The organism is Chitinophaga sp. 01L420, from assembly GCF_056399985.1.
Window position 1 is genome coordinate 1 of sequence record NZ_JBFTSK010000026.1, and the last position, 99762, is coordinate 99762.

Annotated in this window: 70 protein-coding genes; 39 read left to right on the forward strand and 31 right to left on the reverse strand. The window is 45.8% G+C overall.

Annotated features, from left to right (window positions below):
- The 4 genes from AC1DP6_RS22640 to aspD all read left to right on the forward strand — a co-directional run.
- On the forward strand, nt 1-237 hold a 237-nt coding region (locus tag AC1DP6_RS22640), incomplete at its 5' end, for a helix-turn-helix domain-containing protein (protein ID WP_477056858.1).
- Nucleotides 238-297: 60 nt separating this feature from the next.
- On the forward strand, nt 298-726 hold the full coding sequence (locus tag AC1DP6_RS22645; protein ID WP_477056859.1) for an SRPBCC family protein: 429 nt from the start codon (nt 298-300) through the stop codon (nt 724-726).
- A 207-nt stretch (nt 727-933) separates the two neighbouring features.
- Nucleotides 934-1980 carry a type II asparaginase gene (locus tag AC1DP6_RS22650; RefSeq protein WP_477056860.1) on the forward strand — a complete coding sequence of 349 codons (1047 nt, stop codon included), beginning with the start codon at nt 934-936 and terminating at the stop codon, nt 1978-1980.
- Between the two features lie 17 nt (nt 1981-1997).
- Entirely contained in the window at nt 1998-3641 is a 1644-nt protein-coding gene (gene aspD / locus AC1DP6_RS22655) for an aspartate 4-decarboxylase (RefSeq protein ID WP_477056861.1), read from the forward strand.
- A gap of 345 nt (nt 3642-3986) precedes the next feature.
- Here aspD and AC1DP6_RS22660 read toward each other — a convergent pair whose 3' ends face one another.
- Nucleotides 3987-4730, reverse strand: a complete 744-nt coding sequence (locus tag AC1DP6_RS22660; RefSeq protein WP_477056862.1) for a hypothetical protein — start codon at nt 4728-4730, stop codon at nt 3987-3989.
- 239 nt (nt 4731-4969) lie between these two features.
- Between AC1DP6_RS22660 and AC1DP6_RS22665 the strand changes: the two genes are divergently transcribed.
- Nucleotides 4970-5536: a YceI family protein gene (locus AC1DP6_RS22665; RefSeq protein WP_477056863.1), complete on the forward strand. Its 567-nt coding sequence runs from the start codon at nt 4970-4972 to the stop codon at nt 5534-5536.
- Between the two features lie 59 nt (nt 5537-5595).
- Here the strand turns inward: AC1DP6_RS22665 and AC1DP6_RS22670 are convergent, their stop codons facing one another.
- Both AC1DP6_RS22670 and AC1DP6_RS22675 read right to left on the reverse strand, forming a co-directional pair.
- Nucleotides 5596-6027, reverse strand: coding sequence for a GNAT family N-acetyltransferase (locus AC1DP6_RS22670; RefSeq protein WP_477056864.1), 432 nt, complete (start codon nt 6025-6027; stop codon nt 5596-5598).
- A 41-nt stretch (nt 6028-6068) separates the two neighbouring features.
- On the reverse strand, nt 6069-6509 hold the full coding sequence (locus AC1DP6_RS22675; RefSeq protein WP_477056865.1) for a carboxymuconolactone decarboxylase family protein: 441 nt from the start codon (nt 6507-6509) through the stop codon (nt 6069-6071).
- A 91-nt stretch (nt 6510-6600) separates the two neighbouring features.
- Between AC1DP6_RS22675 and pdxR the strand changes: the two genes are divergently transcribed.
- The gene (gene pdxR, locus AC1DP6_RS22680) at nt 6601-8067 is read left to right on the forward strand and encodes a MocR-like pyridoxine biosynthesis transcription factor PdxR (RefSeq protein ID WP_477056866.1); all 1467 of its coding nucleotides are present in this window, start codon (nt 6601-6603) and stop codon (nt 8065-8067) included.
- 54 nt (nt 8068-8121) lie between these two features.
- Here pdxR and AC1DP6_RS22685 read toward each other — a convergent pair whose 3' ends face one another.
- The 6 genes from AC1DP6_RS22685 to AC1DP6_RS22710 all read right to left on the reverse strand — a co-directional run bounded on the left by AC1DP6_RS22685 (nt 8122) and on the right by AC1DP6_RS22710 (nt 17220).
- The gene (locus AC1DP6_RS22685) at nt 8122-8868 is read right to left on the reverse strand and encodes a LytR/AlgR family response regulator transcription factor (RefSeq protein ID WP_477056867.1); all 747 of its coding nucleotides are present in this window, start codon (nt 8866-8868) and stop codon (nt 8122-8124) included.
- A complete protein-coding gene (locus AC1DP6_RS22690; RefSeq protein ID WP_477056868.1) occupies nt 8868-11906 on the reverse strand; it encodes a ligand-binding sensor domain-containing protein in 3039 nt (1012 codons plus the stop codon). Before AC1DP6_RS22690 ends, AC1DP6_RS22685 begins: the two co-directional genes overlap by 1 nt.
- A gap of 41 nt (nt 11907-11947) precedes the next feature.
- Complete coding sequence (locus tag AC1DP6_RS22695; RefSeq protein WP_477056869.1) at nt 11948-12469, reverse strand: hypothetical protein; 522 nt, start codon at nt 12467-12469, stop codon at nt 11948-11950.
- Between the two features lie 59 nt (nt 12470-12528).
- Nucleotides 12529-13818: a hypothetical protein gene (locus tag AC1DP6_RS22700; RefSeq protein ID WP_477056870.1), complete on the reverse strand. Its 1290-nt coding sequence runs from the start codon at nt 13816-13818 to the stop codon at nt 12529-12531.
- Nucleotides 13819-13834: 16 nt separating this feature from the next.
- Nucleotides 13835-14953, reverse strand: a complete 1119-nt coding sequence (locus AC1DP6_RS22705; protein ID WP_477056871.1) for a hypothetical protein — start codon at nt 14951-14953, stop codon at nt 13835-13837.
- 77 nt (nt 14954-15030) lie between these two features.
- Nucleotides 15031-17220, reverse strand: a complete 2190-nt coding sequence (locus tag AC1DP6_RS22710) for a putative LPS assembly protein LptD (protein WP_477056872.1) — start codon at nt 17218-17220, stop codon at nt 15031-15033.
- Nucleotides 17221-17347: 127 nt separating this feature from the next.
- Here AC1DP6_RS22710 and AC1DP6_RS22715 point away from each other — a divergent pair, with 127 nt between their 5' ends.
- Nucleotides 17348-17662: a winged helix-turn-helix transcriptional regulator gene (locus AC1DP6_RS22715; protein ID WP_477056873.1), complete on the forward strand. Its 315-nt coding sequence runs from the start codon at nt 17348-17350 to the stop codon at nt 17660-17662.
- A gap of 84 nt (nt 17663-17746) precedes the next feature.
- Here the strand turns inward: AC1DP6_RS22715 and AC1DP6_RS22720 are convergent, their stop codons facing one another.
- From AC1DP6_RS22720 to AC1DP6_RS22750, 7 genes are all read right to left on the reverse strand, one after another.
- The gene (locus tag AC1DP6_RS22720) at nt 17747-18148 is read right to left on the reverse strand and encodes a hypothetical protein (RefSeq protein ID WP_477056874.1); all 402 of its coding nucleotides are present in this window, start codon (nt 18146-18148) and stop codon (nt 17747-17749) included.
- 23 nt (nt 18149-18171) lie between these two features.
- Entirely contained in the window at nt 18172-19566 is a 1395-nt protein-coding gene (locus AC1DP6_RS22725) for a DUF4302 domain-containing protein (protein WP_477056875.1), read from the reverse strand.
- A gap of 23 nt (nt 19567-19589) precedes the next feature.
- On the reverse strand, nt 19590-20486 hold the full coding sequence (locus tag AC1DP6_RS22730) for a substrate import-associated zinc metallohydrolase lipoprotein (protein WP_477056876.1): 897 nt from the start codon (nt 20484-20486) through the stop codon (nt 19590-19592).
- Nucleotides 20487-20521: 35 nt separating this feature from the next.
- Entirely contained in the window at nt 20522-21949 is a 1428-nt protein-coding gene (locus AC1DP6_RS22735) for a RagB/SusD family nutrient uptake outer membrane protein (RefSeq protein ID WP_477056877.1), read from the reverse strand.
- Nucleotides 21950-21966: 17 nt separating this feature from the next.
- Nucleotides 21967-25545 (reverse strand): SusC/RagA family TonB-linked outer membrane protein, encoded by a 3579-nt coding sequence (locus AC1DP6_RS22740; protein ID WP_477056878.1) that lies wholly within the window; start codon nt 25543-25545, stop codon nt 21967-21969.
- Between the two features lie 161 nt (nt 25546-25706).
- A complete protein-coding gene (locus AC1DP6_RS22745; RefSeq protein WP_477056879.1) occupies nt 25707-26927 on the reverse strand; it encodes a FecR family protein in 1221 nt (406 codons plus the stop codon).
- Nucleotides 26928-26977: 50 nt separating this feature from the next.
- Nucleotides 26978-27574: an RNA polymerase sigma factor gene (locus tag AC1DP6_RS22750; protein WP_477056880.1), complete on the reverse strand. Its 597-nt coding sequence runs from the start codon at nt 27572-27574 to the stop codon at nt 26978-26980.
- A gap of 128 nt (nt 27575-27702) precedes the next feature.
- On the opposite strand from AC1DP6_RS22750, the gene AC1DP6_RS22755 reads away from it, so the two are divergent.
- The 5 genes from AC1DP6_RS22755 (at nt 27703) to AC1DP6_RS22775 (ending at nt 35543) form a co-directional block, all read left to right on the forward strand.
- Nucleotides 27703-28284, forward strand: coding sequence for an RNA polymerase sigma factor (locus tag AC1DP6_RS22755; RefSeq protein ID WP_441572027.1), 582 nt, complete (start codon nt 27703-27705; stop codon nt 28282-28284).
- 83 nt (nt 28285-28367) lie between these two features.
- Nucleotides 28368-29366 carry a FecR family protein gene (locus AC1DP6_RS22760; protein WP_477056881.1) on the forward strand — a complete coding sequence of 333 codons (999 nt, stop codon included), beginning with the start codon at nt 28368-28370 and terminating at the stop codon, nt 29364-29366.
- 100 nt (nt 29367-29466) lie between these two features.
- Nucleotides 29467-32949 carry a SusC/RagA family TonB-linked outer membrane protein gene (locus AC1DP6_RS22765; RefSeq protein ID WP_477056882.1) on the forward strand — a complete coding sequence of 1161 codons (3483 nt, stop codon included), beginning with the start codon at nt 29467-29469 and terminating at the stop codon, nt 32947-32949.
- A gap of 15 nt (nt 32950-32964) precedes the next feature.
- Nucleotides 32965-34344 (forward strand): RagB/SusD family nutrient uptake outer membrane protein, encoded by a 1380-nt coding sequence (locus AC1DP6_RS22770; RefSeq protein ID WP_477056883.1) that lies wholly within the window; start codon nt 32965-32967, stop codon nt 34342-34344.
- Between the two features lie 26 nt (nt 34345-34370).
- On the forward strand, nt 34371-35543 hold the full coding sequence (locus AC1DP6_RS22775; protein ID WP_477056884.1) for a thioredoxin family protein: 1173 nt from the start codon (nt 34371-34373) through the stop codon (nt 35541-35543).
- Nucleotides 35544-35661: 118 nt separating this feature from the next.
- On the opposite strand, the gene AC1DP6_RS22780 is transcribed toward AC1DP6_RS22775, so the two are convergent.
- Complete coding sequence (locus AC1DP6_RS22780; protein ID WP_477056885.1) at nt 35662-37497, reverse strand: transthyretin-like family protein; 1836 nt, start codon at nt 37495-37497, stop codon at nt 35662-35664.
- A 270-nt stretch (nt 37498-37767) separates the two neighbouring features.
- Here AC1DP6_RS22780 and AC1DP6_RS22785 point away from each other — a divergent pair, with 270 nt between their 5' ends.
- The 11 genes from AC1DP6_RS22785 (at nt 37768) to AC1DP6_RS22835 (ending at nt 58274) form a co-directional block, all read left to right on the forward strand.
- The gene (locus tag AC1DP6_RS22785) at nt 37768-38340 is read left to right on the forward strand and encodes an RNA polymerase sigma factor (RefSeq protein ID WP_477056886.1); all 573 of its coding nucleotides are present in this window, start codon (nt 37768-37770) and stop codon (nt 38338-38340) included.
- Nucleotides 38341-38407: 67 nt separating this feature from the next.
- A complete protein-coding gene (locus AC1DP6_RS22790) occupies nt 38408-39439 on the forward strand; it encodes a FecR family protein (RefSeq protein ID WP_477056887.1) in 1032 nt (343 codons plus the stop codon).
- Nucleotides 39440-39647: 208 nt separating this feature from the next.
- Nucleotides 39648-42821 (forward strand): SusC/RagA family TonB-linked outer membrane protein, encoded by a 3174-nt coding sequence (locus tag AC1DP6_RS22795; RefSeq protein ID WP_477056888.1) that lies wholly within the window; start codon nt 39648-39650, stop codon nt 42819-42821.
- Between the two features lie 24 nt (nt 42822-42845).
- On the forward strand, nt 42846-44258 hold the full coding sequence (locus AC1DP6_RS22800; protein WP_477056889.1) for a RagB/SusD family nutrient uptake outer membrane protein: 1413 nt from the start codon (nt 42846-42848) through the stop codon (nt 44256-44258).
- Between the two features lie 71 nt (nt 44259-44329).
- Entirely contained in the window at nt 44330-45793 is a 1464-nt protein-coding gene (locus tag AC1DP6_RS22805) for a glycoside hydrolase family 30 protein (RefSeq protein WP_477056890.1), read from the forward strand.
- 315 nt (nt 45794-46108) lie between these two features.
- Nucleotides 46109-48874: a TonB-dependent receptor gene (locus AC1DP6_RS22810; RefSeq protein ID WP_477056891.1), complete on the forward strand. Its 2766-nt coding sequence runs from the start codon at nt 46109-46111 to the stop codon at nt 48872-48874.
- 42 nt (nt 48875-48916) lie between these two features.
- Nucleotides 48917-50452: a hypothetical protein gene (locus tag AC1DP6_RS22815; protein WP_477056892.1), complete on the forward strand. Its 1536-nt coding sequence runs from the start codon at nt 48917-48919 to the stop codon at nt 50450-50452.
- Between the two features lie 65 nt (nt 50453-50517).
- Nucleotides 50518-51504 (forward strand): hypothetical protein, encoded by a 987-nt coding sequence (locus AC1DP6_RS22820; protein ID WP_477056893.1) that lies wholly within the window; start codon nt 50518-50520, stop codon nt 51502-51504.
- 14 nt (nt 51505-51518) lie between these two features.
- A complete protein-coding gene (locus AC1DP6_RS22825; protein ID WP_477056894.1) occupies nt 51519-52682 on the forward strand; it encodes a metallophosphoesterase family protein in 1164 nt (387 codons plus the stop codon).
- Between the two features lie 220 nt (nt 52683-52902).
- Nucleotides 52903-55284, forward strand: coding sequence for an ABC transporter permease (locus tag AC1DP6_RS22830; protein ID WP_477056895.1), 2382 nt, complete (start codon nt 52903-52905; stop codon nt 55282-55284).
- Between the two features lie 515 nt (nt 55285-55799).
- Nucleotides 55800-58274: a glycoside hydrolase family 95 protein gene (locus AC1DP6_RS22835; RefSeq protein WP_477056896.1), complete on the forward strand. Its 2475-nt coding sequence runs from the start codon at nt 55800-55802 to the stop codon at nt 58272-58274.
- 81 nt (nt 58275-58355) lie between these two features.
- On the opposite strand, the gene AC1DP6_RS22840 is transcribed toward AC1DP6_RS22835, so the two are convergent.
- From AC1DP6_RS22840 to AC1DP6_RS22860, 5 genes are all read right to left on the reverse strand, one after another.
- Complete coding sequence (locus AC1DP6_RS22840; protein WP_477056897.1) at nt 58356-58742, reverse strand: DUF3037 domain-containing protein; 387 nt, start codon at nt 58740-58742, stop codon at nt 58356-58358.
- A complete protein-coding gene (locus AC1DP6_RS22845; protein WP_477056898.1) occupies nt 58720-59520 on the reverse strand; it encodes a HipA family kinase in 801 nt (266 codons plus the stop codon). The genes AC1DP6_RS22840 and AC1DP6_RS22845 overlap by 23 nt, the downstream gene beginning before the upstream one ends.
- Before the next feature lie 62 nt (nt 59521-59582).
- Entirely contained in the window at nt 59583-59981 is a 399-nt protein-coding gene (locus AC1DP6_RS22850) for a cytidine deaminase family protein (RefSeq protein WP_477056899.1), read from the reverse strand.
- Between the two features lie 60 nt (nt 59982-60041).
- The gene (locus AC1DP6_RS22855) at nt 60042-61100 is read right to left on the reverse strand and encodes a winged helix DNA-binding domain-containing protein (protein WP_477056900.1); all 1059 of its coding nucleotides are present in this window, start codon (nt 61098-61100) and stop codon (nt 60042-60044) included.
- 53 nt (nt 61101-61153) lie between these two features.
- Nucleotides 61154-62095 carry a helix-turn-helix transcriptional regulator gene (locus AC1DP6_RS22860; protein ID WP_477056901.1) on the reverse strand — a complete coding sequence of 314 codons (942 nt, stop codon included), beginning with the start codon at nt 62093-62095 and terminating at the stop codon, nt 61154-61156.
- Nucleotides 62096-62208: 113 nt separating this feature from the next.
- Here AC1DP6_RS22860 and AC1DP6_RS22865 point away from each other — a divergent pair, with 113 nt between their 5' ends.
- Nucleotides 62209-63174 (forward strand): hypothetical protein, encoded by a 966-nt coding sequence (locus AC1DP6_RS22865; RefSeq protein ID WP_477056902.1) that lies wholly within the window; start codon nt 62209-62211, stop codon nt 63172-63174.
- A 7-nt stretch (nt 63175-63181) separates the two neighbouring features.
- Here the strand turns inward: AC1DP6_RS22865 and AC1DP6_RS22870 are convergent, their stop codons facing one another.
- Entirely contained in the window at nt 63182-63565 is a 384-nt protein-coding gene (locus tag AC1DP6_RS22870; protein WP_477056903.1) for a winged helix-turn-helix transcriptional regulator, read from the reverse strand.
- A 107-nt stretch (nt 63566-63672) separates the two neighbouring features.
- Between AC1DP6_RS22870 and AC1DP6_RS22875 the strand changes: the two genes are divergently transcribed.
- Entirely contained in the window at nt 63673-64548 is an 876-nt protein-coding gene (locus AC1DP6_RS22875; protein WP_477056904.1) for an SDR family oxidoreductase, read from the forward strand.
- Nucleotides 64549-64633: 85 nt separating this feature from the next.
- Here AC1DP6_RS22875 and AC1DP6_RS22880 read toward each other — a convergent pair whose 3' ends face one another.
- From AC1DP6_RS22880 to AC1DP6_RS22910, 7 genes are all read right to left on the reverse strand, one after another.
- The gene (locus tag AC1DP6_RS22880; RefSeq protein ID WP_477056905.1) at nt 64634-65485 is read right to left on the reverse strand and encodes an aldo/keto reductase; all 852 of its coding nucleotides are present in this window, start codon (nt 65483-65485) and stop codon (nt 64634-64636) included.
- 121 nt (nt 65486-65606) lie between these two features.
- Nucleotides 65607-67466 carry a cytochrome-c peroxidase gene (locus tag AC1DP6_RS22885; RefSeq protein WP_477056906.1) on the reverse strand — a complete coding sequence of 620 codons (1860 nt, stop codon included), beginning with the start codon at nt 67464-67466 and terminating at the stop codon, nt 65607-65609.
- Nucleotides 67453-69021, reverse strand: coding sequence for a purple acid phosphatase family protein (locus AC1DP6_RS22890; RefSeq protein ID WP_477056907.1), 1569 nt, complete (start codon nt 69019-69021; stop codon nt 67453-67455). Before AC1DP6_RS22890 ends, AC1DP6_RS22885 begins: the two co-directional genes overlap by 14 nt.
- 10 nt (nt 69022-69031) lie before the next feature.
- The gene (locus tag AC1DP6_RS22895) at nt 69032-70150 is read right to left on the reverse strand and encodes a phytase (protein ID WP_477056908.1); all 1119 of its coding nucleotides are present in this window, start codon (nt 70148-70150) and stop codon (nt 69032-69034) included.
- A gap of 17 nt (nt 70151-70167) precedes the next feature.
- Nucleotides 70168-71433 (reverse strand): hypothetical protein, encoded by a 1266-nt coding sequence (locus AC1DP6_RS22900; RefSeq protein WP_477056909.1) that lies wholly within the window; start codon nt 71431-71433, stop codon nt 70168-70170.
- A gap of 23 nt (nt 71434-71456) precedes the next feature.
- Nucleotides 71457-74216 carry a TonB-dependent receptor gene (locus tag AC1DP6_RS22905; RefSeq protein ID WP_477056910.1) on the reverse strand — a complete coding sequence of 920 codons (2760 nt, stop codon included), beginning with the start codon at nt 74214-74216 and terminating at the stop codon, nt 71457-71459.
- 237 nt (nt 74217-74453) lie between these two features.
- Nucleotides 74454-76031 carry a tetratricopeptide repeat protein gene (locus tag AC1DP6_RS22910; RefSeq protein ID WP_477056911.1) on the reverse strand — a complete coding sequence of 526 codons (1578 nt, stop codon included), beginning with the start codon at nt 76029-76031 and terminating at the stop codon, nt 74454-74456.
- Nucleotides 76032-76217: 186 nt separating this feature from the next.
- Here AC1DP6_RS22910 and AC1DP6_RS22915 point away from each other — a divergent pair, with 186 nt between their 5' ends.
- The 10 genes from AC1DP6_RS22915 to AC1DP6_RS22960 all read left to right on the forward strand — a co-directional run bounded on the left by AC1DP6_RS22915 (nt 76218) and on the right by AC1DP6_RS22960 (nt 91422).
- Complete coding sequence (locus tag AC1DP6_RS22915; protein WP_441571991.1) at nt 76218-76991, forward strand: 3-keto-disaccharide hydrolase; 774 nt, start codon at nt 76218-76220, stop codon at nt 76989-76991.
- 258 nt (nt 76992-77249) lie between these two features.
- The gene (locus AC1DP6_RS22920) at nt 77250-77687 is read left to right on the forward strand and encodes a hypothetical protein (protein WP_477056912.1); all 438 of its coding nucleotides are present in this window, start codon (nt 77250-77252) and stop codon (nt 77685-77687) included.
- 134 nt (nt 77688-77821) lie between these two features.
- The gene (locus tag AC1DP6_RS22925) at nt 77822-78424 is read left to right on the forward strand and encodes an RNA polymerase sigma factor (RefSeq protein WP_477056913.1); all 603 of its coding nucleotides are present in this window, start codon (nt 77822-77824) and stop codon (nt 78422-78424) included.
- 95 nt (nt 78425-78519) lie between these two features.
- Nucleotides 78520-79686 (forward strand): FecR family protein, encoded by a 1167-nt coding sequence (locus tag AC1DP6_RS22930; RefSeq protein WP_477056914.1) that lies wholly within the window; start codon nt 78520-78522, stop codon nt 79684-79686.
- A 311-nt stretch (nt 79687-79997) separates the two neighbouring features.
- Entirely contained in the window at nt 79998-83327 is a 3330-nt protein-coding gene (locus tag AC1DP6_RS22935) for a TonB-dependent receptor (RefSeq protein WP_477056915.1), read from the forward strand.
- A 12-nt stretch (nt 83328-83339) separates the two neighbouring features.
- Nucleotides 83340-85025, forward strand: a complete 1686-nt coding sequence (locus AC1DP6_RS22940) for a RagB/SusD family nutrient uptake outer membrane protein (RefSeq protein ID WP_477056916.1) — start codon at nt 83340-83342, stop codon at nt 85023-85025.
- A gap of 6 nt (nt 85026-85031) precedes the next feature.
- Entirely contained in the window at nt 85032-87521 is a 2490-nt protein-coding gene (locus AC1DP6_RS22945; protein ID WP_477056917.1) for a hypothetical protein, read from the forward strand.
- Between the two features lie 4 nt (nt 87522-87525).
- A complete protein-coding gene (locus AC1DP6_RS22950) occupies nt 87526-88689 on the forward strand; it encodes a hypothetical protein (RefSeq protein WP_477056918.1) in 1164 nt (387 codons plus the stop codon).
- Nucleotides 88667-90469, forward strand: coding sequence for an FAD-dependent oxidoreductase (locus tag AC1DP6_RS22955; protein ID WP_477056919.1), 1803 nt, complete (start codon nt 88667-88669; stop codon nt 90467-90469). Before AC1DP6_RS22950 ends, AC1DP6_RS22955 begins: the two co-directional genes overlap by 23 nt.
- Nucleotides 90466-91422 carry an FAD:protein FMN transferase gene (locus AC1DP6_RS22960; protein ID WP_477056920.1) on the forward strand — a complete coding sequence of 319 codons (957 nt, stop codon included), beginning with the start codon at nt 90466-90468 and terminating at the stop codon, nt 91420-91422. The genes AC1DP6_RS22955 and AC1DP6_RS22960 overlap by 4 nt, the downstream gene beginning before the upstream one ends.
- Here the strand turns inward: AC1DP6_RS22960 and AC1DP6_RS22965 are convergent.
- Nucleotides 91419-92720 (reverse strand): DUF885 domain-containing protein, encoded by a 1302-nt coding sequence (locus tag AC1DP6_RS22965; protein WP_477056921.1) that lies wholly within the window; start codon nt 92718-92720, stop codon nt 91419-91421. The two genes, AC1DP6_RS22960 and AC1DP6_RS22965, sit on opposite strands and share 4 nt — an antisense overlap.
- A gap of 747 nt (nt 92721-93467) precedes the next feature.
- On the opposite strand from AC1DP6_RS22965, the gene AC1DP6_RS22970 reads away from it, so the two are divergent.
- The 4 genes from AC1DP6_RS22970 to AC1DP6_RS22985 form a co-directional block, all read left to right on the forward strand.
- A complete protein-coding gene (locus tag AC1DP6_RS22970; protein WP_477056922.1) occupies nt 93468-96353 on the forward strand; it encodes a sensor histidine kinase in 2886 nt (961 codons plus the stop codon).
- A 10-nt stretch (nt 96354-96363) separates the two neighbouring features.
- Nucleotides 96364-97104, forward strand: a complete 741-nt coding sequence (locus tag AC1DP6_RS22975) for a LytR/AlgR family response regulator transcription factor (protein WP_477056923.1) — start codon at nt 96364-96366, stop codon at nt 97102-97104.
- 770 nt (nt 97105-97874) lie between these two features.
- Nucleotides 97875-99008, forward strand: a complete 1134-nt coding sequence (locus tag AC1DP6_RS22980; protein ID WP_477056924.1) for a thiol-activated cytolysin family protein — start codon at nt 97875-97877, stop codon at nt 99006-99008.
- 89 nt (nt 99009-99097) lie between these two features.
- The coding region (locus tag AC1DP6_RS22985) for a hypothetical protein (protein WP_477056925.1) at nt 99098-99762 on the forward strand (665 nt) is incomplete at its 3' end.

Below are 99762 nucleotides of genomic sequence, written 5' to 3' on the forward strand. Positions count from 1 at the left end.
CTGGTAGGGCTGAACGAATACAAGTTAAAACGCGGGTTTAAAGAAACCTTTAATGCCACTGTGTTTGAATATTTAACCGGGCAGCGGTTGCAATTGGCTAATCAATACTTACTGGATACAGAGAAAACATCAGCAGAAATAGCATATGAATTAGGTTATTCCACACCTCAGCATTTTAATAATGCTTTTAAAAAGAAATTTGGGGTCACCCCCAATTCGGTTAGAATTAATCCGTAAAATGCAATCCGCTCCCTTAGCAACTGCCTAATATTGTAGTACAATTTAAAACACTTTATTATGGACAAGCAATTGACAGTAACGGAATCTATCAGTATTCATGCTCCCGCTTCCAAAGTGTGGACCGCTATCACGGATAAAGCAAAGATTAAAAGTTATTTTTTTGGAACAGAGGTAGACAGCGATTGGAAAAAAGGTAGCCCGGTGATCTGGTCTTGTGAATGGGAAGGAAAACATTATGAGGAAAAAGGAGAAGTGTTGGATGTGGAGAAAGGAAAGTTATTATCGTACAGTTATCTGAGCTCTGGCAGGGAAGATGTACCGGAGAATTATTCGACGATTGTTTATCGCCTGGAAGACAAGGGAAGTGATCATACCCAGTTTTCTATCACCCAGTCGAACTTTGCCAACCAGGAAGCCTGTGATCATTCAAAGGAAAACTGGAAAACAGTGTTGACCGGCCTGAAGAAGGTAGCGGAGGGCGTTTAATATTAAAGAATAAAAAAAGATTTGGGGAGATGTAAGCGGATATTTTCGTTTGCATCTCCCCAAATCTTTTTTTATTCTTTCTATGTCAAAGAAAACTTTTGTCCCGCTCCCGACAAAAAATCGCACGCGAACAATAACAGGACTTCTGGTGTTCTAATATCCTGACAATTCCTACCAAACAATCTAAAGGTATTAAAAGCACTACATATGAGAACCTTATGTACTTTAATCGTAGTATTATTTGTCTGTGTTACCTCCTTTGCCCAGAAACCACGCATCATCATTCTGGCTACAGGTGGTACCATCGCGGGAGAAGGAGCATCTGCTGACAGGGCGGCTTATACGGCAGGTAAGGTACCTATTGAATCGTTACTGAAGGCTGTTCCGGGTATTGAAAACATTGCGACTATTACCGGGGAACAGATTGCCAATGTGGGCAGTCAGGATATGACGATCGAGATCTGGCAGAAACTGAACAGGCGTATCAACGAAATATTTGTCCATAATGAAGCAGAAGGAATTGTGATTACACATGGTACCGATACCCAGGAAGAAACTGCCTATTTTCTGAACCTGACCGTACGCAGTGATAAGCCGGTAGTACTCACCGGGTCTATGCGCCCCTCTACAGCCATCAGTGCAGATGGTCCCAAAAATTTATATGATGCCGTTACGGTAGCTGCCAATACCAAATCAAATGGACGCGGCGTAATGGTGGTTTTTAATGAAAGCATTTTTGATGGCCGCGATGTATCCAAAGGCAGTACTACCAAAGTAGATGCTTTCCGGTCTCCCAACCTGGGGCCTATAGGACAGGTATATGACGGTAAAGTGATTTACTACATGAGTCCTATGCGCAAGTCCGACAAAGAAACACCCTTTAATATTACCGGAGATAAAACGCTGCCTAAAGTGGGGATCGCATATATGTATGCAGATGCCGAACCGGTGGCCATCGACAACTTCGTAAAAGAAGGGTATAAAGGCATCGTGATTGCGGGTGTAGGCAATGGTAATTTCAACAAAGCTTTTTATGATGCTATTGCAGCAGCGGTGAAAAAAGGAATTGTAGTGGTAAGGTCCAGCCATGTAGGATCCGGCAGGGTAACACAATATGATGAAGTAGATGATAAAACACTGGGTACTATTGTCAGCGATGACCTGAACCCCCAGAAAGCAAGGATACTGTTAATGCTGGGACTTACACAAACCACCAACAAAGACATTTTGCAGAGTTATTTCTTTAAATATTGATCCTCCAAACATAAGCTATGGCCCTGTCTTATATCAAAACCACGGTAGCAGAGCAACGTGCGTTGCAGAAACTAAGTCCGTTTGAACTGAAGGACACCCTCATTTCACTGGCGAAAAGTAAAGCAGAAAAAAGTACGGAGATAATGCTGAATGCAGGTCGTGGTAACCCTAACTGGGTAGCTACCATACCAAGGGAAGCTTATTTCCTGCTGGGACAATTTGGTATCGCAGAATGCCGGCGTAATATGGCAGACAACCACGGCTTTGCCGGCGTTCCGGAAAAGAGTGGTATCGGCGACCGCTTCAAATCTTTCCTGGCCCTGCATAAAAGTGTACCCGGCGCCAACCTGCTACAACAGGCATACCTATACGGTATTCAGCAACATAATTTCGGAGAAGATGAATTTGTTTTTGAACTGGCAGAAAGTATTATCGGTAACGAATACCCGGTGCCAGGCCGTATGTTAGCCCACATGGAGCCAATTGTACATGATTATATTGTACAGGAAATGTGCGGAGGACAGGCGATCAAAGGAAAATTTGACCTGTTTGCGGTAGAAGGTGGCACTGCTGCCATGTGTTACATCTTCGATTCGCTGATGCAGAACAAATTGTTGAAACAGGGTTCCCGCATCGCTTTGATGGTACCCACGTTTACGCCTTACCTGGAAATTCCCGAACTGGAACGTTATCAGTTTGAAGTAGTATATATTAACGCTATCGGCCAAACGAAAGAAGGCAGACATACCTGGCAGTATCCGGATGAAGAATTGAAAAAGCTGAAAGACCCGGAAATTAAAGTATTGTTTACCGTGAACCCCAGTAATCCTCCTTCCAGGGCCATAGACCCTGCTATCATGGATAAGCTGGCGGCTATTGTGAAGAAAGATAATCCCAATCTGATGATTGTTACGGATGATGTATACGGTACTTTCGTTAACGGATTTCATTCTCTTTTATCAAAAATTCCATTTAACACGATCTGCGTATATTCGTTCTCGAAATACTTTGGTTGTACCGGTTGGCGTTTAGGCGTGATCGCTATACATGAGCATAACGTATACGATAAGCTGATCAGTGAATTGCCCGCCACGGCGAAGAAAGGGCTGGCCAAGCGCTATAACACTACCACCCTGCATCCGGAGCAGATGAAGTTCATTGACCGTATGGTAGCGGACAGCCGGCAGGTAGCACTGAATCATACCGCCGGATTATCTTTACCGCAGCAAACACAAATGACGTTATTCAGTTTGTTTGCGTTGCTGGATAAAGAGAATAATTATAAAAAGATTGCGCAGGAACTGGTACACAAACGCCTGAAACTATTATGGGATAAAATAGAACTGGAACAAATAGATGATCCATTGAATACGGGCTATTATTCCGAAATAGATATTGCTTCCTGGGCGAGTAAAATTTATGGAGATGATTTCTCCCAATGGCTGCAAAAGAAAATGCAGCCTACGGATATCCTTTTCAGGCTCGCGGAAAAAACGGCTATTGTATTACTCAATGGCGGCGGGTTTGGTGGCCCTGAATGGTCGGTACGGGTATCGCTGGCCAATCTCCCTACAGATGCTTATACGCTGATAGGTGAGAACCTGACAGAAATTATACACGAATATGTGAGCGCCTATAAAGAAGAAACAGGCAAAAAGTAGCTTTTTTTTATAATGATAGATGTACAGCGGGTAACCATGCAAGGGTGGCCCGCTGTTTTTGTAAGTACACGGAAAGATGTATTGTCATTATGTAGCATCCGTTGATGCTATACCTGACACCCGCTATGTACCTACAGTAGCACTGCAGGAGAGGTGGACTTGATGCTGGGATGACTTCCGGATATATAACCCCGATGAAATTGCATTAGCAAATGGATGGAGATCAGCACTGGCCATAGCAGCGCTGCTTCAGCACCAGGAGGTAGCTGCGGAAAGAGATATATTATTCAAAGGAAGCAGGCATAAAGGGTTTATTTATCAAAATATCTCTGGGGCAGGATAGCTTTATTCCAGTTGAATGACAGCAGGATATGCGTGTGGCCAGGTAAGTTTTGGAGGCCATATCGTCTGCTTTGGGTAAGTACGTTTATTAGCATATTTGAGTACTTGTGGCGCTGCCACCGCAATAATATCAGCGGCCATATATTGTCTGCTGCTGGATGGGCCATCTTTGTATATGGCTCTTACCTGGAAAACTACTACCAGTGATCCCTGTCCGGGTACATCCAGCGAAACATTTGTTTCCTGGAAAGCGGTATCCGGATCTATCATTAGCGTAACCGTTTCACTACCCGCCACCTGGCGTGATATAAAATCAATACGCATTGCGATCACTTTTACCTCCAGCGCAGTAATACCTTTATGCCCGGCGATGGTTTGTGCGGGAATATTTAATATTCCGTTACTGCACAGCCGTGGAGCCACCGTAAAGAAACGAACTACGCCAGTATGCCGATTGAAGCGGAAACCTGTTATGGCGGCGTGATGATCGCCGGCAGCAATGAGTAGCCTGTTGAGCCGATTGATGTGGCCGTCGTCACACGGGATATCCAGGTTACTGTAGAAAGCATGACGGATAAAAGCGCCTTTCCTGCTGGCGATGCCAAAGCGACGGGATGCGCGGCGGGTAGCAGTCGTTTGCCGTACGCTTTTAGGCATGCTACGCAGGAAGTAGTTGCCGTTGCGCTTATACCCTATGAGGTTACCAAGTTTTCCCGTAAAAGGAATGATAGACATTTGTTTTGCCATCTGAGATTATTTTGATAAGATAAAAGTAGTCTAAATATTGAATATTATCTAACGCATTTGTATTAATGTTTAATAATATTCAAATATAGTGTGGTATAATTTGATGGCAACGAATCCGGGTGTATTGGCATTTGGAGAATATTGAAAAAAGGTATTCCCCCGTTTTTCAACCTGATTCAAGACTTTCCAAACGTGGTACGCGATTTGGCCAAATCATTGTAAACAGACAACTTTGTATCATGAAAGCTCCTGTATCCAAACTCCGTCTTTTGCTATTTTCGTTGTTGATATTATGTGGTACCACATTACAGGCGCAGCAATATACCGTTGCTGATGATGGTTCCACCATTAAGTTTACGATCATCAATCACCTTGTTTTCACCAGTACGGTGAATGGCTATTTCAAAGGATTGAAAGGTAATATCCGTTTTGATCCGCATGACCTGAAGTCGGCCGTGATAGATGCCACCGTAGCTGTTAATACCATCAGTACCGGTATTGGTAAACGTGACAGGGATTTGCTGGAAGAGAAATATTTTAATGCAGGTAAATACCCGGTGATGCGGCTGCTTTCCACTTCTGTGGCGGCTACCGACAAGCCCAATACTTACCAGCTCACTGGTGCACTAACAATTAAAGGGGTGACCAAAACGATCTCCTTTCCCTTTACAGCCGTGGTAGCTGCCAACAGCTGCCAGCTGAACGGGCAGTTTGTCATTAACCGTAAAGATTTTGGCGTAGGACCTGATAATGCCATTGATGATAAGCTAACAGTAGTGCTGAAGGTACTCGCTAAAAAACAGTAACGACTATACGATATCGGCCCGTTGATATCGTATAGCCCGTATGCCGCTACTGACCTTGTTTACAAGGGTTGTGAAAAATGATGCGCGGAAATATGAAATCCCTGCCGGTGATACACCCGGTGTGCCGGGTGCAGCGAATGACCGGAATCCAGTTGCACAGAGCGCAAACCTTCTGCTTTTGCCAATGCTTTAATATAATTCAGCAGCAATCCTGCATAGCCTCTTCCCTGATACGCGGGCAAACAGGCCAGATCATCTATATAAATCACCTTACCACTATGTAATTTGTTCATATGCCGGAAGCCTGCGAAAGCCACTACTTTGGAAGGATCTTCGTCTGCCGTGATATATATCAGCTGGTAGTCTTCCTGCTGCATTTCCTTTATCTGCGCCAGCAGATTTTCCTTTTGTAAATGTGGACGCAGAAAAAGAATCACTTCTGTGCATGCCTGGAAATCGGCGTCGGTATTGGATTTTTTAATAGATGGCATAAAGTGATTTTCAAATTACGAACTATGAATTGTCCCAAAGTTTATTTACCTGGTACGCGGCGTGAGGATATCCCAATACGATCCCAGGCGTTAATAACATTGACAGCCATGATCAGTTCGGCCGTACCTTTTATGCCGAAATGCTGTACCGCCTTTTGATAGGTGGCTTCTGTAAGTCCCTGCTGGGTGATGAAGGTGACTTCTTCAGTGATGGCCAGGATGATTTTTTCTTCTTCACTGAATTGTGGAGCTTCGCGCCAGGCGTTGAGCAGGTATAAACGCTGCTCTGTTTCTCCCATTTTACGGGCATCTTCTGTATGTTTATTGATGCAATAGGCACAACCATTGAGTTGTGATGCTCTTACCCTGATTAATTCGTGATGGAGAGGTGAAATGCTGGTGGAGGACAGGTAGCTTTCCAGTCCCAGCATCGCTTTGAATGCAGCCGGATCTACTTCTTTCATTATAAAACGTTCCGTCATGATGCTTCTTTGTAACTTAAAAATTATGCTACAAAATTACTTTGTACTGGAGTATCTTAGTAGTCCACTTAACAATTGATGAGTAGTCCAGATGCTTCCATTTAAAACGCTTATAGAAACAGATAAATCGCTGAAGCTGCCGGTGTATCAGCAAATCGCCAACCGTTTGATAGGGTTGATCCAGGAAGGCATCCTGAAGCCGGGCCTCTTCCTGCCCGGCAGCCGGATATTGGCGGAGCAGCTGGCATTGCATCGTAAAACCGTGATCGCCGCATACGAAGAGTTGATCAGCCAGGACTGGCTGGTAGCAGTGCCCCGAAAAGGGGTGATGGTTGCCGCCAATTTACCGGTGATCCGGCCCCGTAGTTTCCGGAAAACGGTATCACCTTATGGTAGTGAAGCAGCATTTGCCTTTCATACAGTGCCTACGGTGCCGGTGCCTTTACCGCCTGCCACTACCGGCAACCTATTGGTGGTCAATGATGGATTTCCGGATGCCCGCCTGGCCCCACTCGGCGCCTGGGTGCGGGAATGCCGCTCCGTTATAGAAAGCCCCCGCTATTACAAACTCCTGATGTATGGCAATGCTACCGGCAGCGAAGCATTGCGCCGGGAAATGCAAACCTATCTTACCAATACACGGGGACTCAGCATCACCATCGACAATGTGATGATTACCCGGGGCGCACAAATGGCCATTTACCTGGCTGCTGCCATGATCATCAAAAAAGATGACTATGTAATTGTTGGCAGTCCGAATTATTTTTTCGCGGACCTGTGTTTTGAACAACTGGGCGCCCGGTTAATATATGTACCGGTAGATGAAGATGGTATTGATGTAGATGCTATTGAACAGTTATGCAGCAGTAAAAAAATAAAGATGTTGTATCTGATTACACATCATCATCACCCTACTACCGTTACGTTGAGTGCTGCCCGCCGAATGAAGCTGCTGGAGGTGATACGGAAATATAAGTTACCTGTTATTGAAGATGATTATGACTATGATTTTCATTATAGCTCTGCGCCCATTTTGCCTTTGGCCAGTGCAGATCATGGGGGTAATGTGATTTATATTGGCTCTTTTACCAAATCATTGGGCTTATCTATCCGCATCGGTTTCATGATTGCACCAGCTGATTTTATTGAGGGATCAGCATCCCTGCGCCGCCTCATGGACCTGCGCGGAGATAATCTTACTGAACAGGCACTGGCCAATCTGCTGGCAGATGGTACCATAGAAAGACACCTGAAAAAGTCCAATAAAGTATACCGGGAGCGGCGCGACCTGCTTTGTGAGCTATTACAATCGCGCCTGGGAGATGCCGTGCAATTTACAGTGCCTACCGGCGGTATGGCCATTTGGTTACGCTTCTCCAAAAAAATATCCCTGAAAAAATTATCAGAAAAAGCAGGCAAAATGGGAATGCGGATTACTTCCGGCGAGCAATATCATTACGGTACTACTTCGCAGAATGGAATACGGTTTGGTTTCGCGTCGCTTAATAATAAAGAGTTAGCTGAAGCGGTTGCGATACTGGAAAAGCTTGTTAAGTAAAGTTTTTGTCTTACTCAGGGTTACACTGACTTCTTAAATTTTAATACTTTTCTGTCATGTTCCATGTCCGAAGGTTTTTAAGAACTCATCTTTCTTACGCCGGGAAACCGTTACACAACTGCCATTTTGCAGTTCAATCTGTCCGCCATCTCCTTTTATGTAGCGCTTGATATAGTTGAGGTTAATGATATGAGAGTGGTGCGTACGAAAGAAAATATCGGTAGGCAATAACTCCTCAAATTCTTTAAGTGTACGGCTGGTGAGTAATTTGGACTGATTAGTGAAATAGAGGCAGGTGTAATTACTTTGGGCCTCCAGGTGTATGATATCACTTGTGTTGAAGAATAGAAGCCCGTTGAGGGTTGGGATGGCGATTTTACTGAGAGGATATGCAGCGCCCAGGTTTAGCTGCAACACTTCCAGCTTTTTTTCTGTCGGCCCCTGTGATTGTCCATTTACTCTTTTAATAGCTGATCTTAGTTCTTCAATATCAATGGGCTTAAGCAGATAGTCAAAAGCTGCATATTTGATAGCTTTGATGGCATATTGATCATAAGCCGTAGTAAAGATGAGATTAAAATTTTTATGTGGCAGTTGATTAAGCATTTCAAAACCGTCCATGCGGGGCATTTCAATATCCAGGAAAACAATATCCGGTTTTTGTTCTTTGATCAGATGGAGTCCATTCAATCCATCAACGGCCTCCCCAATAAGCGCTACGTCCGGGCAATAATTAAGCAGCTTTTCCCTGAGGGCAATGCGACCTTTTTGTTCATCATCTATGATAATTGCTGTAAGCATTATTGTATTTTTAAAAGGACCTGTACTCTTGTACCTGCTGCTGCTCCCTTATGCCTGAGATCAGTTACTACTACTGAAGCATTGTCTTCGCTATTAAAAAACCTGACCCTATCCTGGCTCATTTCCATGCCGTAAGATTTAGCTCCCCTGGGAGATCCGCTTTTGAGGAAATTCCGGCCAACACCATTGTCTTCAATCACGTACTCAATGTACTCTTGCTGCTTGGTAATCGTGATCGTCAGGTTACCATCATTATCTTGCCGGTTCTTCAGGCCATGTAAAATAGCATTTTCCACATAGGGTTGCACAATCAGGGGGGGCACCTTATAATCATCCTGTAATAGCGCTTCGTCTGTCATTATAGAAACCGTAAATTTATTTTCATACCTGAGTTGTTCCAGGTCGATATACAGTTGCAGTGTTTCCAGATCCCGGGTGAGTGTGACGGTATTCTGTTTCGAACTATCAAGAATGTTACGGAGGAGCTTAGCAAATTTATTCAGGTAAACAGTCGCGTAATATTTATCATTACTTTGTATCAGTGCGTCAATACTATTAATGCAATTGAAAATAAAATGTGGATTCATCTGTGCTCTCAGCGCCATCATTTCTGTTTCCGTAATCTTTTGTTTCAGGGCTGCTTCATAACGGATGTTACTAATTCTCCTGCGAACCACCCATAAAACAATGCCGGCTATAGCCAGCAGGCAGCCGGTGCGAAACCACCATGACTGCCACCAGGGTGGCAGAATGGTGAAGGCCAGTGTAGTAATTCCCTGGCTCCATTTTCCATCACTATTGGCCGATCGCAGTTGAAAGCGGTATGTACCTGACGGGAGACTGGTATAACTGGCTTCATTATTATTACCACTATTAGTCCAGTTATCACTGAGCCCGAGCATCCGGTAGGCAAACTGATTGTTTGCACTGTTTGAAAAACTATTCACTGCAAATTGTAAGGTGATAAAATTCTGTTGGTGATGTAATACAATTTCATTCATCGTGTGTGTTGAATTATTCAATGGCCATGCAACGCCATTTACCTGCATCGCAGTGATGAGTGGGTCCGGACTGAATGTATTTTCCCTGAGCGCCAAAGGGTCAAATTTTATGATGCCTCCCACTCCACCAAATAAAAGGGTACCATCATCTTCAGTAAGCGCGCTGGCGGTATTGTATTCAAGAAAACCAAGGCCGTTATCCAGGTCGTAATGCTGTACCTGGTAATTTCCAGGATCCATTTTATACAGGCCGGTGTTGGTGCTTACCCATAAAAAACCTTTACGGTCTTTCTGAATAGCATAACATACGCCGGAGGTATTTGCGGTATTAATGGTAACATGCCTGATCACTTTTTTCCTTTTGAAATCATATTGGACAATACCATTGTCGGTGGCTATCCAGAATAAATCTCCATCACGCAGGAGGTGCCTTGTATTAGGCGAGTATTGTCTTACAGCTTCCTGGATTTCAAACCGGCCCGTTGGGTAGTCGTATTTTATGAGGCCTCCACCTGTGGTACAGATCCATACTACGTTATCCTGATCTTCATAAATATACCTGCCGATATAAGCATTTTGCTGTAGTAATTTGTCTGAACAACTTGTCCAGTGATGGTCTTTCAACGAAAAAAATGCGGGGCCGTTTTCACCGGTAATAAAAAGACTGTCTGCATTTTTTAACTTATGCACACAATACAGTTTTTTTGCGGTGAGCAAACTATCATCGTCCAAGAGATAGAATTGTTGCCTTTTCTTATCAGACCGGATTAGCCCTCCCCAACTGGCTATCCAGAGTTGATGGTCATCTTCTGTAATATCGTAAATGGTATTGTCTGCTGTACCAAATGCTGCAAATGCAGGGTAACGGTAAAAATGGTTTGTAGCCGTATCCCATGTCACCAATCCTTTATTCTGAGTACCTGCATAGTGTTTGCCATCTTTATCTTTATAGATATCAAAAATCATATTATCGGGCAGCGTAGCGGCATTCAGCGGTTCGTTAGTCAGGTTGCCAAATTGATATTTCAACGGATCATATTTAGCGATACCGCCACCGCTAAGGCCGCACCACATCATATTTTGCCGGTCACGGAACAGGGATAATACAAAATCTTTTCCCGGGGTACGATCATCATATCTGTTGTGTACGGCGGTTTGTATTAATTGTGAACGAGCATTAAGCCGCATAATGCCATTCCCTCTTGTACCTATCCATAAGTTGCCGGTGCTGTCTGTCGCAAAGCAACCAATACCTCCGGCAGTGGACAGAAACGGATGAATATTCTGTGCTGCTTCAAGTGGGGTGTTTATATAGAAACATCCTTCCGTTGACGTACCAACCCACAAAGTATTCCTATAGGAAAATAATTCTCTTATTTCTGAAAAGGAATGTTGTATAGGTACCGGCTGCGCTTCATAATGACCGTTCTGCAGTACTATGCAAAACAAATGTTGCGATACTGCTACTATAATTTTTCCCTGATGCAAAACAATGCTGCTTACGAGAGACCGGTTCTCCTCATCGCCAAAAAAAGTATGGATACTTTGCGCTTCCGTATTCATTTGCAATAGCCCGTTGTTATAGGTAATGATCCAGTATTCATTTTCCCGGAAGCTGACAATTTGCTTTATGGGTATCTTTTCCAAAAGGGTCGCAAAAGGGAAAAGTTCACTGACCCTCAGCAGGGAATCCCTTTCAGTGTAATAGATACAGGCACCGCGGACAGTACCCACCCACAATAGTTTTTTATAAGGATCAAAAAAGAGCGATGAAATATAGTTAGAAGGTAATTTTTTACCGGCATCATTTTGCGGTAGAAAAATTTTAAACTGTTTACCATCATATCGGTTAAGGCCATCCTGCGTACCAAACCACATAAATCCTTCTGCATCCTGTGCAATGGCAAAGCAACTGTTCTGAGACAGACCGTTCTGAGAAGTATAATTTTCAAAAAACAATCCACTGGTCTGAGCTGCCAGCAAGTGATAACTCAATACCATAAACGAGAGCAGGCAATATCGGGGTGTACAGCTCAAGCAGGTGATTTTCTCAAAATTACTACTAATTCCGGACCTCTCTATTCGGAAAGGTGATAATACCTCAGCACCGCATAATAATCGGCATAATTGACCGGCGGACTACTGCTTTGCCTGGCCCCGGGGATGATATTAGCGGCAGGTGCAATAATAACCCTGATCTTTCTAAAAGTCACCGGATTAGGATAAACGAATCCCTTTAGATCCGACGTAAATAATCTCAATTCGTAAATACTTGGAGAGGCACTTGACTGATAAAGATAAAAACGCGTTTGATAAATAGGGCCAGGACCGGCACCAGAACCGATACCAGGCGAGGGATACCATGCCGTGGTAGCTTCCGGATAAGGATTATAATAAACAAGAATAAGGCTGGAGTCTATTCTACCTGGTGAAATATCCTTCAGATAAAGCCTAAGTAGTCCTACAAAGCTTTGCGATTCAAATGTATACATCGTAACACTGGCGTTCCCTTGCGGGCCCTGAGGTCCTTGGGGGCCATCATCTCCTTTTTTGCAGGCTATAAAGCTGAGCAGGAGGAAGGCAAAAAGATAGTGTTTCATTTTATCAGAGTTTAGTGATTGGGAAAATTTATCCCCTGACTGTTGGGAAAAGTTGCTCGCTATGGATGCTGAATAACGTCTCTTATATATTTAAACCTGGGATCGTTTGCACCATTGATAAGATCAATATTAAGTTTATCGAACTCCCCTCCGTTGAAAAAGCCGTTGTACCAATCGCTGACAATAGCAGCTTGTTGCTCCAGATTGTAGGTGTCATATGGTTTTTCCGGTGGCCATTCATAAGGGTATGGGTTAACGCCAAACTGCTCACATACGGCATTTGCAAAAGCCCCCGCTATAAATGTCTGGGAAAGAGTTGTGTGATAAATTTGCCAGGCATGTACCAGCTCATGTATAAGCACTTCGCCATATTTCAGCATAGTACCGTTGGTGGGATTTGTTTGATTTACCAGATATTTCCGGGGATCAGCAAAACCGTCTGCTCCCATATTGAGCGTGATCAGCGAACCGTACATCGGAAAAGTAAATCCCCGGTGGTTAGCGCCAGTGGTATCCGTTAGTAATATCGAATTTCTCGGCGGAAGCGTATTATTAAAAATTAATTGGTTGGCCCAATTGTATTCTTCCTCGCCTAATTCTTTCTGGTTAGATCCAATCGCAATCACAGCGCCTCCGGCGATAGCATAGAAGGTACCATAAGGCCCCATCATCCATAATGTGCCGTTGATAATACGTGCACCTGTTTCGAATGAGCCGGTAACTGCCAGTGAGCCTAATTCAGTACCCAGGAAAATAATAAATCCGATGAACTGCGTGGGGATAAGTGCGAGCCCCAGTATCCAGGAGAACACTAACTGGATGCCGTCTTCAATGGTACTTACAATACTGCTGGAATAATCTGTAACAGTATCTATCCAGCTATTAATAAATTCTTCAAAAAACTCTGCCACCACAGGGCTGGACATTGTTTCATGGAGAATATCTTCTCCTCTGTGATCAATCAAACCGGATTTCCGGAGCAATATTACCTTACCGCTTAAAGTAGTGATCAGCACTGCAATCCTGTAATCGTAATGGTCCCTGCCTCCAATGCTGCTATTCTTTACCTCGCATCGAAAATTCACCTCACCACTTCTGTGCAAAACTACTGTTACAGTTGCACCAAAGGCATACCATCCGTCGGAAGTGATCACTCGGGTTAGTATCACGGTATCTTTGTCCGGCATTTCCCAACCTCCGGCGCGACCGTACATCTTACGCAACAAGCTGATAAGACAATGATCACCGGGCTGAAACCGTTGATTTAACGCGGTAAGACAATAAGGCGGAAAATATGTTTCACCTAAAAGTTTCTCCTGCCGTATAATGGCTTGTTTAACTGATAACATGATCTGGTTTTTTAAGTTACCGTAGCGACACCAGCACTGGAATGTATCCCTGTCCGTTGGCCAGAGGTTTCAGTGCTTTACCTATCACAGCACCAAATGCCCTCACCGGATCTGATGCTTTCATAGCATGTCCCGGCGTAAATGAAGTGGTGAGCAGGTCCCCAGTTTCAATAGCACCGTACTGCGCATCTACTTTACAAAAAACCTTTCCCATCAGCGCAAGTGGTTTCCTGGCGTTAACTGATTGCTGCTTATCCAATATAATTCCGGGTCTGTAAGTGCCTGCCCCGGATATGATCCCCGCAACGCGTTTATCATATTCGTTTGCACTTACCCGGAGAAAGTCTTCTTCTCCCAATATCATTACAGTGCCGGGTTCCGCATCCACTTCATTTACCACATTAAAATCTTCCGCGAAGTCGGCCCCCTGGCAGCAGATATCTCCATCTGCGGTTATGTTACCTGTTACGTGAACATTGCCTTCGAAAAATCCGGCATGCCCTCCCTGGCCTTCCTTCTTCGCAAACAGTGCAGCGCCGGTTCCTACGGGGTTCAGGTGAAGGGCAGTGATGGCGTGTAAACGTGGCGATCTTGTTTCTGCGTGGAGCGCTTCAAAGGTTTCACTTTCCGCCCATATGCCGATTCCTGATTTACTTTTACCAACTACTCCTGTATTAGTTTTACTTTCTCCCCATACGCCAAATCCGGCGTTACTCTGGCCCTCTACAGCGGTGTTGGTTTGGCTTTCGCCCAGTACTCCTCTTCCGGAGGTACTTTTACCCAGAACACCAATACCGATCCCCTTCTCTATTTTGGGCCCCTGGTGATGTACTTTTCCTTCGGCTTCCCCATGCGGGATGTCCTGATTAAGAACCGAAAGGGGTGGCTGATCTTTCGACTCTCCATATACCCCGATCCACGCCTCACTGAAACCGATAACACCGGAGCCTTTTGCCGATTCCCCATGTAACCCGGTTCCTGCATAGCTCTTGCCGTACACACCGGTTGACCGCTCTGATTCGCCATGTACTCCCAGCCATACTTTACTCTTGCCAAATACACCCGTCAGTTGATCAGATTCGCCCTGTATCCCGATCCATTCTTTACTATGACCGTATACCCCGACTGATTTCACAGATTCACCGGTTACCCCCGGTCCCTCCGGACTAACACCCGCAACACCTGCCTGCTGCGGTGCATCCGAAACACCTTTTACCCCAATATATTTTTCGCTTTCGCCATAAACACCAGCTGTATTAGGCTGGGTGGCTTTGCCATACTGGCGTTGGTTAAACGACCCAGGCTGATTCTACCTTGTTGCCATACGTATTTATCAATGCGGCGACCACGGGCATCTGTCTGGTAAGGATCAATATTACCGCTGGCAGAGATATTCAGCTTGTCGAACAAGTTGGTACGTGCATATAAACTGAAGGTGGAAAGTTTGAAGGAATCGGCTACCAGGTTATAGCTGCCGTTGATCCCAAAACCATCCAGCAGTTTTATTTTTCGTTCATGGTTGCCCGTAGTATCTTTTTTGGAATATACTTTCATCTCCAGGTTATTGTCCAACCCGAAGTTCAGGCCACCAAAAGAACCAGGAGAAGGCACGCCGATAATGGCGCCGTCATATACGGATACCATAGTTTTGTCACCGGCCTTGTTATATTGCAGTTCCTTATAAAGAGTGGGATTCAGATCCGGCCGGTAGCTGGCGCTCAGAGTAGGGCGCATCACATGCCGGATGGCTTTTATTTTGGAATTTTTATTGAACGTGTACATGCCATACATGGCGGTAGACAACGACATGCTGGCGCTGACATCACGGGCAGTGAAAAATCCGGCTTCATAACTGGTGTCAATAGCGCCATTCATCTTCAGCCCGGGATTGTATTTATCATCTTTCCATTTACGGATAAACTTTTTCGTATACCAGTACTCGGTATAGTTAATGCCCGGAGATAAGGTAAATGTTTTAAATACCGGTATAGAAAAGGAAATCGGGATATTATGTTGCATACCCGTTTGCATGGCATCAAACATGGCCTGTTTGCCAAACAGGGAATCTTTGAAGTTAGCCTGGTTACGCAAAACAGTATTATAGGAAACGCCTATTTTTTCGTACCATTTTGGGCTGCCCACCATTTCTTTCCGCTGGAATGGATAGATAGTATTGACAGTGAAGGTACCATCCGGGAAGGAAACGGATACATCGCGGGTACTGAGGTTTTGCGAATGGTTCAACCCCAGCGTCAGGTTGTAAGGTTTCCCTATCCAGGTTTTGGAGAAAGTAATAGATGATCCGATATTATTATTTACACGGGTATTATAATCATACACGTTGTATTTGTTATAGGAGGAGGTCCCGAAGTTGACCGCTGCTCCGAAGTTAACGCCGGGACGGGCTTTGCTGTCCATGCTGTGATTCCAGGTTACCCGGAAATCTTTAGAGGTACTGAATTCTGATGTCACTTTAGGATCGCCGAAGCGGGTATTGGCAAAGCTGAAGTTCAGTCCTCCGTTGTATTTGTATCTTTTGCGGTAAGTGGGGCTGGCAGTGAGGCTCCAGCTGCCGTAGGAATAGATATCCCCGCGCATGGTGAGATCGAAGTTTTCGCCCAGGCCCAGGTAGTAGCCGCCGTTTTCGAGCCCTATTCCTTTTTGTTGATTGACTACGTACTGCGGTGGCAGTATCCCCGACCGTTGTCCCTGTGTGAGTGGGAAAATGGCGAAAGGAATAAACAGGGGAGTAGGGATGCCTTCAATTTCCAGGTTAGCCGGACCGGAAATCACCAGTTTGTCGGGGATGACTTTTATTTTGCGGGCGCGGAACTGAAAATGTGGTGTGTCCAGGTCGCAGGTAGTAAAAGTGTTTTTAAAGCCGAAGATGGTATTGTCGGGCATTCGTTTCGACTGCTGGCTGCCTATATATGCTTCTCCGTATACGGAGCGGGTATGATAAATTTTTGCTTTGCGGGTGTTGATATTAAACAGCATGGTATCTGAGTCAAAGCTTTGACCGTTGTCTGTCATCACTGGCCTGCCATAGGGTTTACCGGCGGTATCCACCATTTTAGTTGCTTCTACCATGCCTGTTTCCTGGTCTACGGCTATCCGTTCCGCCGTGATGCCGGTTTCTTTATATTTGGTGTCGGCATTGCCGTACAGTAGTATACGTTTTTTGGGTATCTGCATCACGATAGAGTCCTTGGCTTTGTAGTGGATAGGAGCATCCATTGTGTCTTTGGACAGGCGTATAGGTACGGTATCAATGTGCATAGAATCAGCAGGAATGCTGTCGGTAGCATTCCCAATGTTAGCATAAGCATGATGTGGATTCCCGGAGGCCATAAGAATAAAGGCAATCAGTAATCCTGAAAGAAGCTGGCAAATGAATTTCATGTACGTTGCGGATAGCATCCGATTAGCGAAAATAATACCGGAATATGTATGTTTGTCTTGTGGAATCAGTTACAAAAAGGATACTGTTATGGAGCATTTAGATGAAAAAGCTTGCAAATCCGCTGGCATGGCGGTTCGGGATACGCTGGAAGCTATCAATGGTAAATGGAAGCTGCTCATACTTTTAACATTACATAAAGGAGGTAAGCGCCGTTTCCGGGAGTTGGTGAAAGAAATTAACATTTCTCCGCGGGTGCTTTCGAAAGAATTGCAGGAGTTGGAAATGAATAAACTGATCAGTCGTACCGTATGTGATACCCGGCCGGTTACAGTAGAATATGAGTTGACGCCGTATTGCAAAACCTTGTCCGGTGTGATTACCGCCATGAAAGAATGGGGGGAGCAGCATCGGGTGGAGATATTCGGGAAGAAAGCGGAGTAGTAACCCTCTGTTACATCATGTTATAAAAAGAAGAAAGCTATGGTCGCAACATGTTGCGACCATAGCTTTCTTCTTTTAGCGCTCTTAATAAAATAGGATGTTCAGGAAATTTCTTTTATCACCCGGCGCTGGTTTACTGGCCAGGAACGTACTCATTTGTGAGGAACTGAGTACCACACTGAGGTTTGTTTTAAAGGTGTTGAATAATGCCGGTTGTTGTTGCTGATAACTCGTTGGATCTTTCCTGGTAGCTAATGCCAGGGTTCTTTTCGCATTCAGGTAGTCTGCTATGATTTTGTTTACCTGCGGCTTTTGCGTATCCGACACCGTTATCTTTTGTAGAAAGATATGGGTGAAGTCAATTTTCGAAACGGCTTTTACCCGATCTGCTTTTATGATATCCACCGCGCGGGGGTTACTTTGTTGTGCATATATATGATGAGCACAGAACAGGGTAATAACGGCTATTAATAATATCTTTTTCATTTGCTGTTATTTTGAATTAAAAATTATTGATGACTCCACGTGATCCATCCCAGTGCATCACCAGCCGAAACCATGTCATAAGAGGTGCCATCTTCCTTACGTACAACATAAAATCCGGGAGAATCCGCGGCATACGGAGGCGCGGTTTTTCCGGTGGCCAGGAGAATAATAGTGGACAACAGATCCGGTGGATTTACCACAGGAGAACCAAAATCCAGCATGTCAAATACGATACGATCGCCATCAAAAAAAGTATTGGAAATACCACCTGAGCCTAAGTAAGGATAGTTGTCATCGATACCCAGGAAGTAAGGAGATACAATATCCATGAAGTTGCCGCCGCCTACACCTACGCCACCAGGATAGAAAACAAACCGGAAGTAGTTGCCTCCCGGGTAAGTAAGCTTCAACAGGTTATAGGCATCATCCACGCCCTTTACATGAAAGCCCGCTGTGGCCAGCCATGGATTGTCACTGCCCTCGATATAGAAATTTACCGCGATATCAGCTTCCGGCGCCAATGGGGCGAGGGCCGGGGAAATAGTAGCGGCAGTAGTGCCGTTGATACTGGTGCTGATGGTTTTCGAGGCGGCATTCCATACCAGGTTGTTGAAGCTCTTGATGGTTTGTCCGCCTAAGGTTACCGGTGTTTCCAGTACAATGTTATGTGCGGTAGACTGGAAAGCTACATTAATCAGCTCCGGATGACTGGCTGATTTAATATTAAAGGAACGTCCGCCTATGCCGGGCGTTAATTCAAATGGTTCTGTACCGCCGGTTACCTGTTTGAAGTAGGTCAGGATTTTATTGAAAGTATTATAAGCGCCAAATCCGGCAGTGGTGAATATCTGTTGTTCCTCCTGCGTGGCTTTCACGAGGATGGCATCGCTTTTATTCAGATTTCCGCGGAGATGGATGGTATCTCCTAAATCAGCTGCCGCGATATTGTCGGCAAATGAAAATTCAAAGTCAGTACCCCAGCCAAAGCCATAACCAAAAGGACTGTTGGATATAGATGCATCCGGATCACAGGGCGTATGCACATAGCTGTAGGTATCAAAGATCAGCGTAGGACGCTGGGTGGCTTTGATAAAGTAGGAGGAGGTATTGAAGGTGGTAGACATCGGCAGACTAAAGTCTGAGATCATCGATACCTTATCGCTCTTATCAAACTTCATGTAGTAAGAGAAGATGACTTTGGGACCGGTTTGTGTGACGCCTCCATTAAGAGCGGTACCATTAGTATACTCTGTGAGCACCCATCCGTAAGGTGCATCAACGAGCTTTTGCTGATAGGCTGCCAGGGCTTCTGTGAGCCGCTGGTCGGTAGATTTACCATCTATATTCAGATCCGATTTTCTGTCACAGCCAGAGAACAGGGCAGTGATGCAAAGCAGATATATCGTTAGTTTTTTCATAAATAATAATTCAGATGATACAATTATTGGAAATAGGCAGTCAGTGCACGACGGCATCTGCGTTGCAGTGCGTAAAAGTCTATGGACCATGCTCTCGCATAATAATCCACTACCGCTGCTTCTTTGGCCCTTAGTAAGGCATAAGAGGCGGAGTTGGGACCACCGGTTTGTTCTGCCATTATTTTTTCGTAATCATCATAGCCGGATTGACCATTCCTGCCACCTATCAACATGGTTGCCACCATTTCAACAAAGTCTTCTCTCGGATCCGACTCTGCATAGGCGGAGATAAATCCCTCCTGCCGGGCAGTCTGATCAGCAATATTGTACCAGTTGCCGGTGTAGTGAGGCGTAATTTGTTTGAAAGAAACCGGGAACGCAATGTTCTGGTTCAGGATATGCCCGAATTCATGGTGCATGGTATGTCCCATTTCTTTCAGTATAGCGGAATCTTTTGCCAGTCTGCTGAAGCTATTGATCTCATACAGCAGCATAGCAGTGCCACCTTCTGCCTGACCTAAAATGATGGAGCCGTTACTTTGGTATTGTCCGCTGCCTGCCATTTTAAGTACTTTAGGGAGATATTTTCTTAAGAAGACCGTACTGCCGGTTTGGTCGTTGTAAGGTGCGAATGCCACTGCCAGCAATGCTTTCAGGGAAGGGATTACCTGTGCTTCCTTTGGAGGAACAATTTCATAAGGAAAATCCAGTTGCCCCGGTTGCCATTTATAGTATACCGCAATGTTATAAGGGATGGTGAGACTATCATAAATAAATACATCACTGGGTGTGGTGGCGGTAGAGTCGCCACCCAGTCCTACGGGGATCACATCCAGGTGCGCGTTTTCCTTTTTACAGGCGCTCCATCCTGTTGCGAGCAACAGTAACAGCATTAGTTTGGGAAATATATTCAGTTTCATGGTGTTCATTTTAGAAAGGTTAAACCGGATGTTGTTTATCTTGGATTGAGTGCCATACCATCATTGACAGCTTCGGGTGGTAATTGCAACAATCGTCTTTTATCGCCGGGTACCAGTGTGGTACTGTAGTTATTGGCGCCGGTATGTATTACCGGTATATCCAACCGCAAAATATCCAGCCATCTCAGTCCTTCCTGCAGATAGGTTATCCGTTTCATGTCCAGCACCGTTTGTATCATGGAGGCGTCCTGTGACAATCCATAAAATGCGATGATTTTATTGACGGTGACATTATGCGCTGCCGGTGTATAGCGGCTAACATTTTTGCTGATCCATATATTGATGTCTGCGATGGCTGCCGGGTAATTTTTTAACCGGATATTGGCTTCAGCCCTGTTCATCAGCACTTCTTCCATACTAAATAAGGGTTGTATTTTTAACTTATTGGTGAATTTAGGAAAGTTGAAATACTGGGGACTGGCACCATATATACTGATGGCATAGAAGCCACCGGTTACGTTGTCGGAGTTTAACAATTCCTGATTCAGCGCCGTCCCGATACCATAACGATAGGAATAATAGTTGTCCATGTATTTTGATCCGGGTGCTTCCTGCAGTAAAATGTTGGCAGGGCTGTTGGAGCTGGTGTAGTTGGTGACCATGTCATCGTACGACATGCCATAAACGGCTACCTGATCACGTATCAGCGATGCAATATTTGCGCTGCCAAAAACAGCGGTGGCATGTGTTACTACTTTATCGTATTCCCTTTTGAATAAATAGAACCTCGCAGCGAATGCGTGTGCTGCCTGCGCGGTGAAGTGGAATTTGGGAGCATCACCATACATTTTATCCTGGAGTAGTGGTAGGCCAGCCGTCAGATCACTTTCTATCTGCTTATAGTCGTTGGCTACTGTGCCTCTGTCATATTTAGCGAAAACGGATTTGCTTACTTCCGTAATATAAGGTACACCCGGATCGCTGGCAGCGGTAGCCGGATTGTATGCTTTGGCAAACAGGGTTACCAGCATGAAATGAGCATAGGCTCTGCATACCAGTGCTTCTCCCTTTTGTGCGGAAAAATTGGCGGCATCCGGTCCGTTGCAATAAGTGAGTGCCTGGTTGGCAACGGCAATAGCGGCGTAGCAGGAATCCCAGTAAGCTACCGGGGAATCTTCTGTCACGGATTCAGGATCCTGGTATTTGAATGTTTGCGAATTGATCAGGAATGTTTGCTGATCTATTCCCACACCATTGTTTCCTTTATCTTCCACGTTATCGCTCAGCGCTTCGCAGAATAACATGTAGGTACCATGCGGATAAGCGGTGGTGAGCAACTGGGATACCTGTTCCGGTGAAGTAATCACGGTCCTGTTATCCGGGAGGGTTTCCAGGTATTTTTTACAGCCTGGCAATGACAGGATACCAGTGATCAGACCTATATATATCAGTAGTTTTTTCATAATTGATACTTTTTGAATTAAAGGCTTACTCTCAGCGAAAAGGTGACTTGTTTATTTACCGGAAGGGCTACACCACCAGTATTATAAAACTCCGGATCCTGGCCATGTAAGCGGGGATCAGCATAAATAAGCCATAAATTGTTTCCGGTTGCCGTTACTGAGCCGCCTTTTAATCCTATCCGGCTTAACAATGGTAATGGGAGCTGATAACTCAGCGTCACTGTTTTCAGTCTTACAAAACCACCATCTGCCACACGGTCGTGCGAGAAATTATAGTTGTTGTAAGGATACTCCGTGTTGTTCAGCAGATCTACCTGTGTATAGATATCTGCTACAGACGGGATATTGGTTTTTTTGTCGTCTCCGGGTAGCGTAAATCTTCCTTTAAACTCGTTGGGCAGGGCATTAAAATCGGAATAGTTGGTGGTGTATACCGGTGTTAATCTTATTTTATTACCTGCCTGATAAGTAACCAATGCACTCAGGGAGAAATTTTTGTAACGGAAAGTATTGTTCCAGCCGCCGGTGATGGTAGGATCTGAAGGGCCTTCATATTTCAGGTTCTTTACATTATGACTCTGCAGGTAAACACCGGGAGACACGCTACCAGTATCATTGATAAATCTGGCCTTTCCATCATAGGGATCCAGTCCTGCATTTTGCAGGGAGAACAAGCCTCTTACCGGGTATCCTTCCAGCGCACCTCCGCCTTCACCAATCAGGTCCATGATCACCGGGTTATTTTTTGCATTGGTGATCAGGGTATTGTTATAGCTGAAAATAAGGGTGCTGCTTAAACTGATATTTTTATGTGCAATGAGCTTACCTGTCAATGACACATCCACTCCATGAGAGTTCATGTTGGCATAGTTGGCAAATTGATTTACCTGTCCGCCTACGCCCGAGGTTCTGATCAATCCGATTAGGTCAAAGCTTTTTCTGCGGTAGTAATCAAAAGTGAATCCCAGTCTTTCTTTAAAGAAGCCGACATCCGTGCCGAGGTCCAGTTCATATTTTTTCTCCCAGGTTAAATCCGCATTTTCCAGTGCCGCCAGCAGGATAGCTGTTTGCTGATCCACGATGTAAGGGCGGTTGGTGACGAAGGAACGGAGGATAGCGGTAGAGTTGGTGGCGCTACCAGTGCTGGCATTTAAACCATAACTGGCTTTCACAATCATATGACTTACGGCAGATGATTCTTTCAGGAAATTTTCCTGGTCTACGTTCCAGGCACCAGCTACTGTCCAGGTAGGCAGCCAGCGGGCGTTAGCAGAGCTACCCAGCCTGTTGGAGCCTTCTTCCCTTACGGTGGCAGTCAGGGTGTATTTATTAAGATAGGTATAACTGGCGTTGGCATAAAAAGCGATGAAGCGATCGTATTCATTGCTCATACCATAGTAAGTCTCATTATTCTCTGTCATCTTTTTAATGAACAGGTAATTGACAAAAGGTGTTCCGCCGGTATTATACTGGTAGCCCACGCCGGTGCTACCAGAGGTTACGCGGTCCGCATATTTCACTTCCTGTCCCACCAGCGCGTTGAGCTGGTGCCTGTCGTTGTTAAATGACTGGTTAAAGGTCAACTGATTCCGGAAGGTATAGTTCTTCAGTTCTATATCTTTTCTTTTATAGAAACCTCCGTAAGGCAATACCACTACTGCCGGGTCGTTGGGGAAGTCCGGGTTTTTATAGAGGAACTTATTATTTTCAGTTATAATGGTGGTGCCGGCTGCCCTGTAGGCATTGGCTTCATTGGAGTTTTCATTCACTTTATGTTCTACGGTTGTTTTGGCGTATCTGATTGCGCCGGTAAATTCGTAGTTCAAATGTGTATTGATTTTATAACCCAGGTTACCCTGCAATCTGAAGTCCATCAGGTTCAGATCTGTGTAGTTGTTTTTTGTTTCGTCCAGGATATTGAATGGGGCAAAATTGCGGGTGAAATACTCCAGGTTTCCTTTATCGTCATATGCGGTTAATGCTCTGCTGGTGCTGAGTGCATAAGAAAAAGGGTTGATGTCGAAGTCCCTGGTATAGGTACCCTGTACCGCATCTGTCACCCTGTCTTCTGTACCCGGTGCTTTCTGCTGACGTACGTTACCATTTACCAGGAAGCCGTAAGTTAACCTGCTGTTAGGGGTATAGTTGGCCCGTAGGTTCACCGTATATCTTTTTACGTTATCTGCAACGGTCCATCCCTGGTCATTGAAGAAGCTGGTAGAGAGATAGAGCTGTGATTTATCAGTACCGGTGGAGATACTGAGGGAGTGTTCCTGGGTCAGTGAATTCCGGAACAGTAAGTCAAACCAGTCGGTGTTGGCATTGGCATATTTCAGCAGCCACTGTTGTCTGCCTTCCCGGGTATTTAATACACCAAACTTATTGTCGCCATCAGGATATTGCAGCAGGCGGCCCAGTTTACCATATACGCCGGAAGTCGGTTCGTTGATCAGTTCTTCCGGTTTCAACAGTTTTTTACGTTCCAGTTCTGCATATACCGACATCTGATCGGCGGAGTTCATGATGTCGTAATTGTTGTAGGAAGGTTTCAGTTGCACACCAAAATTGCCGGTATAAGATACTACGGGGCTGCCGATCTTTCCTTTTTTAGTGGTGATCACAATTACGCCGTTCATGGCGCGGGCGCCGTAGAGCGCTGTAGCGGCGGCATCTTTCAGGATATCGAATGTTTCAATATCATTGGCATTAATACCTGCAACGGAAGACCCCAATAGCGTACTGGCGTTACCGTTAGTTAGCTGTTCGTTGGATACGTTGACGATATCTTCCAGTACCACACCATCGATTACCCACAGTGGTTTGTTTTCACCGGAGATAGAGGTAGCGCCGCGGATACGTACTTTGGGTGCGGATCCGAAAGTACCGGAAACATTCTGTATACTCACACCTGCAGCACGGCCTTCCAGCATACGGCTTACGTCTGTAACGCCGTCTATTTTTACATTATCTGCTTTCAGGGTAACGGCTGCTCCGGCAAATTTCTTACGGTCTATTGTCTGGAAACCGGTAACGACCACACCACCCAGCTCTGTCACATCTTCATTCAGTGAAATGACCAGGTTATCCTTCGCTTTTATTTCCATGGTTTTATAGCCGATGGCCGATATCACGATGGTAGCACCATCCGGTACTTCCAGCTCAAAGGCGCCGGCAGCATTGGTGATGGCACCTTTGGTATTGCCTTTCACTTTTACAGACGCGCCTGGAATCGGCTCTCCTTTGGTATTACGGACGATACCATGAATAGGTGGTGTCGCCGTAATATTTACCGGTGTTGGTTTCGCCCGGGTAATGGTCACCATTCTGCCGTCTATGGCAAAATCCAGTGGTTGATTTTTCAGGCATTCCTGCAGGAAGCTGTTCAGTGACTCTTCTTTCGCATTAATGGTCACTGGTGTGGTTTCGTTTTGCAGCAGCTGATAGTCATAAAGGAATACATATTCCGTTTTTTTGGAAACGTCTGATAGCACTTTGATCAGGGACGTTTGCTTCGCGGCATACGTAATCTTTTGTGAGTAGCTTCTGGCGCTTACCTGCAAGCAAAAGGCAAGTAAAAAAATGGACAGTAGTTTCATAGCTCTCAGCGATTTAATTGAGTGTAAGGACAGGAATGTATCTGCGACAGTTAATACACGCCGGTGCTCACCTTTTTTGGTTGAATGCATAAGCCTGCACTTTGGGTTTAATTCTAATAATAAAGGACTATATAATATTTCCAGTTGATAAAATAAGCATGCTATTTGGTTGACTGGGAGGCCAGCACATTAATTTTCCGACCATTGGTTTCGAACCGGATTCCATATTTCTCCAGAGCGCTCAGAATACCCGACAGTGGGAGGTTTTTGTCAATACCTCCACCAAAAATCACATCAGGGACTTTTCCTTCATAGGCGATATCTACATCATACCAGCGGGATATCTGCCGCATAATTGCCGGCAGCTGCCGTTGATCAAACCGAAAGAACCCTTTTTTCCAGGCAATTGCTATTTCCGTATCCGTATTTTCCACCAAAATGGAACCGATTGTTTCCCGTGGGAATATAGCTTGCTGGCCAGGGATTAACTTTTTGCTGTTGCCGGATCTGGATACCAGTACGGATCCTTCCAGCAGAGTAGTGTTTACAGCCGCTTCATCGTCATACGCCATAATATTAAAGCGGGTACCCAGTACAGTTACTTCTCCATCATTGTTATGCTGCGTGTGTACCGCTACTTTAAAAGGGGCCTGCTCATTGCTGTTAACTTCAAAATAGGCTTCCCCGGATAAAATAACTTTCCGGTCCGCTCCCTTAGGGAATGCCACGGGATATTTGAGGGTGGTGGCAGCGTTTAGCCATACCTGTGTACCATCGGGTAATACAATTTCATATTGTGCGCCGCGGGGAGTAGTAATGGTATTCCAGGCTACTTCCGTGGAAGGGGCGGGATCTGTTACATCATAGGTTAATGCGCCGGTAGCGGTTTTCACGATGCGGGTGCCGCTTTGTTTGGCCAGCGCGCCTTGTTTGGCGCTATCCAATACAATGGTAGATCCATCTGCCAGCGTCAGGATGGCGCCGGTTTTTCCCGGCATAATTTCTTTTGTCACATGACTGGCAACAACCTGTGGCAGTGTAGCTGCCTGTTTTTGCAGGAAGAAGAAACCGGAGCCTGTCAGTAACAGGAGGAGGACTGCGGCTGCAGCCAGTTTTCTGAACCGCTTGTTGCCCGGGGTGGTTGTTTTTTGTAACAACTCGATGGTGGTATGTTCAGAAAACAGGATCTTATTCAATACCATCCTTTGTCTGTCTTCCGGTAAAGACTGCTCTCCTTCGCCTGTTTGCCAGTACTCGGTGATTTGTTGCTTGAATATTTCGTCAAACTCTTCACTCTTTACATACTGCATCAACTCCTGCTCTTCGGCAGGGGTTAAATGATTATGTAAATGTTTTTGAAGTAGTTCGGAAATACGGCGCATATATATAAGACGACCGGGAAAAGAGGAGGGAGTAGTGGCGCGGAAAAAAATTAACGGGAAAGCAACCAAATGATTAAAGCGCCGCCATAGCTGCTGATATGGCTGCCCAGGTGCTGGCGGATGCTGTGCAGGGCCACCGCCATATGTTTTTTTACGGTAAGCCGGGAAATGCCCATCTCTGTGGCAATTTCTTCATGCGACAGTCCGGCTGTTTTTGCCAGCTGGTATACCTGTTTTTGCTGGGGAGGCAATCCGTCTACGGCCTCCTGTAATAATATTTCACATTGCCGGTTGCGTAACAGGTAATCGGTGGTGTCGATAAAGTCAGGAACAGATGCGGTAAAGGCTTTCAGGTGATTATTTTCGTAGGCAGTTTTCTTGAGCCGGTCGAGTATCAGGTGGCGGGTCATAGACAGCAGGTAGGCTTCCAGGTTTTTAACGCGGCCAAATTCGGCGCGCTTCAGCCATACTTTCATAAATACATCCTGCACAATTTCTTCCGCCGGTGCGGCCGATTTAAGAAATCCCAGTGCAGTGCCGTAAACTTTGGGCTGATACCTGCCGAATATGCTGGCGAAGGAGGCTTCATCTCCCTGCACAAGCAATTCCAGCATTTTGGATTCATCAAAGGTCTCAGGCAACGCCATAGTAATTATTTCATAGTGCTTAGGCTAATTTAGCTAAAAAAAATTACAAGCCTGCTGCATTTTGCCATAAACGATTTTTGCTGTATTTTGCTTGTTATCACTGGGCCTAATCCCAATATTCCAAAGTCATGCATGATAATGAATTATGGTACTCCTATAAGGAAGGGGATGTAAAAGCATTGGAAGGTTTGTACGAACAATATTATACCCCACTCACTAACTATGGATTTAAGTTTACTCCGGATCATGTTTGCATAGAAGAAAGCATGCAGGATCTTTTCCTGAAACTCTGGCAGAACAGGGAGCGGATTGCACGCCCTGCTGTGGTGAAGCAATACCTGTATCTTTCTTTTCGCCGTATCCTGCTCCGTAAGCTGGAATACAGTCCTTCCCGGCATGAAGAAGAACTGGCAGGAGAGCATATTCCCTTTAACCTGGACCTCACCTACGAACATCCGCTGGTACGTAAGGAACGCATGGAAGAACTGACCGCAAAGGTAGATGCGTTGTTGAGTACCCTCACTAACCGGCAACGGGAAGCTGTCTTCCTGAAATACTATGAAGATCTTTCCTATGAACAGATCGCAGAGATCATGCACATGAATATCGGCGGTGCCTATAAACTGGTTTACCGTGCACTGGAGCGCCTGCGTGAACAATTCGGCGACTTCACTTTACTGCTTCTCCTGTACATCTTAAAACGCGCCTGAAATTTTTTTTTCTGTCAAATGGAAAAAATGGGATAATTCCACATTATCCTTGTGTCTTTATAGGAAAGTCATGTGTGTAACATATGGAGGAGTTGGAAAAAGATTATTCCGTTTACCAGGTCATCAATTTTCTGGCAGATGAGCAATTCATCCGGCATGTCAAATATCCGGATGCCGGGTCGTGGGCTCACTGGAACAAGGTGGTGACAGCCTTTCCATCGAAGGAGCCACTGATGCAGGAAGCCAGGGAAATGATCTGGTTGCTGGAGCGTCCGGTGATACGATATAATGAAGGCGCCCGCAAAAAGATCTGGGCACAGGTGGAACAGGGCATACAGCAAAAGGCCCGTTTCCACTATCTCCGCGCCTACCGGTTCAGGCTGGCCGCAGCCAGTATATTGGCGTTGCTGATAGCAGGGGCGTACTGGTATTTTACCGGCAACGTAGTCTATGAAACCGGCTATGGCAGCTCCCGGCAAATCACTTTACCGGATCAATCCCGCGTTACCCTCAATGCACATTCCCGGTTATCGTATCCACGCAGCTGGTCGTGGAGTGGCCACCGTACTGTGTGGCTGCAGGGAGAAGCTTTTTTTGATGTGAAACACCTGGGAGACACCTTCCGCCTGTATGTAAAAGATGTTAGCATTACCGTGCTTGGAACGGCATTTAACGTAAAAGACCGCCGTGATAAAACAGATGTGGTATTGCAACGCGGCCGCATACGCATTGATGTAAAAGGGCGGCAACAATGGAGTAGTATACTAACACCTGGTGAAGGCTGGGAATACAACCGGAACGGGGCCGCTGCCGTCAAACAAACGGCAGATACTGCCGCCGCAGTTGCCTGGACGCAACAACAACTGGTACTGGAAGGCACCACCGTAAAAGAAGTAATACAGCTACTCGAAGATAATTACGGCTATCATGTTGTGCTGGAAGATAGCTCCCTGGCAGGAAAGAAGCTAAGGGGAACCGTACCAATGCAAAGGAGGGAGGATTTGTTTTTCGTCTTATCAAAAATATTTAATATCGAGATCATACAACAACAGGATACGCTTCTATTCCGGGCGAGACCTTGACGCTTTAGATTATTATTATCAACCAGTTTAATCAACCATTATGAAGGGGATGCTACAGTTACTGCGAACTGCAGGACTTGCGTGCGCGCTACTATGGTGTATGTCACCAACTTTTGCACAAACAACCACTATGCCGGTAACAGCTGCGCTTAAAAAAATCAGCAGTGAACTGGGAACAAAATTCGTGTACGAAAATGAGCTGCTGGACAAAGTAAATACCAACGCAGACCTGCGCCATCTGCGCAACCGGAAAGTAGAAGAAGTACTGAAAGAAGTATTGTATCCGAAGGGATTTATTTTCCTGTATGTAAATGACAATACCTACACCATTATCCGCGATGTACGCAAGCCCGGAACAACGCCGGTAAAGCAACCGGATCCTGGTGTTGCGGGTGAAAGCATCCTGTCCGACAATGAAAGGTGGGTGGAAGGAATGGTCACTGATGAAAGAGGCTTCCGGGTAGTGGGCGCTACGGTTACCGCAGTGAAAAACAGTCATGGTACCATCACAGATGACATGGGACATTTCCGGCTGCGCGTGGATAAGAGCGAAACCGCATTGTCCGTATCTTATATCGGTAATCGTCCGGTGCTGGTGCGACTGGAAGGACAAAGCATTTTACACGTTGTTATGGGCGCCGATAATATCCAGTTAAAAGAAGTGGAAGTATCTACCGGCTACCAATATATTCCCAAAGAAAGAGCCACCGGTTCTTTTGGATTGGTGACGGCGAAAGACCTGGAACGCAGATCAGCAGTAGGTTTGATGGAGCGGCTGGAAGGAAGCGTGAGTGGGCTGCAGGTAACCGTAGGGCAGGCAGACCGTAACCTGATCAAGAACCATGATAATTTCAATATCCGGGGAGTATCCACTATCCTTTCTGAAAAAAAGCCCCTCATTGTACTGGATGGTTTTCCTACAGAACTGGACCTGGTGAATATTAACCCGAACGACATTGCACGTATTACGGTGCTGAAAGATGCAGCGGCTGCCTCTATCTGGGGTGTTAGGGCTGCTAACGGTGTGTTGGTGATTGATACAAAGAAGGCAGCGTATAACCAGTCGCCGGTGGTACGGTTTTCCAGTAGTCTCACGATTACCGGCCGGCCACGCCTCGACTACCTGCCACTAGCCAACGCGGATGCTTACCTCGGACTGGAAAAAGAACTGGTAGACAAAGGGATGTTGCCACTGCCCACTTCTCCGTTTACTCTTTCGGGGCCACCGCTTACGCAGGGCGCAGATCTTTACCTGCAATTTAAAAATGGCCAGCTATCGCAGCAGCAACTGGATGCTGCCATTAACCAGTTAAAGGGCCGGGATGTGAGAGGGCAGTATCAGCAGTACATTTTGCGTTCTCCTTTCACGCAACAATATGATGTGTCTGTAGCAGGTGGGAATACGCATATGCGCAACTATCTCTCTGCTTCCTATACCGATGAATATGCCAATGCCAAAGGGGATTACAGTCGCCGTATGGTGGTGAACTTCAATAATGAAACCCGGTTGTCGCCCAAGCTGACGCTGAATGCGGACATGTTTGTGACCTCCCTGCAAATGAAAAATAATGGACTTGGGCTTTCAGGGTTGCAGCCAGGCAGGAATGGATTAGCACCGTATGATCAGCTGGTAGATGAAAAAGGGCAGTCCGTCAATTTCGCCCTGAAGTATCCGGGTAAAATACTGGACTCTCTGCAGCAGAAAGGATTTCTGCCATGGCGCTATAATTACCTCGATGAACTGGCCAATGCGGATAATACTTATCAATCGCTCGCTTACCGCTTCCACACCGGGTTACAATATAAGGTGACACCTAACCTCAGTGCGGAAGTCAGCTATATGCTGGAAAAATCAACCGATGGCAACCGGCAATATAACAACCCGCTGAGCTATGCTGCACGTGATATGGTAAACAGCTACACCGTGGTCACCACGCATGAAAATGCGGTACCTCCGGGCGGTATGCTTACCCGCAATGATGGCCGGCAACAGAATTATACGCTGAGGGGACTGGTGCGTTTTGATCCTAACCTGCATGGGTGGCAGCAGCTGAACATTGTACTGGGATCGGAGTTTCGGGAAACCTTATCTTCCGGCTATACCAATCGCGCCTATGGATATGATGACCGCCTGTTATCGGCCGGCGTAGTGAATTATAACCTGGTATATAAAACAACCAGCGGCAATCAGAAAGTGCCCGCAGTGCAAGGCTTTCTCAATCAACGCGATCGTTACACTTCGGGCTTTGCCAACTTCACGTATACCCTGTGGGAAAAATATTCGCTGTCGGGTAGTGTGCGTAAAGATGATAGTAACCTTTTTGGTGTTTCCAAAGAATATCGTGCCGTACCACTCTGGTCGCTGGGGGCCATGTGGCATATCAATGATGAATCATTTATGCAGCTGAAAAAAGTAACACACCTGAATCTGCGCGCGACCTATGGGTTCAATGGCAACGTAAATAAAACCACCAGCCCTTTCCTGGTAACACAGGCCAGCAGCAGCCCTAATCCATTCAGCAATGAGCAATACGCATCGGTATACAACCCGGCTAATCCGCTGTTGAGATGGGAGAAAGTAGCCACTTTCAACCTGGGCCTGGACGCCGGATTTTTTGACGGCCGCCTCACGGCCACCCTGGATATGTACTGGAAAAACAGTACCGACCTGCTGGGCAATGTAGAAATCAATCCCACCTATGGTTTCAACAGCTTGCTGACCAATAAACTGGAAATGAGTAATCATGGCATTGACCTGGAGCTTGGGGGGAGTATTATTGCCACCAAACAATTTACCTGGAAAGCCACCGCTAATTTCTCCTATAACACCAGCAAGGTAACCAAAGCTTATTTCCAGCAAAATACTGCTACCTACTACACCACGCCTGGTAATCCAATCACGGGAAAATCGCTGAACAGTATTTACACTTACCGTTTTGCCGGTTTGAATGATCATGGTACCGCCATGTTATACAATGGTAAAAATGAAAAAGTAGCGAATGATGACTATACCAACTTCGATGAAAAGGATCTGCAGGGAGTGGCCTGGCAGGGTGTAAGCGTAGCGCCTTATTTTGGAGGGGTTACACAGTCGTTCCGCTATAAACGACTGGAATTGTATGCTTTGTTTACCTATAAGTTTGGCCACAAATTCATTCTGCCCACCATCGATGAATATGACAATGTGCCTTACTTCAGGAATGCACATAAAGACATCGCCAAACGCTGGGAAAAACCGGGTGATGAACTGCTGACCAACACACCTGCGGTAGATCCGCTGCATCGTTCTATTTACCGGTATACGAAGAGTGATTTGTTTGTGGAAGATGCAGGCTATGTGCGCTGGCGGGAAGTAACGATCGCTTACCAGTTGCCTGACCAATGGTTCCGTGGTCACTTTGCCAAAGGAGTGAACGTAAGTGTTTCCGGTCGCAATCTCGCTTTATGGACAGCTAATAAAAAAGGCATAGATCCGGACTATGTGCCGGGGGCCGCGCAGGGAGCTGCCTCTCTCGACTATACGCCGGGATTGGTATTGCCACCCGCAAGGTCGCTGGTAGTAAGTGTGAAAGCTGATTTTTAATTTCTTCAATTGCCAATGATGAACAAGTTTAAATATACATATGCCGGGTGGTTGCTGTTGGTCGTGTTGTTTACGGCCTGCCGCAAGTATGTAGACATCACCCCGCAGGGAAAAATAGTACCAACCACTGTAGCTGACTTCCGGCTTTTATTGAATAACAGTGATGTGTTCAATCTGGCCGGAGGCACTACTGATCTGATGACAGATGATATTGCCTTTACAGATGCGGCGATGTTTACGGGCATACGACCACTGTCGCTACTCAATATTTACTCCTGGGCAGCAGATAACTATCAGCCACAGGAAGCCGATGAGGAATGGAACCTGTATTACAAACAGATCTATTACGCCAATGTGGTTATAGCAGGTATCAACAGTGTGAAAGAGGGTACCGACAGTGAAAAGCAATTACTGATCAGCGAAGCAAAAGTGCATCGTGCATTCGCTTACCTGATGCTGGTGACGCAATATGCGGTGCAATACGATGCCGCCACTGCCGGCAAGGATCCCGGTGTACCCTTATTACTGGATCCCGGTTATACACAAAGCCTGGAACGTGCTACCGTGCAGAAAATATATGATCAGGTACTGGATGATTTGCATAGTGCAGCAACAGTATTACCTGGTTTGCCGGCATCTAAAATCCATCCTTCCAAAGCTGCTGCGCTGGCGATATTATCGAGGGCTTATCTCACCATGCGTAACTATCCACAGGCAGGATTGTATGCTGATAGTACGCTGCAATTGCAACACAGCTTATACGATCTGCGTGCGTTTGCCAACAGCAGCAGTCCGTTTGATTTTATGAGTATCCCTGAGAGCTATCAGCATCCGGAAGTGATCCTGATGAAAGCAGCGTATAACCAGGATGGGCCGTTGCTGTTAAGCCAGGAGTTGCTGGATCTGCTCGGACCAGATGACCTGCGCCGGAAAGTGTTTGGCATTGGCGACCAGCTGTTGTATAACTACAATGGTTATTTCTTCAGTTATATTTCTCCGTTTGAAGCCCGGCATGTAGGCCCGCGCGTAGGTGAAATGTATGTGACCAAAGCAGAGTGCCAGGCCCGTGCCGGCAATACAACAGGCGCCATGGCTACCCTGAACGAATTACGTAAACAACGTTTTGCCACCGATAAATATGTGCCACTCACGGCTGCCAATTCGCAGGAAGCATTGACCAAAGCACTGGCGGAAAGACGCCGGGAGCTGATGGGCCGTGGTTACCGCCTGGCAGACCTCAAGCGCCTGAATAAGGAGCCTGCTTTTGCCAAAGTAATCACACATCCGTGGAGTAGCGGCGATCTTACATTGGCGCCCAACAGCAACCGCTATATATACCCGATTGCAATAAAAATACTGGCTGCCAATCCGGAAATCGGACAGTCACCGAGGTAATTAAACCACCATTAAAAATAATCTTCATGAGAAAGAAAATTGCAGGCCTTGCCGCTATGTGCAGCCTGATTGCCTCCCTGGTGAGCGCACAGGGTATAGATTTTAATCACGGCACTTGGGCACAGGTGAAAGCCGCTGCAGAAAAGGAACATAAGCTCATCTTCGTTGACTTCTACACTACCTGGTGTAGTCCCTGTAAGTTTATGGCGAATGAAGTATTTCCATTAAAACAGATTGGTGATTTCTACAATCAGCATTTTATCAGCGTAAAAATAGATGCAGAAAAAGGAGAAGGACCTGCACTGGCAAAAAAATATATGGTAGGTGGTTATCCTACGCTGATATTCACCAACCCTAAAGAAGAAGTGGTATATCGTGTAATGGGCTCCACTGATCCGGAAGTATTGATTACACAGGGAAAGATTGCTATTACTCCCGGCGCCAACCTGGAAGTATTGAAAGCAAAATTTGAGAAGCAGGAGCTAAGTAAGGAAGAATTATTTCAGTATGTAAATCTCGTCAAAGCCAGGGGGGACGATAAAGAAGCTGCCAATTTATTTGACCAGTATTTTAAGCAGATAGATACCAAAGTAACGCCGGAACTATTCAAAATCATCACAGGCTATGCGGGATTTAGCGATAATGCTGCTTTTCAATATGTGGAAGCACATCGCGCTGAATTTGAAGCCGCCGCCGGTAAAGAAAAGGTAACGCAATACCTGGAAGGTATTCTGTTGTCGGAAGTGAAGTATGCCAAATACACCAGTGAAGCGGAATATAAGGCCGCTAAATTATTGTTGAAATCCCGTATGGCAATATCTGAAAAAGAAGAGCTGGATATGGATGCCAACTATTGTTATGGTGTACAGGATGAAGCAGGGTATATGAAATACAGTCAGCAACTGGTAGAACGTTATCTCTGGAACAATGATTTTGAAATCAGTAATGTGCTGGGTAGTATTCGCTGGATAAAAGAGCCAGCCCACCTGCAAACCATGAAGAAGTGGGCGGAACGTGCATTGGCGTTAAAAGATAATTCACTGAATAATGCTACGCTGGCGATGGCCTATCATGCACTGAAAGATAAAGCGAATGCGGTGAAATATATTGATGCGGCGATGGCGGCTTCTGAAAGAGATAAGGATGGGTACATCAATAATATTGCGGGTATGAAGAAGCAGATTACGGATAGTCTATAAATTTTTTTAGGAAGAAAGAGGTGGTGTCAACGTAAGTTGGTGCCACCTCTTTTATGTGCTACTGCATAGAAAAGGCTGCCTCCCATTACAGGAGACAGCCTTCCAAGTCACATGCATATCAGCTTGTTTTACAGAACGCGATATGATCATGTATCTGTGTTATTTTCTGGTGGCCATTGGTCAGACCCAGTTGCACATCCAGCCAGAGGATATATGCGCATGGTTCCATACCGACTGTAAGAAATACCTTGGCATTGTCATGGTATTCCGTTGCATATGGAGGTGGTCCGGCGCTGAACGATGCTGGCAGCGTTGGGTTGCCTTCAAAGCGCAGCTTAAGACTTTCTATGTGCGGGTGACAAACCGTGTATTGTGCGGTGACTGTGGTGGTAATACCGCCGCAACCATGGCCGCTGCCGGTAGTTTCCCCTATTTCCAGCATGGCTGCTGCCATGATGTTTTCATCACCGGTGTATCCCCATCCCGGATGTCTCCGTTGTTTGTAGTTCACGTTGGAGATCACAATTTTATCCAGGGTATTGGTGGCGGTGAGCGTGGTCGTGCCTACTTTACGTGCTTCAAACACAATTTTGAAGGTGTGGATAGGTGCACGCTGTGCGGCAGGTACTGCGTTGCCGGCAATGAGTACAGAAGGAGCTGTCAGATCAAATGAATCGCTGGCGAAAGCAGTGCTGCCTGCATTCAGCGCCAGGGCGGCGGAGTTGATAACAGCCAGTGAGCCGTCTGTAGGAGTGAATATACCGGTGACCAGGTTGTTACCACGAGGCACGGTGATCCATAATTCGCCGGCGCTGTTGAGAGCGGGAGTGATAACTACGGCTTCGTGTGTCCAGGTGATAGGACCGGTTTGTTTCAGCAACTCACCAATTTTAAATGGCACCATCGCATTCAGTACCTGGGTAGCTGTCAGCTCATAGCTGGTATCAGCATTGAAGATGCGGAAGCGGTATTCCATTTCATTGGTGTTGGTTCCGCTTGGCAAGGTACCGTTGAGGTCCAGGCCGCCGTAGAAAGCAAGTTTAGGCACATCTGTGGTGTAACCATTGGCATCAAACTGAGCACCGGTAGGACCAATATCATAAATACCTACTCTTTCAAACAAGGCAGGTACTTCATTATTAGGAGGTACTTCCTGTGGTACACATAATTCTATGCAGAAACAAGGACCTCTGTTGGTGCGGTCGGCACGATGGCCTACGCTGCGGTCTTCATTGAGTAATACAGCGCCGGAAACGGGCTCTGTGATGCGGAAGTAGATGTCTGGTCCAGCTGGCCATTCCACGTTGAGAAAAGGCAGCAGTGTTTTGCTGAAATCAGCTTCGGTGTAGTCGATGCGGAAATGTCCGGTGGCATCAGTAACGTTGCTGCCTAATGGATCATCCTGTAGCCAGTCTACATCAAATGCGGCTACATTTAAGCCTTTCAGTGGCTGTTTGGTTTTGCAGTTCACCACGCGGCCACAGATGATCCATGCGTCAAATCTGCCACGGATCAGGCACCACCAGCGGTTAGGGATTTCATAGGCCCAGTAAGACAGGTAATCATTTTCCATTTGTTTCCATTTAGGTTGGAAGGTGGTAATGTGGAACTGTAGTACCGGTAGTTTTTTAGGGTAAGGCTTAGGACGGGGAACATTGCCACATTCGAAATCAATGTCGAAGGCTTCTCCTTCGTATTTGCTTTCACGACCGAAGTCGATGGCAAAATTACCTTCTGCATCGGTTAAGGTTTCCGCCAGCAGGCTCTTTTCCTTACTTTTCAGCTCTTCTGCTGACACCTCATGGAAGGTTTCCTTGACGGCCGCAGCGGCTTGTGATACCACTTCACGGGAGGCGGTAGCACGGTAAATTCTGATTTTTACATTGGCAATGGCTTCACTGCAAAATTCATCGCAGAGCAAACCTTTTAGATTGCCTTTGAACTGATAGCTCATGACTTACTTTTTTTGGGGTTATTGGAATATAGAAGCAATAGCGTTTTGGGGTGCTGATAATTGATAAACTTTTGGGGAACGTGTATACAGTTAATGGCTAGTGCTTCGATACAAATGTCCACCTAAATTAGTTAGTTATCAAGCGGATAAATGCGTAAAATACCGAAAGCGTATATATACCCGGAATGGTAGGGTTGGATTTCCGGGAAGGCGGGTTTGGCCCGCTAGGATAAATACCTTTATTTTGCCGGTTACGTTTGGTCGTGCAACATGAAAGTAGACAGCAGTAATTATTCCCTATATGACGAGAACGATTTGGTGGTAGCTTTCCAGGTGGATGCGGATATGCATGCGTTTGAAGAAATCTATAAACGTTTCTGGTTCAAACTGTATAGCGCTGCCTTTAAGAAAACCACTTCCCAGCAGGAGGCCGAAGAGCTGATACAGACTATCTTCGAGCGACTCTGGGCTAACCGGGAAAAGGCAGTGATCCATAATATAGGGGCTTACCTGGCGGTTTCGCTGAGAAACATCCTGCACGATTACCAGCGCAGAAGGGCTACCGCAGAAAAGTTCCGGCAGTCGCTCGACCTGGAGCCGCTGGCCAATACTACCGAAGAAGATGTAAACCGGGAGTTGCTCCTGAAAGCGATCGATAAAGCCCTCCGGGAGTTGCCGGATAAAACCCAGACCGTTTTCCGGCTGAGCCGTTTTGATAATAAGTCGGTCCGGGAAATTGCCGGCAAGCTGGATCTGACCGAAAAAGCCGTGGAATATCATATCACCAAAGCCATCAAACTCCTGCGCCAACGACTCCGGGGCTACCTTCCTTTCCTGTTCTGAAAAATTTTCATCTTTTTTTAGGGATTCATTTCAGTAGTGCGTCAAGGTATTCAGATAAACTGATTCCATGAGCCAATATGAATTTGACGATCTGCTGGAAAAATACCTTTCGGGGCAATGTACGCCTGCCGAAGAAAAATTGGTATTGGCATGGTATAAGTCATTTATTGATGAAAGTGAAATAGCGCTTTCAGCGGAAGAGAAGCAGCGTATTGAAAGCCGGATATGGCTGAATGTGGCCACAACGGTATCTTCTGAAACGCCGGTGGTGCGTATGTGGCCACGCCGTATTACCCGGCTGGCCATTGCGGCTTGCCTGTTACTGGCCGTAACAGGTGGTTGGTACTGGATGTTGCACCGGCAGCCTGCACCTGGTGAGGTTGTTTTTACCGCAGAGCCGGTACCCGGGGGATATGTATCTGTGAACAATACAAATGAAACGGACCAGGAAGTGGCGTTGAGCGATGGTTCTCACATCAAGCTGGAACCGGGCAGTGTGGTGTATTATCCACCTGTTTTTAGTGGTCATACGAGAGATGTATACCTCTCCGGCAATGCTTTTTTTCAGATTGCACACGATACCGGCAAACATTTTATTGTACATACCAGTGAAGGGATATTGGCAGAAGTACTGGGGACCAGCTTTTACGTAAGCCACGACAAACAGCATCATAAGGTAGAAGTCTCCGTAGTAACCGGTCGGGTATCTGTATATGAGCGGAAGAAAAAGAACGACTCCATGTTTACCGCATCTACCGAAAGCATTATTATAACACCTAATCAGAAAGTTTCCTTTAAACCGGAAAACAGCCAGTTTACCACCTCGCTGGTAGATGATCCTAAACCAGTGATGACGGAAGAAAAAGCCGCCAGCTTTAACTTTGAGGAAAGCTCACTGGAAACCGTATTAAAGACACTTGAAAATACATACGCTATTATCATCACAACCGACAATGAACATTTCAATCATTGTCAGTTTACGGGAGATATTACAAAACAAAATCTATACGAAAAGCTGGATATTATTTGCCAGTCTATCCAGGCCTCTTATGAGGTAAAAGGAACCACGATCTATATTAAAGGGAAAGGATGTAATTAAGAAATTATGTTGCTAAAATAAAAGCATATGTAACGCTCATTCACGTTCGCTTGAAAAAAATAAACTGGTAATGTGGGGCATTACCAGTTTAATAAAATTAACCGTTTGCAGCGGTTAAGATGCCTTATGTCCGCAAACTAACATTAACGAAAACAAAGCCACACAAGTTATGAAAAAAAAGCGATTCGCTGCCGTAATCTACTACGTTATGAGATTAACTGCTATTCAACTTATTCTTGCTTCCGTTTTTTCACTTTCGCTGTATGCCAATACGGTGAGCTCACAGTCTGTGCTGGAAAAGCCGATCAGTATTTCTGCAGAACAAACTTCCGTGAGGAAGCTGCTGAATCAGATCAAAAACCAGACAGGCGTGAACTTCACCTACAGCAGCAGCATGGTGGATGTAAACCGGAAAGTGTCCTGCAAGCTGGAATCCAGACAGCTAAAGGAATTTTTTGATGATATATTAAAGCCCATAGGGATCGATTTTAAGGTGATAGATAACCAGCAGATCCTGCTGTATCTTACTCCTGAAACACCTACGCAAAACATTACGGTCACTGGCCGGATTGTGGGCGAAGACAATAACGGGATTCCCGGCGCCACGGTGCGGGTAAAAGGCAGCAGCATAGGGACTACCGCCAATGTGGATGGTAAATTTAGCTTGTCTGTACCCGATAAACAGGCCGTGCTGGTGATTTCCTTTATCGGTTATCAACAGCAGGAAATTGTGGTGGGAGAGCAAACCTTTATTCCGGTGAAATTGCTGGCAGAAAACAGTAAGCTGAATGAAGTAGTGGTAGTGGGTTATGGTACCCAGAAAAGAAAAGATATTACCGGTGCAGTGGCGGTAGTAAAAGCCGATGAATTCGAGAACAGGCCTATCGTAAGTGCAGCGGCAGGTTTACAGGGACAGGCAGCGGGTGTGAATGTAACCTCTGCTTCCGGTAAGCCCGGCAAAGGACTCACGATCAGCATCCGTGGTAATACATCACTCACCACCAGCAATAATCCACTGTTTGTAGTAGACGGGGTAATTGTGTCTGATATTGATTTTCTGAATCCCAATGATATAGAAAGTTTTTCCGTACTGAAGGATGCCTCCTCCGCGGCGATCTATGGTGCGGCAGGTGCGAATGGTGTAGTGTTGGTGACCACCAAAAAAGGAACCAGCAAATCCAAAGTATTTGTGAACGCTTATACTGGTATGTCAAATTTCGCAAAGAAAGTGGATGTACTGAACGCTACCCAATACAAAGAACTCATTACTGAATTGGGTTATACTGATCCTAATGATAACAATACTGACTGGCAGAAGGAAACGTTTAAAACCGGCAGGGAACAGAATATCCAGGTAGGTGTATCCGGTGGCAGCGATAAAGGACACTATTATATTGCAGGTGGTTACCAGAAGCAAAAAGGGGTGGTAGCGCCGTCAGATTATGATCGTTATTCTGTGAGGGCGAATGTAGACAACAAAGTGAAAGACTGGTTAACATTAGGTGCTAACCTGTCGTTCAACAGATCCGTATATGTAGATGTGCCGGACAACCTCGGTGTAGCGAAAGGAGGTACGATTTTATCTGCCTTAACTTCTCCGCCAACACTCGGTATCTTCAATCCTGATGGCAGTTACACCGCCAACGTTAATCAGAAAAGCTGGCAGAATCCTATTGCCTATGCTTTTGCTCCTGATCAGAAAGCGGTGAACAATCGTTTCCTGGGAAACGTAAATGCTGATTTCACCATCACTCCTGACCTGCACCTCAGGTCCAACCTGGGCGCGGAATCAGAGGGCAACCGCTATGATTATTTCCTGGATCCATATTCTACTGATTTCGGAAAAAATGAAAAGAAAGGCTATGGTAAATCTCAGTCGACCGAACGGTTTGTATGGTTATGGGAAAATACCCTCACCTATTCCAAAGTGTTTGGCAAGCATAACGTGAGTGCTATGGTAGGTCATACCATGCAGGAATCGTCTTATAACTTTACCGATGACATTGCCCGTGGTTACCTGAATGATGCGATACATACCCTGGAAAACTCCACTATCCGTGAAAAACAATCTACCACCATGGCGCAGTGGTCCAAGCGCTCTTATATAGGCCGTGTTAACTACAGCTATGCGGATAAATATTTACTGACTGCTAACCTGAGATATGATGGTTCTTCCCGGTTTGCACCGGATGACCGATATGGTACTTTCCCGTCTTTGGGTGCAGCATGGCGTATTTCCAATGAAGATTTTTTCAAAAAAGGTTTTGTCACCGACCTGAAGCTGCGTGCCGGCTGGGGTAAAACAGGTAATGATGGTATTGGTGATTATGACTGGCGCCGTTTGTTTACTTCCAATGGAACGGGTGGTCTTACCTTCACCAATCTGCCAAAGAACACGCTTAGCTGGGAAAAAACAGCCCAGACAAATATTGGTATTGATGCAACGGTGCTGAATAACCGCATTACTTTCACCGTTGATGCCTATATTAAAACCACCAGCGACTTACTGGTAAATATTCAGACTCCTATTTCATCCGGTTACGGACTACAGCGATATAATGTGGGCAAAATCGAAAACAAAGGGCTGGAATTTAGTGTGAATGCATTGATCTTGGACAAAGGATTGAAATGGAATGCTAATGGCAACATCGCCTTTAACCGAAATAAAGTGCTCAGTCTCGGCGCCACTACACCTGGCTTGTCTTTCGGTGATGTATACGAAAGAGGAAATGCTATTCGTGTGGTACCCGGACGTCCTTTGGGAGAATTCTATGGCTATATCGCTCAGGGTGTAGACCCTAAAACCGGTAACATGATCTATGCCGATCTGGATGGTAGCAAAAATTTGTCTGATGATGACCGCACCTGGATTGGAAATGCACAACCAGCCTTTACCTATGGCTTGACCAATAATTTCAGCTACAAGAATTTTGCATTGAACTTCTTCTTCCAGGGAGTGCAGGGAAATGATATTTTTAATGCTTCCCGTATGGAACTGGAAGGACTGTACGACTCCAAGAATCAAAGTACTGCGGTGTTAAGACGCTGGAGAAAAGATGGAGACATCACGGATATTCCAAAGGCAGAAAAAGGAAATACCGCGAACAGCCAGGTATCTTCCCGCTTCGTGGAAAACGGTTCCTACCTGCGTTTGAAAGCTGCTACGCTCAGCTACAACTTTGCCAATGATGTATTAAAGCACATGGGCATCGGCCGTCTGAATGTATATGTAACAGGGCAAAACCTGTTTACGATCACGAAGTATAAAGGTATTGATCCGGAAGTAAGCAAGGATAGCCCTAACGGCCCTTCTATGGGTATCGACTATGGTACTTATCCACAGGCCCGCGCTTTTATCTTTGGTTTGAATGCTGAGTTTTGATCTTAAAAATTAATGAGTCCGATTATGAAAAAATTCACTGTTTATATAGCATCCGGAGTTCTCAGCATCACCATGCTGGCATCCTGTACAAAAGATTACCTGGATAAGAAACCGATTTCCCAATCAGAAAAAGCGACCATAGAGTCGCTGTTGGGGGGCGCCTACGATAACCTGTATGACGAATACTATACTTCCGATTTCCTGACCAATGGTGATGTAGCCGCTGATAACGGTTATGCGGGTGGAGATAATGCCGCCAACTTTGGTATTGATAAATTCACTGTAAGTGCTACCAACGGCAACATAAAAAGGGATTGGGGTTATTTGTATACAGACATCAAGAACTGTAACCTGATCCTGAGCCTTGCTACCAACGCAGTGGGCAACGATCGTGGGCTGACAGAAAAGCGCCGCGACCAGATTGTGGCAGAAGCTTCTTTTCTGCGTGCCTGGCATTATTTTAACCTGATCAGGTCATGGAAAGAGATACCTATTATCACCGCAGTACCTACCGATCTGGCCAGCATGTATGTGAGCAAGAAGCCGGCCACTGAAGTGTACCCGTTTATCATCAAGGACCTTGAATTTGCCCTGGCACATATTGAGGACGATAAACCTAATACAAATAAAAATCTCGCTACCAAAGGAGCCGTAAATGCCTTGCTGGCAAAAGTATATGCGCAACAGCCGGTGCCTGACTGGAATAAAGTAGTGAGCTATTGCGATGCGGTGACCGCAGCAGGCTATGACCTGGTACCCGACTTCGCCACGCTGTTCCAGGTATCCGGTAAAAATAGTGTGGAAGCCATCTGGGAAACAGCGTTCGATGGCGTGGTACACCAGAACTGGGTAACGGGCATGAATACACCATTTATGTGGGGCGACTGGAAAAAGTTCAATATTCCTTCACATGCGGTGGTTGCTGCATGGGATGCAGAAGGTGATGCGGTAAGGAAAGCTGCCAGCGTGAAGTTTGTTAACGTATCCTGGACAGATGATTATTGGGCAAAGACCAGTCCCGTGCCGGTGATCTTTAAATACAATGATCCCGACGGAAAAAGCGACACCTACCGCCTGCGTTATGCAGATATTTTATTGCTGAAAGCCGAAGCATTAACGGAGCTGAATAAACTGGATAACTCGATCAATGGTGCACAGTACTACATCAATAAAGTAAGGCATCGTGCCAAGCTGGGTGACACTCCTGCCACCACACAGGCCGCACTGCGTTTAGCGGTGGAAAAAGAAAGACAACTGGAGCTGGCATTTGAAGGTCACCGTTGGTACGACCTGATACGCACTAACCGCGCTATACCAGTGATGAATGCACAGAAAGATGGTAACGGCAATTCATTGAATTATAATGTTACCGCGGATAAATTATATTTCCCGATTTCACAGGATGAAATAGACAGCAATCCAAACATTAACAAGTAACCTGGAATTATAAAAATAAAAACGGAAAAGGGCCTGGTTTTTTGCCGGGCCCTTTTATTTAAAATCAATATATGAAAAACATTCTCGTTACTATATTATTTTCAGGTAGCGTGTTGGTAACATTGCTGTCCTGCTCCGGCAGCAAAGGCGTTGCTAATCCGGTAGTACCCACAGATACATCGCATGCCGCCACTGGTGCGGTGGTGGGCTATTGGATTAGCAGTGGTGATCAGCAGCAACTATTGCAACTACAAACAAATAAACCTGTTTTTGGTAAAGGTAACACGAACGGATACACGACTATTGAAGTAGACAGCAGCCAGGCATTTCAGGAAGTAGATGGTTTTGGTTATACCTTGACTGGTGGCAGCGCACAACTGATCAATGCCATGAATGCTACCGCCAGGATGGCACTACTACAGGAACTTTTTGGGAATAGTGGCAGCAGTATCGGGGTAAGTTATCTGCGCATCAGTGTAGGTGCTTCTGATTTAAATGCAAATGTCTTTTCGTATGATGATGTGCCTGCAGGACAAACTGACCTCTCTCTGACGCATTTTTCTCTGGCCGCAGATGAAGCCGCCGGCACCGGTTTGATTCCGTTGCTGAAGGATATATTAGTGATTAATCCACAACTGAAAATACTGGCTACTCCCTGGAGTGCACCGGTATGGATGAAAGATAATAGTTCCTTTAAAGGCGGTGCTTTACAACCTAAGTATTATGATGTATATGCGCAATACCTGGTGAAGTATATTCAGCAGATGAAGGTAGCCGGCATCACCATAGATGCCATCACGCCGCAGAATGAACCGCTGAATCCGGATAATACGCCCAGTCTTAAAATGGTGGCGGAAGAGCAGCGCGACTTCATCAAAAATAGCATGGGACCTGCTTTTGCAGCCGCCGGCTTAACAGCTAAAATCATCTTGTATGATCATAACTGTGATCATCCGGATTATCCGCTCACTATCCTGAATGATCCGGCGGCGGCGAAATTTGTAAATGGCTGTGCCTTTCATTTATACGCCGGCGACATCAGTGCACTCTCTACAGTACATGCCGCCGCACCAGACAAGGCCCTGTATTTCACGGAGCAATGGACCAGCGCCAAAGGTGGTTTTGATGGTGACCTGCGATGGCATATGAAAAATGTAATCATTGGTGCGATGCGCAATTACAGTCGCAATGCCCTTGAGTGGAACCTGGCTAATGACCCGAACTATGGTCCGCATACGCCGGGTGGCTGTACGGAATGTAAAGGAGCGCTTACGATCAGCGGCACCACAGTTAGCCGAAATGTGGCCTATTATATCATTGCCCAGGCATCTAAATTTGTTCCGGCAGGATCCGTGAGGATAGGCAGTAACAATAGCGGCAACTTATACAGTGTGGCCTTTAAAAGACCTGATGGCAAAAAGGTGTTGATTGTATTGAATGACGACAATGCTCCTGCTTCTTTCAACTTAAAATACCAGGATAAACAGATCACACCTGTGCTGCCTAAAGGCAGTGCAGCTACTTTCGTTTGGTAGTGGTCGTTAGTAAATGCAGCGGAGCAACATTTTTGTTCCGCTGCATTTATTTAGCCCTGAAAGAAGTACAGATTTCCTTCAGAATGATTACAGATTATCTGTTCCCCGATTCTTTTTTCCACTCTTTCCTTGTTATGTCCGCGGGGCGTGGGTTCTGGTTATTGAGCCACCAGCAATCGTCTGCGCATATTTACCCCCAAAGAAGAACCCTCCTCTGTTAACGAATCATTACGTTATAATTACCATTCTATTAAGATCGAAGCTACCCCTGTTATGTGAAAAAAATTAAAATTTCCTTTGCACAAATTCTACCGGATGATAAGAACGATACTCGTCTTCTTTCTGTTTTTTTGCTGCATATCAACCGTTTTCAGTCAGCAGGCTGAAGTTGTCTTCAAAGGAAAAATTATCGATGCTCAAACAAAGGAACAATTACCCGGCGCGACGGTGCGCTTACAGGAATCAAAACGTGGTGGAGCGGCAAGACTGGACGGCACTTTCAGCGTTGATAAAATAGCAGCCGGCACTTACCATTTGCGGGTGACCTATATGGGATATCATACACTGGACACTGTGGTGAATATAGATGGCCGAACGAATATCTTGTTGTTGATGTACAACAACAGGAAAGACCTGAACACCGTGAGCGTGAATGGAAAACGGGATAGCGAATCTGCCGCTTCGGCCAAAAAATCGGAGCAGCTGGCAGGTAATGTGATGAACATCATCTCTGCAAAAAATATACAGTTATCACCGGATATTACTATTGCCAATGTACTACAACGGGTATCCGGTGTATCACTGGAAAGAAGCGGTAGCGGAGATGGCCGTTACGCCATTATCCGTGGAATGGACAAACGATATAACTACACGCTGATCAATGGTGTGAAGATCCCTAGTCCGGATAATAAAAACAGGTATGTGCCATTGGATTTATTTCCTGCCGACCTGGTAGAAAGAGTGGAAGTAAATAAAACACTCACACCTAATATGGAAGGTGATGCGATTGGTGGTACCGTGAACATGGTGATGAAGAATGCACCGGATAGGTTGTACGTGAATGGCAGTGTTTCCGCAGGTTACAACCAGACGTTGATAGACCGGTCTTTCGATTGTTTCCCTACAAGTGCGATTAATCGTCAATCTCCATACGAAGCGCATGGCCCTTCCTACCTGGCGCAACCAGGCGATTTTACCCGTGATAATTTAAATTTTACGAAGAAAAACTTTACACCCAATGGCTTCGCCAATTTATCTATTGGTAACCGTTTTTTTAACAACAAGTTGGGTGTGATGTTGGGAGGTTCTTATCAGCATACTTATAAGGGCTATCACAGTGTTTATAATCCGGTAGATGAGTACCAGGACATCACGGATGCATATGGTGTGATATATATCAAACATGCCTATGTGCGTAACTATTCTACCGAGGTGAAAAGAACAGGATTAAATGCTAAAATAGATTACCGGTTTAATGATCATCATAAAATCAGTGTCTATTCTTTCACCGCTATATTAGATGAAGCACAGGCAAGAATGGGAATGGATACCTTGCAACCACCTCCACGTCTGGGGCCTGGCCTGGGGCAGGTATGGTATCAGAACCGATCCAGGTATCAGCGGCAATCCATTAACAGCACCACTTTACAGGGAGAACATGATTTGTTGCCGGGTCGTTTGAAACTGGACTGGTCTGCGGTATATTCCAAAGCCAGCAGTAGTATTCCTGATCTGGCGGAGTATGAATATGATGGTGGATTTTATGCAGATGGCACTAACAAAGAACCTTACCTGCATCCGAATGTAATAACAGCGTATAACCGCGAATGGTGGAAAAATAATGACCGCGATTATGCAGGTTATCTCAATGGTACCTATAGCGGTAAAGTAGCCACCATCCCTTTTAAGTTTTCTGCTGGTGGTATGTATCGAGCCAAACACAGGGATAACTTTCACCAGATTTATCATTTAGACAAAGTGCCTGATGCCGGCCAGAGTTTTCAGTTATGGACGGATATTTACCACTTTAACTGGACGATAACTAACCCGGCAGGATCACCGGATGATGGTAACAACTATCGTGCAGATGAAAATATTTCCGCCGGTTATGCCATGCTGAAATTTACCGTGAAAAAACTGGAAGCCATTGTAGGTGCACGTATGGAGCATACAGATCAACAGTATGATACGGATGCCCCTTTAAGTACAGAAGGGAAAAAGGGTTCGATTACTTATAACGATATCATGCCGAGCGTGCATTTAAAGTACATGCTGAACAGCCAGACCAATCTGCGCTTATCTTATTTTAGTTCTATCAGTCGTCCGGCTTATTTTGAACTGATTCCATATCCTTTCAATGGGGATGAGTATGTGGAAAAAGGTAATCCGAATCTGAAACATACCACCGCCGATAATTTTGATTTCCGCTATGAATATTTCCCCCGCCCGGATGAACAGATATTGATCGGCGCTTTTTATAAGAAGCTGACCAATCCTATTGAATACGGATTTGTATCCACCGATGTGCAGAGCCAGGCAGTATATCAGCCTAATAACTATGGTGATGCTACGAACTTCGGTTTCGAGGTGGTTTACGAGAAATACATCCGCAACTTTGGTATCCGCGCCAACTATACCTATACTAATTCTACCATAGAAGCGCCTAAGCTGCGCACATTTAACCGGGTAAGGTCATATCCGCTGCAGAAGCGTCCATTACAGGGCCAATCTGAAAATGTGGCCAATGCTGCATTATTGTATAAGAACCAGAAAATTGGATTGGATATACAACTGAACTGGCAACTGACCGGTAAGCGTATTGCTGTTGTATCCCGTTATTATGGATATGATTACTGGCAGAAAGATATGAACACGTTTGATTTTTCTGCAGAGAAAAAGATCGGAAAGCATTTCTCTGTATTTACCAAAATACAAAATTTACTGAACACACCTTACGAGCTATATATCGAGGGAATACCATCCAACACTGTTCTTATGCCTAAGTCGGGCAATAATGAAACACTGATACAGAAAGATACTTATGGTCAGGATTATCAACTGGGTGTGCGATTTGTGCTTTAACATTTTTCAATAACATATTTCAAAATTTCCAAGCAGAAACTTATGAAAAAGATCGGCTTAAAAAGCGGCCTGGTTGCTATGGTGGCCATGTCTGTAATCTCCTGCAAAAAAGGTGATGAGCATGTAGACATCTCCAAACCACTGGTGATTGTTGGACAAACCATCAGTGATACCATTCTCCCAAAGAAGGATGCCAACAACAATGCGATTCCGTTAAAAGGTACCATGCTGGCAGGTAAGACTTATCATATTATGTCTGATGTAACCATCAATGAAGGAGATACCCTCTACCTGCAGCCAGGTGTGAAAGTGTTGATCCATGGCGATGGTAAAAGCCCGGCTACTTCTCCTGCCTTCCTGGTAAATGGCACGCTGGTAAGTGATGGTACCAAAGATGCGCAGAACTGGTTTACTGTGGCAGAAACGGAGACCGTTAAAAAATCAGATGCCAGCTTCAAAGATGATGCCGGTAACGATCCTGCTTTCAAAGGCTACTGGGGTGGATTCCAGTGCGGTGGTAACGCCAAACTGCTGGTACTCCGCTGGTCACATATCGAATATACCGGCGGCGCCTGGGGTGCTAATGCGCCTGATTATGGAGCAACTCCCGGCGATGCACGCTTTACTGTTTACATGAACAGCAAGACCACTACCCTGGGTACCCTCATCGTAGAAGATTCCTGGTTTTATGGTAGTAAAGATGATGGTATCCGTCCGAATAACGTATACATGAGCATCATGCGTAACACCTTCTCCAAAATGGGTGCTACTGGTGGAGAGTCTACCAACATCAAGGATGGTGTGATCGGTGATATGGCTTATAACCTGACCTATGGTATCGCCACCAACGGTCTAAAAACCTCTGGCTCCACCGGTAAAAGCTGCATGGTGAATATCTACAACAATACCGTCGTAAACTGTGGCTTCAGACAGACCAAAGCTACCCGCAATGGTTCTATCAATACAGAAACCAACGCCGGTGGTTATATCTTCAATAACATCATTGTAAACTGTAAAGCTGGTCTGAGAATATCTTTCCACTCAGAGAAAGGCAAGCCAAGCGATACCCTGAATACCTTGTACAACAACAACCTCACTGCTATTGGCAGAGGTAAGGCCATGGGTGGTGCAGAACAATACATGGTGTTTATTGAGCCTAACCAGTTTACCCTGAAACAGTCTTACGACATCAATGGTTACATCAACGGCACTATTGCTGCAGATGGTACTAACAACGGCACCAATCCTGAGACAGACTCGCTGAAATATGATCCGATGTTCGCGAACTACGACATGGCGGCAATGAGTAAAGACAGAAACTACCGCATATACCAGATTCCTGCGGGCGCAGACTTTCATCTGAAAACAGGATCTCCTGCTATTGGCGCAGGCGTATATGCCGCAGGTACCGGCAAGAATGCAATTCCATCTAAACCTACCGCTACATTGCTGAACCAATATGGTTTTCCAATGAAAGTTGTAAAGACCGGTAGTATTTACGGTGCTACTATCACCGCTCCTAATAAAGATCTTGGTGCATTCCCTACTGATAACTCCGGGAATCAGCATACCTATTAATCGTTATATCTGGTATATGAAAAAGGACGTCTTTGCACGTCCTTTTTCATTTCAAGTTTTCAACAATGAATCGTGCTTACAGCTTTCTTTTTTTATCTGCATGCATAACTGCTGCTGCCGCCTGTGGAAAAGATGGTAAGGGAGATGCCACCACTCCCGGCAAGGATACTACGGTAGTAGTGGTGGATACCGTGAAAACAGCCACCTATGACCTTTCCCTGCTGGACCGCTGTGTGCTGTTCAATGAAACACCACAAGTGAATCCTACGGCGAGGCAAGACTACCAGGAACTATCCGGCGTGGCCCCCAGTCACGTATATCCGGGACTGTTATATGTGCATGAAGACAGTGGCAACTCCAACGAAGTATACGTGACTGCAGCCAACGGCAAAGATGCCGGCAAGCTGGTATTGCAGGGGCTCTCTAACCGCGACTGGGAAGACATTGCCACAGGTCCGGGTCCGGAGAAAGACAAGAGCTACATCTATATAGCAGAAATAGGCGATAATAATTCTGCTTATCCCAGCGTATTTATTTACCGATTCCAGGAACCCGATTTGTCGGCTGCCAATGCCACTACGGTCATCAATATTACCGCCATTGATAAAATAGAATTGCAATATCCCGGAGGCCCGGTGAATGCAGAATCACTGTTGCTGGATCCACTTACGAAAGATCTCTACATCGCCACCAAACAAAGCAGCAGGAGTACGCTCTATGTGGCCCGTTATCCACAGTCTGCCACCGTCAAAACAACATTGGTAGCCCTGGATAAACTGCCTTTTGATCTGCTCACTTCCGGCGATATTTCCGCCGATGGTAGCGAAATACTATTGCGTAATACCGGGCAGATCTGGTACTGGAAAAGACAGGCAGGTGAAACCATCTCCGCCGCGCTGTTACGTAAGCCACAGGATGCTCCCTATGCCCGCAACGAACGGCAGGGAGAAGGTATCTGCTTCGCCCTGGATGGCAGCGGATATTTCACGGACTCAGAAACAAAAAAGTATGCCGGCGAGAAAGTGGCCCTCTCATTTTATAAAAGAAAATAAAAATGAACAGCTTTATGAAAAGAAAAGCAATATACCTCCTTCCTTTGCTGAGTGTAGCAGTAATATCAGGATGCAAAAAGAATGATGACCCAACCCAAGAAGAACCAGCCGCCATTGTACAGTTTGTATTTACCTCTGACGCGCATTATGGCATTACCCGTGCTGCCTTCCAGGGAGGTGCTAACGTAGATGCACATACGGTAAACGCTGCCATGGTTGCAAAAATGAATACCTTACCAGATCTGACCTTACCGGATGATGGTGGGGTAAATGCCGGTAAAAAAATCTCCAACGTAGATTATGTGATGGAAGCCGGAGACATTGCCAACCGCATGGAAGTAAGCGCCAGCGTACAAACAGCCGCCATCTCCTGGGGACAGTTTAAAACGGACTACCTGCAAAATCTTACGCTAAAAAATAGAAGTAATCAGCCTGCCGGTTTCCTCATGGTGCCAGGTAATCATGATGTATCCAACACCATCGGCTACTACGCTAAAATGCAACCCTTAACAGATGCCAGCTCCATGGCAGAGATCTATAACCTGATGTTTAAGCCATCTCTGCTCAGAACAGCACTCACTTATAATTATAGCGGTGATCGTATCAACTACTCCCGCGATATTGCCGGTGTGCATTTTTGCTTTATCCAGATGTGGCCCGATTCTGCCGTGAGAATTTGGCTGAATACAGATCTGCAAAATGTAAAAACCGAAACACCAGTGATCATTGTGGCGCATGATCAGCCTGCCGTTGTATCCAATCATTTTACCAATCCAAACGGTAACCACAGCATCAACACTACCGATAAATTTGATAACGTACTGGATGAACATTTTAAAGATGGTACCTCACCTGCCACAGCCGGGGCGATTGAACAGCGTGCATTTGCCGCTTTCCTGAAGCAACATACCAATATCCGCGCATACCTGCATGGACATGTACATGAAAGTAAATTCTATACCTGGACTGGCCCGGATAACGATGTGTCGTTAAGTGCTGCCAGCGCCGATTCTCCGATGAAAGGAGTGGTGTCAGCATCTGATGAAACCAAACTGACTTTCCTGTTTGCTGCACTGGATCCTGCCACGATGAAGCTGACGCTGAGAGAGGTGTACTGGAATGCTACGCCGGTGAAATGGGGGAGTATGGTGACGATAGATTTGAAGAAGAAAGGGTAGGAGCCGATCGACTTTTTTGGGGAGGTATCGCATATAATGATACCTCCTTTTTTGTTTCTCCCCTGCTGTCCATTTCCGAACACCCCAACGTCCTCAATCGAACAAATTAAAAATAACCATCATTCGATAACTCCTGATTTTAAGCCACCTCCACCCTGGCATTTTCTTCGCCCATATGCACTGGTACTTGTGAACGGGATCATCTTATCAACTATCACTGATGTTCAAAAACTATCTCAAAATTGCCTGGCGCAATCTCTGGAGAAACAAAGTATTTTCTGCTATCAACGTATTAGGTCTTACAGTAGGCCTTACCGCCTGTTTCTTCATTTTCCTGTATGTGCATTTTGAATTGAGCTATGATAAATTTCATTCCAAAGGGGATCGTATTTATCGGGTGACCTGTGATGTGCAAACACCCAGTGAGTTGATCCATGGAGGTATTACGCCCTGGCCTTTTGGTCCCAATATGCAGCATGATTTTCCGGAAGTAGAAGCGTTTGCAAGATTCAGTAAAGCTAATCTGTTGGTGAAGAAAGGGAATGTAAGCTTCCAGGAAGAACGTTCTTTGTTTGCTGATTCTTCCATATTCCGGGTATTTGATTTTAAGTTACTGAAAGGAGATCCCGCGACTGCCCTGCAAAACGTGAATAGTGTGGTGTTAAGTAGTTCTGCGGTGAAGAAATATTTTGGGGAGGCTGATCCGATAGGTCAAACGGTATTGCTGACAGGAGACATGATACCTAATACCGTTACTGGTGTGATTGCAGATATGCCGGAAAATTCGCAGATCAAAGCAGATATGCTGGTGTCAATGAGTTCGTTGTTGAAATTGAATCCGAAATTAGACGAATCCTGGGGGAATTTTGGTGCGGTGACGTTCCTGCTCCTGAAACCGAATGTCAATCCAGCATCACTGGAAGCAAAGTTTCCGGATTTTATAGAACAGCATAATGGTAATGAGAGAAGGAAGGCAAAGATGTTTTATACCGTGAAGCTGCAGCCGCTGGAAAAAATTTATTTGTATTCCGGCGCCTATTCTGCTTATGAAAAGGGAAGCATTACCAATGTGTATATTTTTTCTGTCGTGGCTATATTTATTCTCTTCATCGCCTGTATTAATTTTATCAATCTGACTACAGCCCGGTCGGTAGAGCGGGCAAAAGAAATAGGTATCCGTAAAGTGGTGGGTGCTACCAAATATGAGCTGCTCCGGCAGTTTATCGGTGAATGTGTGATGTTGTGTTTAATTGCTTTTGTGTTTACAGTCGTATTATTTATGTTATTGTTGCCAACGTTTAACCTGTTGGCAGGTAAAACCATTGCTACCGGTCTGTTTGCCAATGGCTGGTATGTATTGATATTGTTTGTATCCGCTGTTGTGATTGGTTTGCTGGCGGGCATTTATCCGGCGCTGGTGCTTTCTTCTTTTAAGCCGGCCTCCGTGTTAAAAGGACGTTTTGCTACCGGCACCAGAGGTGTTTTTCTCCGCAAAGGGCTGGTGGTAACACAGTTTGCTATTTCTATCGCGCTGATCATTGGCACCATCATCGTATCGTTGCAAATGCATTATATGCACAACAAGGATCTGGGCTTTAGTAAAAATCAGATGCTCGTCATCGATACTCATGGCGACCCGGCTAAAAATGCGCTGAAAGAGGCCATTGCCGCATTGCCTAAAGTAAATTCCGTGAGCATGGCCTCAGGTGTGCCCGGGGGAGAAACGAATGGTGCTTATTCAGAGATCGTCAATAAACAGGGCGATATGCAGGTGGCTAACCTGGACCTGTATGACGTAGATTACGATTACCTGAAACAATATGATATTAAAGTGGTAGCAGGTCGTGGTTTTTCAAGGGATTTTGGAACGGATACCACGAATGCCATGATGATCAATGAAGCGGCGGCGAAACTATTTGGTTATGCCAAGCCGGAAGAAGCTGTGGGCAGAGGATTCCGTCAGTGGGGCCGGCAAGGCGTGATTATAGGCGTGGTAAAAGATTTCCACTTCCGTTCCCTGCAGGAAAATATCAAGCCGCTCACCATGCGCATTGAACCGCAGGACTGTGATATGATTTCGGTGAATGTAGCGCCGGGTGATTTGTCTGGTACCCTTGCAGCGATTGAGCGCAAATGGAGAACGCTGATGCCTGACCGCCCGTTCAGCTATTTTTTCCTGGATGAATTTTTCGACCGGCAATACCGCACAGAAGAACGATTTGGTAAACTCTTTTTCAACTTTGCATTGCTGGCCATTATCATTTCCTGCCTGGGATTATTGGGACTGGCTTCCTATAGCGCCATACAACGTACCCGCGAAATAGGTATCCGTAAAGTCATGGGAGCTTCCGTGGCAGATATTGTGAACCTGTTATCCCGCGATTTTCTGAAACTGGTCCTCATTTCCTTTATCATAGCTACACCGGTAGCCTGGTATTTTATGCACAAATGGCTGCAGGTATTTGCTTACCGTATCAGCATTGGCTGGTGGGTATTTGCGGTAGCCGGGATCATTGCGCTGATCATTGCCATTGGGACTATCAGCTACCAGGCATTAAAAGCTGCGCTGGCAGACCCAGTGAAAAGTATGCGGGCAGAGTAAAATGCCCAAAATATTTTAAACGGTTTTGGAATAAATCTTATTCCTGTTACTTTTGATTCCCTGTCGGAAGCGCTATACTATGGTGAAATGCTGTATTTTACCGGTTAGTGCCGCTGTTATTGGGTCTATTTTAAGTAAAGCCGGTAATGATAAAATTCCACGATTGTTGTCTGTGTTTCTTCCTGTTGGTATTTTGCGTATTCACAGCATCCGGACAAACGGATGGCCTGGGATTCTGCAGCCATGAGGCTATACCCGACAAAAGAACGGGACTGGCACGTTTTTTTGTCTTGCACAGGATTATACTGATTTTGATGATTTCATGATTGTTTTTATTGGAGTTAAAAGATTAGCGAAGATTAACATCATATTGTTAGTCTTCGCTAATCTTTCCATCTTTTCAAATCAAAAACAAAAAACAAAAATCCGAAAATCATCAAAAACACCTAATTATAATTTTGGTATTTTGGCAGAAAATCAACCGGAGTAATTTAATTCCCCTAATGAAAATATTCATGCAAAGAAAAAGAACAAAAAGTATAGCCGTTTACGTGATTACCTTCCTGGCATCCGTGCCGGTGTTTTCGCAGCAACGGGAACAGAAGCTATGGTACGACCATCCATCAGGTAAAGTGTGGGAAGCCGCACTGCCGATAGGTAATGGCCGATTGGCTGCCATGGTATATGGCAACCCGGCCGAAGAACTGGTACGGCTAAATGAAAATACCGTATGGAGTGGTAGCCCGAACCGCAACGATAATCCACATGCACTGGCCGCTTTACCGGAAATCAGGCAGTTGATCTTTGATGGTAAAATGAAAGAAGCCAGTCAGCTGGCGGCAAAGAATATCCAGGCAGAGAAAATCAACGGCATGTGTTATCAGCCGGTAGGAGATCTGCAACTGCAGTTCCCCGGTCATGATCAGTACACCGGTTACTCCCGGGAGCTGAACCTGGAAACCGCAGTAACCAGTACCTTTTACAGCGTAAACGGGGTGAAATATACCCGGCAGGTATTTGCTTCTATACCTGATCAGGCGATCATTATCCGGCTCACCGCTGATAAGCCCGGCAGCATCACTTTCGCTGCATCGGTGAAGAGTCCGCAGAAGTCAACAGTAGCAGTGAAAGGTAATAATGAGCTGGTATTGTCCGGCATCAGCGGCGACAGAGATGGTGTGCCCGGCAAAGTGAAGTTTCAGTCGCAGATACGTTTCAAAACGGAAGGCGGCACAAGTACCGGCAGTGGCGATGTTATCAGCATCACCGGCGCCAATGCAGTCACCGTATATGTTTCTATCGCCACCAACTTCGTGAACTATGCCGACATCAGCGCCGATGAAGCCAAACGTACCACGGATTATATGAACAAGGTATGGCCTAAGAATTATGCCGGTATGCTGAAAGATCATATTGCTACCTATCAGCATTTTTTCAACCGCGTACAACTGGATTTGGGTAGTACCGACTCTGTAAAGAATCCTACCGACATCCGCGTGCGTGATTTCGCACATGGTAATGATCCGCAACTGGTGGCGCTGTATTTTCAGTTTGGCAGATACCTGCTCATTTCCGCCTCACAGCCAGGCGGACAACCAGCCAACCTGCAGGGCATCTGGAATCCACTCATGAATCCACCCTGGGGTAGCAAGTATACGATCAACATCAATACGGAAATGAATTACTGGCCGGCAGAAGAAACCAATCTTACTGAAATGCATGAGCCGCTGGTACAGATGGTGAAAGAATTATCCGTAACTGGTCGCGAAACGGCTAAGATGATGTATGGCGCCGGTGGATGGGTAACCCATCATAATACAGACCTGTGGCGTATAACCGGCCCGGTAGATGGAATCTATTCTGCGATGTGGCCAATGGGAGGCGCGTGGTTAAGTCGTCATCTCTGGGAAAAATATACCTTCAACGGTGATAAAAAATACCTGCAAACAGTATATCCTGCTTTAAAAGGGGCAGCAGAATTTTATCTCGACTTTCTCGTAGAAGAGCCCGTGCATAAATGGTTGGTTGTGTCTCCTTCCATGTCGCCGGAAAACAATCCCAAAGCATATCCCGGCGTATCTATTGCTGCGGGTGCCACCATGGATAATCAGTTGGTATTCGATCTTTTATCCAATACTATTCATGCGGCGGAATTATTAAATACAGACAAAGCACTGGTAGAAAAAATGAAAGCTGCCCGCAAAAGATTACCACCTATGCAGATAGGTCAATACGGTCAATTGCAGGAATGGCTGCAGGATCTGGACAATCCAAATGATAAACATCGTCACGTGTCGCATTTGTTTGGACTGTATCCTGCCAACCAGATTTCTCCTTACCGCACACCCGAGTTATTTGCAGCAGCACGTACTTCACTTATCCAGCGGGGAGATGTGTCTACCGGTTGGTCTATGGGCTGGAAAGTGAATCTCTGGGCACGTTTACTGGATGGTAACCATGCCTGGAAACTGATCAAAGATCAGCTCACTCCTGCAGGTGTAAATAAAGGCGAAAACAGTGGAGGTGGTACTTATCCCAACCTGTTTGATGCACATCCTCCTTTCCAGATAGATGGTAATTTCGGTTGTACCGCAGGTATCTGTGAAATGCTGCTGCAAAGCCAGGATGGTACGGTACACTTACTGCCTGCGCTACCGGACGACTGGAAGAAAGGGCGTGTGAGCGGATTGCGTGCACGTGGTGGTTTTGAGATAAAAGAAATGATATGGGAAAATGGACAGCTTAGTAAAATTACCATACAATCTACACTGGGCGGCAATCTGCGCCTGCGTGTGCCGAATGCGTTAAAGGAAAACGGACAACTGAAAGCAGTGAGTGGTCAACAGCCGAATGTATTCTTCCAACCGGAGGAAACGGCAAAGGCAGTAATTAATCCGAAAGCAAAAATGGAGATAACAGCATTGAAAGAAACGATACAATATGACTTGGTTACGCAGGCAGGAAAAACGTATACGTTTACCAATAAATAAAAAGATGCACGCGATGTAATTAAAAAAGGGGGCCGGACAAATTTTGTCCGGCCCTCTTTTTTAATGTCAACTATATTTTTGTTAATCCACCAGTTGCTCTTTCAGCCGCATGAGCGTTGCTTCCGCATCGCTGATACAAAAACCGGGATGTACTTTCGATGTTTGTATAATGCTGCTCCGCGTGGCGGTAAGCCAACGGAAACGCCCTGCCATATCCAGTTTGGCGATAGGGCCTCCGGCTTTACTACCTTTGCTGATTTCTACGAAAGCTTCGAGGTTGGGCCGGATGGTATTGATATCTGTTGCAGGCGAAAATGCACGTAGTCGTTCTTCGTCCAGCGTATACACGGCCTGTAAAAATTTTTGCTGCTTACAATAAAGGATCACACCAACATTCAAAAATTCTTCCCGTTCCACACTTGGTACCACGCGTATTACGGCATATTCATATAAGTGCTTGTCTTGCATGTTGTGCTTCTTTTACAAAAATTTCAGAGTGGCTGATCCGCGTTGTTAAAAATTCAAAATATACCTGGCGACGTTCTTCCGGCGTTTCATCAGAATGATCTGCTACCAGCCATTCATCGGGGATGATATTTACAATGGCACGTATACGCTCCGGCGTTAGCAGTAAGCGAAACGCAGCATCGGTGCTTTCCAGTTCGCTGGCCTGCGGCAGCAGTACATGATCCTTTACCTGTACAAACGGGCGCAGGGCCTGTTCCTGCCAGTTTTGCCAGGAATGATGGAAGTAAAGAGCGGCACCGGCATCTATCAGCCACAACTCATTACGCCACATCAGCATATTGGTGTTGCGGGGCGTGCGGTCTACGTTGGTGAGCAAACAGTCCAGCCACACAATCTGAGACGCCAGCGCGGGCGCAATAGTATTTACAGTAGGATCGTAGGTAGTAGCACCGGAGAGGTAGTGCAGGGCGAGATTGAGGCCCACACTTCTTTTCAGGAGATCCTGTATTTCTTCGTCCGGCTCAGTGCGGCCAAAGGCTTCGTCCAGGTTGGCAAATACCAGTTCCGGTACTTTCAGTCCCAATACCCTGGCTATTTCGTCGCCGATTAATTCTGCAATGAGTGCCTTTACGCCTTGTCCGGCTCCGCGGAACTTAAGCGCATAAAGGAACCCGTCATCTGCTTCGGCAATTGCCGGCAGCGACCCCCCTTCACGCAACGGTGTTACGTAACGGGTTACGTTGACTCTCCTTAGCTGAAGTTGAATATCATCTATCATCTGACAAATATCTGGCTTTTTTGGGAGTTAGTTTTTGTTGAGGAGAAAGCAGAAAACAAAATTCACCACGCTCTGCCCGGATCCTCTTTCCAATCATAAGGTAAGATCTCTGCCAGCGTAACTATGATACCGTTTTTAACTTCAATAGTAGCCTTGAGATTTTTTTTCGACAATTGACTGATCAATTCTCTGCATCTTCCACAAGGGGGAACAGCATTGCCTTCTTCATCTACGGCCACTAAAGATTTTATCTGACTTTCTCCATGCTTCAGCATTTCAGCTATAGCACTGTGTTCCGCACAAAACCCCATAGAACAGGCGGTGTCGATGCTCACGCCGGTGTAAATATTTCCATCAATGGTTTCAATAGCGGCAGCCACACCACCATATTCAATAAAGTCATTTAAGCGTTTACTGCTGGCAAACTTCTGGGCGATTTGTTTTAAGCTTACATTATCCATATGACTTCATGTTAGCGTTACATTCCTCCAAAAGTAGTATTTTTCAAATCTACGGGCTTCCTATGCCAATGTTTTTCCCATGAAAGCGGCATAGGCGGTTCCCGCCGCGGCGATGGCTTTGTCGGCGGATTTATAGCTGTGCAATAGCTGTGTATCTACCACCAGTTTATCCCGCATTTCTTTACGGCTCCAGATCCCGCTTATCTGCCCGTTGACCACCACCACCGGTTTAAAGATGCCATGTCCCGTTTGCAGGATCAGGGCGGGATTGAGTATATCGCTCCGGTCTTTATAGGCCACCGCATATTCATCATATGAGGGCAGGAGCAGGGCGGAAGTGGTGCGGGAGCTCGCAGGTGTGGTGTCCGCAGAAAACCAATAAGCTTGCCCGTTAGTGACCACATGTGCGAGCAGGGATTTATTCAACAGCAGTCCTTTTTTGATGTCCGTCATATTTAATCCGCTCCACCATTGGAAGTCATTGACCGTAGCAGGGCCTCTGCTGCTGAAGTACAGCCGGGTAAGCCGTGCAATGGCGGTGTCACGGTCAATGGGGGGCTGGACAGGCGCCCTGTCGGATAGCAAGGCATAGGTAAATTGTTTACCCTGCCGGGGGCCGCTGCAAATGAGGCCGTCCAGTTCTGCATCCATGAGGTGGAAGCCGAGGCGGATATCATCTGTATTGATTTTTGCTTTTGCCAGCAGGGGGATGAGGGCACTCCGGGTGAGGAATGTTTTATTATGGAGGGCGTTGGTGAAGACGGTTTTGCTGCGTTTGAGATCTTTGTCAGAGATCCCCAGCTTAGCATGCAGGTTTTTATTGAAAGCTTTTACCTTGGGAGCTGTCAGTTGTAGCATCCAGCCAATGTCTTCCGGCGAAACAAAATGCCAGGTAGGGCGCAGGATATGGGTACGGAGGATTTTGCCTTCGTTAAAATCCTTTTCAATACTGGCATCTGTGCTACCTGTCACCCGGTTGCCGATGGCCCATTTGGCCCCGGCATAATCCTGTGCCTGCATACACCCCATCCATTTTACCAATGCAGCGGGTTGGGTAAAGTGGGTAGCCACTATTTGTTGTTGCTGCAACCGTAGTTGTGCGATTTGCTGACTATTCATAACCCAAAATTACCCACCTGCTATGACAACAGTATGTCAGTTGAGAAACGGGGTCAGGAAACTTTTTGCAGCATTTCCTGTAAACGGTCTTTTACCAGGGTTTTTAATGAGGCGGGCTCAATAATGGAGGCCTGGTCTGCAAAAGTGATGTACCAGCGGGAAAACGCCTGTATGCAGGGCGCCTGAAAGGTCATTTTGGTGCGTTTGCGGCCCTGGTTTTCGCTGGCGAACCCATAGTTGAACTTCTGCTCTACCAGGTAGCGGGCCATCGTATTTTCTACTTCTATGACTACAGGGAATGAATCTGCCGTGAACTGGGCCCGTTTGGCAAGGTATTCTCTTAGGGTGATATGTTTCCGCTGGGCGGTTTTGCCGGTATCGCTCACCGACAGCATCCGTTCAGTCCGGAAAGCATGATATTTTTTTGATGTGTTACAAAATGCAATGGCATTCCAGCTACCGTTTTCATGGTAAATGCCGATAGGTTCGATGTCTCTTTCGTTGACCCCCTGCTCTGTAGCATATTGAATATGTAATACTGATTTGTCGCCCACTGCTTTGATGATGCGGGGGAGGCTATCATTGATCAGGTGATTATGTTCGGAAACTTTTTCTTTTACGTCAATACTTTCTTCCATTTCTTCCATCACCTTTTTGGAGGCGTTGCGCAGCACTGCTTTTATTTTATACATGGCGGCTTTAAACAAACGACTGTTATGCAGGTCGGAATGTTGTTCCAATATTTTTTCTGCCATGAGGAAAGCCACCACTTCTTCTTCCGTAAACATAACGGGTGGAATACGATATCCTTCCATAATGGAATATCCCAGTCCTTTTTCGCCGAGAATCGGTACACCGGCTTGTTCCAGGGAGCGGATGTCGCGGTATACGGTACGCAGACTTACATCAAAACGGTCGGCTACTTCCTGGGCTTGTACCAGTTTTTTGGATTGCAGGTGAATGAGTATAGCGGTTAGTCTGTCGAAGCGATTCATGGATGACAATATGTTAGGAGGCTAATTTACAGCTTTTCCGGAGATATGAATTTTTAACAAACGAGGGTTATCTTTGCTTCCGCCGGTAAAACCCCGGAAAAGAAATACGCTATATGATAAAACGTTTGTTTGTTATGTTATGTATGCAGGCTGGCCTGATGGCGACCTGCTTTGGACAAGTCCCGGCTGATGGCCTGAAAAAGAAAAATATCAGCGATACCCTCTTATTGCCTACCCGTACGTTGTTACTGCCAGGAGCTTTCAATGCACAAAGTGCCTTGCTGCAATTGTTTCCCGGCAAGCATTACCGGTTAGTGGATGGTAAATATGTGAATGAGATGATCAACTGGGAATGTAAAACCTGTAAGCCAAAAAAATATGAAGACGTAAATGAAGATGGCCTGGGCAGCTTTCCCTATAGCGCAGGTGTGGCTACCCGTTTACTGGATGTGATGGATTTTAAAGATTCTTCAGGGCTGGCGTATAAAGTGATCAGCTTTAGTCATTCTGAATTTGACGAAGATGGCGCTACTGTTTCCCGCTTTACCGGTGGGTTACTGGGCCTGGCCAAATTTGTACAAACAGATCAGGGTTGGAACCTGCGCATGTTTCAGCCGGGCATCAAAGCATATGGAGCTTTTTCTTCCTGCCCTACTCCTAAACCACTGCTGATAGGATCCGACCAATATGCTTTTATATTAAAGCATAGCAACGGCGGCGCCGGTGGCCCCTATGACGGAGACTATTACCTGATTGCCGGCGTGAACGGTGGCTACCAGCAGGTAATGGCAGCATATCGTATTGAAAGAACCGAAGGTGGAGAGGAAGGTGAAGAGTTGTCTTCCTGGACAAGTACCTATAGCGTACCCGCAAGTGAAAAAAAGTATTTCAGAGATATCCTCATTACCTTAAAAGGAACTGTCAATGCTGCGGATACGGAACAGTTACCAGATGAGGTGAAAGCCCTGGTAAAAGGGAAAAAGAAGGCAGGTTTCATAGCAGAAGAAAGATATGTATACAAAGGTGCCGGTAAGGGATATCAACTGCAATTACCGGTGAAGGCAAGTTTGACGAAATAATTATTTGTTACAGGGCGGCTGTTTCCACAGTGCGTCCTGTAATTTTTGCCCTATGCATTTTACCCCAGGCTGTTAAAGCATTCAGCACATCTCCCAGCGTGTGGCTATATTCACACAGTTCATATTCTGCCACATGTTTGGCATCCTCCACAGGCACCTTGCAGATAAAACCATTCATCTCCATTTCTTTCAACTCATTGGATAATACTTTGGCTGAAATGCCGGTGACCTGCCGCTGCAGCTCATTAAACCGGAGTTTACCATTCAGTAAAGCAATGATAATTTTCAATTTCCATTTGCCACCAATGGCATAGAGTGCATCTCCCATGGCGGATAAAGAGGCAGTACAGGTTTCCCTGGTGGGTATTGTTTTCGCTGTTGAAGTACTCATGATGATTCATTTTAACTAACCTGCAGGTTAGTACTAACCTACAGGTTAGGCGGTATTTTCAGTTACCAAAGGTAAGTACTTTTGAGGCATTAAAACAGGATCATCATATGAGTAAAATATTGGTAACAGGGGCAACAGGTCCTCTTGGAAAGGCAGTAGTAGATGAATTACTGGAAAATACCGCTGCGGAAAACATTGCTGTATTGGCAAGGGATCCCTCCAAAGCATCCGGTTTAGCTGAAGCAGGGGTAACGGTACTGCAAGGGGATTATAACGACTATAACTCTCTGCTGGTTGCTTTTGAAGGAACAGACAAGCTGTACTTCGTATCCGGTAATGATGTAGCCGGACGTATTCCCCAGCACGAGAATGTGGTGAAAGCCGCTATCGCTGCTAAAGTGGGGCATATATTTTATTCCAGTTTTGACCGTAAAACGGAAGATGGTAGTTCCGCCATTGCTTTTGTAGCAGCAGCGCATTTGCATACAGAACAATTATTAAAAGCATCCGGAATACCTTATACCATTCTGAAACATAGTGTTTATACAGATATGCTGCCGATGTTTCTGGGAGAAAAGGTATTAGAGACAGGAATCTATCTGCCGGCAGGCAAAGGAAAAGTAGCCTTTGCTACCCGCCAGGACATGGGAATAGCAGGCGCAAAATTAATATTGGGAAGCGGTCATGAAAACAAGTCATACGTACTCGGTGATGACGTATCATATTCCTTTGATGAGATAGCTGTGATATTAAGTGAGTTGTCCGGGAAAACCATTACTTATACTGCGGCATCTGTAGCAGAATATATTGCACAATTAGCAGCAACAGGTGTTCCTGCGGAACATGGTCATATATTTGCGGCCTTTGGGCAAGCCATAGATCAGGGGGAATTTGATGCTCCGGATGGTACTTTGGCGAAAATATTGGGCAGGAAACCCGAGTCGTTACGAGCGTATGTGAAGAGAGCTTTTAGCAGCTTTTAGCTTTTAGGAAATGCAGCGAAGACTATAATATGTTCATCTCCGCTGCATTTCCTAAAAGCTAAAAGCTAATGGCTAAAAACTATTTTTATGCGGACAGCAGCGCGAAATCTTCTGCTGTTAGTTCAATTGTTCCTGCTTTGAGGTTTTCTTCCAGGTGAGCGATGCTCTTGGTGCCTGGAATGAGCAGGATGTTAGCAGCACGTTTCAGCAACCAGGCCAGCGCAATTTGTGCGGTGGTGGCGTTATAACGACCTGCTATGCTGCTGATCTTAGCTTCCAGTGATTGCGGAGCCGAAGCCAGCGGATACCAGGGAATAAAGGCAATGCCTTTTTGTGTGGTATAATCCAGTACGTCTTCCCATTGACGGTTGCCCAGGTTATAGAGATTTTGTACAGATACGATCGGCAATACTTTTTCTGCCTGTTGAATCTGCGCTACACTTACTTCGGAGAGGCCCACATGTTTGACTTTACCTGCTTTCACAGCGGCGGCTACTGCTGCCAGCGTTTCTTCTATCGGCACTTTCGGATCTATACGATGCAGTTGCCACAGGTCAATATGATCCACCTTCAGGTTTTTCAGGCTGTCGTCTATGTTTTTAGTGATCCAGGCGGCGGATCCATCCGATATCCACTGTTCCGCACTGGGTCGCTGGAAGCCACCTTTGGTAGCGATAAGGAGGTCTTTTTTATAAGGATGCAGCGCATCTGCGATGAGGCGTTCATTTGTTTCCGGGCCATAGGCTGCGGCGGTATCAATAAAGTTAACCCCTGAGGCCACCACCTGCTGCAACACCCTGATGGAATTGGCGCGGTCTGCTGCTTCACCAAAAGCACGGGGACCAGCCAACTGCATAGCACCATAACCTACACGGTTAATATTGAATTCGTCTCCTAAACGAAAAGTATGTACGGGAGATATTTGAGTCGTTTCCATGTTTTTTCAATTTTGATGGATCAAAGGTAAGCAGGTATGATTCACCAAAAATTGTGAAAGTAGAAGAACGACTTGTAAAAATCAAAGAATTGATTTTGGGGGATAATTACGGCGTCAGGCGTTAATCATGTACGATAACGGGGCGGTCGGTCAGTGCATGCAGGAAAGCAATAACATCCTGTATTTCCGCAGGAGTTAATCCCAGTTTGGCAGGAGATAAAGTCTGATAAGGATCTTCCATCCCAAGGCCATTGCCGCCACCGGCGTTATAAAATTCCATTACTTTTTCCAGGTCTTTAAATGCACCATTGTGCATATAAGGAGCAGTCATAGCGCTATTACGAACTGTTGGTGTTTTAAAGGCGCGCTTATAAAAATCGATTGGGAAAAATTCAAACCTGCCGGCGTCTTTGTCGGCTTGTGGATGCAACAGGTCATCATTGGCAGGCATACCTAAGTTTTCAAATTCAGTGAATTGGTAAAACGGTGGTGTAAGTCCGTTGAACAGTGGCGCGAAATGGCAGGTAGCACATTGCGCCTTGCCCATAAATAGATTGAAACCATTGATTTGTGCAGGTGTCATCGCCTGTTTATTTCCTGCGAAGTAATCATCCATAGCACTGCTCATGGGAGCGAGCGCATAGAGGTAAGCCGCAATGGCTGTGGAGAGATGCTGCATGGTAATAGTGGTGGTATCGGGTGACAGTGTAAGTGAGGGCTCCGGAAAGGCGGTATGAAACGCCTGCCGGTAACGAACACTATCTCTGAGCCGGCTGATCACCACTGCATGTATGCCATTCATCTCCTCCGGATTACTAATCACCTGCGTAATCTGTTTGGATAAACTACCGGCTCTGCCATCCCAGAACTGTGCATACTGGAATCCTGCGTAGTACAGACTGGGGGCATTTCTACGAACGTTGCTTTTGCCGTCAAAAGTGATGCTGGTTTTTAGTCCATCGCTGAAATATTTTTCCGGTTGATGGCAGGTGGCACAACTGCGGGTATTATTTCCGGATAATGCTTTTTCAAAAAATAGTTGCTGCCCCAATGCTTTCATTGCAGCAGTAGCCGGGTTGCTATCGGGAAAGGCCGCCGGATTTAAAGCATCTTTACTGAACAGGTTTTTAGCGTTGTAGTTCAGGGCGCTGCGCGTATGCTGATCCAGTTGCAATGCAATAATCAGTTTGCTCAGCTGCTCCTGCAGGGGCAGTGCATATGCGGACAGAAATTCCAGCCTGTTAAACGTATCAAAATCAGGATGTAGCTGCAGGTATTGTATGCACTGGGCAAGGTAGTTTTTTACCGGTATATTTTCGGGAGAAGAAGTACCTATCCAGGGCTGTAGCACTGATTGGATCGTTTGCAAGGACTGACACGTTTCTGCGATGCCGCTTTTTAACTCCGGTGCATCATAGCCGGTGATACCATTTGCGTATAGCCGCACCAGTTCGATACGGATGCTCTCCATAATCGCTTTGTCGGTGGTATGAAACTGGTATAGAAGTGCTGGCAGATCTGTGGCGGAAGCACTGATTACTGCAGCTTCTTCCAGTAATGCTTTTTTATGGGAAACGGGATCTTTATCATACAGTAATACTGCCATCTGCTGTAATCCGGCAGGGGCCTGGTATTCCATGTAAGGTTCGTCAATTTCTGTTTTGGCAGGGCGATTATATACGAGGGAGGAGCTGAAGAAGAAGTAGTCGAGAAAGAATTCTATTCGTTTGTATTGCAGCCGGCATTTTCTAAGTGCATCTCTGGCCTGGGTAACACTGTGCGGCTGGGCAGCATCCAGGTGATGCATGGCCTGTTCCATTTCCAGGGAGGCCGCCGCAAAACCGGCGGCGCCTTCCCTGAAAACGTTGACAGTATTTAAAACACCGTTGTCATCTGTTGTCTGTTTAAATCCCCAGGCGCTGAAAACAGCGGTGAGCACAAACAGTGGCCAGATGATCCAGTTGATTTTATTTTGATACATGTACGGTGAAAGTATCTTTTACATTATTGAACGCATCTGTAACCGTGTATTTGGTAATAGCCGCAGTAGGCGTCACCTTTATACTTCTGCCGGTATCTGTACGATTGTTCCATTTATAGGCACCAATAAAAGATGCCGTTAAGGTAACTGTTTGTCCTTTTTTAATGCGGATATCCGTTTGGCGGTTTACATTTTTCATCATGGTAAACTGATCGCGGATAGTACCATCGGAGCAGATCCATTTCAGGTCGAGGCGGTTGTCCTGGATTTCCAGCATGCTGGCGCCGCCATGGTCTGCATCTGAAAAGTACATGGCCTTATGTGGAAAGGTGGTTTGTTTGCCGCCGAGTTTTCCGGCAGAACCACTCACCACGTATACGGTACCGGTGTTGCGGATACTGTCTTTGATATAAGGTGCTGCATTGTTACCACCGTCATATCGTCCGGAAGAGTTGCTGACGTTATGTTTGGCCGGATCAAAAGTGTTGGCCAATCCATAATGTCCTTTGATCATGCGGGATCTTTCGTAGTCGTGGCTATGTCCGTTCAGCACCAGGTCTACGCCATTACGTTCCAGCACCTGTATAAAGTTTTCCCGGATATGTACCAGTTCATCTTCCTCGTCAGAGTTATGCGAGCCCATGGTATATGGAGGATGGTGCCAGAAAGCAATCACCCAGCCTTTATTTTTATTGGCGGCGAGATCTTTCTTGATCCAGGTCACCTGTGGGCCGGTGGTGTCGTACAGGCGGTAGGCGCTGTCTTCTTTGCCATAGCTATCGAGCGACAGGAAGTGGATGTTGCCCAGGTCGAAGGAATAGAAAGAAGAGGTATGAGAAGGCACGCCACCGGATTCTCCTTCAGAAGGCATGGAGAAGTTCTGGTAATAAGTGGTCTGGTGAGTGAGCTGTGCCTGTCTTTCTGAGAGGTCGGTATCATGATAATCATGATTGCCGGGGGCAGGGAACAGTGGATATTTTTTCAGCAAATCATCTTTGTATACGTTAAAGAATTTGCTTTGGTATTCCGCGTCAGTGCCATCGGGGTAAGCGTTATCTCCCAGTAATATCCATGCGTTGAGGTAGTTGTTGCCGAGGTACTTTACCAGTTGTTCTTTCACCTGTCGCTGGTTCACGGAGTTGTCGCCGCAGTCGCCGAGGGCGGCAATGCGGTACAGTTCTGTGCTACCGGTTGCGGGCAGGGTCACGAAGTAGTTGTTGGCATCGCCCTGCAACGGGTCTTTGTAGCCACCAATGGAATAATAGTAGCGGGTGTTGGGTTGCAGGTGTGTTAACCGTACTTTATGCTCTGTTACCAGGTTGGCATCGTCTGCTTGCTGATCCAGCTTATCCGGCGAGGTGCCATATTTAACACGACTTCTGGAAGAGGCATCGGTGCGCCACCGGATTAATATGCCTTCACTGCTGGCTGCCTGTAAATAGGGGCCACGAAGTAGTTGAGGCGTAAACGTTACTTTTTTAACAGGTGCTTCCTGTGCCTGTGTCATGGTATAGCCGGACAATAGTAGCATGGAAGCAAGGACGATCGATTTCATATAGCGGGCATTATTTTTTTGTTGGCGCGAATTCCAGTTGTTTACCGGCAATATCTTCCCATCGGTAATAATGGAAAGTCCTGTCATCACTCATCACTACAAATAAACCATGCCGGAAGGTATCATTCAGCGGGATGTTCACTACATCTGAGCCGTCACTGTGACCGGCACTTACTTTTACCACTTTAAGAAGGGTATGTTTGGTGCCTTCTCGGCTGAAGATATGGAATTTATTGGCTCCTTGGTCAGATACCAGCAGGTAACCTTTTTTGGAAGATGTTTTATAGATAGAAATGCCTTCATGGTCTTCTGTAAATCCGGTAGTACCGAAAAGGGACAGTTCTTCATTTCCTTTTTCCGGTGCTGCATAGTATTGTCTTACACCGTATTGTTCATCTGAATAATAGATGTATCCTGCTTCGTTATCTACCGCAATAGATTCTATTTCTTTTTTGCCGCTGTAGTGGCCAAACTTGCGTACCAGTGTAGCTTTTACTTTTCCGGCGCCGTTGTCGGAGAGCAGGTATTGCCATAAATAGTTACCATCCTGCGGGCCGGTTTTGCGTCCTACGATGGCATATTGCTGACCGCTTTTATTGGTGTATACGGCGATGCCCATTAAGTCGCGGTATTGTTTTTCTGTTTCCCCTTCAAATACCGGGATGCCGCCGTCATCGATGGGTTGCATATCGGGCAGTGAAAAGAAGCGGAGTTTATGGGTGATGCGTTCGGTGGTAACGGCGTAGTCTACACGTTTTCCATTCAGCAGCAGGCCATAGGCGATGTCTACATTGTTGGGACGTTGCAGGCCATGTACTACCTGCTTAATTTTACCCTGCAGATCAAATACGTAGAGGGCACCATCTGCTGATTTATCCGTCCCGATTACCAGGCTCTGTGCGGGATTGGCAGGATTTACCCATATGGCCGGATCGTCGGAGTCGAACTGTACGTGTTCGGTAACGATGGCGGGTTGAATAGCGTTAGTTGTATCTGCGTATGCTGTATTCGTTGATGCGTTGGCGTTGCTGTTCCCGTTGCTGTTTGCTTTGGCAGCTGGTCTTGCACAAGCAAGAAAACACAGCAGTCCGGGGACTGCTGTGAGTAATAATATATTGCGTTTAGTCATGTGTGTTAGTTCGCTGTTTAGTTTTTGGTGCCATAGGCGCCGATGGTAGAAGATGGGGCGGGTGAAGAATAGGTATAACCATTCATCACCAGGCCGGCAGCAAAGTTGCGTACGAATGCAGTTGTACCTGCGCCGATGGCGGGTGATCCTGCCTGCACGTGAAAGTCCCAGCTTTTGTTAAAATCCGGATTATTCATTGCTGTGTTCAGTGGGTAATTTACGAATTTGGGATCGTTGTCACCTGCTTTGGTGCCGATGATATCGTTCTTACCAGCTATTACATCTTTTGAAGGCTGGAACTGATCTACTGTAGCCTGGTCAAATCCATAATAAAGGTTCTGGCTGATGACAGAGCGTGCATCTTCCGGTTTTTTGGTATCTCTTTTAATACCGAAACGTGCGTTGGCAAACAGGTTATTATGCAACTCAGCGAATACGGTTGCTTCCACCCAGATAGAACCACCTTTTACGGTTGGTCTTCTCCACCCGGTGTTGAGGATGGTGTTGTTATAGGCAATGACGTGCGCCTGCGGTGTACGGTCGCCGGAGTTAGAGAGCTTCAGGGCATTGGTGTTGGTGGCGTAAAACAGGTTGTAAGCCACATCTGCGATACAACCGGATTTAATATTGATGCCTTCTCCGCCGGTGATGCCGGTGCTATAAAATGAATTATTGGAGAAGATAATTTTGCCGCCTTCAATGTAGGTGCAGTCTTCGTTAAAGTTCCTGAAAATGCAGTTGGTCACCACCAGTTTACCATTTACATTGCTATACCATAAAGCAGGAAGATTTTCGCCGCTGGTCGCTTTATAAAGGCCCATTTTCACGGAAGTGGAGGATTCGGTGGTAGTGGCGCCACCGTATTCCAGGATTGTATTATCCAGCAGGAGTTCTGCGGAGGTAGGCGTAGCAAGAATTCCACCCCATTGTTTGCCAAATTTGCGGCTGTCGTTGCGAAGGTTTTCTTCGATGGTAAATTTCACCGGGTTTTCCGGTGTTCCCATGGAGTAGAAGTTACCTTTTACAATTATTTCCGGTTTGGTGAGGGTATCCATGATCACGATTACCCCTTCTTCTATTACCAGTGTTTTACCCTCTGGTATAATGATATCGCCGGTAATCCGCTGTGTGCTTCCTTTAGACCAGATACCAAATACTTCTCCATGAATACCGCTACCACCAGTGTTATTTTCTGTAAGGTCTACGGCTATATTCGCTTTTTTACAACCGGTGATGACGGTAGTGATGAAAGCGATGTAAAAGAAAATATTTTTATATTTCATGACGATGAATATTTTAGCTTCGTTTATAATTTGTAACGTACACCGAGCAGGTAAGTTTGTTTGTAATAATCTCTTCTGAGCAGTGTTTCGTTGGATTTTCCCTGACCAGGAATGGTGGCATTTTTATCGTTGGTACCTTTGATAAATAATTCAGTTGGTGTATTCAGGAGATTGCCTGCTTTGGCGAAAATGCTGAAGTTGTTGTGGAATCTTTTTTCCACAGAAATATCCATCTGGACAAATCCTTTCTGCCAGTAATCATTATCCAGGAATTGCGATACTACGGTGATACGTGGGCTGGTATAGGAACCAGCCAGCTGTGCGTCCCATCCATGTTGCGTGTCTTTATACAGCAGGGAGAGGTTCCCAATGTGCGCTGACTGGCCGTATAAGGGTCTTGTTTGCTGAGTGGATGCGGTATGGATGTCGCCCTTATCATCTCTGAACCGGTAGCTTTTTGAGGTAGTGATAGCAGAGTTGGTATAAGTATAATTCGCCTTGAAGCCTACGTTGTGGAAGAATTTGATGTAATCTATTTCCAGTCCGTAATTATGCGCTGTACCAAAGTTGCCGGGCATGTAGAACTGATCCTGTCCACGAATACCACCGGGGATAATGGTGTTTTCAATAGGATCCTTAATTTTTTTATAGAATACACCTAAGAGTAACTGATCGGTATGGTTCGGAAATAATTCATAGCGAAGATCGAAATTATCGGCCAGGGCACGTTTCAGATCCGGGTTACCTATTTCTTTATATTCTTCATGTACGATAGGACCAGGCACCAACTCAAAGAAGCCCGGACGGTTGAGGGAACGGAAGTAGGAAGCATGGAGGTTCTGGTGGGAGGTGAGTTCATATTTCAGTGTCAGGCTGGGTAATACATCGGTATATACCTGGTTGCCTGTTGGACGGCTCTCTCCTTTGGAGAAAAGCATATGATATCCCTGATCGGTATGTTCCACCCTTGCGCCACCCGTGATTTCCATGGAAGCTACCTTGAATTTGAACATGCCGTATCCGGCAGACGTTTTTTCGCTTGCATCATAGGTCAGGGCATTATCCACTGCACCGGTTGGGTTTTGTAATTCCCATTGAATGTCGGTATAGCTGTTGAAATCTTTACCATATACATCGCCTACATGGAGCGGTTTGAACACGTAGTTATTCACGAAACTGCTTCTTTGTTTATCGCGATACAGTCCTCCTGCGGAGAAATCTACCTTGGTACCGGCAATGCTGGCGGTATAGGTCAGATCTGCATAACCGGCGATATCATTGTCTGTATTACGTTCCCACCGACGGGCGCCATCATCTATCGTGGTACGTGTTTCCACAAAGTTTTTGCGTATACCATTTACACTGATGGTGGTATTATCAGGTACTTCGTTTTGTGCAGATGAAACAACGGCAGACCACTGCAGCTTTAATTTATGCGGAATGAGTTTATGTTCGCCATGCAGGGTAGAAGTATAGATGCGCTGGTTTATTTTCCTGGAACGGTCTTCGTAGGTGATCTGTGCATTGCCGGCGGCAGGATCAAAATCTGCATTAGATACGTTGGTAGTGATACCTGAACGGGTCTGGAAACTTTGCAGGTTCATGTAAGATGTATACAGGGACAGCTTATTATTGTCATTAAAGGCATAATCTATTTTGCCATGGAGGCCACTGCGTTTTTGTTGCTCGCTGTATTGACGATTCTGCATGCCGGTAATCACCTCGGTTTTATCCGTTTCCACTGCCGCAGAGCTATAGAGGGTACTGGTGGTACCGCGGTAATTGTTCTGGAAGCTACCAGCCAGGATCACACCCAGTTTATCCTTGAAGAAGCGCTGACCTATTGATAAACCGGCCACTATGTTAGGCGCAAAGTTTTTAGGTTGATAGTTCAGGGTACCGGTGGCAAAGTCTTTAGGTGTGGCATTGTATTTTTTGCCATTTACTTCATAAGGCGATTTACCGTTGATGCCACTATGATCGAAGGCAGTAAATCCTTTGTCGAGCAGCATCTGGCTGTAGCCGGTGGCAACATTGGCATTGATCGACAGCTTATTCGGCGCATCTTTCATGACCATGTTTACTACGCCACCGATGGCATCGCCTTCCATGTTAGGCGTCAGTGTTTTGTATACTTCCAGTCGTTCTAACAGTTCAGATGGGAAAAGATCAAGGGGTACATAACGGTATTTATTATCCGGACTGGGTATTTTTACCCCGTTGAGGAGGGTATAGTTATACCTTTTATCCATACCACGGAGAATGGCATACTGTCCGTCTCCATTGCTGCTACGCTCTATGGATACGCCGGATACGCGCTGAATGACGTTGGCTACCGTTAAATCGGGCGATACTTCTATTGCTGCACCGGATACCACATTCATTATCTGGACGGATTTCTGTTCCAGTTTGCGGGCAGTTTTTTCTGAGGAGGCTTTGTTGTTGGCAGATACCACTATCTCGCTGAGACTTTTGCTACTGCGTTCACTCAGGTACACATTGATGTAGGGATTGTCTTTTTCCACAACAGTTACTTGTTGTGTGAGTGTTTTGTAGGTAAGGTGGGAAATGACGAGGGTAAATTTACCGGGTGTTACCTTTTTGAATTCGAAGGAACCATCCAGTCCGGTGAGGGCCACCAGTTTGGTTTGCTCCAGAATAACGGTAACGCCTACCAGCGGTTCCCCTGTTTTTTGATCGTAAACATGCCCTTTCAGACCATCGGCTTTGGCGATAGTGATGCTGAGCAGCAGACATAAAAACGTGTTTAAAAGTGCTTTCATTTTTAATGAATTTGATACCGTTTGAGTTCGTGGCAAATGGTATTGCAAATGTGATCTGCTCTAAAAAAAATTACAAGAAAGTGCCGTAAGCAAAATGTATACAGCGTTAACAAGCCCGTAAACAAAGCGTAATCAGCGTATACGAAAGAGATATAAGTAATTGATAATTAGTTATTTATTTGTAACATGATCCGCCATTACCATTATGTTACCGGCATATTAACGGAATGTTATGCCTCAGAGTCCCTGCACAAAAGTGTTGAGCGTATCGCCCTCCGGGATGTTTAATTTTTTCCGTAACCGATACCTGGCTACACGTAAACTATCAGGTGAAATACCGAGGATAGTGGCCATATCTTTTGAGTCCATATTCATTTTATGGAGGGCAAGTAATTTGATATCGTTGGTAGTAAGATCGCTGTAAAGCGCATTGAGTTTATCGAAGAACACCTGGTGTACCTGTTCAAAGATGCCGGTGAATTCTTTCCATTGTTTTTCGTGGTTTACGTTCTGGTTTATTTTCAGCACCAGCTGCTGCAGTTGTTTTTTCTGGTCTCTTTTTTCTTCCTGTACCAGGAGGGAGAGGGTATTTCTCAGTTCATCGAGGAACTGGTTGCGCTGAATAACGTCAAGGGTATGGGTAGCCAGCTGTTTACTTTTCAGTTCCAGCTGGTCTTTCTGCACACGATTGAGTTCTGCATTTCTTTCTGATACAGCCTGGGCCTGGCTGATCTTCAGCTTTTGCCGGGAAATGGTGAGCAGGCAAAGAAGGATGAGAAGCAGGACCACGATGACTACCGCGGTATAAATGATGCGGTTCATCTGATGGCTGTTTTCCAGCTGCATGATTTCATCATTCTTTTTGTTGGTATCATAAATGATCTGGAGGAAGTTCATCTGCTGGTTATTCTGTTCAGAATAAATTTCCGCCAGGCATTTGCGGCTTTGCTCCATATAATAATAGGCGCTGTCGTTGCGGCCCAACAGGTTAAATGTTTTGGCTATATCTTTACCTGCGGCGGCTTCCTGGTATTTATTGTTGGTTTGTTGTGCAATGGCCAGGGCTTCTTTTGAAAAGGGCATGCTGCGTCTATAGTCGCCCGTTTTCCTCAGCACATCGCCTATATTGTTAATAATTTCTATACCTGCCACGCGTTCATGGTGGAGTTCATACAACCGTAAGGCGTTTTGAAAGTAGTACAGGGCGGTATCGTATTTCTCCAGGTCTTCATGGATGGTGCCCAGGTTTTCATAGATCCCGGCCATGCCGAAGGTGTCATGTATGCCCTGGTATTGCCTCAGCGCCAGTTGCTGGAAATAAAACGCGCTGTCGTACTGTTGTTGTTTTTCGTAGTGATGACCAATATAGCCGTAGGTGGCGGCCATACCGGCCTTGTCATTTATATCCCGGTACAGCGCCAGGGCTTTATCATATTGGGCTTTGGCCCCTTTCTTATTAATATTGCGATAATACAGCAGCCCTATATCATTGATGGTGGCTGCTTCTTCTGCTTTCCGGCGGGTAGTGGCAAAAAGGGTGGCCGCCTGCTGATAATATTCCAGTGATTTGGCGTAGTGGCCCAGTGTAAAGCAGATCCTACCCATTTGTTGCAGGCATTTGCCGGCAGCTACTTCGTCATGGGCATTGACCGCCTGGTCGTACATTTTACGTAATGCCAGGAAAGCTGCATCAGGTGATTGGTTGCTGAGCTTTCCCGCCGCGGCTAGCTGCAGGGGCAGGGTGTCCTGCGCAACGGTAACAGTAGCCGGAAAGAGAAACAAGCATAGAACGATAAACTGAAAAACCCCTTTCATTTTAATGGTAACACGGTATAATTAAGCATAAATAATCCGCAAAGAATGTTTTTTAGTATTAACTGTATGTTACCAAACCGTTAACCGCTGACATAAAAATGCTTGCGTCCCTATCGGATTTTGTATATTATTGTGACGCCGGTTACTTTATTGAACCCGAAAATTAATTCCAGTTAAATATAGATTATGAAAAGAAAATTCTTATTTACCATGCTTTTAGCTGGTGGATTTTGTGCCGCAAATGCTCAGGAGAAAGCCAAGCCTGAAGATACAGAGGTGTATACCCCCGTGCCACCGGAAGTAGTTCCCGCGAAAAAAGCCGGTGCTGCTCCTTCTGATGCCGTGGTACTGTTTGACGGCAGCAACCTGGATCAGTGGGTAATGGCCGACGACCGGGAGAAACCGGCAGAATGGTTGGTAGGAAAAGGAATCCTCACCGTTAACAAGAAATCAGGTAACATCGAAACCAAAAAGACCTTTACCAATTACCAGCTGCATATAGAATGGCGCGTGCCATCCAATATCACCGGTACCGGACAAGGCCGTGGTAACAGTGGTATTTTCCTTGCCTCCCTGGGTAAAGGTGATGCCGGTTACGAATTACAGGTACTGGACTCCTATAAAAATAAAACATATACCAACGGACAGGCAGGCAGTATCTACAAACAGTTTGTTCCGCTGGCAAATCCTACCCTGCAGCCAGGTGAATGGAATACGTATGATGTGATCTGGAATGCCCCGGTATTTGGTGCTGATGGCGCCGTAGTAAAACCAGCTAAAGTAACAGTGATCTTTAACGGTGTAGTGGTGCAGAATGATGTGGAACTGAAAGGACCTACCCAGTATATTGGCCAGGCAGCGTATCGCCAGGCACATGGTGCCAGCCCAATTAAACTGCAGGCACATGGTGATAAGAGTGAGCCACTGAGCTTCAGGAATATTTGGGTGAGAGAGTTGTAAGCGATATTTTTAGTTATAAGATAAGAGGGCATTTCAAAAGTAATTTTGAGATGCCCTCTTACATTTTGATAGCGCTGCAGTAAATAATGGCTCTTTTCTTTTTGTACGCTTCTATGTTCAATTATGTTCTTGATTTGTTTGTTGTTGATACTGGTTGTTTCCTGATTCCCCCATCTATAAATTTCTTGCGATGTCTTTAAAATAATTAGTATTCCGCTTATCTTACTTCAAAGATAAAACTAATTAATTCGCAACACCATGCCACAGCCTCCTGCCATCATCAACAACATCGCCATTGACAACAACCTCCTGCAAGGAACCATACGCTCCCCATCTCTCCATCAATCCTTCCCTATTGAAATTGATCTGGAGGAAGACAGCAAAAGCCCCACTGACTTCGATGATTTAATCAATGAACTGCAACGGCTCATCGCACATCTTACTCCCGATCATCTGCAAAAGATAGAAGCATCCATCGCCAGCGAGATAACAGAAAGCGCTTACGAACAATCAGATTATACGCCAACAGCCGATGATTTCACTGCCCTGGAAAATGATTTGAAGCTGGTGAAAATCCTCGCATTTCCCGAAGGCTTTGCATTAGATTATACTGCAGAAGTAAATTATCCGGGTAATCAGATAAAAGTGCAGTTAGATGAAGATTTTAATATCGATGATGTAGCGATTTATGATTAGGAAGGCGCGCCATTTTTACAGCAATAGGGAACGTTCCCATAAATTATTCTTTTTTTAATTTTCAAATATTCAATTTGAATCTTTACTTTTAGTACGACTACGTTATGTAATACTATTCCACTTTATCCGGTTTCATGGAGATGGTAATCAATGAACAATTATTGCTGCAAAAGGCTGCGGCAGGGTATGAAGAGTCGTTTGCACGCCTCTTTCACCTGCATAAGCATAAGCTGTACAGTTTCCTGCTGCGGTTAACAGATTCGCCGGAGATGTCGGAAGATGTGATCCAGGACGTGTTTCTGAAATTGTGGAAAGACCGGGAAAGCCTCGTCAACATAGAACAGTTTGGCGGCTACATTTACCGGATGGCCCAGCACCAGGTATTGAATTCGTTCCGGCGTATGGCAAAGGAAACGCTGATCCTGTCTGAGCTCAATAGAGCGGGAAATGTGGTGCATGCCAATGCGGAAGAGCATTTAAATGTACGAGAGGTACAGGCAATGTTGAAAACGGCGCTGGATAAATTACCTCCCAAACAAAAGCTCGTTTACACCCTTAGCCGGGAGCAAGGGTTAAAGCATGATGAAATAGCCCGGCACCTGAACATATCTCCTTCTACCGTCAATAACCACATGATTGCGGCGCTGCGCACCATCCGGGAGCAGTTAGGCGTACATCTGCACTCCGCCACCGGCGCTTCCTGCCTGCTGGTGATCCTCACTTCTTTTCAAAAATAAAAAATTTTTCGCTGGACTAGGTATAGGTGTCTTCCCGTTTGTCTATAGTAAGATAGATACCGTGAAGCCGATGTTGATTACCGTAAATAAGCAAGATGCTGTCAGCAAGAATTACTTACCTGGTAGAACGATATTTTGACAATTCCACCACGGCCGCAGAAAGGCAGGAGCTGGCATCGTGGATAGATGGAGAGGCAACAGATGATCAGCTGGCCGCTGTGCTGGGCGATGCCTGGGCAACGCATGTGCCATTGATGCGGATGCCGGACGAGATGTCGGACCGCATCGTGGCATCGCTGTTTGGTGCGGCGCCTGCGAAGAAGGTAGTGCCACCAACACGTATTATCCGTTACGGCTGGTGGGCAGCTGCCAGCATATTATTGCTGGGAACGGGCGGCTGGTGGGCGCTGCGGCATAGTACTACAACGTCGCCTGAGATCGCAGATAAACAAACGAGGTATAAAAATGAAGTGGCGCCTGGCGGCAACCGTGCTACACTCACACTGGCAGATGGTAGTGTGATTACGCTGGATAGTGCCGGCAATGGCCTGCTCACGCAACAGGGCAATGTTAAAATAGTAAAACAAAGCAACGGAGAACTGGCCTATGAAGGCAACGGCAACGGTACCACGATGTACAACAGGATGGCCACGCCGCGGGGAGGACAGTACCGCCTGAAATTACCGGATGGTACCATGGTGTGGCTCAACGCTGCCTCTTCCATTTATTATCCGGCAGCTTTTACGGGCAAGGAAAGAAAAGTAACCATTACGGGAGAAGTATATTTTGAAGTGGCTGCCAACGCCAATATGCCATTTAAAGTAGAAACGGGTGCCACAGATGTTACGGTCATGGGTACGCGATTTAATATCAATGCCTACCCCGAAGAAGCCACTATCAGTACTACACTGGTGGATGGTGCTGTAAGGGTAACTACCGGCAATACGGGAGCTGTGCTGAAGCCGGGACAACAGGCGAGGGTACACGCCGGCGCATTAGCCGTTATGAATAATATAGATACAGAAGAAATTATTGCCTGGAAAAACGGGTTCTTCCAGTTTACAGATGCAGATATGCCCACGGTGATGAAACAGATAGAACAGTGGTACGATGTAAAAGTGAACTACGAAGGAGCTATCCCTAAAAGGAGCTTTGGTGGCGGTATACAGCGCTCATTGCCCTTGTCGGAAGTGTTAAGTATCCTGGAAGCAAATGATGTCAAATTTAAGATCGAAGGAAAAAATATTACGGTATTGAAGTAAAACCACGTTTCTGAATTGCTATTGTAAAAATGAATTCCACTCCGTAAACCCCTAAGGTTACGGGATCTGCTTGTTATGCAAATAAAAGCCGGAAATACTGGTAATATTTCCGGCGGCATCTGGATAGCATGAACAAAATAAGTCGGCAAAGACTCCTTATTCACTCAACCAAACAATGCAAATGTATGCAAATTACTTGTAACGCTCTTTGCAGCCGGAAAGCTGTTTCTATCCCATGGGCCGCCATTTTCAGGGCCCGCAGAAAAGCTCCCGGGCATCGCACGCTATGCTCAACCAAAATGCTGTTAGCTATGAAGTTAACGTTTGTGTTTCTTACCGTCGTCTTCCTCAATGTAAGCGCTACGGGCCTTTCTCAGACAGTGAGTTTTTCAGGGAAAGAGGTGTCACTTAAAACGGTTTTTGCCGCTATCAAAAAACAAACAGGATACGTGGTATTCTATGATAACCTTTTGCTTAAAAACAGCCACCCGGTGACTTTGTCTATGCAGCAGGTACCATTGGAAGAACTGCTGGCCAAAGCATTGCATGGGCAGGAGCTGAGTTTTTCTATTGTGGACAAAACCATCTCTATTAAAAAACAGGTGCCAGTCACACTGCCGCCTATACTGAAATTGCTCACCTTACAGATGACGCTTACAGGTAGGGTAACAGACGATACCGGTACCCCGCTACCTGGCGTAACCGTATTGCAGAAAGGGACCTCTAATGCTACGGTGACCAATGAAATGGGAGAGTATAAAATTTCAGGTATCAACGATGGCGCCATCATCCTCTTTTCCTATATTGGTTTCGATAAACAGGAACTTACTGTACACGGACAATATAAACTGGATGTTCGCCTGAGCAAAGCCGCTAATACGGCCCTCGATGAACTGGTGGTAATAGGCTATGGTACCGTGAAAAAGAGCGACCTTACCGGCGCAGTTTCTTCTGTAAAAGGAGATGCCGTAGCCTCCCGTAAAACCACCCAGATTTCACAGGCATTACAAGGCGCCATGCCGGGCGTAATGGTAACCCGTAATAATAATGCACCAGGCGCCGTAGCACAGATCCGGGTGCGTGGTATTACCACTATTTCTGAGGCAGGTGCAACACCATTGGTGATTCTCGATGGTGTGCCGGTAGATGATATCAACTCTATTAATCCCAATGACATCGATAATATTTCTGTATTGAAAGATGCCGCCTCGGCTTCTATCTATGGTTCCCGTGCCGCCGCCGGTGTGATACTGGTAACCACCAAACGCGCAAAGAACGGACAACTGGATCTTAACTACAGTTATGAATATGGTATAGAGAAGCCTACCAAACTGCCGCAATATGTAGATGCAGTGCGCTTTATGCAACTCACCAATGAGCTGAGATGGAATGATAACGGTAATAACGCTAATGAATATCCTACCTATACAAAAGATATTGTAGACAACTACGCACAGCTGCATACACAAAATCCCGATCAGTATCCCAATACCGACTGGAGAGCGTTGATCCTGCATAATAGCGCCCCGCGTGAAACACATATGCTCAGCATTGCCGGTGCCGGTAAAACACTGCGTTCCAGGGTATCGCTGGTATATGATAAAAACGGCGCCCTGTATGATAACCGTACTTATAGCCGTATCACCACCCGTATCAATAACGATATCACCATCAACAAATATCTTGCTGCCAGCGTAGATATTAACTTCAAACGCACCATGGTACAGCAGCCTATTGTGGACCCGATGTATAAAATGGGCATCGTGCCGCCTATTTATGCAGCGCTGTGGTCTGATGGCCGCATTGGCGCAGGTAAAGATGGGGCCAACATCTATGCACAAACGAAATACGGTGGTATTAACCATGATTGGTTCAACCAGCTTGGTGGTAAAGTTGGTATTGATTTCACGCCCATAGAAGGACTGAAAGTTTCAGCTATCATCGCCCCTTTCCTGAATTTTGACAAAGGAAAAAAGTTCACGCAGAAAGTTCCTTACACAGCATATAATAACCCCGGCTCTATTTCCGGTTATATTGAAGGCGCTACAGAAACCAAACTGGAAGAAAGCCGTAATGATAATTACCGTTATACTACTCAGTTTCTGGTGAACTATACCAAGCAACTGAAAGAACATAGTATTAACCTGATGGGAGGCTATGAGTTTTACAAAGCGTCGGATGAGCTACTTGGCGCCTCCAGAGGGCAATACCAGCTGAATAACTATCCTTACCTGGACCTCGGCCCACTGGAGTTCCGGGATAATACCGGCAAGGCTTTTGAAAATGCATATCGTTCCTGGTTTGGCAGAGTCATGTATAGCTATAAAGATAAATACCTGTTGCAGGGAAATATCCGCTATGATGCCTCTTCCCGTTTTGCGTCCGGTTATCGCTGGGGAGCCTTCCCTTCTTTCTCTGCAGGGTGGGTGGCATCAGAAGAAAGCTTCCTGAAAAAGTCGGCGCCCTGGTTGTCTTTCCTGAAAGTAAGGGCCTCACTGGGTTCTCTCGGCAATGAAAGGATCGGTAACTATCCTTACCAGGCATTGCTGAAGTTTGAAAATAATTCCCTTTTTTATAAAGGCAACACGGTGGTATCGGGACAATCAGCTGCACAGTGGCAATACGCTATCCGCGATATCTCCTGGGAAACCACCCGTTCCTGGGATATCGGCGCAGATGTAAACTTCCTGCAAAACCGTTTACGTTTTACCGGTGACTACTATCGGAAAACGACCAGCGATATCTTGCTGGAACTGGAAATACCGGATTACATCGGCTATGATAACCCCTTCCAGAATACCGGCACCATGTACACCAAAGGCTGGGAAATGCAGGTGGGCTGGAACGACCGGATCGGTGACTTCAATTACAGTGTGTCTCTGAACCTCTCTGACTTTGTCACCAAAATGGGCAACCTGGGCGGTACACAGTTTCTGAAAGATTCTATCATCAGACAGGGTACTGAATTTAATGAGTGGTATGGCTATGTATCTGATGGCATTTACCAGACCCAGGAAGAAGTAGATAAATCACCCCGCCTGAACGCCAACGTAAAACCCGGCGATATCCGTTACCGTGATATCAGTGGGCCTGATGGTGTACCTGATGGAAAAGTTTCTCCTGAATATGACCGGGTACCGCTGGGCGGCTCATTGCCAAGGTACATCTATGGGGCATCTGTTCAGATGGGATATAAAAACTGGGACCTGGGTGTGACCATGCAGGGGGTAGGCAAACAAAATTCCAGACTCACCACAGATATGGTACAGCCACTGCGGGAAAATTATGGCACTTTCCCGGCTATCCTGGACGGCCATTCCTGGAGTAAGTATAATACACCCGAGCAAAATAAAGCAGCACAGTATCCCCGCTACACCAATACTTCGGCCGGGAATAACTATGCCATGTCTGACTTCTGGATTGTTAGCGGCGCTTACTTCCGGTTGAAAAATATTAATGTGGGCTACACGATGCCCAACAACCTGGTGAAAAAAATGCATATACAGGGTATTCGTTTATACGCCAGCGTTAGCGACCTGTTTTCGCTGCATCATTTTCCCAAAGGATGGGATCCGGAACAAGGTGGACTCGGTTATCCTATTACCACCAGTTATGTTTTTGGCGCATCCGTTAAATTCTAAAATTCCACGATCATGAAGCAACTTACCATTATAATCATAGCCGGCTTGTTGATGACCTCCTGTGGCTCACTGGACCTGCATCCGCTGTCGGATGGATCCAGCGAAACATGGAACTCCACACCGGAAGAAATTGAAATGTCACTCAACGGATTGTATAAATCGGATTTCTGGTTGAAAGACAGCGATGAGTGGACGGATGACTGGATGTACCGCGATGCAACAACAGAAGTCACCGGCGCTACTATCAATGGGGAAACTGCCTTTGTCAAAGACTGGTGGACCAAAACCTATAAAGCCATCGCCAGGACCAATAATATCTTAAGCAACATTTCGCGTGCCGCCAAAGTATTGTCGCCCGATCAGATCAACAGTTATTCTGCAGAAGCCCGGTTTGTAAGAGCCTGCCAGTATTCCCGACTGTTATCGCACTATGGCAACATCATCTATACGGATTCGATTCTGGATATAGAACAGGCATTGCAGATGAAGCAAATGGACAAGCAGGAAGTGCTGCAAAAAATTTATGCCGACTTTGACATCGCTGCCGCCGCCTTGAAAACGACCGTTGGCAGCGGAGATCTGAAACGCGCCACCAAAGGTGCCGCGCTGGCCATGAAGGCACGTACTGCCCTGTACATGGGCGACTGGGCTACGGCAAAAACAGCTGCCAAAGCCTGTATGGATCTCAATGTTTATCAACTCCACGATAATTACAGTAATCTCTTTTTATCCAAAACAAAGAACTCCACGGAAACGGTATTGGGTTTCCCCAGATCAGTTACGCTGAAGGTAACCATGGGAGATTGCCAGAATTTTGTAACGCGCAATGCCGGTGGCTGGGCTGCGAAAGATCCTTCCTGGGACCTGTTCTGTGCTTTCCTTTGCAAAGATGGATTGCCGATTGATCAGTCACCGCTGTTTAATCCACGCCGCCCATTCGATAACCGCGATCCCCGGTGTACGGCTACCATCGTGGAATTCCAGACACCACACCTGGGCTACGTATTTCAGCCGCATCCGGATTCTGTAACGGTATTGAAAGTATCGGACAACAAATATGTAGAGAATAAAGATACCCGCTCCATTGCGCAGTATGCTTCCTTCAATGGTTTGTTGTGGAAGAAAGGAATTGATGGCGACTGGCTGCTCAACTCCTGGAATGTAGAACCGGATAACATTATTATCCGTTTTGCGGATGTATTGCTGATGTATGCAGAAGCTAAAACAGCGTTGGGTGAAATAGATCAGTCGGTGCTCGATGCTATTAACAAAGTAAGAGCCCGCGCATATGGCACCGCCTATACGAATACAGCTGCTTACCCGGCGGTGACTACCACTGATAAAACCGCGCTCACTAAAATTATCCGTACAGAAAGACGGATGGAATTTGCCCTGGAAGGTGTGCGCTACATGGATATTATCCGCTGGCGCCTCGCAGAGAAAGTACTGAATAAAGCCAACTATGGCTTGCTGGATCCTGCTGACCTGCGCGCGAAAGTAGTGAAGCCGGGACTATGGTTTTTCCCGCAAACACCTGTACTGGATGCAGATGGCATCGCTGATTTTACACCAATGTATAGCGCCGGACTGGTGAAACAAATTACAGTACGCAAGTTTGACGCCACCCGTCAATACCTCTGGCCTATTCCATCAAATGAAGTACTCACCAGTCACCTGAAACAGAATCCTAACTATTAAGCATATATGAAAAGAAGTAAACATCTGGCAGCTTGGAGTATCATCATGGGGTTGTTGAGCGGCGCCTGCAATCATAATACGGCCGATGCACAAGTGGGTAAACCCCGTGCTTACAGCGGCATTTACCCGCAGCTGGCCATGTACAATAAAGAAGGAGAATGCGGTACCGGGGCAGTAGTGCCCTGGGCCGGCAAACTATGGGTCATTACTTATGGTCCGCATATGCCTTTCGGGTCAACAGATAAGCTCTATGAAGTAACACCGGACCTGCAACAAATCGTACGACGGGAAAGTATTGGCGGTACCCCCGCAAATCGTATGATCCATCCGGAGAGTAACCAGTTATTTATCGGACCATATGCTATCAGCGATAAGGGCGTAGTACGGGTAATTCCCTATACGGCCATGCCGGGGCGGCATACGGGCAATGCACGTCATCTTACGGATCCCGCTGGTAAAATATATTATGGTACCATGGAAGAAGGTTTTTATGAAGTAGATGTACATACCCTGCAACCTACGCTATTGTATGAAGATGGGAATGTAAAGAACAAAAAAAACGCCGACACCACTGCCAACACTCCTTCCGCCTTATTACCGGGAGCGCATGGCAAGGGGCTATATTCCGGCCAGGGCGTATTGATTTATTCCAACAACGGTGAACCTGGCCCTAAAGCACTCACAGATTTTGATATTGAAGCCGGCTCCTTATCTGAATGGAATGGGAAAGACTGGAAAGTAGTGCGCCGGAATCAGTTTGTGGAAATCACCGGTCCGGGTGGCATCTCCGGAAACAAAAATCCGGCTACCGATCCCATATGGGCTACGGGCTGGGATCATAAATCGTTGTTGCTGGGCTTAAGAGATCAGGGAACCTGGAAGTTCTTTCGTTTGCCTAAGGCCAGTCATACCTACGATGGCGCCCACGGATGGAATACGGAATGGCCCCGCATCCGCAATGTAGGTACTGCGGCACAACCGGATTATCTCATGACCATGCACGGTCTGTTTTGGAAGTTCCCGGCCACTTTTGCGAGCGGACATACGGCCGGTATCCGTCCCCGTAGTGCGTACCTGAAAGTGATAGGTGACTATACCCGCTGGCAGGATCAGCTGGTATTTGGTTGCGATGATGCCGCACAGAAAGAATTTCTCAACAAGCGCAGCGCCAAAGGAAATATAGAAGGACCGGGCCAATCCAATTCCAACCTGTGGTTTACAGGGTTGCAGCAACCTGATCAACTGGGCCCTAATACTGCCGAAGGAGCCGTATGGCTGAAGGAAGCGGTGAAAGCGGGCGTAGCTTCAGAACCGTTTTTATTTGCCGGCTGGCCACAACGCAGTGCGCGCATACAGCATAACGGCACACAACCCGTAGTATTTACTTTTGAAACAGATAACAGCGGCAACAGTAACTGGGTCACCGCGCAAACCGTGACCGTAGCTCCCGGACAGGCAGCGGAAGTTATTTTCCCGGAAAACATGCCGGGAGAGTGGATCCGCGTAACGGCGGGTACCTCCGTAGTCGCTACTGCGCATTTCTCCTTCACCGCCAATGATCATCGTAACACGGTGGCAGCGCCTATTTTTAATGGACTCAGTAAAGTTACTACGGCCAATGTAAAAGGAGGTTTGTTGTACGGACTCGGCAACGACCGCCGCGCATTGGGCGTGGCTGCACGCACGTATAATAATGGCGATGCCACTGACATTGGTTATTATGAACTGAATGCAAATATGCAATTGCAGCAGAAAGACGACGCCACTACGGCTGCTTTTATTCAGCAAAAATTTGCGATCCCTCAGCAGGCGGTAAATATAGAAGTGTCTTCTGTGCTGATAGTAGATGATAAAGGCCGGCGCTGGCGACTGCCTTTAGGTGATGCCGCTTACACCGCCCTTACGGGTAAAGCGGCCTTGCGTATTTGCAGGGAGGTATCCACAGAAAGAGACCTGTTTAACTGCCACGGCACTTTTTATGAATTGCCTGCGGAAAACGCAGACGGCTATGCGAAAATAAGACCGGTTTCTTCTCATCATTTCCGCATCAATGATTACGCAGCCTACAGAGGTATGCTGATCATGACGGGTATTGATCCGGCCGCAAAGGCCGGTGAACACATCATTGTATCCGATGATAAAAAAGCGGCCGTTTGGGCAGGTGCGATTGATGACCTGTGGCAAATGGGCCGGCCCACCGGACATGGCGGACCATGGCAGCATACAGCGGTTACCGCTGCGCAGCCTTCCGATCCGTATCTCATCGGTTTTTATGATAACCGCAGCCTGCAACTTTCGCATGATGCCAAAACGAAGATCAGCTTCACCATCGAAACAGACCCTGTTGGTAACGGCGTCTGGATGCCTTATAAAACAGTGACGGTAGCTCCCGGGGAAACGTTTAACTACCAGTTTCCCAAAGGTTTCCAGGCCAGGTGGATTCGTTTTAGCAGCGATAAAGATTGTAAAGCAACGGCACTTTTAGAATACAAGTAAACAAATGAAATATACGCTCGCAGCTTTGTTGTTAACAGGCGCTCATGTGGTACATGGCATGGCTCCCCGTGTGGATACTACCGGTGTCATAGATACCACCAATATCCATGACGTGCTGCATAACCGCGCTTTATTATCACCAGCCACCCGTCAGCGGATATTTACCATCCGTGAAAACGACAGCACCACTTATTCGTTACAGCTGGCGCTGGACAAAGCAGGGCAGCCATTGTATTATTTCAGGAATATTTTTACACCGGTTTGCTATACAGGAGAATGCAAACCGGTGTTCATCAACTTTTATTGGGACCTGCTGGGAAATTATATCCGTTATGATCTGCCGGCAAAAGAAGCGTTGACGAAATTAGATCATAAGGTTTTTAAACAAACGGACTATGAAAAACTACAGGAAATTCTTACTAAATCTAACTCGCTGCTATCAGATTTAAAAATAACAGACCTGATAGTACCCGGTACAGAAAACCTGGCCGACTCTGTGGATGCCAGAACCGGTGCCACTTTAAAGACGATCAAAAATGAAGTGATACCCGGTGCAGTATACACCTGTTATACCCTCTGGCATATGGCGCACGGGGTGGTGATCGACGAAATAGCGCGCATCACAGCAACGTATAACAGTCAACAGCTGTTGCATCGGTTTTTATCTTCCGGAAATTATCAATACCAGTATTGGGCAGCAGATAAAGTGATGGATAAGAAAGGGGTAATCACTCCTGGCTTTGAAGCGGATATCCGGAACATTATCTCCGGAAAAAATATTTTCATTGCACGGTATATATTACAACAGGTGCACCCCGGTTTTCTCACCGGGAAAAAACAACAGCGTTGGTTGTGGCAAGTCTACACGGCGGCTGCTTACCCGGCGCAAATCACCATCCTCCATAAACTGAAAACAATTCCACTGCAGCCGGAGCTGATCAAAAAATTAATTACCACGTTAAGCACTACCAATGTAGAACAGTCGGGGCTTATCCTCGCATTGCTGCAGCAGGCGCCCGCGCTGCCATTACCGCAACTCGCGGAGCAGTTAACCGCTGCAGACGCGGAGCAGGCTGCAAGTATTTACACGTTGTTGCAGCAACGAAAACCAGTAAATAAGTACGTTAAAAAGCTGATGTATAATTATGAAAAACAAATTAACCAGTAGAAAAATATGGTGGCAACTCATCGTGCTCTGTTGCTGTACGCTAAGTTTGCATGCACAGGACCCTGTTTTTGTGGAAACAGAATCTTTCGCCAACAAAGGCGGCTGGGTAATTGACCAGCAGTCATTTGCCGTGATGGGGTCTTCTTACCTGATGGCACATGGTATGGGCAGGCCGGTAAAGAATGCGGAGACCACCGTTACCTTTCCAGCCAAAGGGAAATATCATGTATGGGTACGGACCAAAGACTGGGCGCCGTTTCCAAAAGGTCCGGGTAAATTTCGTGTATCCGTGAACGATACACCGTTGACCCCCGTGTTTGGTGAAAGCGGCAATGATCAGTGGAAATGGTATGATGGGGGAGTGGTGAACATTACCACTGAGCAGGTGAAATTATCCCTGCAGGACCTGACAGGTTTTAACGGCAGATGTGATGCCCTGTTGTTTACTACTGTAGCTAAATATACGCCACCGAATGAGCTGGCTACCCTGGGTGCTTTGCGCAGAAAACTGTTACATACCACTGCCGCACCGAATGATGGTGGTCAATACGACCTGGTAGTAGTGGGGGGTGGCATTGCCGGCACCTGCGCCGCTATTTCTGCTTCCCGCATGGGACTGAAAGTAGCACTCATACAGGATCGTCCGGTGCTGGGTGGCAACAACAGCTCTGAAATAAGGGTGCACCTGATGGGCGACATCGATAAGAATCACTATCCCAAACTCGGCAGAATAGTAAGAGAGATGGATAACGGCGACCCCGGCAACGGTAACCCGGATGCGAAAGAATACGGTGATGCACGGAAGATCGCCATCGTAAAAGCAGAGAAAAATCTCCGTCTGTTTCTGAACACATATGTGTACAAAGTAGAAAAAGAAAACGATCGCATCGTCGCGGTGGTTGGCCGTGATATTGCCACCAACCAGGAAACAAGATTTGCCGGCACCTATTTTTCTGATTGTACCGGCGATGGTACCGTTGGCTACCTGGCAGGTGCAGAATTCCGGATGGGACGCGAAAGCAAAGCAGAAACAAAAGAATCACTTGCTGCGGAAAAGCCCGACAGCTTTACATTGGGCACCTCTAACCTATGGGCCTCTGTGGCAGTAGACAGTGCCACCACCTTTCCCGCCACGCCCTGGGCTATGCAGTTTTCGGATGAGTATCATATCGACAGCTACAAAGCCGACTGGGAATGGGAAACCGGCTTCGGTAACTTTAATACCATCACCGATGCAGAAAAAATACGCGATCATAATCTCCGTGCCATATACGGTAACTGGTCCTGGCTTAAAAATAATAAACCGGAAAAATACGCCAAACAGGAATTGGCCTGGGTAGCCTATATCGGTGGCAAAAGAGAATCCAGACGTATCATCGGAGATCATGTGCTGGACCAGATGGATATACAAGAAGGTAAGATGTACCCTGACGGCGCGGTGACTGCCACCTGGACCATTGACCTGCATTTCCCGGATCCTAAAAACAGCCAGTATTTTGAGGGACAGGAATTTTTTGCCGGCACCAAACATATCAGGGTAGCACCTTACACCATTCCTTACCGTTGCCTCTACTCCCGTAATATTCCCAACTTATTTATGGCGGGCAGAAACATCAGCACTACCCACGTAGCCTTTGGCAGCACCCGTGTAATGCGTACCTGCGGCATGATGGGAGAAGTAGTAGGCTTTGCGGCTTTTGTGGCACAGAAATATCACAGCAGTCCCAGAGATGTGTATAAAGATCATTTGCCGGAGTTAATGCAATTATTGCAGGAATGATGATGTACCTCTTTTTCTTATTATTTCACAGCCAGGTGGTGAGCCTGGAAGGCACCGCACAGGGCACCACCTGGCATGTGATGTATACAGCTATACCACAACCCTACCTGCAAACCGCTATCGACAGCACCCTGCAGGAAATAGACCAGTGTTTATCTATCTACCGTCCCGATTCAGAAATTTCGTTGTTCAATAAATCCACTACCTGGGCGTTTCAGTCGCCCTGGTTTTACCCGGTACTTAAAAAGTCGGCGGAAATCTACACCGCTACCAACGGCGCTTTCGATCCCACCGTGATGCCACTTACAGCAGCTTACCGGGCCGGCAAAAAAACAGGCCTCCCCTGGTGGGAGAAAACAGATTCCCTGTTGCAATATGTAGGCTTCACTAAAATTGAGTTTGATGAAAACAGTGTACATAAATTAAAAGACCAGGTACGCCTCGATTTCGATGGTATAGCACAAGGCTATAGCGTGGATGTTTTAGCCGCATTACTGGAGCGTAGCGGCATATCCGACTACATGGTGGAGATAGGAGGAGAAGTGCGCTGTAAAGGCCGGAAAAATGGTGCAGCGTGGACGATAGCCATCGACAATCCCCTGCATCCCGCCGCCAGATCATCTACCGTGCAGCTAATCAACAAAGCCGCTACCACCGCCGGTAATTACCGCGACTATTACCAGCAGGGCGGTCATACCTTCGGGCATATTATTAATCCCGCTACAGGGTTAACGGCACCGGCGGACTTACTCAGCGTGACCGTTTTTGCAGATGACGCCATTACCGCAGACGGATATGATACGGCGTTTATGGTGATGGGACTGGAAGCCACGAAACGCTTCCTGGCGCAACATACCAACCTCGATGCTTATTTGATTTACCTGAACGCAAATGGGGAACTGAAAGTATTTATGACCCCGGGCATCCAGCCGTTTATTAAAGTATTACCCTAATCTTTTAATACAATATCTCTCATCATCCACAGCGGCAGTGATCCATGATTCAGTACCCGGTCATGAAAGTCTTTGATGCTGAAATGAGCGCCCTGCTTTTTCTGTAAGGCTGCTTTCCATTGCAATATCTGCGCAACGCCGTATTTGTAAGTTACTACCTGTGCAGGCCAGCGGCGCATCCTGGCTATTTCCCGCATCGCAATAGCATCTTGCCCACGAATATTTTTCTTCCAGAAGTCAAGGGCTTGCTGGTCAGTCCAGCCGTAATAGTTTAAGGCTACATCGAGGGGAACACGTACCGATCTTACAATATCCCATTCCCATCTGCCCAGTTCATCATAAGGTGTTTGGTATAAGCCCAGGTCTTTACCCAGGCTTTCGGCATATGCCCCCCAGCCTTCAAGGAATCCGGAGTAGAAGAACATTTGTTGAAGAGAGGCGGTGTCGGTGAAGGCATCGATTAAAGAATGCTGATAGTGGTGGCCAGGTACTGCCTCATGCAGAAAAAGCCAGTCGAACTGCCGTTTGTTATAAGGCTTGTCAAATAGGTTATAATAGAAAGTATTATTGTCGTAGTAGCCTGGTGTTTGCACCAGCGCCTTATTGGTTCCCTTTTCTATTTTAAGCTCGGGAAAGGTGGTGAGGTTAAAAAGCTGATGGAGGTTAGTGTATACGGTATTCTTTATTTGTTCAAACCGCCGCTGTATTTCAACCGGATCGTTTATGAAGAAAGAGCTGTCATTTAAATGGGTATAGAATGCATCTTCACTCATTCCTGTTTCTTTGCGTATGTCTTCGATGTGTTTTTTTACGCCTGCCAATGCGGCTAGTCCAAACTGATAAATCTGATCCGGCGTGACCTCATCACTCACCCATCGTTTTAATAGATAGGCATACCACTGCTTACCATTGGAAATATTTATAATACCGTTTGCCGGAATGTCCGCCGCCGGATTTTTAACCCATTCAGCTTCCAGTGCCAGTCTTTGCAGGTTTAGGCTGGCTTCATATTTCACTAAATCGTACTGCATTTTTTCAGCCTGATTTAATTTGCGGGCATCATAACCGCCCAGCGTGGCTTGTGCCGATTTGAAGAAGATGATTTGTTGCTGAATGCTATCAGCCGACTGGATGTGCTGAAAGCCGCTTACATAGCTTAACTCCAGGGAGGGGATGTTCAGTGCATTGTAGCCGTTTACAAATTCTTCCCGGAATTGGATGAATGTTGTCTGCGCAGATAAATGGAATGGCGACAAGAGATATATGTTGATGCCAACAAGCAGTGCTTTTATATTCATTGTTGCGTGAATTAGAGGTGTTATCGCAAAAGTATTACATGATATGGTTATTTTAACCCTAATAAAGGTTGAACGGTATTATGATGCAGGTGGTAGTTAAAAAGTGTGTTTTCCGATTTTCCGGTACGTTAATAGGAGGAAAGATTAAACTTTTCATTTTTATCAACGAAATGTTTTTTTAATGTATATTTGAAATACGTCTGCTTTGAGAAGAGCCTGAATTTTAACCCGTACAATCCTGATCGAGATTCCAGCGCTATTTGGAATCCTGATTAATTGTAACTGTTACAAAATAATATAGACAATGACGTCTTGTGATTAGTTTTTTTAGCCCGATATCTAAAACAAAATTCTATGAAAGAGCACTTTAGAAAGTTGTATTGCTGCTGTATTATACAGTAATCGCACGCATTGTATGTCAGAAAAAGATATCAGCCAGTTGGATAAAGCTCCCAATTTTACCCACGTTGACATCAGTAAAGTAAATCAAAAATAAACAAGCTGGTTTTTCTCCTACTTATGTTGCATGGGTAAATGACGTGTTCATTGCCGGAAGAGATATTTTTATCAGGATTTTTACAATTTGAAAATAATATACGCATAGCGTTTATGAGCAAGCCCATGATAGCCGGTAAGGTTCCACGAAGATAGTATTCAGAAGGATGATAGTGTTTTTATATCCGCCGGCAGGTGGTAAGATTTATTGTAACCTGGAGAAAGGGCGTCAGCAGTTAAAATAAGGCGATAATGAAATCTATTTATTATTCTATTCTGGCCAAAACAATTCTGTTATCAGTACTATTATTCCAGACTGCCGATTTATCAGCGCAAGCTTACAATTATACACAATATAAGATTGAGCAGGGCCTGGCAGGTAACATCGTGTATTCTATGGCCCAGGATAAAGACGGCTTTATGTGGTTTATTACGGAAACCGGGGTCAGTCGCTTCGATGGCACGTCATTCAGGAACTTTACGATCAGTGACGGATTGCCGGATAATACCATTATTCATATATATGCTGATACAAAAGGCCGGGTATGGTTTGTGCCATTCAAGAACACCATCTCTTACTATTATAAAGGAAAAATACATAATCAGCTGCAGGATACGGTGCTGGGCAAGATGGCTTTTACTGCCATGGTTCATAGTATTACGGAGGATAAAGAGCATAATATCATGCTATCCAGCCTGCACGAGTTATATGCCTTAACCGCTGAAGACAAAGTCGTTTCCTATAATAATGAACCGCTGCTTTACCCGTATGTGCAGTACATGACATCAGATAGCACTGGTAATGTAAGAGCACTGGTGCCTAATCGTATCTATGGACTTGCCAAAGGGAAATTGACTTATCTGTCCGGCTTCAGTAAAGTTGACGTGCAGCAATTGGTGATGAGGGATTCGGCTATATACTGGCAAACTACTAACCGTTTCCATATGCTGGCCGGTAAATCCGTTTACCAATATAATGTACGGGGGATCAATAGTTTCCGGATGTTGAATGATTCTGTTGTTTATCTGAATACGCCTAAAGGATGTACGCTGCTGAATATCCGGCGCTCACAGGAGATAGACCACTTTCTACCCGATGAGAATGTGAGCGACTGTTATACCGACAGGGAAGGTAATACCTGGTTTTCTACATTAAATAATGGCGTGTTCCGGTTGCGCTCAACGCAATTCAAGAGTCTCCGTTATGTCTCCGGTATGAAGCCGCTGAGAGTTTATACATTATGGGATAATGGGGATAATTTGCTGGCAGGCACCGATAACTCCTGTCTGAAGTTAGGGCTACAGCAGGGATTAAAGATCAGCAAAGAGGTATCCAGATATTTTGATAAACATATTTCCTTCATCATGGAAAATAAAGATGGGTTGTTGCTGACCAGTGATGACCAACTTTATTATCGCAGCAAGTCGGGCCGCTTCTTACATACGAATGTAAATTTATCTATAAAAAAGATAGCGGTAAAAGCCGATGGTACGATACTGGCTGCAGCTTCCTGTGGATTACTCCAGTTCAACACCCCCCATTCGCTGGACTATTCGATGCGGTACAAAGGACGGACAACCACCGTGTACATACGGCAGGATAGTATTTACTTTGGCACACCGAATGGACTTTATATGATCAATCGTGATAATGTCACCACTTATCTGGGTAATATACATCCTAATTTACGCAACCGGATTTCGGCTATCTGCACAAATACAGACGGCACCTTATGGGTGGCTACAGCCGGTGCCGGTATCGTTGGTTTAAAAGGTAATCACGTTGTGTGGCATCTTGATGTTAGTAATGGCCTAAGCAGTAATGACTGCCAGTGCATGGTTCCCGATGCCGGAGGAGAGCTTTGGGTAGGAACAGATAAGGGTTTGGATCAATTGACATTCCATCAGGATAGTATACAGTTGACTAACTACACTACGGCTGATGGCCTTATTAACGGGTTTATCAATGCGGTGGTTGTAAAAGGAGACACTGTATATGCAGGAACAGCGGAAGGGCTGACTTTCTTTAACAAGAAGAAAACTACATTTTTCTCTCAATGTGATCTAAAGGTGCTCAACATCTCCTCCAACGGGCAAACTGTGAACGACAAAGCATTATCAAGGTTAAACTACAGGAATACCCTGATACGTGTTGACTTTACAGCTATTTCCTTTAAATCGGAGGGTGCTGTCAGGTACTACTACCGTTTAACCCGACCCGATACTGCCTGGAGAATGACGCGTCAGAATTTTCTGGAGTTTATTTCTCTGCCTCCGGGCGACTATCTGCTGGAACTGTTTGCTGTTAATAAGTTTAATGTAAGGAGCAAAACGATCCATATTCCACTGAAGGTGATCCCTCCATTCTGGCAGGAGGGATGGTTTATTTGTGTCACTATCGGACTGATTATTTTTATTACCTGGGGGATCGTTACGCAGCGGAATAAGATATACAACCGACGGCTTGCCGCCAAAGGACGGATGGAACAAAGATTACATGAGCTGGAGCAGAAAGCCTTGCGTGCACAGATGAACCCTCATTTTATTTTCAACTGTCTGCATGCAGTACAGGAGTATATTCTTGATAACGACATTATCAGCACCAACAAATATCTCAGCAGCTTTGCATCTTTGATCCGTCAAACACTCGACAACTCGTTACAAACGATGATCCCCATTTCCGATGAGATCTCTTATCTGGCAAACTATCTTAATCTTGAGCAGCTGCGTTTTGAGAATACTTTCCATTACTCTTTTCACATAGATGATGAATTGGATACTTATCGTACCCGCATACCCAGTATGATGCTGCAGCCTTATATAGAAAATGCCATTCGTCATGGGATTCAATATAAAGAAGAGGGAAATGGTCAGATAGACATTTCCTTTGAAAAAACGGACCAGTATATTATCTGTATTGTAGCCGACAATGGAATAGGCAGAACAGCAGCGAAGGCATTAAGAAGCGCTCAGCATATCACTTACCAGTCAAGAGGGATGCAGTTAACGGCAGAAAGGATTCATTTGTTGAGCAGAGACCTGGATTCCCCAATTGTTATTGATATCGCAGACATCACAGGCGACCAGGGTGTATCCGGTACCAGGGTCACTATCCAGTTACCCCTTATTACCTTATAAAAAGTGTTTTATGATAACCTGTATTATTGTAGATGATGAGCCCAGGAATATTTCCATCCTGAGTAAGATGATTCACCTTTATTGCCCGCAGGTGCATGTTGCGGGTAGTGCTACCAATATAGCAGATGCGCTTGGGCTTATCCATGAACACTCCCCTCAACTGCTTTTTCTGGATATTGAAATGCCGAGGGGAAATGCATTTGATTTGTTGAAACAGATTATGCCGGTAAACTTTGAGGTCATTTTTGTAACGGCTTTTGATACCTATGCGGTAAAGGCTTTCCGGTATAATGCATTGGATTATCTGCTTAAACCAGTAGATATTGAAGAACTTAAGCAATCTATCCAGAAAGTAAGTACGAGACTGGGCATACAGGATATCAATACCCGGCTGGATAATCTCTTACAGCAGGTAAGTGAAAAAGAAACATCGAGGATTGTTCTACGCACGCAACAGGGAGCCTTCTTTCATACTATTGCAGACATTATTCTTTGTGAAGCCGATGGGGCATATACCCGTTTTGAGTTTATCAACGGGAAGAGCCTGCTGGTAACCGGTAATCTTAAGAAATATGAAACAGCGCTGCCGGCCCGGGATTTTTGCCGGATTCATGATACCTACCTGGTTAATCTGAATCATATTGTCCGGCATCATCCGGGTAAAAGTGGATATGTAGAGATGATTAACGGTAGAACCGTTGAGATCTCACTACGGAGAAAAGCGGAATTTCTCAGCCGATTCAGGTTCTGATAGTAACTACCCCCAAATCAGCCCATAGATTTACGCATACAGATATCAGGTTAAAATTTAACCGGGTGAGTCCTTGTGCCCACATCGCCGGTAATAAAGGGAATCCCTCCCTGCTTTAGTCCTTTAAAGGCAACTTTTGCCCGGAGCAATAACAGGTATAAATATTAATCCCGCACTTATCAAATAAATGCCGCGTATACAAATTGGGCTTTTTTAATACGAAAAAAGAACACGAGTTTTATTGCCAATAAAAATTTGTTGATCTAACCTTTCCCAATATGAAAAGCACTTCGAAAAAATTATGGTCACGATAATTGTATAACGTTTAGTATCCTATGGCTGTCAATATTTTTTCTTTCATATGCAATTTGTCTATACAGGAGGATTAAAATATTTCACGGGATTGAGCGCATTTGAAAACCTGGTTAACGTAGCGCAAGCTGTTATAGCTGATAGTAAAACTGTTGCATCCTTAAGTTTTATAGCCTATTTCCAGGAGATAATTTAAATGGGATATTTAAAATGATACTGTGAATAACCTATGCCAGCTAAAGAGGTACTGTTATTACGAGCATTAAAAAACACTGTTTGGATATAAGAAACAATAGATACATTCTTTAACCCTTTTTGGACGTTGTTGACCTATAAAAAAGAGTAATCTGACTGTAGATCACGCCATCTATTAAAGCCCTTATCAACATCTGATCGCTGGCAGAAGATACATTCTGTGCAGGCATTACCCGTCATTACTATTTAACAAATAAAATTTTATGAAAAAACAAGTACTAGTACTCTTTTGTAGCGTATCCCTGTTACTGTTCTCCTGTACGAAAAACCAGGATAAAGTAGCCCAGGTAGATCCCCAGACCGGGAAAACAGATAATCAGTTTAAAAATTTCCCCAAGTATCCCAATGAGATCATCCCTATCGGCATACAAACACCAGATCTGCTTAAAAGTATCCTCAACCAGGCCAAGCAGAACGGCACCAGTATCGATAGTTCCAAACAGAACGGGGGAGGAAGAACCTTGTTCCTTTCATCAGATGAAATACCGGCACTGACTACACAGGACAGAACCAACGTATTTATTGGCGGCATTTTTTATGGCAACAGCATTAATGATATGAGTCTGCGACTGGTCGCCGGACCCGGTGTAAAAAGAAGACCTATTTCTGTATATGCTGATTTTCCCACTGATTTTATCAGTGATTCCATTGCAATACCTTCCCAGGTAGCACAGAAGGCATTCCTCAGAAAGGCCCTGAAACAGGGTACCGGAGAACAGATCGCCTCATTCACGTTTGACATGCAACGTTTTTATAGTTACAATGAACTTAAGCTGTCATTTGGTGCTAACGTAAACGTAGGTAAATTGTTTAGTCTTTCTATCAGTGACTCCATTACCCAAAGCACAAGGAAAACCAGGATAAGAGCCATGTTTGTACAGAAAAACTACACGATCAGCATGGATCCACCAGCAGATGGTATGCTGGTAGACGGACCAATTACCCCTGCAGTATATGGCACCTATGCTCCATTGATAGTAAGTAACGTGAACTTTGGCCGCCTGGGTGTTATGACTATAGAATCTGATTCCAGCTACGATGCGGTAAATTTTGCGGTTAAAGCCACCTTTAATTTTGGTGTTGTAGGTGGTGGTGCAGGAGTTACATCTGATCAGCAGCACCTGCTGGATGCAGCTACCATCAAAGCATACATCATTGGTGCCGATGGTACGGATGCGGTGAAGGTGGTAGATGGTTTCGCCGGTTTCAGGGACCTGATCCTGAACGGAGGAAAATTTTCACCTGAAAGACCAGGCGTGCCTATTTCATTTAACCTGCGTTATCTGAGTGATTTTACGCCTTATGCCACCACTTTCCAACTTAATCTGCCATACTAATACAGTGTACAATCATGCAGTGTATATCCTGTACCGCCCGCTATGCGCGGTACAGGATCTCCTGCACGATATGTAAAATAAACCCTTCTATGATTAAATCATTATTCCTTTTTGGGCAGCCCGGCTTCGCAAAAATATATCCATTCCAGCGCGTAAGAATAATTGCCAGCGTCCTCGCATTGTTGTTATGTTGCAGCTGCGCCCGGAAAGAGCTCACAGATGTGACAACGCCCGGAGGCAAAGGTCTTGCCGCGTTGCCTAAGTTTGTGCCACCCGTTGTAAAAGTAGATGTTAAAATTCCCGGAAAAAATGCCGACGTGTTGCTGACACCAGAGTCTGTATTGAATCATCGTAAGTTGAACGGTGCTCCCGGAACAATTGCAGGCATTGAGCCTACAGGTATCAGGTTTACAAATGGTGTTAACAATGCGACCTCTATTTATACAGAGCTGTTCAATGCGAATGAATTTGTTACCAACACTACTATTTCCAATGATGTATACCCAGGTTCTATTATACAGGGAAGCACGGTAGCTGATTTTATATTGAAAGGAATTTATGGCCATTCCAAACCCATTACCGTCTCCGTATCCATTCCCACCTCTCCGCAAAAGGTGTCTAAAGTGATTCCGGTAGCCTCTTCCAGCGCCATGCGGCAGGTGGTGCGGGATGCATTAAAAAATGAATTTGCAGGCAAGGGGGGATTTTCCACCTTCAATTATGAAATGAAATCATTCAGCTACTACCAGGAGTT

What these genes read in the sequence shown, in the direction of transcription:
- AC1DP6_RS22895 (WP_477056908.1), bottom strand. Translation starts at nt 70,150, where the DNA reads ATGACTAAACGCAATATATTATTACTCACAGCAGTCCCCGGACTGCTG.
- AC1DP6_RS22695 (WP_477056869.1), bottom strand. Translation starts at nt 12,469, where the DNA reads ATGAAACACTATCTTTTTGCCTTCCTCCTGCTCAGCTTTATAGCCTGC.
- AC1DP6_RS22645 (WP_477056859.1), top strand. Translation starts at nt 298, where the DNA reads ATGGACAAGCAATTGACAGTAACGGAATCTATCAGTATTCATGCTCCC.
- AC1DP6_RS22775 (WP_477056884.1), top strand. Translation starts at nt 34,371, where the DNA reads ATGAGAAAGAAAATTGCAGGCCTTGCCGCTATGTGCAGCCTGATTGCC.
- AC1DP6_RS22795 (WP_477056888.1), top strand. Translation starts at nt 39,648, where the DNA reads ATGAGATTAACTGCTATTCAACTTATTCTTGCTTCCGTTTTTTCACTT.
- AC1DP6_RS22855 (WP_477056900.1), bottom strand. Translation starts at nt 61,100, where the DNA reads ATGAATAGTCAGCAAATCGCACAACTACGGTTGCAGCAACAACAAATA.
- AC1DP6_RS22650 (WP_477056860.1), top strand. Translation starts at nt 934, where the DNA reads ATGAGAACCTTATGTACTTTAATCGTAGTATTATTTGTCTGTGTTACC.
- AC1DP6_RS22825 (WP_477056894.1), top strand. Translation starts at nt 51,519, where the DNA reads ATGAAAAGAAAAGCAATATACCTCCTTCCTTTGCTGAGTGTAGCAGTA.
- AC1DP6_RS22865 (WP_477056902.1), top strand. Translation starts at nt 62,209, where the DNA reads ATGATAAAACGTTTGTTTGTTATGTTATGTATGCAGGCTGGCCTGATG.
- AC1DP6_RS22940 (WP_477056916.1), top strand. Translation starts at nt 83,340, where the DNA reads ATGAAGCAACTTACCATTATAATCATAGCCGGCTTGTTGATGACCTCC.
- AC1DP6_RS22785 (WP_477056886.1), top strand. Translation starts at nt 37,768, where the DNA reads ATGAAAGTAGACAGCAGTAATTATTCCCTATATGACGAGAACGATTTG.
- AC1DP6_RS22755 (WP_441572027.1), top strand. Translation starts at nt 27,703, where the DNA reads ATGCATGATAATGAATTATGGTACTCCTATAAGGAAGGGGATGTAAAA.
- AC1DP6_RS22790 (WP_477056887.1), top strand. Translation starts at nt 38,408, where the DNA reads ATGAGCCAATATGAATTTGACGATCTGCTGGAAAAATACCTTTCGGGG.
- aspD (WP_477056861.1), top strand. Translation starts at nt 1,998, where the DNA reads ATGGCCCTGTCTTATATCAAAACCACGGTAGCAGAGCAACGTGCGTTG.
- AC1DP6_RS22770 (WP_477056883.1), top strand. Translation starts at nt 32,965, where the DNA reads ATGATGAACAAGTTTAAATATACATATGCCGGGTGGTTGCTGTTGGTC.
- AC1DP6_RS22975 (WP_477056923.1), top strand. Translation starts at nt 96,364, where the DNA reads ATGATAACCTGTATTATTGTAGATGATGAGCCCAGGAATATTTCCATC.
- AC1DP6_RS22980 (WP_477056924.1), top strand. Translation starts at nt 97,875, where the DNA reads ATGAAAAAACAAGTACTAGTACTCTTTTGTAGCGTATCCCTGTTACTG.
- AC1DP6_RS22840 (WP_477056897.1), bottom strand. Translation starts at nt 58,742, where the DNA reads ATGCAAGACAAGCACTTATATGAATATGCCGTAATACGCGTGGTACCA.
- AC1DP6_RS22815 (WP_477056892.1), top strand. Translation starts at nt 48,917, where the DNA reads ATGAAAAAGATCGGCTTAAAAAGCGGCCTGGTTGCTATGGTGGCCATG.
- AC1DP6_RS22760 (WP_477056881.1), top strand. Translation starts at nt 28,368, where the DNA reads ATGGAGGAGTTGGAAAAAGATTATTCCGTTTACCAGGTCATCAATTTT.
- AC1DP6_RS22965 (WP_477056921.1), bottom strand. Translation starts at nt 92,720, where the DNA reads ATGAATATAAAAGCACTGCTTGTTGGCATCAACATATATCTCTTGTCG.
- AC1DP6_RS22725 (WP_477056875.1), bottom strand. Translation starts at nt 19,566, where the DNA reads ATGAAAAAACTAACGATATATCTGCTTTGCATCACTGCCCTGTTCTCT.
- AC1DP6_RS22930 (WP_477056914.1), top strand. Translation starts at nt 78,520, where the DNA reads ATGCTGTCAGCAAGAATTACTTACCTGGTAGAACGATATTTTGACAAT.
- AC1DP6_RS22875 (WP_477056904.1), top strand. Translation starts at nt 63,673, where the DNA reads ATGAGTAAAATATTGGTAACAGGGGCAACAGGTCCTCTTGGAAAGGCA.
- AC1DP6_RS22870 (WP_477056903.1), bottom strand. Translation starts at nt 63,565, where the DNA reads ATGAGTACTTCAACAGCGAAAACAATACCCACCAGGGAAACCTGTACT.
- AC1DP6_RS22845 (WP_477056898.1), bottom strand. Translation starts at nt 59,520, where the DNA reads ATGATAGATGATATTCAACTTCAGCTAAGGAGAGTCAACGTAACCCGT.
- AC1DP6_RS22890 (WP_477056907.1), bottom strand. Translation starts at nt 69,021, where the DNA reads ATGAAATCGATCGTCCTTGCTTCCATGCTACTATTGTCCGGCTATACC.
- AC1DP6_RS22820 (WP_477056893.1), top strand. Translation starts at nt 50,518, where the DNA reads ATGAATCGTGCTTACAGCTTTCTTTTTTTATCTGCATGCATAACTGCT.
- AC1DP6_RS22960 (WP_477056920.1), top strand. Translation starts at nt 90,466, where the DNA reads ATGATGATGTACCTCTTTTTCTTATTATTTCACAGCCAGGTGGTGAGC.
- AC1DP6_RS22665 (WP_477056863.1), top strand. Translation starts at nt 4,970, where the DNA reads ATGAAAGCTCCTGTATCCAAACTCCGTCTTTTGCTATTTTCGTTGTTG.
- AC1DP6_RS22910 (WP_477056911.1), bottom strand. Translation starts at nt 76,031, where the DNA reads ATGAAAGGGGTTTTTCAGTTTATCGTTCTATGCTTGTTTCTCTTTCCG.
- AC1DP6_RS22935 (WP_477056915.1), top strand. Translation starts at nt 79,998, where the DNA reads ATGAAGTTAACGTTTGTGTTTCTTACCGTCGTCTTCCTCAATGTAAGC.
- AC1DP6_RS22745 (WP_477056879.1), bottom strand. Translation starts at nt 26,927, where the DNA reads ATGCGCCGTATTTCCGAACTACTTCAAAAACATTTACATAATCATTTA.
- AC1DP6_RS22925 (WP_477056913.1), top strand. Translation starts at nt 77,822, where the DNA reads ATGGAGATGGTAATCAATGAACAATTATTGCTGCAAAAGGCTGCGGCA.
- AC1DP6_RS22735 (WP_477056877.1), bottom strand. Translation starts at nt 21,949, where the DNA reads ATGAAAAAACTACTGATATATATAGGTCTGATCACTGGTATCCTGTCA.
- AC1DP6_RS22945 (WP_477056917.1), top strand. Translation starts at nt 85,032, where the DNA reads ATGAAAAGAAGTAAACATCTGGCAGCTTGGAGTATCATCATGGGGTTG.
- AC1DP6_RS22765 (WP_477056882.1), top strand. Translation starts at nt 29,467, where the DNA reads ATGTCACCAACTTTTGCACAAACAACCACTATGCCGGTAACAGCTGCG.
- AC1DP6_RS22900 (WP_477056909.1), bottom strand. Translation starts at nt 71,433, where the DNA reads ATGAAATATAAAAATATTTTCTTTTACATCGCTTTCATCACTACCGTC.
- AC1DP6_RS22800 (WP_477056889.1), top strand. Translation starts at nt 42,846, where the DNA reads ATGAAAAAATTCACTGTTTATATAGCATCCGGAGTTCTCAGCATCACC.
- AC1DP6_RS22750 (WP_477056880.1), bottom strand. Translation starts at nt 27,574, where the DNA reads ATGGCGTTGCCTGAGACCTTTGATGAATCCAAAATGCTGGAATTGCTT.
- AC1DP6_RS22970 (WP_477056922.1), top strand. Translation starts at nt 93,468, where the DNA reads ATGAAATCTATTTATTATTCTATTCTGGCCAAAACAATTCTGTTATCA.
- AC1DP6_RS22685 (WP_477056867.1), bottom strand. Translation starts at nt 8,868, where the DNA reads ATGCTTACAGCAATTATCATAGATGATGAACAAAAAGGTCGCATTGCC.
- AC1DP6_RS22720 (WP_477056874.1), bottom strand. Translation starts at nt 18,148, where the DNA reads ATGAAAAAGATATTATTAATAGCCGTTATTACCCTGTTCTGTGCTCAT.
- AC1DP6_RS22675 (WP_477056865.1), bottom strand. Translation starts at nt 6,509, where the DNA reads ATGACGGAACGTTTTATAATGAAAGAAGTAGATCCGGCTGCATTCAAA.
- AC1DP6_RS22880 (WP_477056905.1), bottom strand. Translation starts at nt 65,485, where the DNA reads ATGGAAACGACTCAAATATCTCCCGTACATACTTTTCGTTTAGGAGAC.
- AC1DP6_RS22950 (WP_477056918.1), top strand. Translation starts at nt 87,526, where the DNA reads ATGAAATATACGCTCGCAGCTTTGTTGTTAACAGGCGCTCATGTGGTA.
- AC1DP6_RS22805 (WP_477056890.1), top strand. Translation starts at nt 44,330, where the DNA reads ATGAAAAACATTCTCGTTACTATATTATTTTCAGGTAGCGTGTTGGTA.
- AC1DP6_RS22860 (WP_477056901.1), bottom strand. Translation starts at nt 62,095, where the DNA reads ATGAATCGCTTCGACAGACTAACCGCTATACTCATTCACCTGCAATCC.
- AC1DP6_RS22850 (WP_477056899.1), bottom strand. Translation starts at nt 59,981, where the DNA reads ATGGATAATGTAAGCTTAAAACAAATCGCCCAGAAGTTTGCCAGCAGT.
- AC1DP6_RS22885 (WP_477056906.1), bottom strand. Translation starts at nt 67,466, where the DNA reads ATGTATCAAAATAAAATCAACTGGATCATCTGGCCACTGTTTGTGCTC.
- AC1DP6_RS22740 (WP_477056878.1), bottom strand. Translation starts at nt 25,545, where the DNA reads ATGAAACTACTGTCCATTTTTTTACTTGCCTTTTGCTTGCAGGTAAGC.
- AC1DP6_RS22955 (WP_477056919.1), top strand. Translation starts at nt 88,667, where the DNA reads ATGAAAAACAAATTAACCAGTAGAAAAATATGGTGGCAACTCATCGTG.
- pdxR (WP_477056866.1), top strand. Translation starts at nt 6,601, where the DNA reads ATGCTTCCATTTAAAACGCTTATAGAAACAGATAAATCGCTGAAGCTG.
- AC1DP6_RS22700 (WP_477056870.1), bottom strand. Translation starts at nt 13,818, where the DNA reads ATGTTATCAGTTAAACAAGCCATTATACGGCAGGAGAAACTTTTAGGT.
- AC1DP6_RS22835 (WP_477056896.1), top strand. Translation starts at nt 55,800, where the DNA reads ATGCAAAGAAAAAGAACAAAAAGTATAGCCGTTTACGTGATTACCTTC.
- AC1DP6_RS22710 (WP_477056872.1), bottom strand. Translation starts at nt 17,220, where the DNA reads ATGAAATTCATTTGCCAGCTTCTTTCAGGATTACTGATTGCCTTTATT.
- AC1DP6_RS22915 (WP_441571991.1), top strand. Translation starts at nt 76,218, where the DNA reads ATGAAAAGAAAATTCTTATTTACCATGCTTTTAGCTGGTGGATTTTGT.
- AC1DP6_RS22730 (WP_477056876.1), bottom strand. Translation starts at nt 20,486, where the DNA reads ATGAAACTGAATATATTTCCCAAACTAATGCTGTTACTGTTGCTCGCA.
- AC1DP6_RS22830 (WP_477056895.1), top strand. Translation starts at nt 52,903, where the DNA reads ATGTTCAAAAACTATCTCAAAATTGCCTGGCGCAATCTCTGGAGAAAC.
- AC1DP6_RS22715 (WP_477056873.1), top strand. Translation starts at nt 17,348, where the DNA reads ATGGCGGTTCGGGATACGCTGGAAGCTATCAATGGTAAATGGAAGCTG.
- AC1DP6_RS22780 (WP_477056885.1), bottom strand. Translation starts at nt 37,497, where the DNA reads ATGAGCTATCAGTTCAAAGGCAATCTAAAAGGTTTGCTCTGCGATGAA.
- AC1DP6_RS22920 (WP_477056912.1), top strand. Translation starts at nt 77,250, where the DNA reads ATGCCACAGCCTCCTGCCATCATCAACAACATCGCCATTGACAACAAC.
- AC1DP6_RS22810 (WP_477056891.1), top strand. Translation starts at nt 46,109, where the DNA reads ATGATAAGAACGATACTCGTCTTCTTTCTGTTTTTTTGCTGCATATCA.
- AC1DP6_RS22905 (WP_477056910.1), bottom strand. Translation starts at nt 74,216, where the DNA reads ATGAAAGCACTTTTAAACACGTTTTTATGTCTGCTGCTCAGCATCACT.
- AC1DP6_RS22670 (WP_477056864.1), bottom strand. Translation starts at nt 6,027, where the DNA reads ATGCCATCTATTAAAAAATCCAATACCGACGCCGATTTCCAGGCATGC.
- AC1DP6_RS22660 (WP_477056862.1), bottom strand. Translation starts at nt 4,730, where the DNA reads ATGGCAAAACAAATGTCTATCATTCCTTTTACGGGAAAACTTGGTAAC.